General features: G+C 52.8%; 105 protein-coding genes, 3 tRNA genes, 1 riboswitch and 1 other annotated feature (1 of these 110 only partly in view). Of the genes, 25 read left to right on the plus strand and 83 right to left on the minus strand.

Annotated features, from left to right (window positions below):
- Window positions 1-187 precede the first annotated feature (187 nt).
- Window positions 188-1,363, minus strand: a complete 1,176-nt coding sequence (locus tag AC3G2T_RS10520; protein WP_474684910.1) for an MFS transporter — start codon at window positions 1,361-1,363, stop codon at window positions 188-190.
- A gap of 34 nt (window positions 1,364-1,397) precedes the next feature.
- On the minus strand, window positions 1,398-2,672 hold the full coding sequence (locus tag AC3G2T_RS10525) for an MFS transporter (RefSeq protein WP_488435410.1): 1,275 nt from the start codon (window positions 2,670-2,672) through the stop codon (window positions 1,398-1,400).
- Window positions 2,673-2,845: 173 nt separating this feature from the next.
- Here AC3G2T_RS10525 and AC3G2T_RS10530 point away from each other — a divergent pair, with 173 nt between their 5' ends.
- Both AC3G2T_RS10530 and AC3G2T_RS10535 read left to right on the plus strand, forming a co-directional pair.
- The gene (locus AC3G2T_RS10530) at window positions 2,846-4,315 is read left to right on the plus strand and encodes an aminotransferase class I/II-fold pyridoxal phosphate-dependent enzyme (protein ID WP_488435411.1); all 1,470 of its coding nucleotides are present in this window, start codon (window positions 2,846-2,848) and stop codon (window positions 4,313-4,315) included.
- A gap of 124 nt (window positions 4,316-4,439) precedes the next feature.
- On the plus strand, window positions 4,440-4,859 hold the full coding sequence (locus AC3G2T_RS10535) for a DUF1885 family protein (RefSeq protein ID WP_474684907.1): 420 nt from the start codon (window positions 4,440-4,442) through the stop codon (window positions 4,857-4,859).
- A 92-nt stretch (window positions 4,860-4,951) separates the two neighbouring features.
- On the opposite strand, the gene AC3G2T_RS10540 is transcribed toward AC3G2T_RS10535, so the two are convergent.
- The 3 genes from AC3G2T_RS10540 to AC3G2T_RS10550 form a co-directional block, all read right to left on the minus strand.
- The gene (locus AC3G2T_RS10540; protein ID WP_474684906.1) at window positions 4,952-5,263 is read right to left on the minus strand and encodes a DUF1292 domain-containing protein; all 312 of its coding nucleotides are present in this window, start codon (window positions 5,261-5,263) and stop codon (window positions 4,952-4,954) included.
- 91 nt (window positions 5,264-5,354) lie between these two features.
- Window positions 5,355-5,975, minus strand: coding sequence for a stalk domain-containing protein (locus AC3G2T_RS10545; protein WP_488435412.1), 621 nt, complete (start codon window positions 5,973-5,975; stop codon window positions 5,355-5,357).
- A gap of 93 nt (window positions 5,976-6,068) precedes the next feature.
- Window positions 6,069-6,953 (minus strand): alpha/beta hydrolase, encoded by an 885-nt coding sequence (locus AC3G2T_RS10550; protein WP_488435413.1) that lies wholly within the window; start codon window positions 6,951-6,953, stop codon window positions 6,069-6,071.
- A 108-nt stretch (window positions 6,954-7,061) separates the two neighbouring features.
- Between AC3G2T_RS10550 and AC3G2T_RS10555 the strand changes: the two genes are divergently transcribed.
- Window positions 7,062-7,229, plus strand: coding sequence for an aspartyl-phosphate phosphatase Spo0E family protein (locus AC3G2T_RS10555; protein ID WP_474684903.1), 168 nt, complete (start codon window positions 7,062-7,064; stop codon window positions 7,227-7,229).
- Here AC3G2T_RS10555 and AC3G2T_RS10560 read toward each other — a convergent pair.
- Complete coding sequence (locus AC3G2T_RS10560) at window positions 7,224-7,718, minus strand: CcdC family protein (RefSeq protein ID WP_488435414.1); 495 nt, start codon at window positions 7,716-7,718, stop codon at window positions 7,224-7,226. The genes AC3G2T_RS10555 and AC3G2T_RS10560 overlap by 6 nt on opposite strands.
- Window positions 7,719-7,863: 145 nt before the next feature.
- On the opposite strand from AC3G2T_RS10560, the gene AC3G2T_RS10565 reads away from it, so the two are divergent.
- From AC3G2T_RS10565 to AC3G2T_RS10575, 3 genes are all read left to right on the plus strand, one after another.
- Window positions 7,864-8,616 carry an MBL fold metallo-hydrolase gene (locus tag AC3G2T_RS10565; RefSeq protein WP_488435415.1) on the plus strand — a complete coding sequence of 251 codons (753 nt, stop codon included), beginning with the start codon at window positions 7,864-7,866 and terminating at the stop codon, window positions 8,614-8,616.
- Between the two features lie 43 nt (window positions 8,617-8,659).
- On the plus strand, window positions 8,660-8,935 hold the full coding sequence (locus AC3G2T_RS10570; RefSeq protein WP_474684900.1) for a DUF3892 domain-containing protein: 276 nt from the start codon (window positions 8,660-8,662) through the stop codon (window positions 8,933-8,935).
- A gap of 192 nt (window positions 8,936-9,127) precedes the next feature.
- Complete coding sequence (locus AC3G2T_RS10575; RefSeq protein ID WP_488435416.1) at window positions 9,128-10,753, plus strand: ATP-binding protein; 1,626 nt, start codon at window positions 9,128-9,130, stop codon at window positions 10,751-10,753.
- On the opposite strand, the gene AC3G2T_RS10580 is transcribed toward AC3G2T_RS10575, so the two are convergent.
- The gene (locus AC3G2T_RS10580) at window positions 10,750-11,190 is read right to left on the minus strand and encodes a GNAT family N-acetyltransferase (RefSeq protein ID WP_488435417.1); all 441 of its coding nucleotides are present in this window, start codon (window positions 11,188-11,190) and stop codon (window positions 10,750-10,752) included. The two genes, AC3G2T_RS10575 and AC3G2T_RS10580, sit on opposite strands and share 4 nt — an antisense overlap.
- A 138-nt stretch (window positions 11,191-11,328) precedes the next feature.
- On the opposite strand from AC3G2T_RS10580, the gene AC3G2T_RS10585 reads away from it, so the two are divergent.
- Window positions 11,329-11,757 (plus strand): CBS domain-containing protein, encoded by a 429-nt coding sequence (locus AC3G2T_RS10585; protein ID WP_474684897.1) that lies wholly within the window; start codon window positions 11,329-11,331, stop codon window positions 11,755-11,757.
- A 246-nt stretch (window positions 11,758-12,003) separates the two neighbouring features.
- Here AC3G2T_RS10585 and AC3G2T_RS10590 read toward each other — a convergent pair whose 3' ends face one another.
- The 4 genes from AC3G2T_RS10590 to AC3G2T_RS10605 all read right to left on the minus strand — a co-directional run bounded on the left by AC3G2T_RS10590 (window position 12,004) and on the right by AC3G2T_RS10605 (window position 13,912).
- Entirely contained in the window at window positions 12,004-12,174 is a 171-nt protein-coding gene (locus AC3G2T_RS10590) for a hypothetical protein (RefSeq protein ID WP_488435418.1), read from the minus strand.
- Between the two features lie 187 nt (window positions 12,175-12,361).
- Complete coding sequence (locus AC3G2T_RS10595) at window positions 12,362-12,871, minus strand: hypothetical protein (protein WP_488435419.1); 510 nt, start codon at window positions 12,869-12,871, stop codon at window positions 12,362-12,364.
- A gap of 20 nt (window positions 12,872-12,891) precedes the next feature.
- On the minus strand, window positions 12,892-13,440 hold the full coding sequence (locus tag AC3G2T_RS10600) for a superoxide dismutase family protein (protein ID WP_488435420.1): 549 nt from the start codon (window positions 13,438-13,440) through the stop codon (window positions 12,892-12,894).
- 145 nt (window positions 13,441-13,585) lie between these two features.
- The gene (locus AC3G2T_RS10605; RefSeq protein ID WP_474684893.1) at window positions 13,586-13,912 is read right to left on the minus strand and encodes a hypothetical protein; all 327 of its coding nucleotides are present in this window, start codon (window positions 13,910-13,912) and stop codon (window positions 13,586-13,588) included.
- A 436-nt stretch (window positions 13,913-14,348) separates the two neighbouring features.
- Here AC3G2T_RS10605 and AC3G2T_RS10610 point away from each other — a divergent pair, with 436 nt between their 5' ends.
- Window positions 14,349-14,558: an alpha/beta-type small acid-soluble spore protein gene (locus AC3G2T_RS10610; RefSeq protein ID WP_474684891.1), complete on the plus strand. Its 210-nt coding sequence runs from the start codon at window positions 14,349-14,351 to the stop codon at window positions 14,556-14,558.
- Between the two features lie 85 nt (window positions 14,559-14,643).
- On the opposite strand, the gene AC3G2T_RS10615 is transcribed toward AC3G2T_RS10610, so the two are convergent.
- From AC3G2T_RS10615 to AC3G2T_RS10625, 3 genes are read right to left on the minus strand one after another with little or no spacing between them, the layout of a single operon-like run.
- The gene (locus AC3G2T_RS10615; protein WP_488435421.1) at window positions 14,644-15,111 is read right to left on the minus strand and encodes an SRPBCC family protein; all 468 of its coding nucleotides are present in this window, start codon (window positions 15,109-15,111) and stop codon (window positions 14,644-14,646) included.
- Window positions 15,112-15,171: 60 nt separating this feature from the next.
- On the minus strand, window positions 15,172-15,390 hold the full coding sequence (locus tag AC3G2T_RS10620) for a hypothetical protein (protein WP_474684889.1): 219 nt from the start codon (window positions 15,388-15,390) through the stop codon (window positions 15,172-15,174).
- A gap of 39 nt (window positions 15,391-15,429) precedes the next feature.
- Window positions 15,430-16,782, minus strand: a complete 1,353-nt coding sequence (locus tag AC3G2T_RS10625) for a right-handed parallel beta-helix repeat-containing protein (protein WP_488435422.1) — start codon at window positions 16,780-16,782, stop codon at window positions 15,430-15,432.
- A gap of 307 nt (window positions 16,783-17,089) precedes the next feature.
- Here AC3G2T_RS10625 and AC3G2T_RS10630 point away from each other — a divergent pair, with 307 nt between their 5' ends.
- From AC3G2T_RS10630 to AC3G2T_RS10640, 3 genes are all read left to right on the plus strand, one after another.
- Window positions 17,090-17,563: a hypothetical protein gene (locus tag AC3G2T_RS10630; RefSeq protein WP_488435423.1), complete on the plus strand. Its 474-nt coding sequence runs from the start codon at window positions 17,090-17,092 to the stop codon at window positions 17,561-17,563.
- Window positions 17,564-18,069: 506 nt separating this feature from the next.
- Window positions 18,070-18,498 (plus strand): hypothetical protein, encoded by a 429-nt coding sequence (locus AC3G2T_RS10635; protein WP_474684886.1) that lies wholly within the window; start codon window positions 18,070-18,072, stop codon window positions 18,496-18,498.
- Between the two features lie 160 nt (window positions 18,499-18,658).
- Entirely contained in the window at window positions 18,659-18,931 is a 273-nt protein-coding gene (locus AC3G2T_RS10640; RefSeq protein ID WP_474684885.1) for a hypothetical protein, read from the plus strand.
- Window positions 18,932-19,088: 157 nt separating this feature from the next.
- Here AC3G2T_RS10640 and AC3G2T_RS10645 read toward each other — a convergent pair.
- The 3 genes from AC3G2T_RS10645 to AC3G2T_RS10655 form a co-directional block, all read right to left on the minus strand.
- Window positions 19,089-19,161 (minus strand) — tRNA-Val (locus AC3G2T_RS10645).
- A gap of 90 nt (window positions 19,162-19,251) precedes the next feature.
- Entirely contained in the window at window positions 19,252-20,601 is a 1,350-nt protein-coding gene (locus AC3G2T_RS10650; protein ID WP_488435424.1) for a Na+/H+ antiporter NhaC family protein, read from the minus strand.
- 20 nt (window positions 20,602-20,621) lie between these two features.
- Complete coding sequence (locus AC3G2T_RS10655) at window positions 20,622-21,530, minus strand: alpha/beta hydrolase family protein (RefSeq protein ID WP_488435425.1); 909 nt, start codon at window positions 21,528-21,530, stop codon at window positions 20,622-20,624.
- Window positions 21,531-21,730: 200 nt separating this feature from the next.
- On the opposite strand from AC3G2T_RS10655, the gene AC3G2T_RS10660 reads away from it, so the two are divergent.
- Complete coding sequence (locus AC3G2T_RS10660; RefSeq protein ID WP_474684882.1) at window positions 21,731-22,870, plus strand: hypothetical protein; 1,140 nt, start codon at window positions 21,731-21,733, stop codon at window positions 22,868-22,870.
- A 114-nt stretch (window positions 22,871-22,984) separates the two neighbouring features.
- Here AC3G2T_RS10660 and AC3G2T_RS10665 read toward each other — a convergent pair.
- The 3 genes from AC3G2T_RS10665 to AC3G2T_RS10675 all read right to left on the minus strand — a co-directional run bounded on the left by AC3G2T_RS10665 (window position 22,985) and on the right by AC3G2T_RS10675 (window position 23,401).
- Window positions 22,985-23,058, minus strand: a tRNA-Ile gene (locus tag AC3G2T_RS10665).
- Between the two features lie 12 nt (window positions 23,059-23,070).
- A tRNA-Met gene (locus AC3G2T_RS10670) sits at window positions 23,071-23,147 on the minus strand.
- Window positions 23,148-23,233: 86 nt separating this feature from the next.
- Window positions 23,234-23,401, minus strand: a complete 168-nt coding sequence (locus AC3G2T_RS10675; protein ID WP_474684881.1) for a hypothetical protein — start codon at window positions 23,399-23,401, stop codon at window positions 23,234-23,236.
- 151 nt (window positions 23,402-23,552) lie between these two features.
- Here AC3G2T_RS10675 and AC3G2T_RS10680 point away from each other — a divergent pair, with 151 nt between their 5' ends.
- Entirely contained in the window at window positions 23,553-24,065 is a 513-nt protein-coding gene (locus AC3G2T_RS10680; protein ID WP_474684880.1) for a 2'-5' RNA ligase family protein, read from the plus strand.
- 323 nt (window positions 24,066-24,388) lie between these two features.
- On the opposite strand, the gene AC3G2T_RS10685 is transcribed toward AC3G2T_RS10680, so the two are convergent.
- The 13 genes from AC3G2T_RS10685 to AC3G2T_RS10745 all read right to left on the minus strand — a co-directional run bounded on the left by AC3G2T_RS10685 (window position 24,389) and on the right by AC3G2T_RS10745 (window position 44,168).
- On the minus strand, window positions 24,389-24,634 hold the full coding sequence (locus tag AC3G2T_RS10685; protein ID WP_488435426.1) for a hypothetical protein: 246 nt from the start codon (window positions 24,632-24,634) through the stop codon (window positions 24,389-24,391).
- A 111-nt stretch (window positions 24,635-24,745) separates the two neighbouring features.
- Window positions 24,746-26,479: a hypothetical protein gene (locus tag AC3G2T_RS10690; RefSeq protein WP_488435427.1), complete on the minus strand. Its 1,734-nt coding sequence runs from the start codon at window positions 26,477-26,479 to the stop codon at window positions 24,746-24,748.
- A gap of 21 nt (window positions 26,480-26,500) precedes the next feature.
- Complete coding sequence (locus tag AC3G2T_RS10695; protein WP_488435428.1) at window positions 26,501-27,754, minus strand: efflux RND transporter periplasmic adaptor subunit; 1,254 nt, start codon at window positions 27,752-27,754, stop codon at window positions 26,501-26,503.
- Window positions 27,755-27,781: 27 nt separating this feature from the next.
- Complete coding sequence (locus tag AC3G2T_RS10700) at window positions 27,782-30,898, minus strand: efflux RND transporter permease subunit (protein WP_488435429.1); 3,117 nt, start codon at window positions 30,896-30,898, stop codon at window positions 27,782-27,784.
- 382 nt (window positions 30,899-31,280) lie between these two features.
- On the minus strand, window positions 31,281-33,449 hold the full coding sequence (locus tag AC3G2T_RS10705; protein ID WP_488435430.1) for a hypothetical protein: 2,169 nt from the start codon (window positions 33,447-33,449) through the stop codon (window positions 31,281-31,283).
- Window positions 33,450-33,532: 83 nt separating this feature from the next.
- Window positions 33,533-35,008 (minus strand): ABC transporter substrate-binding protein, encoded by a 1,476-nt coding sequence (locus tag AC3G2T_RS10710; RefSeq protein ID WP_474684874.1) that lies wholly within the window; start codon window positions 35,006-35,008, stop codon window positions 33,533-33,535.
- The gene (locus AC3G2T_RS10715) at window positions 34,995-35,981 is read right to left on the minus strand and encodes an ABC transporter ATP-binding protein (RefSeq protein ID WP_488435431.1); all 987 of its coding nucleotides are present in this window, start codon (window positions 35,979-35,981) and stop codon (window positions 34,995-34,997) included. The genes AC3G2T_RS10710 and AC3G2T_RS10715 overlap by 14 nt, the downstream gene beginning before the upstream one ends.
- A 3-nt stretch (window positions 35,982-35,984) precedes the next feature.
- Window positions 35,985-38,909, minus strand: coding sequence for an ABC transporter permease (locus tag AC3G2T_RS10720; RefSeq protein ID WP_488435557.1), 2,925 nt, complete (start codon window positions 38,907-38,909; stop codon window positions 35,985-35,987).
- A gap of 4 nt (window positions 38,910-38,913) precedes the next feature.
- Window positions 38,914-40,014, minus strand: coding sequence for an efflux RND transporter periplasmic adaptor subunit (locus tag AC3G2T_RS10725; RefSeq protein ID WP_488435432.1), 1,101 nt, complete (start codon window positions 40,012-40,014; stop codon window positions 38,914-38,916).
- Window positions 39,977-40,642 (minus strand): ABC transporter ATP-binding protein, encoded by a 666-nt coding sequence (locus tag AC3G2T_RS10730; RefSeq protein WP_474684981.1) that lies wholly within the window; start codon window positions 40,640-40,642, stop codon window positions 39,977-39,979. The genes AC3G2T_RS10725 and AC3G2T_RS10730 overlap by 38 nt, the downstream gene beginning before the upstream one ends.
- A gap of 233 nt (window positions 40,643-40,875) precedes the next feature.
- Window positions 40,876-41,178 carry a hypothetical protein gene (locus tag AC3G2T_RS10735; protein WP_474684870.1) on the minus strand — a complete coding sequence of 101 codons (303 nt, stop codon included), beginning with the start codon at window positions 41,176-41,178 and terminating at the stop codon, window positions 40,876-40,878.
- 613 nt (window positions 41,179-41,791) lie between these two features.
- Window positions 41,792-43,483 (minus strand): dihydroxy-acid dehydratase, encoded by a 1,692-nt coding sequence (ilvD, locus tag AC3G2T_RS10740; protein ID WP_474684391.1) that lies wholly within the window; start codon window positions 43,481-43,483, stop codon window positions 41,792-41,794.
- A gap of 19 nt (window positions 43,484-43,502) precedes the next feature.
- Complete coding sequence (locus AC3G2T_RS10745; RefSeq protein ID WP_488435433.1) at window positions 43,503-44,168, minus strand: GntR family transcriptional regulator; 666 nt, start codon at window positions 44,166-44,168, stop codon at window positions 43,503-43,505.
- A gap of 294 nt (window positions 44,169-44,462) precedes the next feature.
- Here AC3G2T_RS10745 and AC3G2T_RS10750 point away from each other — a divergent pair, with 294 nt between their 5' ends.
- Together AC3G2T_RS10750 and AC3G2T_RS10755 are read left to right on the plus strand one after the other, a co-directional pair.
- Window positions 44,463-45,848 (plus strand): dipeptidase, encoded by a 1,386-nt coding sequence (locus AC3G2T_RS10750; RefSeq protein ID WP_488435434.1) that lies wholly within the window; start codon window positions 44,463-44,465, stop codon window positions 45,846-45,848.
- Between the two features lie 27 nt (window positions 45,849-45,875).
- Window positions 45,876-46,382, plus strand: coding sequence for a GNAT family N-acetyltransferase (locus tag AC3G2T_RS10755; protein WP_488435435.1), 507 nt, complete (start codon window positions 45,876-45,878; stop codon window positions 46,380-46,382).
- 68 nt (window positions 46,383-46,450) lie between these two features.
- Here AC3G2T_RS10755 and AC3G2T_RS10760 read toward each other — a convergent pair whose 3' ends face one another.
- Both AC3G2T_RS10760 and dapA read right to left on the minus strand, forming a co-directional pair.
- Window positions 46,451-46,837 (minus strand): RidA family protein, encoded by a 387-nt coding sequence (locus AC3G2T_RS10760; RefSeq protein WP_474684395.1) that lies wholly within the window; start codon window positions 46,835-46,837, stop codon window positions 46,451-46,453.
- A gap of 23 nt (window positions 46,838-46,860) precedes the next feature.
- A complete protein-coding gene (dapA, locus tag AC3G2T_RS10765) occupies window positions 46,861-47,736 on the minus strand; it encodes a 4-hydroxy-tetrahydrodipicolinate synthase (RefSeq protein ID WP_488435436.1) in 876 nt (291 codons plus the stop codon).
- A gap of 123 nt (window positions 47,737-47,859) precedes the next feature.
- Between dapA and AC3G2T_RS10770 the strand changes: the two genes are divergently transcribed.
- Both AC3G2T_RS10770 and AC3G2T_RS10775 read left to right on the plus strand, forming a co-directional pair.
- A complete protein-coding gene (locus AC3G2T_RS10770; RefSeq protein WP_488435437.1) occupies window positions 47,860-48,741 on the plus strand; it encodes a LysR family transcriptional regulator in 882 nt (293 codons plus the stop codon).
- Between the two features lie 492 nt (window positions 48,742-49,233).
- Window positions 49,234-49,530 (plus strand): hypothetical protein, encoded by a 297-nt coding sequence (locus tag AC3G2T_RS10775; RefSeq protein ID WP_474684398.1) that lies wholly within the window; start codon window positions 49,234-49,236, stop codon window positions 49,528-49,530.
- Window positions 49,531-49,875: 345 nt separating this feature from the next.
- Here the strand turns inward: AC3G2T_RS10775 and AC3G2T_RS10780 are convergent, their stop codons facing one another.
- The 9 genes from AC3G2T_RS10780 to AC3G2T_RS10820 form a co-directional block, all read right to left on the minus strand.
- Window positions 49,876-50,085, minus strand: a complete 210-nt coding sequence (locus AC3G2T_RS10780; RefSeq protein ID WP_488435438.1) for a putative motility protein — start codon at window positions 50,083-50,085, stop codon at window positions 49,876-49,878.
- Between the two features lie 19 nt (window positions 50,086-50,104).
- Window positions 50,105-50,192: riboswitch (cyclic di-GMP riboswitch) on the minus strand.
- A 68-nt stretch (window positions 50,193-50,260) separates the two neighbouring features.
- Complete coding sequence (gene pyrE, locus AC3G2T_RS10785; RefSeq protein ID WP_474684400.1) at window positions 50,261-50,902, minus strand: orotate phosphoribosyltransferase; 642 nt, start codon at window positions 50,900-50,902, stop codon at window positions 50,261-50,263.
- Window positions 50,903-50,943: 41 nt separating this feature from the next.
- Window positions 50,944-51,675 (minus strand): orotidine-5'-phosphate decarboxylase, encoded by a 732-nt coding sequence (gene pyrF, locus AC3G2T_RS10790; protein ID WP_488435439.1) that lies wholly within the window; start codon window positions 51,673-51,675, stop codon window positions 50,944-50,946.
- Between the two features lie 16 nt (window positions 51,676-51,691).
- Complete coding sequence (gene carB, locus AC3G2T_RS10795) at window positions 51,692-54,901, minus strand: carbamoyl-phosphate synthase large subunit (protein WP_488435440.1); 3,210 nt, start codon at window positions 54,899-54,901, stop codon at window positions 51,692-51,694.
- Window positions 54,888-56,060 carry a carbamoyl phosphate synthase small subunit gene (locus AC3G2T_RS10800; protein ID WP_488435441.1) on the minus strand — a complete coding sequence of 391 codons (1,173 nt, stop codon included), beginning with the start codon at window positions 56,058-56,060 and terminating at the stop codon, window positions 54,888-54,890. The genes carB and AC3G2T_RS10800 overlap by 14 nt, the downstream gene beginning before the upstream one ends.
- A 113-nt stretch (window positions 56,061-56,173) precedes the next feature.
- Complete coding sequence (gene pyrC, locus AC3G2T_RS10805) at window positions 56,174-57,457, minus strand: dihydroorotase (RefSeq protein ID WP_474684404.1); 1,284 nt, start codon at window positions 57,455-57,457, stop codon at window positions 56,174-56,176.
- A 20-nt stretch (window positions 57,458-57,477) separates the two neighbouring features.
- Window positions 57,478-58,386 (minus strand): aspartate carbamoyltransferase catalytic subunit, encoded by a 909-nt coding sequence (locus tag AC3G2T_RS10810; protein WP_474684405.1) that lies wholly within the window; start codon window positions 58,384-58,386, stop codon window positions 57,478-57,480.
- On the minus strand, window positions 58,383-58,937 hold the full coding sequence (gene pyrR / locus AC3G2T_RS10815; protein ID WP_474684406.1) for a bifunctional pyr operon transcriptional regulator/uracil phosphoribosyltransferase PyrR: 555 nt from the start codon (window positions 58,935-58,937) through the stop codon (window positions 58,383-58,385). The genes AC3G2T_RS10810 and pyrR overlap by 4 nt, the downstream gene beginning before the upstream one ends.
- Window positions 58,938-59,283: 346 nt before the next feature.
- On the minus strand, window positions 59,284-59,745 hold the full coding sequence (locus tag AC3G2T_RS10820) for a MarR family winged helix-turn-helix transcriptional regulator (RefSeq protein ID WP_474684407.1): 462 nt from the start codon (window positions 59,743-59,745) through the stop codon (window positions 59,284-59,286).
- A 148-nt stretch (window positions 59,746-59,893) separates the two neighbouring features.
- Between AC3G2T_RS10820 and AC3G2T_RS10825 the strand changes: the two genes are divergently transcribed.
- The 6 genes from AC3G2T_RS10825 to AC3G2T_RS10850 all read left to right on the plus strand — a co-directional run bounded on the left by AC3G2T_RS10825 (window position 59,894) and on the right by AC3G2T_RS10850 (window position 68,409).
- Window positions 59,894-61,624 carry an ABC transporter ATP-binding protein gene (locus AC3G2T_RS10825; RefSeq protein ID WP_488435442.1) on the plus strand — a complete coding sequence of 577 codons (1,731 nt, stop codon included), beginning with the start codon at window positions 59,894-59,896 and terminating at the stop codon, window positions 61,622-61,624.
- On the plus strand, window positions 61,621-63,513 hold the full coding sequence (locus AC3G2T_RS10830; RefSeq protein WP_488435443.1) for an ABC transporter ATP-binding protein: 1,893 nt from the start codon (window positions 61,621-61,623) through the stop codon (window positions 63,511-63,513). Before AC3G2T_RS10825 ends, AC3G2T_RS10830 begins: the two co-directional genes overlap by 4 nt.
- 737 nt (window positions 63,514-64,250) lie before the next feature.
- Complete coding sequence (locus tag AC3G2T_RS10835; RefSeq protein WP_488435444.1) at window positions 64,251-64,547, plus strand: hypothetical protein; 297 nt, start codon at window positions 64,251-64,253, stop codon at window positions 64,545-64,547.
- A 353-nt stretch (window positions 64,548-64,900) separates the two neighbouring features.
- Window positions 64,901-66,421 (plus strand): MDR family MFS transporter, encoded by a 1,521-nt coding sequence (locus AC3G2T_RS10840; protein WP_488435445.1) that lies wholly within the window; start codon window positions 64,901-64,903, stop codon window positions 66,419-66,421.
- Between the two features lie 128 nt (window positions 66,422-66,549).
- Window positions 66,550-67,260, plus strand: a complete 711-nt coding sequence (gene dapD, locus AC3G2T_RS10845) for a 2,3,4,5-tetrahydropyridine-2,6-dicarboxylate N-acetyltransferase (protein WP_474684413.1) — start codon at window positions 66,550-66,552, stop codon at window positions 67,258-67,260.
- Window positions 67,261-67,281: 21 nt separating this feature from the next.
- On the plus strand, window positions 67,282-68,409 hold the full coding sequence (locus tag AC3G2T_RS10850) for an N-acetyldiaminopimelate deacetylase (RefSeq protein ID WP_488435446.1): 1,128 nt from the start codon (window positions 67,282-67,284) through the stop codon (window positions 68,407-68,409).
- A 184-nt stretch (window positions 68,410-68,593) separates the two neighbouring features.
- On the opposite strand, the gene AC3G2T_RS10855 is transcribed toward AC3G2T_RS10850, so the two are convergent.
- The 3 genes from AC3G2T_RS10855 to lspA are packed head-to-tail and all read right to left on the minus strand — an operon-like array spanning window position 68,594 to window position 71,213.
- Complete coding sequence (locus AC3G2T_RS10855; protein WP_488435447.1) at window positions 68,594-69,751, minus strand: aminotransferase A; 1,158 nt, start codon at window positions 69,749-69,751, stop codon at window positions 68,594-68,596.
- Window positions 69,752-69,790: 39 nt separating this feature from the next.
- A complete protein-coding gene (locus AC3G2T_RS10860) occupies window positions 69,791-70,720 on the minus strand; it encodes an RluA family pseudouridine synthase (RefSeq protein WP_474684416.1) in 930 nt (309 codons plus the stop codon).
- On the minus strand, window positions 70,695-71,213 hold the full coding sequence (gene lspA / locus AC3G2T_RS10865) for a signal peptidase II (RefSeq protein WP_474684417.1): 519 nt from the start codon (window positions 71,211-71,213) through the stop codon (window positions 70,695-70,697). Before lspA ends, AC3G2T_RS10860 begins: the two co-directional genes overlap by 26 nt.
- 106 nt (window positions 71,214-71,319) lie before the next feature.
- On the opposite strand from lspA, the gene AC3G2T_RS10870 reads away from it, so the two are divergent.
- Complete coding sequence (locus AC3G2T_RS10870; RefSeq protein WP_488435448.1) at window positions 71,320-72,063, plus strand: TraR/DksA C4-type zinc finger protein; 744 nt, start codon at window positions 71,320-71,322, stop codon at window positions 72,061-72,063.
- Window positions 72,064-72,116: 53 nt separating this feature from the next.
- On the opposite strand, the gene ileS is transcribed toward AC3G2T_RS10870, so the two are convergent.
- The 30 genes from ileS to bshC all read right to left on the minus strand — a co-directional run bounded on the left by ileS (window position 72,117) and on the right by bshC (window position 107,853).
- Window positions 72,117-74,885, minus strand: coding sequence for an isoleucine--tRNA ligase (gene ileS, locus AC3G2T_RS10875; RefSeq protein WP_488435449.1), 2,769 nt, complete (start codon window positions 74,883-74,885; stop codon window positions 72,117-72,119).
- A 57-nt stretch (window positions 74,886-74,942) separates the two neighbouring features.
- Window positions 74,943-75,191 (minus strand) — a binding site (T-box leader).
- Window positions 75,192-75,249: 58 nt separating this feature from the next.
- Window positions 75,250-75,726, minus strand: a complete 477-nt coding sequence (locus AC3G2T_RS10880; protein ID WP_474684420.1) for a DivIVA domain-containing protein — start codon at window positions 75,724-75,726, stop codon at window positions 75,250-75,252.
- 156 nt (window positions 75,727-75,882) lie between these two features.
- Window positions 75,883-76,665, minus strand: a complete 783-nt coding sequence (locus AC3G2T_RS10885) for a YlmH family RNA-binding protein (RefSeq protein WP_488435450.1) — start codon at window positions 76,663-76,665, stop codon at window positions 75,883-75,885.
- 2 nt (window positions 76,666-76,667) lie between these two features.
- Window positions 76,668-76,943, minus strand: coding sequence for a YggT family protein (locus AC3G2T_RS10890; RefSeq protein WP_488435451.1), 276 nt, complete (start codon window positions 76,941-76,943; stop codon window positions 76,668-76,670).
- A gap of 32 nt (window positions 76,944-76,975) precedes the next feature.
- Window positions 76,976-77,398, minus strand: coding sequence for a cell division protein SepF (locus tag AC3G2T_RS10895; RefSeq protein ID WP_474684423.1), 423 nt, complete (start codon window positions 77,396-77,398; stop codon window positions 76,976-76,978).
- A gap of 17 nt (window positions 77,399-77,415) precedes the next feature.
- Window positions 77,416-78,120, minus strand: coding sequence for a YggS family pyridoxal phosphate-dependent enzyme (locus AC3G2T_RS10900; RefSeq protein WP_474684424.1), 705 nt, complete (start codon window positions 78,118-78,120; stop codon window positions 77,416-77,418).
- Window positions 78,121-78,146: 26 nt separating this feature from the next.
- Window positions 78,147-79,016, minus strand: coding sequence for a peptidoglycan editing factor PgeF (gene pgeF / locus AC3G2T_RS10905; RefSeq protein WP_488435452.1), 870 nt, complete (start codon window positions 79,014-79,016; stop codon window positions 78,147-78,149).
- 113 nt (window positions 79,017-79,129) lie between these two features.
- Window positions 79,130-79,429 carry a YlmC/YmxH family sporulation protein gene (locus AC3G2T_RS10910; RefSeq protein ID WP_488435453.1) on the minus strand — a complete coding sequence of 100 codons (300 nt, stop codon included), beginning with the start codon at window positions 79,427-79,429 and terminating at the stop codon, window positions 79,130-79,132.
- A 132-nt stretch (window positions 79,430-79,561) separates the two neighbouring features.
- The gene (sigG, locus tag AC3G2T_RS10915) at window positions 79,562-80,344 is read right to left on the minus strand and encodes an RNA polymerase sporulation sigma factor SigG (RefSeq protein ID WP_488435454.1); all 783 of its coding nucleotides are present in this window, start codon (window positions 80,342-80,344) and stop codon (window positions 79,562-79,564) included.
- Window positions 80,345-80,539: 195 nt separating this feature from the next.
- Window positions 80,540-81,262: an RNA polymerase sporulation sigma factor SigE gene (gene sigE, locus AC3G2T_RS10920; RefSeq protein ID WP_474684428.1), complete on the minus strand. Its 723-nt coding sequence runs from the start codon at window positions 81,260-81,262 to the stop codon at window positions 80,540-80,542.
- Window positions 81,263-81,434: 172 nt separating this feature from the next.
- Window positions 81,435-82,355, minus strand: a complete 921-nt coding sequence (gene spoIIGA / locus AC3G2T_RS10925; RefSeq protein WP_488435455.1) for a sigma-E processing peptidase SpoIIGA — start codon at window positions 82,353-82,355, stop codon at window positions 81,435-81,437.
- 241 nt (window positions 82,356-82,596) lie between these two features.
- Window positions 82,597-83,715 carry a cell division protein FtsZ gene (gene ftsZ / locus AC3G2T_RS10930; protein WP_474684430.1) on the minus strand — a complete coding sequence of 373 codons (1,119 nt, stop codon included), beginning with the start codon at window positions 83,713-83,715 and terminating at the stop codon, window positions 82,597-82,599.
- 39 nt (window positions 83,716-83,754) lie between these two features.
- Window positions 83,755-85,017 carry a cell division protein FtsA gene (ftsA, locus tag AC3G2T_RS10935; RefSeq protein ID WP_474684431.1) on the minus strand — a complete coding sequence of 421 codons (1,263 nt, stop codon included), beginning with the start codon at window positions 85,015-85,017 and terminating at the stop codon, window positions 83,755-83,757.
- A gap of 261 nt (window positions 85,018-85,278) precedes the next feature.
- Complete coding sequence (locus tag AC3G2T_RS10940) at window positions 85,279-86,217, minus strand: cell division protein FtsQ/DivIB (RefSeq protein WP_474684513.1); 939 nt, start codon at window positions 86,215-86,217, stop codon at window positions 85,279-85,281.
- Between the two features lie 239 nt (window positions 86,218-86,456).
- Window positions 86,457-87,725 carry a UDP-N-acetylglucosamine 1-carboxyvinyltransferase gene (gene murA, locus AC3G2T_RS10945; RefSeq protein WP_474684432.1) on the minus strand — a complete coding sequence of 423 codons (1,269 nt, stop codon included), beginning with the start codon at window positions 87,723-87,725 and terminating at the stop codon, window positions 86,457-86,459.
- Window positions 87,726-87,740: 15 nt separating this feature from the next.
- Window positions 87,741-88,646 carry a UDP-N-acetylmuramate dehydrogenase gene (gene murB / locus AC3G2T_RS10950; protein WP_488435456.1) on the minus strand — a complete coding sequence of 302 codons (906 nt, stop codon included), beginning with the start codon at window positions 88,644-88,646 and terminating at the stop codon, window positions 87,741-87,743.
- 184 nt (window positions 88,647-88,830) lie between these two features.
- Window positions 88,831-89,901, minus strand: coding sequence for an undecaprenyldiphospho-muramoylpentapeptide beta-N-acetylglucosaminyltransferase (gene murG, locus AC3G2T_RS10955; RefSeq protein ID WP_474684434.1), 1,071 nt, complete (start codon window positions 89,899-89,901; stop codon window positions 88,831-88,833).
- Window positions 89,902-89,907: 6 nt separating this feature from the next.
- The gene (gene spoVE / locus AC3G2T_RS10960) at window positions 89,908-91,005 is read right to left on the minus strand and encodes a stage V sporulation protein E (protein ID WP_488435457.1); all 1,098 of its coding nucleotides are present in this window, start codon (window positions 91,003-91,005) and stop codon (window positions 89,908-89,910) included.
- 59 nt (window positions 91,006-91,064) lie between these two features.
- Complete coding sequence (gene murD / locus AC3G2T_RS10965) at window positions 91,065-92,459, minus strand: UDP-N-acetylmuramoyl-L-alanine--D-glutamate ligase (protein WP_488435458.1); 1,395 nt, start codon at window positions 92,457-92,459, stop codon at window positions 91,065-91,067.
- 3 nt (window positions 92,460-92,462) lie between these two features.
- Window positions 92,463-93,398 (minus strand): phospho-N-acetylmuramoyl-pentapeptide-transferase, encoded by a 936-nt coding sequence (gene mraY, locus AC3G2T_RS10970; protein WP_474684514.1) that lies wholly within the window; start codon window positions 93,396-93,398, stop codon window positions 92,463-92,465.
- Between the two features lie 88 nt (window positions 93,399-93,486).
- Window positions 93,487-94,878 (minus strand): UDP-N-acetylmuramoyl-tripeptide--D-alanyl-D-alanine ligase, encoded by a 1,392-nt coding sequence (locus AC3G2T_RS10975; protein WP_488435459.1) that lies wholly within the window; start codon window positions 94,876-94,878, stop codon window positions 93,487-93,489.
- Window positions 94,875-96,365 carry a UDP-N-acetylmuramoyl-L-alanyl-D-glutamate--2,6-diaminopimelate ligase gene (locus tag AC3G2T_RS10980; protein WP_488435460.1) on the minus strand — a complete coding sequence of 497 codons (1,491 nt, stop codon included), beginning with the start codon at window positions 96,363-96,365 and terminating at the stop codon, window positions 94,875-94,877. The genes AC3G2T_RS10975 and AC3G2T_RS10980 overlap by 4 nt, the downstream gene beginning before the upstream one ends.
- A 116-nt stretch (window positions 96,366-96,481) precedes the next feature.
- The gene (locus AC3G2T_RS10985) at window positions 96,482-98,416 is read right to left on the minus strand and encodes a stage V sporulation protein D (protein ID WP_488435461.1); all 1,935 of its coding nucleotides are present in this window, start codon (window positions 98,414-98,416) and stop codon (window positions 96,482-96,484) included.
- Between the two features lie 85 nt (window positions 98,417-98,501).
- Window positions 98,502-100,802 (minus strand): penicillin-binding transpeptidase domain-containing protein, encoded by a 2,301-nt coding sequence (locus tag AC3G2T_RS10990; protein ID WP_488435462.1) that lies wholly within the window; start codon window positions 100,800-100,802, stop codon window positions 98,502-98,504.
- A gap of 15 nt (window positions 100,803-100,817) precedes the next feature.
- Window positions 100,818-101,243, minus strand: a complete 426-nt coding sequence (gene ftsL, locus AC3G2T_RS10995; RefSeq protein WP_474684441.1) for a cell division protein FtsL — start codon at window positions 101,241-101,243, stop codon at window positions 100,818-100,820.
- A gap of 21 nt (window positions 101,244-101,264) precedes the next feature.
- Window positions 101,265-102,215, minus strand: coding sequence for a 16S rRNA (cytosine(1402)-N(4))-methyltransferase RsmH (rsmH, locus tag AC3G2T_RS11000; protein ID WP_488435463.1), 951 nt, complete (start codon window positions 102,213-102,215; stop codon window positions 101,265-101,267).
- Between the two features lie 62 nt (window positions 102,216-102,277).
- On the minus strand, window positions 102,278-102,715 hold the full coding sequence (gene mraZ, locus AC3G2T_RS11005; protein ID WP_474684443.1) for a division/cell wall cluster transcriptional repressor MraZ: 438 nt from the start codon (window positions 102,713-102,715) through the stop codon (window positions 102,278-102,280).
- A 125-nt stretch (window positions 102,716-102,840) separates the two neighbouring features.
- The gene (locus AC3G2T_RS11010; protein WP_488435464.1) at window positions 102,841-103,971 is read right to left on the minus strand and encodes a DUF4349 domain-containing protein; all 1,131 of its coding nucleotides are present in this window, start codon (window positions 103,969-103,971) and stop codon (window positions 102,841-102,843) included.
- Between the two features lie 965 nt (window positions 103,972-104,936).
- Window positions 104,937-106,199, minus strand: coding sequence for an adenosylhomocysteinase (locus AC3G2T_RS11015; protein WP_488435465.1), 1,263 nt, complete (start codon window positions 106,197-106,199; stop codon window positions 104,937-104,939).
- Between the two features lie 19 nt (window positions 106,200-106,218).
- Window positions 106,219-107,853 (minus strand): bacillithiol biosynthesis cysteine-adding enzyme BshC, encoded by a 1,635-nt coding sequence (gene bshC / locus AC3G2T_RS11020; RefSeq protein WP_488435466.1) that lies wholly within the window; start codon window positions 107,851-107,853, stop codon window positions 106,219-106,221.
- 398 nt (window positions 107,854-108,251) lie between these two features.
- Between bshC and AC3G2T_RS11025 the strand changes: the two genes are divergently transcribed.
- Window positions 108,252-108,665, plus strand: coding sequence for a hypothetical protein (locus AC3G2T_RS11025; RefSeq protein ID WP_488435467.1), 414 nt, complete (start codon window positions 108,252-108,254; stop codon window positions 108,663-108,665).
- A 661-nt stretch (window positions 108,666-109,326) separates the two neighbouring features.
- Here AC3G2T_RS11025 and AC3G2T_RS11030 read toward each other — a convergent pair.
- The 6 genes from AC3G2T_RS11030 to AC3G2T_RS11055 all read right to left on the minus strand — a co-directional run.
- Window positions 109,327-110,283 (minus strand): ABC transporter ATP-binding protein, encoded by a 957-nt coding sequence (locus tag AC3G2T_RS11030; protein WP_488435468.1) that lies wholly within the window; start codon window positions 110,281-110,283, stop codon window positions 109,327-109,329.
- Entirely contained in the window at window positions 110,276-111,310 is a 1,035-nt protein-coding gene (locus tag AC3G2T_RS11035; RefSeq protein WP_488435469.1) for an ABC transporter ATP-binding protein, read from the minus strand. Before AC3G2T_RS11035 ends, AC3G2T_RS11030 begins: the two co-directional genes overlap by 8 nt.
- A 16-nt stretch (window positions 111,311-111,326) precedes the next feature.
- Window positions 111,327-112,256 carry an ABC transporter permease gene (locus AC3G2T_RS11040; protein ID WP_474684515.1) on the minus strand — a complete coding sequence of 310 codons (930 nt, stop codon included), beginning with the start codon at window positions 112,254-112,256 and terminating at the stop codon, window positions 111,327-111,329.
- Window positions 112,257-112,259: 3 nt separating this feature from the next.
- Window positions 112,260-113,192: an ABC transporter permease gene (locus AC3G2T_RS11045; protein ID WP_474684449.1), complete on the minus strand. Its 933-nt coding sequence runs from the start codon at window positions 113,190-113,192 to the stop codon at window positions 112,260-112,262.
- 102 nt (window positions 113,193-113,294) lie between these two features.
- A complete protein-coding gene (locus tag AC3G2T_RS11050; protein WP_474684450.1) occupies window positions 113,295-114,980 on the minus strand; it encodes a peptide ABC transporter substrate-binding protein in 1,686 nt (561 codons plus the stop codon).
- Window positions 114,981-115,327: 347 nt separating this feature from the next.
- On the minus strand, window positions 115,328-115,343 hold the 3' portion of the coding sequence (locus AC3G2T_RS11055; protein ID WP_488435470.1) for a late competence development ComFB family protein. It continues 251 nt past the right edge of the window; 16 of the gene's 267 nt are visible here — the last part of the coding sequence; the start codon falls outside the window, past its right edge — the gene reads right to left on this strand; the stop codon is at window positions 115,328-115,330.

A 115,343-nucleotide genomic window follows, 5' to 3' on the forward strand; every position in this document is an offset into this window, starting at 1 on the left:
GTCTGACTTTTGTGACTTTTGCAGACTTTCCCCCGCGCCGGCAACGGGCCGAGCCCGCCGATCGCGCCATTCGGGCCGTGCAGGCCGTCACGGACCACGCCCGCCGCTCCGACCGCCCGAACGGCGGGCCGGCAGTACCGCGCGCAGCTCCCAACGCGCCGCTACAGGCACGGCTTCCCCGGCTTCGCTACGCGGTCTGCCCCGCCGCCGCACGGCGGTCCAGCAGCACGAAGCGCTGCAAAAGCAACGTCGCGGCCAAGCACAGCACGCCGCCGATCAGGAACGGCAGCGCCCGGTCAAGCGCGAACACAGCCCCGCCCAGCAGCGGCCCCGCGATGCGGCCCAGACTGTCCATCGACGAGCTTAAGCCCGTCGCTACGCCCTGCCCGACCTTCGTCCGCTGCGTGATGAGCGAAGTGACACAAGGCCGGATCAGCGCATTGCCTGCGCCGAAGACGGACAAATACACCGCGGCGCTCACCACGCTTGTCGAGAACAGCAGCAGGAAGAACCCCGCTGCGGACAAAATGAGCCCGATCGCGATTACGCGCTGTTCGGCCCCTTTTTTCACCAGCCTCCGCACGACGCCGCCTTGAATCAGCGCCCCGACAATGCCGCTCGCCAGAAACATCATGCCGATGTCAAAAGGCGTCGCGCCGATTTTTTCCATTTGAAAATACTGCAATGTCGCTTCCAACCCGGCAAGCGTAAACGTAACGAAAAACGACAGCACATACAAATATTTGAGCGATCCGGCAAACGCCGTCCATCTGGAAACTTTGCTTTCCTTGGCCGCGGCGGCGCGTTGATCCGCAGGCAGCGATTCTTTCAAAACCATGTAAGCGAATACGAGAGAAACGAACGATAAACCGGCCGATGCGAAAAAAGGCAGCTCCAGCCCCCAGCGGCTCAAAATCCCGCCCAGCGCCGGTCCGAAAATGAAGCCCAGCCCGATGGACATGCCGACCATCGCCATCCCTTTCGTCCGGTTCTCGGCTGTCGTAATGTCGGCGACATAGGCGACTGCGCAAGCGGTGGCCGCGCCGGAGAACAGTCCGCCCAAGATGCGGGATACGTACATGATCCATAGATGGCCGCCGGCAAAGCCGAATATTAAAAAGCTCACGCAAAAGCCGACCAAGCCGATCATGATGATAGGTCTGCGGCCGATGCGATCCGACATGGCTCCCCACACAGGCGACATGAGAAAAGACGCCGCCGAATAGACGGATAGCAGCAGCGCGTTGTGAAATTTGTCTCCTCCTGCCCCGACCACGACTTCCGGAAGTACGGGAATGATGATGCCGAAGCCAATGAATATCGTAATAAGCAGCAGGCTGATAATTCCGATTTGTTTATTCATGTTGCCAGTCTTCCTCCAATTGCAGCATTTTCCATTATCGTACCATACCTTTTTTTCCGATGGAAATGAACTTTTGAAGAACAAGCAAAATAATGAGAACCGAGCCGCTCAGCAAAAACGGCGCATGGTATCCGTAAATGTCCCACAGCTTGCCGGATACGATCGGTCCGATGATCATACCGAGCCCTTCGATCGTCAGGAAAAATCCCCAAACCGCCCCTCTTTTCTCGGGAGGGATCGCCGATGCGATCAACGCGTTCCAGGAAGGAATGATCAGGGCGTAGCCGATGCCCAGCACGGCGACGAGAACATACAGCAGCCCCATCCCCCGCGCGTAGGTGAACAGCAGCAGGCTGGCTGCGCTCAGGGAAAAGCCCGCGACAAGAAATGGGCGAATGCCGATGCGATCGACGAGCTTGCCCATCGGGATCAAAAAGAGCACGGTCACCGCCCCGCCGGCGATCAAAAACATGCTGTATTGAAACGAAGACAGCTTCAAAACTTCCCGCGCATACAGCGTCAAGATCGGCGTAAGGATGCCGAGCGCGAACGTCTGCGCGAACATCGCGGGAAACAACAGCGGGCTGACCGTCATCGATTGCCTGACCTCGCGCATATAGGCCGCCGCTCTTTCCGGCCGGCTACCGCGATTAGCGGGTATGTGCGCCGCTCCTTCGCCCTTCTCCGGCGCTTGCCGCCCTCTCGCCATCTTCCCTCCCGCCGCTGGTCTTCCGGGCAGCAGCAGGGCAACCAGTACGACTAGGGTCATGCAGCCGATAATTAATTGAAAGGCCGGACGGAAATTATGGTCCGCAATAAAAAAGTTGATCGCCACCGGACCGAGTCCGACGCCGGACAGCCAAGCCATATAGACGACGCTCATAATCGTTCCCTTCGCTTCGTCGCCGGCCACCTCCGTCGTACCTGTAATGACGCACGGCCACAGCGGAGCCGTGCCGAAGCCCAGCAGCGCGCAAGCCAGAATCGTCCAGATGTACGCGGACGTAGTCGCAATGAGCACGACGGAGACGAATGTCAGCAGGACTCCCGTCAGCATCACCGTCCGATAGCCGAATCGGTCGATGATCCATCCAACAGGGGTGCGCAGCACATTATCTCCAATATACTGGGCAGCGAGCGTCCAGCCGATAACGAAAGCGGAAGCGCCCAGGGCCGTTTTCATATAGACCGGCAAAATCGTCAGCAGCAGAGCGCCTTTCACAAATTCGACCACGAACATAATGATCAATAGTTCCAGTACAAACGGCGAAAACAAACGCTGTTTTTTCCATTTTTTCAAACTATTCATGGGATTGCCGCTCCTTTTCCCGACGTTTCCGATCTTTCCTGTTAGTTTTGCCGCAAGGCGTGCAAACTATTTTCAAAAATTTCACTTGCATGAAATCTCTATTTTGTTATACTCATTTTGTTTGTTGCAAAGATCGACAAGCAAATCCACTATAGAAGGGAAGCGATAATCAGGTGGACCATAACCGTACCCCCCTGTTCTCCGCACTGCTGGCGCATGCCGAGAAAAATCCGATTCAATTCCATATTCCTGGCCATAAAAAAGGAGTCGGCATGGACCCGGAATTTCGTTCCTTTATTGGGGACAATGCCCTGTCCATCGACCTCATCAATATAGCACCTCTGGATGACCTCCATCAACCGATGGGCGTGATCGAAGAAGCGCAAAAGCTTGCCGCCGACGCCTATGGGGCGGATCACACGTTCTTCTCCGTGCAAGGGACAAGCGGAGCCATTATGACGATGATTATGACCGTCTGCTCCGAAGGAGATAAAATTATTATTCCGCGCAACGTACATAAGTCCGTTCTTGCGGCTATTATTTTCGTCGGCGCGAAGCCTGTGTTCATTTCGCCTGCCCGCGACAAAAATCTCGGGATCGATCACGGCATTACGACCCGCTCCGTCCGCAGAGCGCTTGAAAAGCATCCGGACGCAAAAGCGGTACTCGTTATTAATCCTACTTACTATGGCGTCTGCACGAACTTGACCGAAATCGTAGAGCTCGTCCACAGCTACAACATGCCTGTTCTTGTGGACGAAGCGCACGGCGTGCTCATTCATTTTCACGACCAGCTTCCGGTGTCGGCCATGAAAGCGGGCGCGGATATGGCGGCGACGAGCGTGCACAAGCTCGGCGGCTCCATGACGCAAAGCTCCGTTTTGAACGTGCAGGGCAATCGCATCAATCCGAAGCGCATCCAGACGATCATCAGCATGCTGACTACAACTTCGACCTCCTATATTTTGCTCGGTTCGCTCGATACGTCGCGCAGACATTTGGCACTGAATGGCCGCTCCATGGCGCAGCATGCGCTGGATCTTGCCCATTACGCGAGAAAGCAAATCAATGAAATTCCGGGTCTCTACTGCTTCGGCGACGAAATTTTGGGCGATGAAGCTACATTTAATTTCGATCCGACAAAAATAACGGTCCACGTCCGCAAGCTGGGAGTTACCGGCTTCGAAGTCGAGAACTGGCTCCGCGACAATTACAACATTGAAGTGGAAATGAGCGATATGTACAACATTCTTTGCCTGGTCACGCCGGGGGACACCCGGGAGAACATCGATACTTTGATCGAGGCGCTGAGCAAGCTGTCCAAAGTGCATGACGGCAGCGGCCACATCCATGAAGTTGTGGTCAAAATTCCGGCCATCCCACAGCTGACCTTGACTCCAAGGGATGCGTTCTACGGGGAAACGGAAACGATTCCTTTCAAGGAAGCCGCCGACCGCATTATCGCGGAGTTCATTTACGTCTACCCGCCGGGCATCCCTATTCTTCTGCCGGGGGAAGTCATCACGCAGGAGCTGATCGATTACATCGTCGAGCACGTCGAAGTCGGTCTTCCCGTCAAGGGCCCGGAAGATCGCAGCGTGCAAAACGTCAAAGTCATCGTGGAGACGCAGGCCATTTTCTAAACGCGCGCAATCGTGCTGGATAAATATTGTAAAACCGTTTACATGGTGCTATGATGTTGTTGATGTGCTGATATGCTTACGACGCAAGTTTTCCTTCGGAAAACTCTTAGGAGGTCGCAAAACAATGGCTCAAAGCGCTTATATCAAGTTCGTGGCAGGCTCTGCCGTCTCCGCTCTTTCTTTGGACGAGGTCAAGGAGAAACTGCTTCATTACCGGGAACAGCTTGCCCTTACGGCGAAGCAGCTCGGCTGGGAATACGACGAGGCGGGATTTCCCTACACGATCGAAACGAAGCCGGAAGGCGACGGCAAATGGTTTTACCTCAAAGGAACGAATCCGCTGTACAAATATATCGTCGTCGGCGTCGGCAGCGAAGGCTCCCAGGACGAGGGGCGCCATTTTGTGCAGATCGTGTTGCCGGATAACGCGACTCATGGCGACAAGAGCAAGGGCAACGAATTCAGCAAATATTTGGGTCGTCAGTTGAAAGCCGAACTTCACTTGTTTAACGGAAGAATCATGTATTTTAACCCCCGGAAATGACGCAAACCGGCTGAATGTCAAGTGTCCAGGATATAATGAGAAACCCCCTTTCAGAACTCGCTCGCTCTGAAAGGGGGTTTTATGTATCGTTTTTACTCGTCAGCTTCTTGAGCTATAATTTCGTTGTAAATGGTAACGACACGTTCCCATTCCGCTTCGTCCTCGATATTGACGAGGTAAGCTTCATCGTCTTCTTCTTCGACACGGAAAATGACCCCGTCTGCCTCAGGATCGTTGCGATCCAACAATACGGCATAGGCCTGTTCTTGAGATTGGAAGGTGTACACCATCACCATCTCATGCTCTTTACCGTCCTCATCGGTGACGATAAAAATATCTTCCCCATGCTCATGATCGTGATCACAGTCTGGGCCGTGTACATGATCGTGTTTATGATCGCTCACAGGCAGAACCTCTCTTCATCAAATAATTGGTTTCCCAATCATGGTAACATTTTCGATAGGAGAGGTCAAACCACAGTTTGCGGACCCGCTCTTAATTGGACTGGATCTGCTTTTCCGAAACGACGTTGTAATCGGAAGAGCCTTCCTGCCGCATGGCAAACTTGACCAAATAGTTTCCGGACTCGTCAAACGAAACGTTGTACAAAGGAACTTTGAGCCAGAACGAATCCTTGACCTCCGTAATATCTTTGACCACAGGGTCTACCACGCTGTTCCCGCTCGGAGAGATGATCGATACCTGGACGGAATTGATGTTCGTTTTGAGGTTGTCAACCTGCGCGAAGACGATGATCATATCGGCTTTCTTGCCTTTCTCCACGACCCCAAAAGGCACGAACGACGAATCCTTCCGCACTTCCGTCGTAAAGAACATATGCACGTTCGGTTTGTACAAAGACACGGTCTTGTTCGTATTGTCCCACTTCACCAGCGCTTGCAGCGACTGCGTCAGCGAGCGAAGCGGCAGAACCGTTTTGCCGTTAATAATGAGCGGCGGCACATCCGAATCGGAAAACTCTTCCGTTTTGTCGTTGACGACCAACCGCGCAATGCTGAATCCCTCATAATTCCCCCATATCGATGAGGCCACCACAGTAGCCGTACTAAGAATAAAAAACACCAGCATCAACGCAAATATACGCTGAACTTTCATCCCTTTCATCCCTCTTAACCCCTCCAGCTCTCGTTAGTAGTCTTCCTGTCTGCATCTTTATACTCCGGATGATGGGAAGAGTTGCGTCCGTTTTTATAAATTTGAAAAAAAAGCGAGAACCCGGTTCGTATACTCGGAAGGATAAAGCTTGTACGAGCCGACATGTCCGGCTTTTTCCGTAAGCCACAGCTGGGACGAGTGTCTGTTCCTGCTCCACATCGCCTCGCTATGGGTATAAGGAATAGCGCCGTCATTCCGGCTGTGGATGAACAAAATCGGCCTCGGGCTGACGCGGTCCACGGCTGCAAGCGCATCCACCCGCTCCGGGGCGATGCCCGTCATCCGCGGCAAAATCGTCAGTATGAGCGGGGTGAAAGGATAATGAGGAAGCTTCGACCAGACCGGCAAATTCGCCCGAAGGTAAGGTCGCAGCTGACTGAAGGGGCTGTCGGCAACGACGCCCACAACGGAGTCCTCCTCCGCCGCTGCGAGGATAGAGGCGCTGCCTCCCATCGAGAAGCCGATCAGACCGATCGCACCCGGCACATGCCGCTTGGTCCAGTCGATGGCGCCCAGCAGGTCCTGTTTTTCCAAAAAGCCCACGGTCGTCATCGAGCCTTCCGATAGCCCCGAGTTGCGGAAATCGAACATGAGAACGTGATAGCCGGCCTGTACGAGCGACCGGGCGAGAGCCAGCGCGGGAAGACTTTTTTCCAGCCGTGTCCCCGCGTATCCGTGGGCTAAAATGATCGTCATCCGGGCATCAGTCCCGGAAGCCGGCAAAAACCATCCGCGGAGGTTCGCGTCTTTCGTTCTGCTTTCAAAGGCAATATCCTGAAACGACAGGCCGTATGCAGCCGGAGAATCGTCGACAGGCTTATGCGCGGGGTGTGTAAGACGCCACCCAACATGGGCGGAAATAGCGACGCTTCCCGCCGCAGCCAGGAGAAATAAACTTCCAATTGTCCACATCAACATGCCCGACTCTCAACACCTCATCAAAAAGCAATAAATTGTAGTACCATTTACCTAATGAATCATGTAAACTTACAATAAAAGTGGCAATTACTAGGAGGACTTACTGAAATGGCCTGTTCAACGAAACTCGACATGGAAATTGACCGTTTAAAAAAACAGCTGGTGGCAACCGCCGCCGCTTACAAATACAATCTTCACCATCCCCAAGTCATCGAAATCAGCCAAAAACTGGACAAGCTGATCGTCAAGCAGATGAAACAGATCGCCGCTTCATAAGCTTCCGCCGTTTTTAACGGTAAGCTTGCGGAATTGCATATACATGTAAATGCGCCATGGAAGCAGCATTCCGTATGCAAGCACGAAAAAAACAGCCCCCGTTTGATAAATCGTGATCCACTCTTCCACGTAACCGTGCAGCGCGAATCTGACCGCCAGCAGAACAAGCAATATCCCCACAAATGCCTTGGAGCGCTTCATATACACGTGGCCGTCCTGGACGTACATGTTCGACGTCTTGATTAACGGATAAGAGAAGAGCAGCGCGCCGACCAAAAAAGAAGCGATCCCCCATTCCACGGGAATTCTTGTGACCGGTGCAATGAACATCATAAACCCTGTGCTCATCCCGATCGGCGGCATGATGATTTTCATAGTGTTGACCGGCTTCGAAGAAGCCCGCATTCTGACCAGCATTACCATCAATGCCATGCCAAGAGACCCGAACAGGGATACAGCATGCAAATGAGAACTTAGTGCATAAGTCATCTGAAATCCCTCCAATCTGCTTTCCCTCCATTATAACATCGTCCCTTATTGTTCAAAAGTCATTTTACATAATGGTTGAAATTGTTCGAGCTCCCATGCTACATTAGAAAAAGAGGCTTTTTTGTCGAATATTGGAGGCGAATGAATGAGTTTGCAAATTCAAATGGTAGGCACCGGCAGTGCATTTGCAAAAAACTATTATAATACAAGTGCGCTGATCATTCACGATCGTCAAAAGGTGCTCATTGATTGCGGCTACTCGACTCCCCAATCGCTTTATCAGCTAGGGATTGCCCCGGACCAACTTGACGGGATTATCATTACACATATACATGCGGACCATGTTTTCGGTCTGGAAGAGATCGCTTTTCGTTTATTTTACGATTATAACAAGAAACGGATCAAGCTGTTTGTCACGCAGCCGGTCGCCGAAACGCTGTGGGAGCATACGCTCAAAGGCGGCATGTATAACCCGAGCGCGGGATGCGTCGGCCTATCGGACTATTTCGAAGTCGTGATCGTCGAAGCTTCCGTGCCAACCCTGATATTTCCCGGACTTCACATCGAAATGATACAGACACCGCACATACCGGATAAACCGAGTTATTCCATATTTATTAACCATCATGCTTTTTACAGCGCCGATATTCAATTTGACCGCAGCCTGATCGTGGACGAGGTCGTAGGCAGACGGAAGTGCACCGTTATTTTTCACGACTGCCAGCTTAGCGGGACGCCGATGATCCACGCTACGCTCGATCAATTGCTGACGCTTCCGGACGACATTCAGCAGCGCATTTATTTGATGCATTACAACGACACCATGGAGAGTTACATCGGCAAAACAGGCCGTATGACATTTGTGCGCCAGCATCAAACCGTGAACTTATCCGAATAAAAACACCGCCTTCCAGCCATCCTATACAGAGGAGGCGATTGAAATGAACCCTTTTGACCCAACTTCGGCAAAAACCGGCGCTGCCGCGCAATCCGGCAAAGAGCAAGTCGTAGCCGTACGCAAAAACGGGGACGGCGACATCGTCCAACTGCAATTGTCGTCGGGAGCCGTCGTCGATTACAAACAGGCGCAGCAGATGGCCAAAGCCGGACAGATTGAACATGTCAACGTATTCAGGGGCCGGGACGGCGATGAGCATTTGCGTTCGGACGCCGACGGCAATCCCGATAACAATTTGGACAATTTACCTACGTTCTAGTTTGGTTTTAAACAAGAATCCGCAGAGACTTCGGCTCGCGGGTTCTTTTTTTCGAGAAAATCCGCCTTTATTTACTAATATTTACTATCGTCATGCAGGTATTTACTTGTCTATAGAGAACATTACACATATTGCTCATCCGAATTCCCTGTTTTTAACATAAAGTCATACATGCACTCAGGAGATGATATCGTGATCTTGAACTGTATTCTTTACGCTTATGCCGGTGTTATGTGCGTATATGCATTTGTGACAAATAGCGCCATTTATCCCGCTCCTGTTATTTTGTACTGCGTTCTGTATATGTCGAGCCTGCATCTGAACAATCGGCATGCCGCCCTCCCCTGGGTTCGCCTGCTGTTAATAGGCGGCTTTCACTGGGCTGCACAGCAAAATATAGCGCTGGCGCTGTACCTGCTTTCCATGTCCCGGGATATTGGCATGGAAGAGCGCAGGCGTGCGGCATGGCCGTTAGCAGCCGCTTATACAGTCGTTTATATGGCAATTGCCGCCAATATGCCTGGCGCTTACGGTCCGGGCTTGCTCTGGTTGTTTGCCGTCAGCGGTTGTTTGCATTTCGCGTCCGCTTTTGCATTGACCCGCTCCAATCGATCCGCAGCGAAACAGACGGAGCTTCTGAGGAAAGAGCGGACAAGACTCTCGACGCGGGATTCCTTGACCGGGCTGTACAACTACGAGGAATGCCACCGCCGTCTGGAAGAGCTTGTTGCCGAAAAAAGCAGCCTGGCGCTCATTTTGATCGACTGCTATGACTTGAAGTCCATGAATACGGCGCGCGGTTTCCAGGCCGGCAACTTTATTTTAAAGCAAATCGCCGAGCTGCTGAAAATTTTGTTCTCTGACGCTCTGATCGTCGCCCGGTACGGAGGAGATGAGTTTGCGGTCGTCATGCCGCTGCAAGACGGCAACCACAAAAACAATGTCGCCTCCTACAAACTGCAGCTCGATTCGGAGCTTCCCAAGCTGACGGGCATCCAAATTACATACGGCATCGCTACCTATCCGTTTGAAGGACAGACGAAGGATGATCTGATACTTATGGCCGAGCACCATTTATTTTTGAAGAAACGGGAAGTGTGGCTAAAACGCGAGGAGCATATGCTGCGGTCGGAAAAGCTGCGGGTAGTGGGAGAATTGGCTTCCGGCATGGCCCACGAAATACGCAATCCGTTAACGACCATCCGCGGTTTTTTGCAAATTTCTAAAGCAAACGATTACAATATCGAAAGCTGGTACTCAATGATTATGGACGAAATCGATCGAATGAGTGAGCTTACGGCTGAATTTCTGCAGTTTTCCAAGCCGCATTCCACACAGTTCAGCATCCACTCGCTGCATGAGTGCGTAGCTAGGGTCGTTTCGCTGACGGAGTCTGAAGCCACCAGGCTGGGGCATATTTTAAGCTACAACATACCGGGCACGCCTGTATATGTCGTTATGGATCAGGATAAAATGATTCAGTTGATTCTCAATTTGGTGAAAAATGCATGCGAGGCCATCACGGAAAACGGCTTGATCCGGCTGCAGCTCACTGCCGACCAGAAGCATGCGACACTCGTCGTAGAGGACAACGGGCCTGGCATTCCGAGCGATTTGCAAGAAAAAATATTTCATCCCTTTTACACGACAAAAGAAAGCGGTACAGGGCTTGGCTTGTCCATCTGCTACAAAATTGTCCAGGATCACGAAGGGACCCTGGAAGTGGAGAGCCAGGTCGGCCAAGGCACCCGCTTTATTATTACATTCCCGCTCGCTTCGAATCAAAGCGCTCCGCTGGACCAAGCCGCTTATATTTAAAGCGGCTTTTGCATGCTGACGTGCGGGATGCCGGCATCGTCAAACGGCTCGGGCGAAACGACATGATAGCCCAGCGACGTATAAAAGCCCTCCGCCTGGCATTGGGCATCCAGCATCGCGGAGACGCACCCCAGCTCTTTCGCGTGCTCTTCCATCGCAAGGACAAGCTCCTTGCCCAGGCCTTTGCCGCGGTGTTCCGCAAGAACAGCAATCCGCTGCAATTTGGCGATTCCTTCCGCATACATATACCAACGCGCTGTCGCGGCAGCTTGTCCACCTTCGAGAAGAAGAAAATGATGGCTTGCTTCGTGAGACTCGTCCTTCTCATCCATTTCCAAATGTTTGGGAACCTGCTGTTCCTCTACAAATACTTTCATCCGGATATCGAAACAGGACTGCAGTTGTTCCTTGTTCGTTACGTGAATCGTTTCTGTCATGTGACGCACCTTCCTTTCCAAAGTCCAGCTTATCTCATTGCCGGGGCTGCCGCAAGCGGCGATTTCGCCGCCGGTTTAGATTCTGTCCCCACTTTTTGATACAATGAGAGTATGAGCTTGCAAAAAGGAGTTTTGTCAATGAATATAGCCTTCTTCCTACTACCCAAATCTGAAGTTATTACGACTACTATGCAGACAACGCTGCGTCAAATTCTGGAACGCATGGAATACCATCGGTACACGGCAGTTCCGATCCTCTCCGAGAACGGCCACTACGTCGGGACCGTTACAGAAGGCGACTTGCTCTGGTTTCTCAAAAATTCCGAAGGCATCGGCTTCGAGAACGCTCACCGGCACCTCCTGCAGGAAGTGCCGCTGCGAATGAACAACAAACCGGTTCATATCCACGCGGATATGGAAGATTTAATCGAACTGGCCAAAGTGCAAAACTTCGTTCCTGTCGTCGATGACGCGGATAAATTTATCGGCATCGTGCGCAGAAGCGATATCATCGAATATTGCGCCAAACAGATGTTCAGATCTCCTTCTGCCGCGGCAGAGCATTAAAGCTAATGAAGCCGGCCTCCCAAGTCGGCTTTGTTTTTATTTTTGCATATTGCGGTCACCAAAAAAACGTATGTAATAATGGCAATCGATATAATTGGATAAGAATGATAGGTTTTTTACTGAGTGGAAAGCAGGATGTGCGAGGAATGAAACAACGACGGACAGCGAAAGAATGGTTGCCGCTGAGGAACAATGCAGAAGAAAAGAAGCCCGATTCCGCAGCTGCAGCTTCGATATGACGGCATCTTATTGAGGAAATTTCACCGGTTCAGACGGCATCGGCTTGGCGAAGGGCTGTACAGGCGGCGTCGGAATGTCGCTGTTGTCCGATTCTTCTTCCTCACTCAGCCACCGCCCGAAATCGGCCATATGCAGCCCTAACTGGTTCATTACTTTACTGATATCCATTTCTCTCATGATCCGCACCTCGTTTAATGGTTTGTCTATTCTCTTTTTCTACCCTATACTTTAACCATCATTCCAGCTCCTGTAAATAAGTGCATATTGTCGAAACTCCTAAAAAATAAATCAATCCAATATAAAGAAATCTTGATCGAATAATTGCCATTTCGACAAAAAGAACCGCGCAGGCGGTTCCTTTGTCTTATTGCAATTGGCCGGAAGACGAATTTTTGGATGAAACAAATTCACTGGCCCAATCGACCATGCCGTTCATCAGGGTGAGCACCAAATTTACGGCGTCCTTCTCCGTCATCGCCCCGCTGGACTGGTTGCAAACGTATTGCGCCGTCTTTTGCTCCAATTTTTCCACAAGATCTTTAATTTTCAGCAGCTCGTACGCCAAATCCGACACCTGGTTTCCGCCGCCGTTCCTTTGATTCGATTGCTGATTTTGTTGATTTTGTTGATTTTGCTGATTTTGTTGGTTTGACTGAGTCTGCTGGTCCTGACAACCGGCCTGATCTTGCGGCTGGCTGTTATTACCGGACGCTTGCTGCTGCCCGCCGCTGTTTTGATCCTGATTTTGCCCGTTCTGCGAGTCCTGTCCGCTGTTTTGTAACATTTTTTTCATCTGCTCCAGTTCGATAAGCATCATATCGTTTTGCTTGGTCAGTTCGTCCATTTGCAGCTTCAAGTCTTGAGTTTTGATCATTATCATAATCGCCCCTTTGCTTATTTCACAACGCCGCAGGCGACTCGTTTGCCCGAATTGCCTGACGGGTCTGTAATGAAATCATCGACCTGCTCATGGATAATCAAGCTTGTACCGCCGGGCTTCAAGAGCGAGTTAGGCTTGTCCTGAGGAAGAACGACCAACTTTGTCGTTACGTCCATTTGGCCGTTTCCCTGCGCATCCACCGCCAAATTTGGCAGATCGCCTACGTGCGTTCCCTTGGGATTCAGGAATCCATGTTCTTTCTTATACGTATTGAAATGGGCGCCAGCGGTAGTAAATTCCGGAGCTTCGCACACGCCGTTCTCATGAATATGAAAACCGTGCATACCCGGTTTCAATCCGCTGACCTGAAGCTGAATCCGAACTCCATCCGCTACGGACTGCAGCTTCGCCGAACCGATCTTTTGCCCGGTCGTTCCGATCATGGACACCTGAATTTCAGCGGGCTGCCCCGCCTCCTTAACAGAAACACTTTTCACACTCTGGCAACCGCTTATCGTAAGCAGCATGGCACTTGCGGCCAACAATAATTTTGTCGAATTCACGGACGATTGACCTCCTGCGTCTTGGGATTTGCAAAAACTACACTTAGGATGCGCAAGTGAATCCGACAGTAAACATCAAACGGATACAATTTTTCAAAAAAAAATCCGCAATCTTTTCGATTGCAGACTACTATGGGGCTATATGTTATAAAATGGTCATCAGCTTGGCGATCGTTTGCAAATTTTCCAGCTTGCGCTTGTAAAAATGGAATTCGACCTTGGCATGCTCTACCGCGGCTTCCACGCGTAAAACCTGCTCCTGCAAATCTTTGGTATACGGCCACATCTCGGCTTGGCGCTGCTGCTCGTTCTTCCCGTTCACCAAGCCTTCGCCGATCACTTCGCACTCTTTGGCAAGCAGCCGATGCTTCGCCCAGGCCAATTCCGTTACGGCATCCGTATAGATCGCTTCCGCCTGTTTCAGCAATTCAGGCACAAGCTGCAATTCCAAAATAACATCCGACCGATTCATAAAGGTTCCTCCTTGCCGGCTGACTCACGCTTTATTAAAAGATAGGGATCCGGAATTTATCGCCCTGTGAAGAATACACAATCGCTTCCGAGCCCAGAAGGTCGATCTTCACCAGCGACTCCCGTATCCTGCCGATCGTTATTTTGTTGGACCCTAACGCCTTGATTAACCTCGGAAGGAGCTTTCGGTCGGTGCCAATCAACCTCACTGGAACTTTCCTCTGATTAAAAAAAATAATCACATTGTTCACGCACGAACCATCTCCTTATATATCTTTTGACTTTCTATGTATATGTGCACGCCTTATTTTTATGAGCGGGAGCGAAGGCAATCGGTTCCGTCAGTTCTGAGCGGAAAAATTATTGTGATTGCCCGTATAAATAGTCTGAACATTCAAAACAATAAAGGCGTACCATAAAAAAGGAGATGATGATCAATGGCAACTAACAACGCTTTAGTCGTACAACAAGCAAAGGCAGCATTGGATCAACTGAAGTACGAAGTCGCTCAGGAAATTGGTGTTCCGCTCTCTCCGACTGGCTACAACGGCAACCTGGCCACACGCGATGCCGGAGCAATCGGCGGCAACATTACCAAGCGTCTGGTGCAAATTGCCGAGCAACAGCTTTCCGGCTTCAAACGCTAATCCTTTGATGTAGGAGCAAGCAAAGCATAGAAGGACTGTCTCCCCTTGCGGGGCGGACAGTCCTTTGCAATGCAAATTCGGCGCTTTATTCCCGCCGGCCGTGGGCTTGTTCGGCCATTTGCTTTATATATGCGTTCCGCTTTTGCAAAAACCCGGCCATATACCGCTTCAAAAACATCATGTCCGCCAGCTTGCCGAGCACCCCGAGCGGCGAGGTGTAATCAAACACATCGGTCATGATCGTTCCCGCTCCGCTATCCGCAAACTCATGCGAATGCCGGAAACGCTGAAAAGCTCCGCTGACCATCTCGTCCACAAAACGGTGCGGCTTGTCGAACTCCGTAATTTTGGCCGTCAACCGCTGCCTGATGCCAAAATGAACGGCTTCCCAAGTGACCGTCTCCCCCAACTCGATAAGACCGCTCGTCACGCCGGCTACCGCCCTCTCCTTCGTCTGCGAAGCGGACTTGGCATGAATATCGATACTTCTCGCCAAATCAAAACAAATCTCTTTCGGAGCGTTAATGTATAGCTCGATTCGAATTACAGGCATGTCGGTTCCCCCAGTCAGCATCCATTATAGCATTTTCCGGGAAGCATTCATGCCCGACTCCTAATTCAAAAATTTCTTCTGTTTGGCTTTTTCTCCGGCTTTCTCGTGCTCGTAAACGGACAATCCGAACATAACCATCGAAATCGCGAACATGACACAGACCAGTACAAGGCTCATCCAAAAGTAATGATGAATTTCAAGATATACCATCGTGGGTATCGTCGCCATTAGACACGCATACAAAACGATATTTAGTTTCTTCGAACGTCCTCGTTTCATCGCAATTCAGCCTCCTTCCGTATCGCAAGACAAAGTCACCTATTCGACAATTTTTTGGATCCGCAGTTTGGCCAGAAGCAGATTGTGATCCGCTCTCAGACTGTTAATGTCCAGCGCGGAAGAATCATTGACAACCTTGCTCGGTATCGATAAGCCTTGATTTCCGATAAAAGTTCTGCGCATTACATAGATCGATGTATCGTCCGTAACAAAACCGTTCTGCACATCGGCCCCGACCTGATTGCCAATGAACGAAATTTTCGTATCCGTGTAGGCGTAATACAATTGATACCCTGCAAATACGAAAGCATTCGTGCAGTTCGATATTACATTGTCCGAATAAGTTTGATTGAATAATTTATTGCCGTAAAAAGCTGTCCCGCAATCGCTGATCGTATTGTCGGCATAAGAACATAGCAGCTGCTCATTGTTAGACACGCCCACATCGAATCCCGAAATCGTATTGCCGGAAATGCTGCATCTGGATGCGTTGGCTCCCCCGGATGCGGCTAAATGAATGGCCGTCGATCTCCTTTGGGTATTCCTGAACGTATTGCCGGTTATCGTAACGTTATAGGAACCGCTGATGCAGTTAATGACACTGTACGGCGTACCGTCGGCAAACGAGTATCCGCATTCCTCGAAGACGTTGCCGGAAACCGTGATGCCGTTGGATGAGTTCTGTATGTGGACAGCCTCTTTATGAATCCCGTAAAACACGTTGCCGGTTATCGTCATGCTTCCGCCGCCCGCTACACCGATTGCAAATCCGGCGCTCGCGCTTACGTTGGACAACAAATCAAAATAATTGCCCACGATGGAAATATTCGAGAAATCAGCCAAATTAATTTCAATATAATCGTATCCCCCGTTAAAAAACGAGCACCCTTGGACGAGCAGTCCTCTGCCCCGGGCACTATTGTTCAGTAAAATGCCGTATCCGACATTACCGAACTTGCACTGAAGAATTGAAATGCCGTTCACAAAAGTCGTCGAACCGTTATTGATGGCGACACCCTGCGTACCGTCTAAAAAGCACACATTCGAAATGGTCAGCACGGAAGTCCCCCCGGCAATATAAATGCCGATTTCTCCGGACGTATTTAACTGAAAAGTCAAATTGGAAACGGTTGACAAGCTCCCATTCGTAATCACCACCGCAGAGCCCGCAAAACTCGAAGAAGCTTTAAGAATCGAAAGCTCCCCTTCCCCTACCAGCGAAATATTGGACGGAATGGTGATCGCGCTTGCCACTAAAAATACCCCGTTCGGCACATAAACGGTTCCTCCTCCTGCCGCTGCGGCCGCGCTGATGGCATCCATGATTTTTACCGTTTGATCCGAATTTCCGTCTCCTACCGCCCCATAATTCGTAATATCGTACTTGAACATTGGCATCACCTCCCCGCCTTCTGCGGTCCTGTTATTTCGCTTCACTTCTTCATATGTTCCAAGATATGAAAATAGCACCGCCCCAAGTCGATCCGTTTGACGGAGCAACGCCCATTCGGATATGGATGGCACGGCGGCCACTATCATGACGGACACTACCATGGCGGCGGACATCACCGCGAGACTTCCAAATAAATCGCCAGCCCAAAGTGAAAATTTGGAAAATTCATCTCATTTTAAGGTAGCATTCATAATTGAATGCTACATTTCTTTTGTAGTACATATTGAGAGCCGGAGTGATCGAAAAATGAGCAGTATCAGGAAAAAATCAGCCGCTGTTTTAGCCGCGGCAGCATTGCTGTTAGGCGGCAGCTCCACCTTATTAAGCGGCAATGCGTATGCCCAAACGACGGCCAAGCATACCGTTCACACCAAAAACGTTGCGCAAAATTATGCTCGATGGTCAACCGCTCAACTGGTTGCCAACTCCGCTTCCGTTTTAAAAACAGACGAAAAAACGATCTACGCCGAATTAGCCAAACACGTTACGTTGGCCAAAATTGCTAAAGAGAAAGGCTTTCCGGAACAAGCTTTCGAACAAAAGCTCATCGACATTGCCGACAAGGAAATTGACGCGGCAGCCAAGAAGGGCACAATCAAAGCGGCTGACACGGCCAAAACCAAACAAAAAATCGGGAAATTCATCAGAAACCAAATTTTCAACAGCAAGCTGTACACCGTCAAACATACTGCCACGACCAAAAAATCCAAAACTTCCTGATACGCCCGGGGCCGCTTTCAAGCAGCCCCTTTTGTTATGTTACGGGGACGTTTTTTTCTTTCAATAGATGAAAAAAATTGCAATTTTGTTTATTTTCAAACAGAATTCATTTTGAAAATCTGCTAATATTCGAATAAAAGGGGGGACATTTATGATACAAATCATTTGTTTGCTGATAGCCGTATTATTTATAATTGGTATTTCTATTGGTGATGACAACGAGCAAAATGAACCTCCGGACCGGTTTATTTCAAATACAGCTGACTCCTAGCTACGCCTACATCGAAACTACGAATTGAGCTTACATAAGAAACAAATAAGCTGAGCTGCAAAACATGCCTTCTGACTTCCGGGTCAGGAGGTTTTATTTTGTGCTGCTGTTGTTTGGAACAGTTGAATCCACCGCTAGTAATGTTATTTTTTGGTAAACATATTGTAATATAATCCCTTATTTTATATGCTTTTATTGTATTACAAACCAAACATATATTGTGGAGGGATTATTTATGAAAAATGTAAAATCATTCGTACTATCCGTTGCTGTCGCCGCTTCGCTGTTCACAGTCGCTTCGGCCGCCTCTGCTCACCCGCTGGTTAATTTGCACAACTACAGCACATTCAACACATATAAAGCAGCATTGGAGAAGCAATATGCAATTGATGGAAACAATGCCCACGATCAATGGGAGCTTGACGAGCAATATAGACATTACAGAGCCGATATTGCGATTGCGACCCCTTATTACAACGGCTTGGGAACCGGAACCCCCCGCTTGGATCTTTTAAACTATTCCAGCTATCAAGCTTATAAAACCGAATTGGATAGAGTAGTTATCGAAGATTGGAATCATGCTTATGACCAATGGGAGCTTGACCGGATCTATTCCCAATATCAAGCCGACAGCGAATCCGCAAAAATTTATTTCGGAGTGTAATCCGGCATATCTAAAAGCAGACAAAGCCGAAAGCCCTTAGAAATCAAGGGTTTCGGCTTTTAAGGCTGTACGATAATGGATGGGATGCTGAACAATAAGTTTACAAGCAGAGTTTTGCCATGTTATGTTATATTTAAATTACTAACAGGAGGCTAAACGGATGAAGGACAACCAATTAAACCGCATGGAAGAAATGCTGGGAACACTAATCAAAATGGTTGGGGAAAATAACAACAGGCTGAAGACGCTTGAGGACAAAACTGATCGGTTCGAGAGCAAAGCCGATACGCTGGGGTCGGATATGCAAGAAGTCAAAAGCATTGTCAAAGAACTGATGCAAGGACAAGAAAGGCAAGATCGCATTCTTGAAATGCTCTCCGTAAAATCCATTGAAACGGACTCATATATTCGGGATTTTAAACGAAAAATGTAGTGAAGCTCACTCATCCAATATCGAGTGAGCTTTTATTTTTGGCCGAAAAGAGCATTCTTGACCAAATCTTGACCAGGAACCGATTTTTGCAATCATTTACAAGTAGACAAAGTCTCAGAAATGCAAAAAACCCTTGATAATCAAGGGTTTTTCTATATGACCTGTAGTGGGCTCGAACCACTGACCCCCACCCTGTCAAGATGGTGCTCTCCCAGCTGAGCTAACAAGTCGTTTCAGTGACAAGTAGTAATATATCAAGAATTTATCTAATTGTCAACAACTTTTCTAAACTTTTTTTATTCATTCATTTTAGCTGCATGTCAGGCTGAAATATCCATCCCCCTCTTCACCCTCCAATTGCTCTTTGCGAGGGACCACGTCCATGTGCACAAGGGCAGCGTCCACAAAAACGGCGCATACGGGAGATAGCTTTCCGCCGGCACGCCAAGAATCGTACCGCATACGATGGCCAGCATGTTCCAAGGGATGATGGCGGCGAAAACGAGGCTTGAATCCGCGACGACACGGGCGAGCTGGCTGCGGGGAAACCGCAGCTCCCAAATCGGCAGCAGGCTGCGTCCGGTCATCATGATCGGCAACGTTTGCGTGCAGGATATGAGGCTAAGCACTAGTCCGAAAAGAGATGCCCGCAGCGTGGCAACGAAGAGTGAGGACGTGGTGCCGAGCAGCTTTTGCATGTATGGCTGCAGAGCTTGATTCGCTTCGAGGATGCCGTTGTACGCACCGGCAAGCGCAATAAGAATCATCAGCTCGATCATGCCTGACAGCCCTTTTGTTTGCAGGGAAGTAAACGCACCGGAATGGTATCCGTCCCACAAAACGCGAATCCATTCGTTCCACTGAATATGCTGAAAAATAGTACCGGCGGCAACTGCAGCCGCGATCGAACAAATAAAGGCATTCCTCGTTCGGATACGGAACAAAATGGATCCTAAAAGAATAAGCACAGGCAGCAGCAGCCACAAGCTATAGGCAAATCCGCCGCGAAACTGCTCCTGCAAGGCGGATACGCCGCTTTTGTGCCAGCCTCCGTTCAAATCATGCGCCACGAAAAAGACGGCCGACAATCCAATCGCACCGACTGTGGTCGGGAGCAATGCTTTGAATTGCCTTTTCACAGCCACGCCTGTGGAAGCCGCCGTCAGCTGATGGGCGCTGGAAAACGGCGACATCCTGTCGCCCACGAACGCTCCGGATACGAGCGCGCCGGCGATGAGAGGAAGCGGAATTTGCAGCACGGCGCCCAACCCCATGAGCGGGATTCCGACGGAGCTTAGCGTTCCTGTAGACGTTCCCAGGAGCATAGAGATAATCAAGGAAACCACAAACGCAAATGTGACGAAAAAAGCCGGATCGATGAGCGAAATCCCCCCGTCGATCATAAACGGAATCGTACCGCTGGCAGTCCAGGCAGGGATAATCAAACCGACTAAAGCAAGAATCCATATCACTTCTCTGGTATGCTGTATCCCTTTCAACATTTGGGATGCGGTAGATCGAACGGTATTGCCTGCCCGCAGGCTATAAAAAATCAAAGTAAAAAGCCCCAACATAAATCCAAGGGCTAGAGGAATTTGAAGCGCATAGGCAGCTGCTAATCCGATGATCGTCACACTTACAGTAAATACCAGCCGGCCCGCAGTCAGCATCGCCCTGCCCCCCCTACTCCTTATTCTTTTTGGCCCAGTATGCTGCGAACTGCCTTTTTGGTCTCGGCTATAGCCAGCCGAAGCGGCGCAGTCTCACCCTGAAAAGGATGGACGGCCCCGAAGGTATGATCGCCATCCGGCACCTTTATCCATTGAACGCCGGGATTTCGCTCCACAAGCCGGGCGGAGCCGCCGATTCGTTTATCCCCGTCTTCAGTGCCCTGGATCAAAAAGATCGGAATCGCCGCGCCGCCAATTCGGCCAACCAGATCGTACCGTTCCTTTTCCCGCTCCATATCCTCCAAAATTTCCAGATCAAGCGGCATAAGCTGCTTCGTTCGGCCATTCATCGTATATGTACGGCCATTTGCCCGCATTTCCGCTATATTTTCCTCGGTCAACAAGTTGACGTCCGTAATGCCGTTCCAACTGATCACACCCGCAACAAAACTCGAATGATCCAATCCATAGATAAGACATTCCCCGCCTCCCCGGCTGTGCCCGAGCAAAATAATCGGACGCGCCGCACGCGCACCGGAGAATGTTTCGATTTCATGCCTGTCAAACAAGACGGTTTCCGCTCTGTTTTCGTTCATTGTCTGCAAAAATACGTCGGAACCGATCAAACGGACCATCGCATCAAGATCTTCAAGATTTTTTGAATACGTGGCTTTTGCGAATTTTTCAAGCTCTGTGAACTCAAGCAGATCGGCTCCGACTCCGTTATGGGAATAATTCATCGATACAACGTCCACTTGCTCCGCCAGCTCGGCTGCCGCAAACGGAAACATCCCCCAATCCTTGAAGCCTTTGTATCCGTGGCAGATCACAAGGGTCGCCTTGGCCGGCTGCACGGTTGCAGGATAAAAATCCGCGCGAATCGTCCGATTTTCTCCCATATTCAATTGAAAAGGCTGCTTTGCCGTCATTCTCATCTTCCTTTCGATAGGGTTCCAAAGAACGCCTTCAACGCTCCATGTTTTCGTATATTTTACCACAATCTGTTCAGGAGAGAATATGTCCGGGCGCAAAATGGATTTGCTTTTGAGTTCATATTTTCGGCGTATCCAGCAAAAACTTCATTGTAGAGTATGAGCAGTCACTTTTCCTCAAGAGGAGGCCCCTATCCATGCACCGAAAGGCATTATGCCGCCGGTTTTTCAGGCTAACAAGCGTTTTTGCGATGATTCAGCTGTTGTCGTGCCTGCATGTTTCGCTCCTTGCAGCCGAACCGGATGGAGCCGTCCAGGCCGCGGAACCGGCAAACGCCGGACAAATTCATCTAAGCGTTAAAGCTGCGCCGCAAGCGAGGTATGAAACAACTGCGGATTTTAAAGATAAAAAAATGATTCGTGAATTGGAAAAAGGGACAGCGGGGGCCGCCTATGAAGAAGCGCTGCCGCCCGATACCGTGCTAACTTATGTGCAAAAGGGGCAAACGAAAACGTTCGGTGTTACGCCTGAGGGAGAGGTCATTGAGCTTGCGGGTAAAATGAAGCTGGCCGTAAGCGGCCGCGTGCAAAAAGACTTGAAAAACCAGGTGCAGTCGCTAAGAGCCAAGCACTATGGCGAAATGCTCCCCTGGGAGGAGGCCAGCCGGGTGCTGCCCAAATACAGCAGCTTCACGATTACCGACGTGGAATCGGGTCTGAGCTTCCAGGGGCAGCGCCGCGCCGGAAGCAGCCATGCGGACGTGCAGCCGCTGACGAAGACCGACTCCGCGACGCTCAAACGCATCTACGGCGGCGCCTGGAGCTGGAACCGGAGGGCCGTTCTGGTGAAGCTGAACGGCCGCACGCTGGCCGCCTCCATGCACGGCATGCCGCACGGCGGCGACGGTATTCCCGGAAATGACTTCAAGGGTCATTTCTGCATCCATTTTCTCGGGAGCGTGACACACGGCTCCCGCTCCATTGATCCTGCGCACCAGGTCATGGTGCACAGAGCCGCCGGCTTGCTGACGGAGTACATCAGCAAGCTCTCGCCCTGGCAGCTGATCGACGTCTGGATCGCTGCCGCCAATCAAGGCGACCTGCAGCTGCTGCAGGCCGCCACAGGGCAAGAACAGGCGGTGCATGTGCGCAGCATGCACCGCCTGTCGAAATTCCCGGAGCTGGATACGTCCCAGCTCCTCGAACTTGAAACCGCGGTCGATGTTTCGGCTACGCCGGAACGCGCGACCGCGCCGAAAACGAGGCGAATTCTGTTCCGCCTCGAAAGAGCCTCCACCGATGCGCGATGGTACATCCGCATCGCCAAAATCACTTGACGGCCGCCACTCAGCTTGCGCGGCCGAACACGAACGCCGGAGCGCGCGGCAATAAGCGCGCTCCGGCGTTCGAAAAAAAACAAAAAACCCTTGCTCTGCAAAGGGTTTCAGCTATGGGCCCAGAGGGACTCGAACCCCCGACCAATCGGTTATGAGCCGACCGCTCTAACCAACTGAGCTATAGGCCCGTATGAAAGATTTGGTTGCGGGGGCAGGATTTGAACCTGCGGCCTTCGGGTTATGAGCCCGACGAGCTACCGGGCTGCTCCACCCCGCGTCGTTATTGCCGCTAATAGCGACAAAATTAAATATACACTAAATGCAAATGGAAAGTCAAGGATTTTTTTACCGTACAGAACTGCTTTACAAAGTGCTGTACCTGACGCCGAAACGCCCTTTTTTCGATTTGTATACCTCGACTTCCTGAGGGCATTCGTATCCGTAAATCCACCAGTCTTCTTCCATACGCTTGGCCAAACAGCCGGCCTGGAATTTGGAATCGTACAATTTTGCCCAATACACCCAACGCATGTACAATCACTCCGTCTGTTAAGTATCAATAATCCTATCATAACCAAAACGGGCCATCCTTATGAGCGTCTTGTAATTTCATGGATACAGGTGTTAGAAGCGGCAGGAAAGCGGTATAATAGGTATATGCTAGTTCTTAGGAGGGGTGTTCATGAACTGTGGAATCGCCGTTTTTCCGTCCAAAGAAGTGCAAGACGCTGCGAACAGCTACAGGAAGCGCTACGATCCTCACTATAATTTGATTCAGCCCCATCTTACCCTCCGCGACAAAGAGGTGTGGGATGAGCAAAAGCTTGCCGCCGCCGCGGCGCATCTTGAGGAGAAGACGAAAGCGGCAGCTCCCTTTGAGCTGCATTTCAACCGGTTCTCTTCTTTTTATCCCGTCAACCATGTCATTTATTTAGCGCTTGCCGATACGCAGCCGATGATCGACTTGCGGAATGCCATTTGTACGGAGCTGCTCGCCGAACCCGACAAACCTTATTTGTACAACCCTCATTTGACGATCGGGCAAATGCTTGGCGCCGACGAGCTGCACGATGTCCTGTCCAGTTTGAGACATACCCCCGTCGATTTGCGCTCCAAAGTGGATCGCATTCACCTCCTGTTTCAAACGGAGAACGAAGCCTGGACCGTTTATCAAACATTTTTGCTTCGCGGATGACTAGAAACTGTCGAGGGGCAACCCTTTCTTCAATTGTCAGATCAAAACAAGTCGGGCAGCGGGTTAAATCGATCCCTTTGCTCGACTTGTTTGCTTTAGCGCTGCCTCTTCAAGTTAAATTTGACCAAGTCAAACACTCTCTCCACTCCATCATCAACTCACACCCTTCCTCCTTTGCACACAGTCTCTCACGAGCCTGCCCGCTTAGAGATACTTAACAGCGACCAATATTTCCCAGCCCTCTATGATGGAACGGTATGGCTTAGCCCGAAAAATCTGAGAGAGTGAGAATGTTAAAAATTGCCCTCCACCAGAGCAGTACATCAACCTGAAAGCACGGGGAAAACCTGCAAAAGTGCAGTTTTTTGCTCGTTGGTGCGCTGATAGTGAAAAATTCCTGCAATTGTGCAGGAATTTCGCCGCGAACATGGGCTCGGAATCAAACTCGTCGAAAATTCCTGTACAATCGCAGGCTTTTCTCTAAAACGGGCCGGTTTCCCGGAAAAAGCCTGCACTTTTGCAGGTTTTCCAAGCGCAGCGAAGCCATTGGTGCCATTGATGTCAACCATGCGCCAGCGCCTAATTGTCGGCCCCGCTCCATCCAGCTCAAAAAAAGAAGAGACCGCCCCTCCGGCAGCCTAAAAGCCGCTTGAGGGACAGCCCCATTGTATGAGTACGTATTATTGCTTGAAAACAGTGAGCAAACGTTTGGCGGTGCGGTTCGTTTCTGTAGTGAATACTTCGTAAACTTTGACCGTCAGCGGGAAATCGAGCTGTCCGGAGTTGACGTTCAGGGCAATCGTGTTCATTCCGTTATACAATCGGCCCGAGCCTGCCAGTGGTTTTACCGCGCTTCCTACCGGATTGCCGACATTATCGTAAAGATCGAACTGAAGACTGGAGCTGCTTTCGTCTACGGTGACCTGTTTATTTTGTTCAATACCCAGATCAAGCTTTAGCTTGTAGTTGTAAATATTGGCAGAACCTTGGAAAAGAGCTGTTATCGACCAGTCTCTGATTTTCAAGTCATAAGGATACACCTTCAGCTCATTGTCTGAAGATTCTTTTTGAACAGGCACTTTAGCCGTTGCAAGCAGCGATTTGTAGACGGTATCCCCGTTCGTTTGCCCGCTGTACAGATTCATTCTAAGCCCCTCGCCTGTTTCGGAAGCCGGCAGCGCGAATGCGTAACTGACGACATAGGACGCTTTGGGAACAACAGTCTGTGCGGTATTTTTTTGTCTGCTGCCCGCATATGAGAAGCCGTCTTTGCTGACCAACTCCGCTTGAATTGCCGGAATCGGGATCGGGCGGTCGCTGTTGTTGGTCAGTTTGAATTTAGCCACAGCCGTGTTAAATCCGTCGTCTTCATTGCTTGTCACATGCAGTTCTTCCAGCGAAACATCGACATTGGAAGGAACATATTTGTTCGTAGAGTCCAGCTTCACGGGCGTTCCCAGCGTATAGTTAGGAGCCGGGATCAAGTTTTGCGCGGCAGCCCCGGTTGGAAGCAAGATGTTGATGCGGCCTACGCGGTACGATTCCTCTCCCGCAGCGGTCGTGTATTTCTCCGGCGTTACTACATTCAGGCTTGTAAATTCGGTATCCAGATCCGTCGGAATAACGACGTGGACATATTTTTTCTCTCCCGCTTCCAGAGAAACGGACGTTTCCGCTCTGTTGCCGGAATAAACGCTTTTCTCGGTTTTGCCGTCCAGCGCGAACACCGGAACGTTTTGACGCTCGGAAGTCGGGTTCGACGCTTCGATTTGAACGACGGCGGTAACCCCTTTGGCCGTTACCTCTTTATGGATATCGATCGGCCGGAAGACGACAGGAGAACGCAATGACGGCAAAGTGAACGTTTCTCCCCATTTCAGAACCGCCGTTTGATTCGTAATTTTGCTGTCGATTCCGTTCCAAACCATCGAAGTGTCGAGCGGTACGCTCAGCAGCGTCGTTTCTTTTTTCGGATACACTTCCATATCCACGTCCACCCAGCTGATATTGGTCAGTGCCGCGTCGTCGCTCCGTTCGACAACCGACATAAAACTAAGCTCCTGGTCGCTTTTGCCCGGGATCGACTTCGGGTTTTTCGCGCTCGGCTCCAGCGTATATTCCACGCCGTCAGCCATGCGGACACGCAGCTCAAAGTCCGGCACGCGGGTTACTTTGGCACCCGTATTTTTCAAGCGGATGACGGCGCCAAGCTTCGTTGTGTCGGACGTATGTTCATTCAGCAAGCTCTTGACCTCCACTTCGACGGAAGCGGCCAGCGGGTAGCTCGCGATCGCAGCCGTATAGGGCGCGCTTGCGGCACCGCCTTCTGCGGCCCATGCCGGATAAGATGCTGTCGAAAGAAGCGCAGCCGAAAGTACGAGTGTTGCCAATGTTTTTTTCATAGACTTATTCACGTTGGTTTCCTCCTGAGAGTATTAGTTAGCGACCTGCACTTTATCTTGATCCTTCAGTTGATGTTGGCCCGAGGTCACGAGAATTTCGTTTTCTTTGACACCGGACAAGATCTCCTGATTCGTTTCATTCAAGCGGCCAAGCTCCACTTTCCGCTTTTGCACGGTATCGCCGTTCAAAATATAAACGAAGTTGTCTCCGCCTTCCCGGACGATGCTCAGCGTCGGCACGACAGTCACGACTTGCTCGTCATCTTTGGTCAGCTCCACCTGGGCTTTGGCCCCGGGCTTCAACTTGCCGTCAGGGTTAGGAACTTCCAGTTCCAGATCGTAAGCTTTGGTTTGGCCGTTAATGACGTCGGACAAATACGCGATTTTGGCGCTCGCTTTCTCGGTTACGCCCGGTACATAATAGATAAGCTCCGTTTTGCCTCTTACCAGATTTGCCGAAGCTTCGGTCAGCTGGGATTTGATTTTAACCGGGTCTGTTTGCTGCACTTCTCCGCCCCGGTATCCGACCGTTACGCTCTGGCCTACGACCACGGTCAAATCCGTCAATACGCCGGATACCGGAGCCTTGACGTCCATATTTTCGATCGTTCTTTCCAAAGTTCTACTGTTGATTTCCGCTGAGTCCAGCTGCCTTTGGGCCGTTTCCAAAGCGTCCGTATCCTGCAGTGTCTTCAATTGTCTGCGCAAGCTTTCCAGGGCACGTTTAGCCTTGTCAAGCGCGCTTTCGGCAGCGTCCAACTGCGATTTGGTAGCTTGGCCCAGGTCGTATTCGTTACGTGTCTTGTTATAAGCCTTCTCGGCGTCGCTGACGCCCGTTTCGCTCGTCGCGATATTGTCTTTCATATCCGCGATGGCGTTGGAACTCGTTTTTTGTGCCGAGGAAACACCCTGCTGCGCTCCTTTGAGGGTTATGGCGTTCAAATCTTTTTGAAGCAGCGTGTCCGTCGGGTCAAGCCGGAACAGGATGTCGCCCTTTTCGACTTTGTCTCCGCGTTTCTTCAAAACTTCAATGACTTCGCCCGATCCTTTCGTCACGACATCCAACTGGACGGAGGAAACGATATCCCCGACTTGTTCGACCGGATCGCCGATTTTTTGCTTTGTAATTTTCGCTGTTTTTACCGTCTTTGTTTGCTGCTCCTGAGCGGTTTTATCGGCTGGGCCGGCAGCCGGAGCGGCTGAGCAGCCTGCGGCGATCGCCGCGCTAAGCGCGACGACCCCGAATAATTTGGTGCTTCGCTTCAAAGATAGGAACTGACGTTTCATGTTTAATTCTCCTTTTCCCCTGTTAGCTTAGTGCGCAGTCGAAGCTGCTTGCTCCGCTTTGGCGGAATCCGATTTCGCTTTTTTGCCGAACAAACGGCCCATTCTTCCTTTGAATCCGTATATGACCTCATACACGATGGGCACGATGACAAGCGTCAGCAGTGTCGAGGTTGTCAGACCGCCGATTACAACTACTGCCAAACCTTTCGAAATAATCGTTCCTTTCGATAAACCGAGTGCTAACGGCAGCAAAGCGATAATCGTCGCTCCCGCCGTCATAATAATGGGGCGCAGCCGCGTCATGCCGGCTTCAATAAGCGCATCGCGCATCGAGTAATCTTGCTCCCTGAGCTGCTGGACCCGGTCTACTAACACGATAGCGTTCGTAACAACGATACCGATCAGCATCAGGAAACCGATGAGCGAAGTAATGTTGACGGATTCTCCCGTAAGCAGCAGCCCCAGCAGTCCCCCGATTGCGGCCAAAGGCAGTGAGAACAAAATGGCGAACGGCGCGCTCGCGTTCCCGAAGGCAAGCACCATGACGAGATACACGATAAAGATCGAAGCTCCCATGGCTACAAACATTTCCATAAAGCTCTTGTTGATATCGTTCGAGACGCCTTTCACCTCACGGCTTACGCCGGATGGCAGCTCAATTTTGGCCAGTTCAGCGGACACTTTATTGCTGACTCCGCCTTTATCGGTGCTGTCAATTTTGGCGGAAACATTGAGCACTTGTTCCTGGCCTTCGCGGCTGATGCCGATAGGCGCATCGATTTGTTTGATTTTTGCCACTTCATTCAATTCAATGGTTTGGCCGGAAGCCGTCTTCAGCAGGAACTCTCCCATTTTGTCGACCGAATTTTTGTAAATCGGATTCAACATCACTTTCGTCTCGTACGTGACGTTGTTAAATTTCATATCTCCCAGTTTCTCTTCGGCAATCCAGCCGTTGACAACCTGCAAAATTTGCGCGGCGGACAGACCGTACAAGCGGGCCTTGTTTTGGTCCACTGTAATTTCCACCTCGGTTTTGGAATCGCTCAGGCTGTCTTTAACGTCGGTAAGCTCCGGAAACTCTTTCATTTTCTGTTTAATCGATTCTGCGGCTTGCTTGAGATACAGCTGATCTTCGCCTTTGAGCGAGTAGGAGAAATCGGAACTGCTCCCGCCCCCGCCCCCCATCGAGATCAGTTCCATATTGACCTCGGAGCCCGCAGGTAGAAGCTTCATTATTTCCTGCTTGTATTTTTTCACGCCTTCTTTGGCATTGATCGTAGCGTTGAACTCCGTAAACATCGTAGCGCGGTATGCGTATTTATCATTGCTCATGTTGTAGCCGACGAGCGCTTCGTTATATTTGAAAACGGGATTGCCCTTGTCATCCTTGGCCGCTTTGAGCATCGTCTCGATTTCTTTGGACTTCTCGTTCATCATATCCAGCGACGTCTCGCGCGGCAGTTTCAATTGAATGTACGCCTGCCGGTCGCTTTCGCTCTCAGGCATGAACGACATCGCCAAATGCGGAGTGATCAGGACCATGGAAAGCACGAAGATTAATCCGGCGATCAGCAGCGTTTTGATGCGGTTGTTCAGCGACCAAACCAGCGCATTTTTGTAACGCAGCGTTATGCCGCCGACCTTGCTCTCGTCGTGATGCGGAATCTTTTTGCTTTTGAGCACCATCAGCTTGGCGAGCATCGGGATCACGGTCAGCGCGACGAGCAGCGACGACATTAATGCGCAGACCAGCGTGATCGCAAACGGGCGGAACACTTCGCCCACAACACCGCTGACGAAAGCGATCGGGCCGAATACGCCGACGGTCGTGATGGTGGAGGAAGTAATCGCAGCGGACACTTGCTGGGTGGCCAGCCTGATGACCGACTCGTTGCGCTCGTGCGCCTTTTGCAGCTGGCTGTATATGTTTTCAATAACAACGATGCTGTCGTCCACGACCCGGCCAACGGCAATCGCCATGCCCCCCAGCGTCATAATGTTAAGGGAGATGCCGAGCGGGGCCATCAACAGCAAAGTGACGAGAATGGACAGCGGAATGGAGACAAGTACGATCAGCGTCATGCGAATATTACGCAAGAAGAGCAAAATCATAAGCGATGCCAGAACGGCACCCATGCCGCCTTCCTGCACCATGCCGTGAACGGATTCCTTAATGGATGTGGCGCCGTTCAAAACAACGTGGAATTTGACGCCGGGGATCGACTTCTCCCAGCCTTTCATCAGCTTATCCGCGCTGTCTGCAAACTCAACGGCATTTGCCGCTTTCGTTTTGTACAACAGAACGCCGATCGCCGGTTTATCGTCCAGGCGGGCGATAAATTTGGACTCGCTGATCGCCTCGACTTTGGCAAGCTGCTTCAGCAAAAGCGTGTCGCCCGATTTCGTCGTAATTTTCAGATTGTCCAGGTTGTAGATCGTATCCAGCTCGCCTTTGACGCGAACCATCTGCGTGTTTCCGTTAAAATCGACCGTGCCCGCAGGACTCGACACGAGCGATGCTTTCACCAAGGCGGATACATCCGACGGTGACATCCCGTAGTTGTTGATCGCCGCCGCATCCAGCTTGATCGTCAAGACGGCGTCCTGGTTGCCGACGGAATCGACGTGGTCGATGCCTTTCAGGCTGTTAAAACCGGGCAGGATCGTATCTTTGTAGGCTTTATCCAGCTCGGTTTGATTCATCCCGTTTTCGCCGTAGACGGCCATATAATAGACCGGTTCGGAAGCAAATCCGGCCGTCTGCACCTTCGGCTTTTCCGCGCTTTGCGGCAGCTTTACGTTGGAGATCAAGCTTTCGACATCCTGCTTGACTTTTTCCGGATCTTTGCTCTGTTCGAGCTCCAGCACGACTTGCGAATAATTGTCCTGGGAGCTGGAGGTCAGTGTTTTCAATCCATCGATGCCTGCGACCGCTTTTTCGATCGGTTTGGTAATTTCTTCGAGCACATCTTTAGGAGGCGCCGTGTATGTAGTACTTACAAAGACGACCGGGAATGTGATGTCCGGCATGCTTTCGACCTTGAGCGTTGTGGTAGCGTAAGTGCCTCCCACAAGCAATAGCAGCATAATAATAAATACCGCCGCTACATTTTTCATCGAAAAATCTGTTAATTTGATCATCCCTCACTACTCCTCCGTTACTTGCTTATGACGCAGCAGCTTAAATACACATGACTTCATCATAAACGGTAAATCTTAACAAAAAATAAAACAAGATTGAAATTTTTTGTGATTTTTTCGCGGCATTTGCCTCCTCTCCACCCGCATCCCTCTTTATCTACATGAAAACGCGAATATTTTCCAATTCACATGGCTTCATTATATATTCGTTTTTTGTTGAAAAAAAGGTGAATTAAGTCATATGTATGGTCATAAATTCGGTCATATGACGAACGCGGTCTCTATGACTTTATGTGACTGCTTCTTACGTCTTTCGAATCCGTTTCGGCAAAAAAGCGAAGCTCGTAAGCTTCGCTTTCATCTGTCAAACAGCATGTTTGTATTATTCCGATACGACAAACCAGTCGATATCCTGACTGCCGAGAAGCCTCCGCTGCCCGTCAATCTCGTCAAACAGACTCAGTTTGTACTTTTTCAAGAAAGTAGATTTAAAGATGAGATCCTTGTCGGTCATGCTGATTTCAAAGTTCGTGTGCTTGCCGAGCTTTAATTTCGTATTGGCCGTATCGGGCGTGTCCCCGTCAACCGGGTCGATTTCCTTCGCTTCGAACGATTTTTCAAAGCCTTTTCTGTCGCTGCCATCCTCGAATACGAGGACAAGCTTATGTCCCTCCATATTCGTCTCCATCAATAAATCCTTTGTTATTTCGTAATTGAAAGTCATTTTAAACGTGCTCTCGTTGATTTGCGTGCCGATATGGTCCAAAGTAATCGTATACGGATATAAGCTCATGCCCTTAAGCGTCGTTTTCGCATCCTTCAGCTCGTCCGGAAGCCAGAATGATACCGGATTGACGTAGGAGTCAGGCTTTTTGTCCCCTTCCGTCAATTGGCCTTCCGTGATCGAATCCCCGATGACCAGGTTCATGTTGGCGATCGGGAAGCCTTTGGGAATTTGTGCGGATACATTGATCAGCGCTTTTCCGTTCGGGCTTATTTTATTTTTGATCTCCGAAACTTTCGCCGGGAAAACGGTGCCGTCCTGCGCTTTAAAATGAGCGACAAGCTTGGAAACGTTCGTGTATCGCTTCTCGGCGTTCGAAGCCTCCAATTGAGCCGTATACAGAAAGCCCGTATTGCCGCTGTAAGTTTGAATGCTGCGGATTTTATAGTTGGTTTTGCGGCCCGCGGCGCTAACCGCATAAGATTCTCCCAAGCCAATGTGCGGAATAGCCTGAAGTTCCGCCTGCGTCGAAAATTCCAGCACATCCGTCAAATCGCCGCTGCTGCCGCTGTCCGTGTTCGTCGTAGTGGTCGATGAAGTCGTTGTCGTACCGCTGTCTTTCTCCTGCAGCACCAGCTTGATTTTCGAAAACTCGTACGTATAAGGCACTTTGCCGGCAATCTGGAGATTGACCTTCGCGCCTGCGCCGAGCCCGATTACTTTGGCTGTCTGGACAAGCTTGGCCTCTACTTTGACTGCATCGTCCAGCTTGAAGTAGCCGGATAAATTCGGGATCGGCAATGATTCGTCGCCCTTATTGCTCAGCGTCAAATCCGCCGTCAAAATATCCTGGTCTTCCCAGGGGAGCCGGTACAGTCCGTTCAATTGCGCCGCATAAACGCCGGATTTGCTCGTGAACGAATACTCTTTGCCGACCGAGCCGCCGTCCTGCTTCGACACAGCCGGAAGCTGGAATGCCGCTACGGAAACGTTCAGCTTCAAATCGGCATTCGTTTCCGCGATGGCAAGCTGCCAGCCGTCCGTGGATACGGCGATCGGGATGGACCCGGACAGCTGCACTTCTTTAATCTCCTTGGGGTTGATTTTAAGATCTTTGACGCCCTTGGCCTCAAGCGGGTAAAGAAGCCCGTCCGCGGTACGGATCGAAAATAAGTAGGCGGGAAGCGTAACCGAGTGACTCCCTACATTTTCCAAATTGAGATATACCGTCGGAACGTAATATTTCTCGTTTTTATTGCTGACGAATTTCTTGATCGAGCCCTTCACATCGTTGCCGCCCACGGAAATGACCGCAGACCCGTCGGCGGGAGTCACGTCGGTATAATGATCCGGAACGGCAACTTCGCCCAGCACTCTTTCAAAATTCGGCTGGCTGAAATCCCATTTGATGAACTGCACGATCAAATCCTGCAGCTTGGTAGTGGCGTTCACATTCGCATAAAACGTAAGGTCGACCGTAGATCCGGCAGCGACGCGGTTTTTGTCCTTGTCGGCGGGAAGCAGCCGGGCCGAGAACTGGTTGCCGGATTTGCTTTTCAAGCGTACCCAATAATCGATAAACTGCAGCTCGCTGCTGCCGTCATTATGAATCGTCACCGTAAAGGTAGCCAATTTACCGCTTTGATCCGGAAGTACATGAATTTGTTTTAATTCGAAGTAGCTGCTTCCGGTAATCGCTACCGTTCCGATCGCTGAAACGGCCGGCGCGGGCTCGCTGTCGGCCCACGCCGGATTCACCGGTCCAAGAACAAGTGTTGCGGAAAGTGCTATTGCTGCGAATCGGGTGTAGCGTAATCTGCTGCTCATCGTCCTGTTATCCTCCCTGCGTTTTGCGCCCGCAAAACATTCTTCGTTAGCTTTAGCTCAAGCATCGATTTTTTGCGCCGATGTTAACCGATAGGTACGGCTTGGGCCCCCGACGCACCCGGCGTGATTGGAGCGTTCGGGTTGTCTTTCATTTTTTGCAGCATCGCATCCCCTTGCGTCTGCCATTCTTTGAGCGCCTCGCGCGCGGTCGTCTTGCCTTGCAGCACGTTCATGAATTGCTGGCGGCCGATATCCCGCACCATGTAAATGTTCGGTTTTTCCTGGTAAATTTTCGACGTATTTTCCATAGGAGCCGGAGTCACTTTATAGAATGCTTCCATATGAAAGTCTTCTCCGTCCTTCGGTTTCAAATATTTGCTCCGGGATACAAGCTGATACGAGCTGTGCGATTTCAGCTTCGCCCAATCGTCGCCGTTAATAAACTGGATGAATTTCCAGGCATCTTCCGGATTTTGCGCTTTGGCGTTGATCCCCATAATGCCGTTCATATAGATGGAACCCCCTACGCCTTTCGCCTCAGGGTGCGAAGGAACCGTCACCACATCCCAATCGACCGGAGTGAAGTTTTTGTAACTTGCCGCATTTTTCTTCGCATTGACCAACTGCTGAACTTGACCGTAGTTAATAATGCCCATGGCAAGCCGTCCCGACATGAAGTCGTCGTAAGAGAACGGATTTTCCTGGTCGAACTGGCGGTTCATCGGTTTTTGCGGATCAAAAATTTCCGGGAATACGTTGTCCTTTTGCAGCTGCGCCATCTTCGTCCATACTTTTTCCCATTGATCCGTATCTACGGTCATTTTTTCGCCCTTGTCGTCAAACATTTTCAACTGCAGCGGAGCTGTGTAAACATCGAGGCCGTAAAACAGGTCCATCTGCGATTGGGTATAGAATGAGAAGCCATCAATCCGTTTATCTCCGTCTACTTTGTGTACCCGCTTCGCCGTATCGAACACTTCATCCCAAGTCATGTCGTCCTTCGGAAAATCGACGCCCGCGTCCCCGAAAATTTTCTTGTTATAAATGAGAGCGGAGGAGCTGAAATTCGGAGACAAGGCGTACAGCTTGCCGCCGCCCGCGCTTTTAATGCCCTCGATAACAGCGGGAACAATGCCCGTCGTATCGAATTTGTCCTTCGTGATCAGCGGATCGAGCTGCGTCAGCAGGTTGCTTTCGATCACTTCGGGAAGCTGTTCGTACCCGAGCATGACCAGATCAGGCGGATTGTCTCCCTGCATGACCTCCTTCAGCTTTTCCAGCGGGTCCGGCATTTTCTCGCCTGCCTCCGGGCCTCTCATGCGGTATTTCTCGTCCATCGTCGGGATAATTTCGATTTTGATATTCGGGTTCGCAAACTCGAAAATTTCCGTAAACTGCTGGCGGAAATATTCTTCGTCGTATCCGTAGCTGGTTGCGATTTTCAGCACCCGCTCTGTTTTCGTATCGCCTGTATTTCCTTTGCTGCACGCTACCGCGAGCGGAGCAACCATAGCAAGAGTTAACGTAAGGGACAGCATCTTGCGATTAATGCTTTTCATTTGTATTTACCTCCAACAATTGTTTGTGTTCGGCGTCGTTCCCGGCGCCTTCGGAATTGCTTTGCTTAGCAGATTGCTCTGCGCCTGCCTCTTCCGTCAAGCTTCTCGGAGCTTTGATCATAATTTTCTCACCGTCAAACTCCATAGTCGCCTTGCCGGCGATTTGCAGCGCCTCCAGGTACTGTTTGGGCACCTGCAGCCGACCGACCCGGTCGAGCACGACATACTCCTCGTGCGCTTGCCGGTTAAGCGCGGAATGGCCGGGAGCCGCACCTTCCCACGAGGCAATAAGCGGATTGCGGGCAATGAACTCCGTGCTGGTCATCCCGTCCCGGATCGCGACGACTCTTCCGACTTTGCCGGCTACGGACATGTCGTGAGTGACGATGACAATTGTAACTCCCAGCTCTTCATTCATCTTTTGAAAAATCGACAGAATCATATCCGCCGTCTTCGTATCGACCGAGCCTGTCGGTTCATCCGCAAGCAGCAGCTTCGGCTTGTTGGCCAGCGATATCGCGATCGCTACGCGCTGCTGCTCGCCGCCTGAAAGCTGCTGCAGCTTGTTGTCCATCCGGTGCCCGAGGCCGACCCATTCCAGCAGCTGCTTCGCATAAGCGCGATCGTACTTGCCGCTGAGCATCATCGGCATTTCGACATTTTCCAGCGCCGTCAGGTACGAAATCAGGTTTCGGGCATTGTTTTGCCAAATGAAGCCGACCGTGTTGCGCTTGTATTCGACGAGCTGTTTGTCGGTTATTTTCAGCAAATCCCAATCGCCGACTTTCACCTGGCCTGCGGAAGGGCGGTCCAGCCCGCCCAAGATGTTCAGCAGCGTGGATTTCCCGCTTCCGCTGTTGCCGATAATCGCCATCAACTCGCCGGTATCGATTTGGATATTAAGCCCCTGCAGAGCGACCACTTCGATATCGTCGGTTTTGTAAATTTTGACCAAGCCTTCGCATGTGATCATCTGCTATTTCTCCTCTCCGAGCTTCACGGCTTGATGGACGCGCAATCTGCGAATGTTCATGAAAAGCAGCGCTCCGCCGGTAAGCATCATAAAGGCTACGACAAAGTAAAGCTGGTAGGTGTCCTTGGAATCGAAAACGACCCGAAACGGAGGCACCTGCGTTTTGATATTTTCCGTTGTTTGCAAAAACGGCAGGAAGAAGTAGCTCGTCAGCTTGCCGATTCCGATGCCCAGGGCAATCGACAGCCCGGCCGTAAAGCCCTGCTCCAGCAGCAGCATGCCTGTCAGCTGCTTGCGCGATAGGCCCATAGCCCGCAAAACGCCGAACTGCACGACCCTGCTTGAGAGGTTGAAAAACCAGTATAAAATGTAACCGATCAGCGAAACCGTCACGGAAACGAGAAAGCCCAGACTCAGAATGCCGAACACACCGCCGCGGGCGGGATGTTTTTTTTGCGTGATCAGCTCGTTGCGGACGTCTTTGACGGAGGCGATCTCGATTTTTTTAGCCTGCAGCGCGTTCACAATCGGCGTCACTTTCGCATCCGGCTTCATCTTCAACCACACTTCATAAGGAACGATCGGCGCCTGATCATATAAATAGTCGAGATTCACAATAAAGAACGGCGTCTGATCCGGATATTGGCTCGGCCAGTAAGGCACGATGCCGACAACGACGAATTCGACCGGCTGCTGCTGAATCGAGATCGTAATCAGATCGCCTTCCTTCAGCGCGTATTTGCTCGCGTAGTTGGAAGGGATAATGACCGCTTGCTCATAGGTGCCCAGCAGGTTCAAGTATGTGTTCGGATGCGCCGGGAACAAATCGGAGCGGAACCAGGCGACCTTGGCAAAATCGGTATTGTCGATGCCCATGACCATTCCCTGCCCGGTGGATTTGCCGGATACGACGACATTTGCTTTCGTTTGCAGCACCCGTGCGGCCGACTCTACCCCTTCCAGATCGCGGAAAATTTGAAAGGGCGGTTCGACGTAGCGAATTTTGGAAGGCGTCTGCTCGCCGGGATTACCCGGCTGACCTCCGCCGGAACCGCCGCCCTGGCCTCCTTGCCCGCCCTTATTGCCTTGGCCCTGGCCTGAATCGGAACCGCCGCCCGAGCCTTTGCCGCCGTTTTTATCGGCGTTCGGGTCCTTCGGGACATCGTCGGAGAAGCCTTCCCACACGGTTTGCAGCACGACGTCCGTGCCGTATTGGTACTGCGTCCGCTCCGTCGAGTTCAGATCGATCGTTCTGGCGGCCGAGGAGTTGTAGACGCCGAGGCCGAGCGTGAGAACGAGAAGCAGCATGAGCGGATAGTAAGCTTTGGCGGATCGGGACAACTGCGCGAGCGTCAAATAAAGCGGCACGGGCAGAAACCTTCTGCCAAGCCAGCCGAACAGACGCAGCAGCCACGGGAAAATCCGCAGGAAGAACAAGCCGAGCGAAAAGATCGAGAGCGCCGGCACGAAAAACAGCAGCGGATGCACCTGCAGCTGATCCGTCGTCAGCCCCGTCTGCGCTGTAAGCAGCTGCCGCTGATCGAACAAATAAAATCCGTAGCCGACAACACCCAGAAGCACAATATCGAGGAACCACCGCTGCCATAACGGCGCCCGGTCGGACCTTGCAAGCTGCTGTTTGTAATTCACGATGGAAGCGCGGGCAAACATGATCGCCGGAATGACGCTGGCCATAATCGCGATGACGACGGCAAGGCCGCCGTACAGCATCGCTTCAGCGGTGAATCCGACCGGAATCGATTTGCGGTCGACGAACGTCAGGAAGCCGCTGGACGATCCGATGCTTTTGGCCATAAACCAGCCGATCAGCGGTCCGACGATCAGGGCGATCACACCAAGCGCCAACCCTTCCAGCAAGTAGATGCCGATAATTTGCCTTGTCGATCCTCCCCGGCTGCGAAGCACCGCAATGACGCTGCGCTGCCGGTCGAGCGATTGTCTGGCGTTCATAACGATATAATAGAAAACCATCGCGATCATCGGGGCCGCCAGCGTAAACAGTAAAATTTGCATCTGCACGCTCTGCGCTTTAAATTCGGCCAAAATCGGCTGAAAAGACACGTCCACCTTCGTATTTTTCAGCTTTTGGTACAAATTGATATCGAGCCGTTCGAGCCGGTTGCCGAGCGGGGCCAGTTGGCTCGTTTGAATGTTGCTCAAATCGAACGCATAGTACCAGTTGGCCAGCTGCAGCGGAATTTTCTTTTCCGCAAGCAGCGTTTTTGCGAAATAGTCCTCGCTGACGATTAAGGAATTGACCATCCCTTCCAGCCCTTGAAACCAGTAAGGGTCGTTCTCGTTTTTCGGCTTGAAGGAACCGACGATCTTCACCTTGAGCAGCGTGCTTCCGCCGGCCCCGGATGCGGAGTAATTGAATATATCTCCGACGTGCAGATCGTTGCGGTACATCGCTTCATCGAGCACGACGGCTTCCACAACCCCGCCTTCCGCCTTGTCCGCAGCCATCTGTCCGACCGCCCATTCGACATGGTCGTTCAGTCCGCCCAGCGTAGCGATCGACATTTGCCGGCGCTTGCTCGGGTCTACCTTCGACGGATCGGCGGGGGTCAAGGCCGAGCCTTTAATCGAATAGCTTCTTGCAAAAGCGTCGACCGGGAAGCCGATATCTTTCGGAATTTGATCCTGTATGTATGCATTGACGTCTTTCAGCTCATCGATCCCTGCACGGTCGGAGCCGACCGCCTGATAACGCATTAATAGCGAGCCTGCGGGAAGACCGCTGCTTTTCTCCTGCAGCGACTTGGCGACGACGCGTTTCAGCGAGCCGTCCGCATACATCGGAATGCTCGTCGTGAAAGCGACCGCCATCACGAGGCCGAGCCAGGTGCTGAGCGTCAGCCAGCGGGTATTCCACATTTTACGGAACAAAAATCGCAGCATCGGCATCACATCATCGACCTACTACTTTCTGTCCCGGCGTAAGGCCTTTTACAATCTCCACATCCGTCGAAGTTTGCTGGCCGATCTCTACGTCCACTTCCTTCTTGTTGCCCTGGCTGTCAACGACCTGCACATAGTTGCGTCCGGAATAGGAACGAAGCGCAGCCGGCGGAATCGTGACCACATTTTCTTTTCTTTGCGTAACAATGGTCACGCTCAGAGGCGTTCCGCGGTTCAGCCCTTGCGGAAATTCATCCAGCTCTACGACCAGATAGTTGTCGATCGTATCCTTCTGATTGCCTTCGCCGCCGGAAAAGCCGCCGCCGTTGTTATTATTGTTGTTTGCTTGCGGATTCGGAAGCTGCTTCACCTTGCCTTTGTGCTGGCCTGCGGAATTGATATCCACCAAAGCCTCCATACCGATGGCAACTTTCTTCGCGTCATCCGCGCTAATACTGGCTGCTACCGTCAATTGGCTTAAGTCGGCGATGGTCGCGACGGATTCGTCCGATTTGACCGTGTCGCCTTTCTTCGAAGTTACGCTGACGATCGTGCCGCTGAACGGAGCGAGCAGCTTCGCCTTGCTGACCTGCGTCTCCAGCTTGCTGAGATCCTCGCGTTTCAGTTCAAAATCGATCTTCGCCTGCTCGATCGCCTCCGGCGTCATTTCATCGGCCTTGCGCAGCGTTTCGATCATCGTTAGCTCATCGCGCCTCGTTTCGAGCCGTTTGCGCTTCAAGCTGCTGTCCAGCTCCGACACGTCCAGTTCGGCGATCGGCTGCCCCGCTTCAACGGTATCCCCGCTTTTCACGAGGACGGCGCTGATCCGTTTGGCGTTCATATCTTCCGAGAAAAATAATTTCTCCTCCTTCAATGCCATCATACGGCCGCTTCCCCGGACTTTCGTTTCGAGCGTAGTCGTCTTCACTTCGTACTCGGGCTTTTTGGAAAGCTTGGGAGGGTTGATCGTCGGCAGCGCCTCCTCTTCCTGCTCTTTGGGCAGGAGCGAACAGCCGGAAGTCAGAATTAATGTTGAACATAAAAGCATTGCGGCTATGGGCTTCATCTTCCGGTTACGAGACGAATTTCCCGTCAACCATTTCGTAAACATGATCGGCAACCTCCAAGATCGTAGGGTCATGAGTCGTCATACAAATCGTTACCTGCTCCGTCGCGATAATGCTGCGGAAAACGGACATGATCTGCGCGCCCATTTGGGAATCCAGTTCTGCGGTCGGCTCATCCGCCAAAATGAGCGAGGGCCGGTGCGCAATCGCTTTGGCAATAGCGACGCGCTGCTGTTCGCCGCCGGACAGCTCGAACGGGCGGTGATGCATCCGTTTGCCGAGTCCGACCAGTTCCAGACAGTGCGTCACGCGCTGCTTCCATTGTGAACGAGGCACGCCCGCCATGCGCAGCGCCAGCTCCACATTTTCCCAAGCGGACAATAATGGCATCAGGGCAAACGACTGAAAAATGAAGCCGATTTCCTTGCGGCGGATCATCGTTCGCTCATCGTCGCGCAGGCTGTGAAAAGGCTGTCCCTGAAAAAGGATTTCGCCCTCATTCGGCTGATCCAGCCCGCCGATCAAATTCAGCAGCGTCGTTTTGCCCGACCCGGACCGTCCCTTCAGCATCACCAGCTGTGTGGGCAGAAGCTGCATTTCAATGCCTTTGAGCACATGCAGCTTCTGGTTCCCGACTTGAAAAGAACGCTCCACGCGATGAACGGTAAGCAGCGGTTCCCCCGATCTTTCGGGATTGGAAGGCGATTGTTCTGGAAGCGGACTATGTGCGGATTTGCTGCGAAACCAGCTTGCCAATACTCAAACCTCCCTTTCATTTACAGACTGTATGATAAAATAGACGGCGCATCGTTTTAAAAAGTTTCACTGAAACTGAAAATTTACTGAAAGAATACAGAGTGCTTTGGAAAGGCCGTATTTTGCGGGAGCGCAGCTCTCTTAATCTGCTAATCTCGAAAAATAGTTCCCAGAAAAAAAATTAAAATAATAATAGAAATAAAAGTGAACAAAAAGGAAACGACTACTCCTTTCAAAAACGAAAGGCCGTTTGAAGCGGCGCCGCGGCTCAGCTCTTTGACCCCGACGACGATTAATGAAGCCAGCATGACTCTTGTAGCGAATCTCAACACTTTCAGCGCGTATTCGCCAAATGATAGAGTCGCTACCGTGTAGCCGCTCATGTACGTAACCGACTCCGTATTCGAAAAATAAGCGATGGCCAGCGACAAGCCCAATAAAAAGCTGTACAAAGCTGTTTTGAGCAGTTTTTTCTCTATGGTTGTTCCCCCCTTTTTGCGCGCATACGCTCAACAAACGGATTATACCATAATATGGTATCTCATGCACCTCTTTACTATTGAGAGATACGTGATAAAAAACCTCTACAATATAAAAAAACCTCCACAATATATGGCTTATATGGGATATGAGGCGGCTTGCAGCCCCAGGCTAGGGGAAAACCTGCAAAAGTGCAGGCTTTTTCCATGAAAATGGCCTTTTTGGCGAAAAACCTGCGAAAGTGCAGGAATTTTCGACGAAAATGAGCTTTGAGCCCCTACGCCGGCGAAAAGCCTGCACAATTGCAGGAATATTTCATCCCCGACTCTCGACAAGCAAAAAAACTGTATTTTTGCAGGCTTTCATCGTTCAAAACCAGTCAGTAGTGTGAGCGGTTCTGGCAGGTGGGTTTCTCGGGCAGCCTGGAGGCTGCCCCAAAAACGTTCGCAAAATATGGGAACAGCCCAAAAATCGAGCAAAAGGACCTCAAATTCCACTGCCAAGTGGAGAATGAGGTCCTTTCTTTAGGTGAAATTTCGAGGCAAAGTGGGGCAGTTTACCCCGGAGCTCTCTCTAAACTCTCATTTATTCAAAAATGTCTGTAACCGCGCCTTTGGAGGCTGATGCAACCAATCGGGCATATTTGGCGAGCACGCCCGATGATACTTTGAGTGGAGGCTGTACCCATGCTTGCGCCCGCGCAGCCAGCTCTTCCTCTGTCACCTCAAACGTAATCTGTTGCATTTCACTATCGATGGTTACGATATCCCCGTTCTTCAGCAGCGCGATGGGTCCGCCTACTTGTGCTTCAGGAGATACGTGGCCGACCACGAACCCGTGCGAGCCGCCCGAGAATCTGCCGTCCGTCATAAGCGCGACCTCTCCTCCGAGCCCTTTGCCAACAATTAGTGCCGTAACCGACAGCATCTCCGGCATACCCGGTCCACCTTTCGGACCGCAATAGCGGATGACCAACACATCCCCTTTTTGAATCTCATTTTTCAGAATGGCTTCGGTTGCGGCCTCCTCGCTGTCATATACTTTCGCCGGTCCGACAAAACGCAACTTTTTCATACCCGACATTTTGGCCACAGCTCCTTCGGGTGCGAGGTTGCCTCTGAGCACAACCAGTGGTCCGTTCGGCTTCAGCGGTTTATCCAACGGGCGAATGATCTCTTGACCTTCCCGCAAAGAATCCGCCGCCGCTAAATTCTCAGCCAATGATTTACCGGTTACCGTCAGACAGTCCCCATGAAGTAGTCCCTCTGCGAGCAGAAGCTTCATTACACCTGGAATGCCTCCGATATCGTTCAAATCCTGCATGGCATGTTTGCCGCTCGGTTTCAGGTCGGCCAGATGGGGAACACGCAGACGTATCCGCTCAAAATCATCCAATGTTAAATCCACACCAACCGAATGTGCAATCGCAAGAAGATGCAGAAACGCATTCGTTGAACCGCCCAAGGCCATGACAACCGTAATTGCATTCTCGAACGCTTTCTTCGTCATGATGTCTTTTGGATAAATATCCTGCTCAAGCAGCGATATGACCTGTCTTCCCGCCTCAGCGCATTCCGCTGCTTTGTTTGGTGAAATCGCCGGCGTCGAGGAGGATCCCGGCAGGCTCATCCCCATTGCTTCTGCAGCGGCGGCCATTGTATTAGCCGTGTACATTCCGCCGCAAGAGCCCGGACCCGGACAAGCGCTGCATTCAACCTTGTGAAGCTCTTCATCTGTCATTTTTCCATCATGATATTTGCCGACGGCCTCGAAAGCAGTGACGATATCGACTTTCTTGCCATCGAGCTCGCCTGGTTGAATCGTGCCGCCGTACACGTAGACGGAAGGAATGTTCATCCGGCCGATCGCCATGAGGCAGGCAGGGGTGTTCTTGTCGCAGCCGCCTACCGCAACCAGGCCATCGAAGCGCTCCGCCCCCGTAACGATCTCTATCGAATCCGCTATGGCTTCACGGCTTGGCAATGAGAACAGCATGCCTTCGTGACCCATTGAAATGCCGTCCGATACCGTAATCGTATTAAAAATAAGCGGTGCCCCGCCATTCTCCCGTACCCCTTGCTTGGCATGCACAGCCAACTCGTTGATGTGCATATTGCACGGGGTCACCTCACTCCACGTGCTGGCTATACCGATCATCGGCTTCTTGAAATCCTCATCGGTAAAACCGACAGCCCGCAGCATCGCCCTGTTCGGCACCCGATTGACACCCTCGCTTATAACCTTGCTGCGAATACGCAAATCTTTGCTTTCTGCCATGATCCCTTCGCCCCTCTGCTTAGAGTATTCCGTGCAGTTCCTGCATCGGACGTATAAAATTCTGCTTCATCATCGCATGCGCCCGATCACTATCCTTCTTCTCGAAAGCATCAATAATCGAATCATGCTCATCGACTGAAGCCTGTGTCGCGGTGATCGGCTGCTTTAAAAACACGTATTTGAAGCGCCGGATATGAATTTGGAGCGAGGCACTGTAAGAAGCAACATAAGGATTATCCGAAAGCTCTACGATAAGGTTATGAAACTGCTCATCTGCCTCCATCGCTTGGTAAGCCTGACCGCTTTTGATGGCGCTGGCAAAATCCAGATTAATCGCGCGCAGCTGCTCGATCTGCTCCGGTACGATAATTTTCGCGGTCACTTCCGACGCCAAAGCTTGAAGCGCGGCCATCGTCGAATACATCTTGAAAATGTCATCCTTCTCGATGACCGTCACTTTTGTTTCTTTGCCGGGATGGGTCGAGACGAGCCCCTGTACCTCCAATAATTGAAAAGCCTCCCGAATCGGTGTGCGGCTCACGCCAAGCGACTCCGCCAATTCGGCATCGAGGAGCTTTTCGCCCGGCTGCAGCGTTCCATCGATAATCCACCTTTGGATTTGGGACAAAACTCTTTCCTTCGCAGACATTCGCATCGGCGAGACAAAATTTTTAGGTATTGGCATTGTCATCCTCCTTCGTTATTTGTTTAGTTATATGCAATATATCGCATATATATATTATTGGCAAGGATTATTTCATAAGAGGTATCCCTTAGTCCAAAAATGGAAATGCTGCCGATGACAGTCTAAAGCTTCTCCAAAAACGCCCCCTCATGCCGGCAGGAAAACCGCCTTGCCGCGGGGAAGTTTAATAGCGGGAACGGAATGCTTCCGATGCCAGTTTTTCTGGCGAAAAACTTTAAGCTTATGCTTCCGATGCCAGTTTTTCTGGCGAAAAACTTTAAGGAGCGCTGCCTCATGATCGAATCTTTAATCACTTATTTTGAACAGCAGAGGGATCGGCATATAGAGGAGTTAATGCAATTCCTGCGCATTCCGAGCATTAGCGCGGTTGCGGAGCGCCAGCCCGATATGCTGCGCTGCGCCGAGTGGACTGCGGAGGCGCTGCGGCAAGCGGGCCTGGACAACGTCGAGATCATGCCGACCGGCGGCCACCCCGCCGTATATGCCGACTGGCTTCATGCGCCGGGAGCACCTACCGTGCTCATTTACGGACACTACGATGTCCAGCCTCCCGAACCGTTGGAGCTGTGGACTTCGTCCCCGTTCGAACCCGTCATCAAGGACGGCAAACTGTATGCCCGCGGCAGCACCGACGACAAAGGCCAGTTGATACTTCATGTAAAAGCCATCGAAGGCTTTTTGCGCACAGAGGGAAAGCTTCCGGTGAATGTGAAGTTTTGCATCGAGGGCGAGGAGGAAATTGCCAGCAAGCATTTGCCGGCTTTTGTCGAGAAGTACAAAGACAAGCTGTCCGCCGACGTTATCACTTTGTCGGATACGCAGATGCACGCCCCCGGCCAACCGGCGCTTATGTACGGCCTCCGCGGACTGGCCGGCGTGGAAATTACGGTGGAAGGCGCTAGCAGCGACCTACACTCCGGACTTTACGGCGGCGCCGTGCAAAATCCGATACACGCGCTCTCGAAGCTGCTCGGCTCGTTCCATGACGCCGACGGCAAAGTAGCCGTGGAAGGCTTCTACGACAAAGTCATCGAACTGTCCGAGCAGGAACGGGAGTCGTTCAAAAAAGTCGAGCCCGATGCCGGCAAAATTCGCAGTGAATTGAACGTGGACACGTTATTCGGGGAACAAGGCTACTCGTTTTACGAGCAGACCACGTCCAGACCGACCCTTGAAATCACGTCGGTGAACGGCGGTTTTCAAGGCGAGGGCATCAAGCCCATCATCCCGAACCGGGCGTCGGCCAAAATCGCCTGCCGTCTCGTCGCCGCACAGACGCCGGACGAAATTATGAATGCGATGGAAACGCACATCGCAGGGCATACGCCTCCCGGCGTCAAGGTCGTCATGAGCCGTCAATTGCGCGGCAATCCGTTTATAACGCCGATTGACCATCCGACCATGGTCGCCGCCGCCGAAGCTTACGAAGCGGCGTACGGAGCATGGCCCGTATATACGCGCAGCGGCGGGTCGATCCCGATCGTTGAAGTGTTCGGCCGGCTTTTGGATGCGCCGGTCGTCATGCTCGGCTTCGGGTTGCCTGGGGAAAATCTGCATGCCCCTGACGAGCATTTCCATCTCGCGAATTGGGATAAAGGGCTGGAAACGATTTCGCGCTTCTGGCTGAAACTTGCCGAGTCCGGCAAATCCGGCAAATAAACCGCATCCCGGCGAAAGGAGATTCCCGTGAGCATACAAGACTATACGATCCGCGATGCATCCCTGGAGGACCTTCCGGAAATCGTTCGCATTTACAATTCCACCGTAGCCGGGCGGATGGTAACCGCCGATACGTCGCCGGTGTCCGTGCAAAGCCGCGAGCCGTGGTTTCACGAGCATGCCCCCGGCTTCCGGCCGCTGTGGGTGTTGGAAAGCAGTGAGAACCTTTGCGGTTGGCTCAGCTTTCAATCCTTTTACGGCCGCCCTGCCTACAACGCTACTGCCGAAATCAGCATTTATATCGACGAAGCTTGCCGCGGCCGCGGCATCGGGCGCAGCTTGCTCCAGCGTGCGATAGACGCTTGTCCGGGACTGCAGCTCAAAACATTGCTCGGCTTCATCTTCGGACATAACGAACCGAGCCTGAAGCTGTTCCGCAGCTGCGGCTTCGAGACTTGGGCCCATTTGCCGGGCGTTGCCGAACTGGACGGCGTGGAACGGGATCTCATCATCCTCGGCAAACGAGTCGGCTGACAAAAACAAAACGCGTATGATCCGTCAACCTCTCTAAACTTTGACGATGATCATACGCGTTTTTTTAATTATTCGCTTACAACAGCCTCCGCTTCAATTTCGACCAGGAGACGAGGGTCAATGAGCGCCTTGACCTCCACCATCGTTGCCGCCGGTTGAATATCGCGGAAACTTTCGCCGTGCGCCCTGCCGATTTCCTCCCACAAAGAAATATCCGTCACAAACATTCTTGTACGTACGACATCGGACATTTGAGCGCCAAGCTCCTGAAGGGAACGCTCAATAATTTGCAAAATGCACTTCGTCTGCTCATAGGCGCTGCCGACTCCAACGACTTCGCCATCTCTCATCGCCGTCGTTCCCGCCACCTCAATCCTGCCGCCTACGCGGATTGCCCGGCAGTAGCCGACCCGCGGTTCCCAAGGCGAGCCCGAAAATACTTGCTTGCGCATCACGCCGGCTCCTCCTCCCTCCATCATTATACGTATGAGGCCAGTTTCTGCTGCAGCGCGCCGCTAATCGGCACCATAGGCAGCCGCACTGCGTCCGATGCGATAAGCTCCTTCTGGGCCAGCAGCCATTTCAGCGGCGCAGGATTCGGCTCGGCAAACAGCAGCCGGATAAGCGGAAGCAGTTCCTCAAACAGCCGTTTGCTATCGGCAAGCCGGCCTTCCCTGAAATGGTTGTACATGTCGACAAAACGGTCCGTTTCCACGTTCGCCGAAGCGCTCATAGCCCCCTTGGCCCCGCAGCACAGAGCGGCAAACAGATTCATATCGTCTCCGCACAGCACCGGTTTGGAACCAAGCCGCGAAAGCTCGGACACAAGATGAATCCCTGGAGTGCTGTCTTTCATGCCGATAACGCCATCGATCTCAAAAATGGTTCGTACCGTATCGAGCTCCAGCGCAACTCCGGTGCGATACGGAATCTCGTATACGATGACAGGCACGCCAACCTCCGCGACGCGGCGAAAATGCTCAACGATGCCCTGCTGGCTCGGCCGGTTATAATACGGAACAACGACAAGGGCCGCGTCTGCGCCCAGTTCTCCGGCTTTTTCCGTCTTTTTCACGGTCGAAGCCGTATCGTTGGTGCCTGTCCCGACGACAAGCGGCGCGTTCGTACCCGATGCTTGCCGTGCGGTTTGCGCCGCAGCAAACAGGAGTGCAAGCTCTTCCTCCGATATCCCCGGCGACTCTCCCGTCGTTCCGTTAACGATCAATCCGTCGATGTCATCCTCGAACAACTGGTATACCAAATTGTAAAAAGAAGCCACATCCACCTCCCGCTCATCGTCAAAAGGCGTAACAACAGGTACATATATGCCTTGAAGCTCTCGTTCAGTCAACATGGCGAACAACCTCCGAATAGTTAATTTTATCGTTACTTCACTTTAGCATGGAACCTTTCATCACTGTTAGCTATAATAAATGATAACGCTCATCAAAAATATTGATAATACGAGGTGGCCGGCATGGACTTAACTTATTTTCGGACCTTCCGCGAAGTGGCAAGGAAAAAAAGCTTCACCCGGGCAGCCGAAGAACTCGGCTACGCGCAATCCAGCGTGACGATGCAGATTCAAAAGCTGGAGCGGGATTACGGAGTGCCGCTTTTTGAAAGATACGGACGGCAGCTGAGGCTTACGCCTCCGGGCGAAAGCTTGCTGAAGCTCGCCGTGCAAATGCTCGATCTCTACGACCAGTCTAAGGAAATGATTGCCAGGCAAGTTAACGGCGCGCTGACGATCGGCACGATCGATTCCTTGGCCGCTTATTATTTGCCGCCTTATTTGCACAAATTCAAACAGCAATTCCCCGGTTTAAGCATCCAACTTTTGCCGGACGATGAAACGTCGCTGATTGCGAAAGTAAAAGAGGGCGATTACGATGTCGGGCTCATCCTCGACCAATATCCCGCCGACACCCAGCTTCGCTGCATCAAAGTTCGGGAAGAACCGCTCGTGCTGGTCGCCCCTCCCAGCCACCCGCTGGCGCTGGCTGAGCAGGTTGCGCTGGCCGATCTTGGGCATAACGAATTTATCGTCACGGAAGAAAGCTGCATATACCGCAACTTGTTCGAAAAGCTGCTGAAAGACCAGAGCATCCCTTTTCGCATCGGATTTGAGCTGGGCAACCTGGAAGCGATCAAGCAGTGCGCCATGAACGGGCTAGGCATCGCCCTGCTGCCCCGGATCGCCGTGGAATCCGAACTGGCACGCAAGCAGCTTGCCGTCATCCCGATCGCTCATCCGAATTTAAGCGTGGACCTGCAACTGCTCATCCACCCCAAAAAATGGATGTCCCAAGCGCTGCAAGCTTTCATCGACATGTTGTCGGCGCCTCAACCAACCTAAGCTCCGCTGCTGGCTGTAGCTGCCTCCGAAACGCTCAACGGCTGCCGGCCACCAGCAGCCTATTCCTCTGCGGGCTGTAGCTGCTGCCGAAACGCTCGACGGCTAGCGGCCACCAGCAGCCTTTTCTGCTGCGGGTTGTCGCTGGGTGGTCGTGGTCGACCGGCGTCATGCCGCGCAACACCGCACGCAGTGCGATCGATCCGCGTCATGCTCGGGCCGGCACAAACAGCCTGTAAGGACGCTTCCCGAGTTCTCCGCCCGAGTTGAGAATTGTTATCATTTCAATACTCGCATCATACCCCAAAAAAAGAAACTTATCAACAACCAGGTTGCCATAAGTTTCTTTTTTCTTTATGCTTTTTTGAGCGTCGACATGCGTCGGCGACACAACGCGCGCCTGAGATTTGCGGGCGTTGAGAAACGGCTTCGCCTGACTGGAGCCGCATCGTAATCGCATCCCCCGCCCGCCCTCGCTTGTTGGTAAGATGTACATTGTCGGCTTTAACTGCGGGAAGGCACTCTATCCCCACCCAATTAGAACGGCCCAGCCGTTTGAAAAGAGGCATAGCTCCAGCAAAACCTGCAAAAGTACAGGCTTTTTCGATGGATACGGCTCGTTTGGAGGAAAAGCCTGCGATTGTGCAGGAATTTCCGACCAAACTGGCGCTAACCCCGTATATGGGCGAAAAAAACTGTACTTTTGCAGGAATTTACCACGGCAAGCTCGTTAATACGAAAAAAACTGCACTTTTGCAGGAATTTTTCGCGGCAAGCTCGTCAAAGTGCTAAAAGCACTACTTTCTACAGGATAATACCACGACAAGATCGTCAATGCGCAAAATGCTCCGCGTTCTGCAGGAATTTACCACGGCAAGCTCGTCAAAGCGCAAAATGCTCCACTTTATACGAAAATAGACACAATAGACCTGAATTATTTTCATTCTGTGGGGTGATGTCCACGACGTCATGGGGGTTTTTGCAAGAATATTGCGCGACAAACTCGTAAATGCGAGGCTCATTCTACGTTGCCAGACCAATTAGGCCTTAACGAGCAAGTATTAATCCGGTGCGCGCCAAGCCACAAAAAAAGAAGCTCTCCTTTTCGAAAAGGTAGAGCTTCCCGGCTTTGTGCAATTATACACGAATGTCGATGCTGCTCCCCAAGTGGGGGGTGACTGAAGCGGCGGCCGCCGCAACTTGCTGCTGGGATTTCGCGAAATCTTCCAGCATCACGCTTGCTTGCGCCGTTTGCGTATTATTGATTTTTTTCAGCAGCTGCAGTCCGACTGCTTGCTGCAAAGCATTGCCGCTTCCGACCGCGGATAGCGGGGCATTTACGCTCATAATCTTCCTCCTCTCACCGTTCGGTAGCTGGCTGGCGTACGGCTGCAAGCCGATTAGCCCCTGTAGCTTTGCGTCAGACGCTTTCGCGCCGTTTGCCGTTTCGCAGATGTCAGGCAGAACTTTGCGCCCCTTCAGTATAGGCCATTTATCCTAAATCGTCAATTTCTGCGCAAGATTACAGTCCGAATTGAGCCGGATTTGCCCGCCAGGAGCGGAGGAGTTCCATGTCTTCTTCTTTGATTGCTCCTTGCTCCAAAGCTACTTCAAGCAGCTTCGTATAATTGGAAAGCGTATGAAGCGGCATTCCGGCTTCCCGGAAAGCGTCCGCCGCCTTATCCAATTGATAGGAAAAGATCGCGAGAACGCCCAATGCTTTCGCCCCCGCATCGTTAACGGCCAAAGCCGCTTTCAGCGAGCTTCCGCCGGTTGAGATCAGGTCTTCGATCACGATGACTTGCTGACCGGGCTTAACAGTCCCCTCGATCAGGTTCTCCTTGCCGTGGCCTTTGGCTTTGTCACGGACGTATATCATGGGCAGGCCCAGCTTCTGTGCGACCCATGCCGCGTGAGGAATGCCGGCAGTCGCCGTGCCGGCGACCACTTCGGCTTGCGGAAACTTTTCCTTGATCAGCAGCACAAAACTGTCTGCAATCAGCTCGCGTATAGCCGGATGAGACATGGTCAGCCGGTTATCGCAATAAATCGGCGACTTGAGGCCCGATGTCCACGTAAAAGGCTGCTGCGGGCGAAGCGTTACCGCTCCTATCTCCAATAATGAGGAAGCAACTCGCTTCGCTATCGTTTCAAGCTGACTCATGTTCTCTCACACCGTTCCTTTCGAATGTAGGGGCAGGCCCGTCAAAGCGCGACGGAGGCGATGATCGACTCCATCGCCGCTCTGGGATCGGCCGCCGCCGTAATCGGGCGGCCGATCACGACAAAATCGGTGCCCTGCGCGAACGCCTCAGCCGGCGTCATGACGCGCGTCTGGTCGCCGATATCGGCGCCCGCAGGGCGAATGCCCGGCGTTACGGTGACGAATGCGTCACCGCACGCCGCTTTGATTTGCGTCACTTCAAGCGGTGACGCAACGACGCCCTGCAGCCCAGCCGACTGCGCCAGGCGGGCATAGCGAAGCACGGCCTGCTCGACAGTGCCTGTCAGGCCGATTTCTTCGTTCAGCACCTGCTGGCCGGTGCTGGTCAGCTGGGTGACGCCGATGACAATCGGGCGTCCCGCTCCCGGAGCGAGGGCTTTGTCCACGCCCTCGAGAGCCGCTTCCATCATCCGCTTGCCGCCGGCTGCATGGACGTTGAACACATCCGCGCCGAGGCGCGTAATGCTCTCCGCCCCGCCCTTCACCGTGTTCGGGATGTCGTGCATTTTCAAATCCAGAAACACTTTATAGCCTTTATCCTTCAGACCGGCTACAAAGCCTGGGCCCGCAGCGAAAAACAGCTGCATGCCCACTTTCATATAGCAAGGGATGCCTTCGAGCTGCCGCAGCAGCTCCTTGGCCCCTTCGGCTGTCGGGTAATCAAGAGCGACCATAATCTTTCCGGCAACGTCCGTACGAGTGTAGGTACTCATTCGCACTCACCGCCCCTTAAGCATGCACAGGCATGGCACGGGAGGAGAAGTTGACCGCTTCAAGCATGTTGCAGAGCGCGCGGACCGTGTCAAGCGACGTCATGCAGACAACGCCGTTCTCCACCGCTTCGCGGCGAATGCGGAAGCCGTCACGCTCAGGCGTTTTGCCCTTCGTCAGCGTGTTCACAACGAACTGCGCCTCGCCGCCACGGATCAGGTCGAGAATGTTCGGCGAGCCTTCGCTCAGCTTGTTCACTGTCGTTACCGGGAGGCCGGCTTCTTCCAGCGCTTTGGCCGTTCCGCCTGTGGCGATAATTTTGTAGCCGAGACGGTAGAAACCTTTCATGATTTCAATCGCCTCGTCTTTATCTTTGTCCGACACCGTTACGACGACCGAACCTGCAGCAGGAATTTTCATGCCTGCGCCGATCAAGCCTTTGTACAGCGCCTTTGCAAAGTTCGTATCGCGGCCCATCACTTCGCCGGTCGATTTCATCTCCGGTCCGAGCGTCGTGTCCACGCGGCGCAGCTTCGCGAAGGAGAACACCGGCACTTTCACGGATACGTAGTGGTCTTCCGGCCATAAGCCGCTTTCGTAGCCCATATCGGCAAGCTTTTGCCCCATGATGACCCGGGTTGCCACATTCGCCATCGGAATGTTCGTCACTTTGCTCAGGAACGGAACCGTTCTGGACGAACGCGGATTCACCTCGATCACATACACTTCATCGTTGAAGATGACGAACTGGATGTTGACCAGTCCTACGACTTTCAGTTCGAGCGCAATTTTTGTCGTAATATCGATAATCTTCTGTTTAATTTCAGCGGAAACCGTCTGCGGCGGGTAGACGGCGATCGAGTCGCCGGAGTGTACCCCTGCACGTTCGATATGCTCCATAATGCCCGGGATCAGAACCGTTTCCTTGTCACAAATCGCATCGACTTCGACTTCTTTGCCGAGCATGTAACGGTCGATCAGAACCGGATGCTCCGGATTGATTTTCACCGCATACTCCATGTAGCTGAGCAATTCTTCGTCGGAATAGACGATTTCCATCGCGCGTCCGCCGAGGACGTAAGAAGGGCGAACGAGCACCGGATAGCCAAGTCCTGCGGCAACGCCTACCGCCTGATCGACGGACGTTACCGTACCGCCCTGCGGCTGCGCGATTTGCAGCTTGCTCAGCAGCGCTTCGAATTTTTTCCGGTCTTCAGCCGTATCGATGCTTTCGAGGTCGGAACCGAGAATGCGCACACCGGCTTTGTCCAGCGGGGCCGCCAGATTGATCGCGGTTTGGCCGCCGAATTGCACGATGACGCCGATCGGATTTTCGCGCTCGATCACGTTCATCACGTCTTCGAAGAACAGCGGCTCGAAGTACAAGCGGTCTGACGTATTAAAGTCCGTAGACACGGTTTCCGGGTTGTTGTTGATAATGACCGCTTCATAGCCGGCGGCTTGGATCGCCCACACCGCATGCACGGTGGAGTAGTCGAACTCGATGCCTTGGCCGATACGGATTGGACCGGAGCCGAGCACGACGACTTTCTCCTTGTTCGTTTCCGTTACTTCGTCCTCTTGCTCATAGGTCGAATAGTAGTAAGGCGTCGAAGCTTCGAACTCGGCCGCGCAAGTATCTACCATTTTGTACACAGGCTTGATGTTTTGCTGCAAGCGGTGAGCGCGCACTTCCGCTTCTTTCGTAAACGATGTGCAGCCGGCAAGCGTGCGGATTTCGGCGATAGCCCGGTCCGTAAACCCTTTGCGCTTCGCCTCCAGCAACAATGCCGCGGAAAGATCGGATTTGGCGATTTCCGCCTCATATTTGATCATGCCGGCCAGTTTGTTCAGGAACCACCAGTCGATTTTCGTCAAGTCTTGCAGCTGCTCGACCGTGTAGCCTCTGCGGTACGCCTCAGCCAGAAGGAACAGGCGCTCGTCGTCCGGCTTTTGCAGGCGAAGCTCCAGCGATTCCTTATCCAGCAAATCCGTTTCTTTCAGGAACAAACGGTGCACGCCGATTTCCAGAGAGCGGATCGCTTTATGAATCGACTCTTCGAAAGTGCGGCCGATGGCCATTACTTCCCCTGTCGCTTTCATTTGCGTGCCGAGCTTGCGGTTTGCCGCCGTAAATTTATCGAACGGCCAGCGCGGAATTTTCGATACGATGTAATCCAGCGTCGGCTCGAAGCAAGCGTATGTTTGCCCGGTTACCGGGTTGACAATTTCGTCCAGCGTGTAGCCGATGGCGATTTTAGCCGCCATTTTGGCGATCGGATAGCCCGTCGCTTTGGAAGCGAGCGCCGAGGAGCGGCTTACCCGCGGATTCACTTCGATGACATAATATTGGAAGCTGTGCGGATCGAGCGCAAACTGCACGTTGCAGCCGCCTTCGATGTTCAGCGCGCGGATGATTTTCAGCGATGCGGAACGGAGCATCTGGTATTCGCGGTCGGACAGCGTCTGGCTCGGAGCCACGACGATGCTGTCGCCCGTATGGACGCCAACCGGATCGAAGTTTTCCATGTTGCACACGACGATGCAGTTGTCGTTCGCGTCGCGCATCACTTCATACTCGACTTCTTTCATGCCGGCGATGCTTTTTTCTACGAGACATTGACCGATCGGACTGTAGCGAAGCCCGGATGCGACCGTTTCGCTCAATTCCTCAATAGAATTGCAGATACCGCCGCCTGTTCCGCCAAGTGTGTAAGCAGGACGTACGATAATCGGAAAGCCGATTTCACCGGCAAAATCAAGCGCTTGTGCTACAGTCGTCACGATGACGCTGTCAGGCACCGGCTGCTCCAGCTCTCTCATCAAATCGCGGAAAAGGTCGCGGTCTTCCGCTTTTTCAATCGCGGTCAGTTGGGTGCCGAGCAGCTTCACATTCTCGCTTTCCAGAACGCCTGCGCGAGCCAGCTCCACAGCCATGTTCAGCCCCGTCTGGCCGCCCAGCGTCGGAAGCAGCCCGTCAGGACGCTCTTGGCGAATGATTTGCGTTACGAAATCAAGCGTAATCGGCTCGATATATACTTTGTCGGCCATATTCGTGTCGGTCATGATCGTGGCCGGGTTGCTGTTGATCAAAATAACTTCCATGCCCTCTTCTTTCAAAGCCTGGCATGCCTGCGTTCCCGCATAGTCGAACTCGGCGGCTTGGCCGATAACAATCGGACCGGAGCCGATCACGAGAATTTTTTTGAGCGTATTATTTTTTGGCATACTGCAGTTCCCCCTTGTCCGCTGTCTTTGCTGCTTGCGCCTTCCATTCCGCCAACATTTGCGCCTGGCGCGGCGGCTGCGGGTTAGCCAGCTTGTGTTCCCGGATCATCGCGATAAAATCGTCGAACAAATAGCTCGAGTCAAATGGACCCGGCGCCGCTTCCGGATGATACTGAACCGAGAAAGCCGCATGCTTTTTATGTCTCAAACCTTCGATCGTGCGGTCGTTATTGTTAATGTGCGTCACGTCAAGGTCCGTTCCGGCGATGGAATCTTCCTTAACTGTGTAGCCATGGTTTTGCGATGTGATGTAGCAGCGTCCGGAAATCAGATCTTTAACCGGATGGTTGCCGCCGCGGTGGCCGAATTTCAGTTTCTCCGTATCGGCTCCGCAAGCGAGCGCGAACAGCTGGTGGCCAAGGCAAATGCCGAAGATCGGGAATTCGCCGAGCAATTCTTTAATCATTTGCACCGCGTGAGTCACATCTTTCGGGTCCCCAGGGCCGTTGGACAGCAAAATGCCGTCCGGCGCCAGCCGGCGAATTTGCTCGGCCGTAGCGTCTTGAGGCACGACGACGACGTCGCAGTCGCGTTTGCTCAAATCGCGGATAATGCCGCTTTTGGCGCCGAAATCGACGAGCACGACGCGCTCTTTGTGGCCTGGTGCTCCGTAAACGCTTTTGGTGGACACGCGGGACACCTGGTCTGTCATCAGAGGCGTCGCTTTGAGCATTTCCGACAGCTCGGCAACCGATTTATCGGATGTGGTGAGCAAAGCTTTCATAACGCCATGATGGCGGATTTTGCGGGTCAGCATGCGGGTGTCGATGCCGCTGATTCCGATGATGCCGTATTCTTTGAGCAGGCTGCCGAGCGTGTATTGCGCTCTCCAGTTGCTCGGGATTTCTTCATGCTCGCGAACCACAAACCCGTGAATGAACGGGCGCACGGACTCGAAATCGTCCCGGATTACGCCGTAGTTTCCGATAAGCGGATACGTCATCGTCACGATTTGGCCGCAGTACGACGGATCGGAAAGCACCTCCTGATAACCGGTAATCCCTGTATTGAATACAACTTCTCCGACCGAGTCACCCTCGCTGCCGAACGATTTGCCTGTAAAAAGGGTGCCGTCTTCCAGCAACAATCTTGCCTGCATGTTTCTTCAACTCCTTCGTTATGTTCGAACGATCCATGCGAACCGTCAATGATCTGCATAAATAAAGATTCTTCTGTATAAATATACACGAGTTTCCGCTCGCCGTACAGTGCTTAGGACCAAACAACTTTTCCCGCCGCAATCGTAACAACCGGCCAGCCTTGCAGCTTCCAGCCGATAAACGGCGTATTTTTGCTTTTCGATACGATCTCTTCTTTGCGTACTTCGCGCTCCTCTTCGAGATCGACGATCGTTACATCCGCCGCGGCGCCCGGTTGGAGCTTGCCGTACGGAAGGCCGAACACATCGGCAGGTCTCGCCGTCATCCGGTCGATCAGGAAGCCGAGCGTCCAGCGGCCGGTCAGGACGAACTTGGTGTACAGCAGCGGGAACGCGGTCTCGAAGCCGAGAATGCCGAACGGCGCAAGCTGCATGCCCTTCTCTTTCTCTTCCTCGCTGTGCGGCGCATGATCGGTTACGATGATGTCGATCGTGCCGTCTTCCAGCCCTTCGATCACAGCCTGTACATCGCGCGGCGTACGCAGCGGTGGGTTCATTTTCCAGTTGGCGTCAAGCCCTGGAATATCTTCATCGGAAAGCACGAGGTGATGCGGGCATACCTCGGCGGTCACTTTGATCCCGAACTGCTTCGCGTGGCGGATCAGGCGAACCGACTGCTCGGTGCTGACATGGCACACATGGTAGTGAACCCCGGTCGCTTCGGCCAGCAGCACGTCGCGCCCTACATGAATCGCCTCGGACTCGTTCGGAATCCCCTTGAGCCCGTGCTTCCGGGCGAACGCGCCTTCCGTTACCGGCGCGCCCTCGACGAGCGTGTTATCCTCGCAGTGCGCGATGATCGGCATGCCGAGCGATGCGGCCAGCGCCATCGCATCTTTCATCATCTGCGCGCTTTGCACGCCGACGCCGTCATCCGTGTAGCCGATGACGCCGGCTTCCTTCAAAGCGGCGAAGTCCGTGAGCTCGCGGCCGAGCTCGTTTTTCGTAATGCAGCCGTACGGCAGAACGCGGACGACGCCTTCGGTTTGCGCCTTGTCCAGTATGTAATTCACCGTATCCGGCGTATCGATGACCGGCCGCGTGTTCGGCATGCAGGCAATCGTCGTGAAGCCGCCTCTGGCCGCCGAGCGCGTTCCTGTCGCAATCGTTTCTTTATGCTCAAAACCCGGCTCGCGCAGATGGACGTGCATATCGATGAATCCCGGGGCGACCAGCTTGCCCGCCGCGTCGATGACCGTATGTCCTTCCGTGACCGGAGCCGCTGCGCTTTGGGCGTCCAGAACCTGGACGATCGTATCGTTCTCGATGAAAATGTGCTGCTTAACTCGCTCGTTATCGGCGTTTACCGTCCATCCGTTCAGTATCCAAATTCCCATTGGTAAGCCTTCCCCCTGTTCTATGATAAAGCCCGCTCGATGACCGCCATGCGGATCGGCACGCCGTTTGCGATTTGCGTAAAAATTTTCGATTTCTCATGTTCGACCAGTTCGTCGTCGATCTCTACGTTCCGGTTCACCGGAGCCGGATGCATAATGATCGCATGCGGCTGCATGCGGCCGGCCCGCTCCGCAGTCAATCCGTACTGCTCGCGGTACTCCTCCGCCGAGCGGATTATGCCTTTGTCGTGGCGCTCCAGCTGCACGCGGAGCATCATCACGACGTCGGCCTTAAGCGCTTCTTCGAAGGATACGTACGGCGCGTACTCGCCAAGCTCCCGCGCCTGCATATTGTCCGGCGCGCAGAACTTCACGTTCGCGCCGAGCGCCCGCAGTCCCCACAGGTTCGAACGGGCGACCCTGCTGTGCAAAATATCGCCGACGATCGCAACCGTCAGCCCCTTGATGTCGCCGAAATGTTTGCGCATCGTGTACAAATCAAGCAGCGCCTGCGTTGGATGCTCGTTATTGCCGTCCCCCGCGTTGATGAGCGGCACTTTGATTTTTTCCGCCAACTCCTGCAGAATGCCGGTCGGCTTCAGGCGGATGACTCCTGCGTCGATGCCCATCGACTCCAAAGTCCGGACGGTATCGTAAATGGACTCGCCTTTTTGCACGCTGGATTCCGCAGCCGAGAAATTCAGCACCTCCGCGCCAAGCCTTTTTTGCGCCAGTTCGAAAGAGAAACGGGTTCGCGTGCTGTTTTCAAAAAAGAGGTTCGCCACGAATCGGCCCTGCAGCTCTTTCGTCACCTTCGACGGATGCTGCTCCCAGTAGGCGGCGCGATCCAAAATGCCGGTGATCTCCTGTGCGTCAAGCCCTTTCAGACCCAAGAAATGTTTCGTCGTTTGTACGCCCGCGATGCTCATTCCTGTTTCCCCCTATGCTGTAAAATGATCACTTGATCCTTATTGTCAATTTCCGTCAACTGCACTTCAATCTTTTCGCTTTTCGAAGTGGGAACGTTTTTGCCTACATAATCGGGCCGGATCGGCAGTTCGCGGTGCCCTCTGTCGATCAGTACGGCCAGTTGTATCATCTGCGGCCGGCCGAGGTCGATCAGCGCATCCATCGCCGCCCTCACGGTGCGGCCCGTGAACAGCACGTCGTCGAACAGAATCACTCTTTTATCCTGGATGTGCAGCTTGCCGCCTTCCTGGACGTTGTCCACCGACTTCACCTTAATCCGGTCGTCGCGGTACGAAGTGATGTCGATTTCCCCGACGGGAACCGGCACGCCCTCGATGTCCAAAATCCGCTCCGCCACGCGTTTGGCCAAATAAATCCCTCTGGTCCGAATTCCGATCAGCGTGCACGTCTCTACGCCTTTATTCTTTTCCAGTATTTCGTGCGCAATCCGCGTCAACGCTCTGCGAATTCCCATTTCGTCCATAATGCTGTGTTCAGCTGTCTCGTCCATCCAATCCGCCTCCCAAAAAGTTTTGCACCGGCAAAACTCGCTTCGTAAGCTTCAGCTTGCAGAGAAACTAAAAAACTCCTCGCCATCGTTCGGCAAGGAGTTACTTGTGCGCACGCAGAGACAGACCGGGGCATGAGGGCATATGCATCCCTCAAGCTTATCACATGGACGAACCACCTGTTCGCCCGCGTGCCGTCTTCTCGTTACGATTACCTTGCCAGCCTCTCTGGACTGTTTTTAAAGGTACTTATTCATTTGATAGAATTATGCCATTTTCGACATGAGAAGTCAACCATTAAATACCTAAAGGGCCAGGCGGACTCCGTCCGGCATATCCTGTATTTGCTTAGCAGCCTTTATGATCTTGCAAAAGCAGTTTCTCCAGCGCTTTCAATCCGGCGCGGATTTGCTCGCGGTCTTCTTCGCCGACCTGTTCCATGCGTGCGGCCAAAGCGGCATCCAGCAGCATGGGGCGCTTGTGCAACAAATACGATTCGACATTTTTAGTCATATATATCCGTATAAACCGTTTGTCGTTTTCGTCCGTGCGCCTTTCGACCATGTTCTTTTTCTCCAGCCTGTCCACAATGCCCGAGATCGTGCTGTGCGCAAGCCCGAGCTTCTGGCTCAACTGCTTCAGCGACAGGCCCGGATGGTGGTTTACATGATTAAGAACGGCACCCTGCACCAGCGTTATGCTTTCCTGCTCTCCGTCCTGGTCGACGGAACGTTCCACACATTTTATATATTTGAACAGTCTGGCCACTGTCGTACGGATATATGTAGCGTCTTCTTCTATTCTATACATGCAAAATCGATCCCCTTCCGAGTAAAGAAACCTCTTATTGACAAAAATGATTATAGCACATACCATATATTTCGTATACGACATATCGCACACGTTATATTCTTTTCGAATTTTATTCATTATTTATGAAGGGAACGATGAGCACATTATGTTCCAACTGTTTCGCTATTTGAAGCCGTATAAGTTTCAAGTTGCCGGCGTCATCGCTTTCATGCTGCTTCAGTCGCTTGCCCAGCTGTATTTGCCCACCCTGCTCGCCGACATCGTCGACACCGGCGTCGTGAAGGGGGATATTCCGTTCATCCTGAAATTCGGGGCCTACATGCTGTTCGTCGCTCTGGGAGCCACGATATGCGTTTTTATCGCCAGTTACATGCTCGCCAGAACCGCGACAGGCTTCGGCCGGGATTTGCGGCGCAGCGTGTTCGCCCATGTCGAAAGCTTTTCGCTTGGCGAGTTCGACAAGCTCGGCACTTCCTCTTTGATTACTCGCACGACCAACGATATCGCGCAGGTCCAGCAGGTCATCGTGATGCTGCGCATGTTTATCGGAGCTCCTGCGATGCTCGTAGGCGGCGTGATCATGTCGATATACAAAGACGCCAAGCTCGCTCTGGTCATTATCGCCGTCATTCCGATTCTAACGTTCGCAATCATCGCCATTATGCGTAAAGGCATACCGCTTTTCAAAGCGATGCAAGTCAAAATCGACCAGATCAATCTCGTGCTCCGCGAGCATTTGACAGGCATCCGCGTCATTCGCGCGTTCAACCGGACGGACAACGAAAAAAAGAAATTTGAAAAAGCGAATCTCGATTTTACGCAAACCGCCGTCAAAGTGAACATTCTCATGTCTACGATGATGCCGCTGATGATGCTCGTATTTAATTTGGCCGTCGTCGTCATCCTCTGGTTCGGGGGCATCCGGATCGACCAGAACGACATGCAGATCGGCGATTTGATCGCGTTCATCCAATACGCCATGCAGATTATGTTCTCGATGTTTATGATGACGATGATTTTCGTCATGATTCCCCGGGCATCGGCGTCGGCCATCCGCATTAACGAAGTGCTCCGGACCGAATCGGCCATCAGCAGCGCTGCGGACGCCCTTCCGTTCGCGCAAAACCGCAATCGGGGGCTCATCGAGTTTCAGGATGTGACCTTCAGCTATCCCGGCGCCGAGCAGCCGGCTATCCGGGGTTTGAGCTTCCGCGCCGAGCCGGGGCAAGTGACCGCGATTATCGGCGGAACGGGCTCCGGCAAGTCGACCCTCCTGCATTTGCTGCTGCGGTTCTACGATGCCGAGAGCGGCCGTATTGCGATTGACGGGGTCCCTATTCAATCTTTGCAGCTCGCAAGCTTGCGCGAAAGCATCGGCTACGTGCCGCAAAAAGCCGTCCTTTTCTCCGGCACTGTTGCCGACAATATCCGTTTCGGCTGCGAGACCGCGTCGGACGAGGAAGTGAAGCAAGCCGCCCGAACCGCACAGGCCGACGAGTTTATTGAACATATGCAGGACGGCTATCAATCGCTCATTTCCCAAGGGGGAACGAACCTGTCCGGCGGTCAAAAACAGCGCCTGTCGATCGCCCGCGCGTTGGCCAGAAAGCCGGGCATCTACGTGTTCGACGACAGCTTCTCCGCGCTCGATTACAAAACCGATGCCAAACTGCGCAGGGCGCTAAAAGAAGAAATCACGCACGCCACGATGCTGATTGTCGCCCAGCGGGTAAGCACGATTATGGACGCAGACCGGATCATTGTGCTTGAGGACGGACAAATGGCGGGCATCGGAAGCCATGACGAGCTGCTGCGCACCTGTAAGGTATACCAGGAAATCGTCGCCTCTCAGCTTTCGGAGGAGGATATCGCATGAGTGAAAAACGCAAAGCAAACGAATCGTCCGCAGGAGTCGGGCCGGCGCATTTCGGGCGCGGCGGCATGGGCGGTATGGGCAGACCCGTACAAAAGGCCAAAAACTTCAAAGTTACGCTGCAGCGGCTGCTCGGCTACATGAAGCCTTACCGCCTGCAGCTGGCACTTGTGCTTCTGATGGCGGTTCTCAGCACCCTGTTCAGCATTATCAGCCCGAAGCTGATGGGCAACGCAACGACCAAGCTTTTCGAAGGTTCCATGGAAAAGCTGAAAGGCATCGCAGGCGCAGGCATCGATTTTAACGCCATCGCCCAAATCGTGATCCTGCTTGCCGTTCTGTATGTGCTTAGCGCTCTGTTCGGCTATTTTCAGCAGCGCGTTATGGTTACCGTCACGCAAAAAATCGTCTACGATTTGCGCGAACAAGTTAACGACAAGCTTGCCCGCGTGCCGCTCTCCTTTTTCGATTCGAAGAGCCACGGCGATGTGATGAGCCGCGCCACGAACGATGTCGACACGATCAGCTCCACGCTCCAGCAAAGCTTGACGCAGCTGATTACGTCGATTGTAACGCTGCTGGGCATTATCGTCATGATGCTGACGATAAGTCCGCTTCTGGCGCTCGCAACGATCGCCACGCTTCCGCTCAGCATTTATTGTACGAAGTTCATCGCCTCCAGGTCGCAAAAGCATTTTGCCGGCCAGCAAAAAAACCTTGGCGCACTGAACGGCCATGTCGAGGAAATGTTCACCGGACATACGATCGTCAAAGCTTTCGGCCACGAAAACAAATCGATCGAGCGATTCAACGAAATTAACGAAAAGCTGTATCAGTCCGGTTGGAAAGCGCAATTTATATCCGGTCTGATCTTTCCGCTGATGAGCTTTATCGGCAATATCGGCTTTGTGCTGGTCAGTGTGATCGGCGGAATTATGGTGACCCACGGTTCGATCAAAATCGGCGATATCCAGGCTTTCATCCAATATTCCGGTCAGTTCGGCATGCCCATCACCCAGGTAGCCAACATCGCCAACGTTATCCAGTCCACCATCGCGGCGGCGGAGCGCGTATTCGAACTGTTGGATGAACCTGAGGAACAGCAGGATGCCGCCGACGCCAAATCCGTTGCACATGTCTCAGGACGGGTGCAATTCGAAAACGTCAAGTTTGCCTATAAGGAAGATACGCCGCTGATTACCGACATGAACATCGACGTGCAGCCCGGGCAGACGGTTGCCATCGTCGGACCGACGGGCGCAGGCAAAACGACGATCGTCAACCTGCTCATGCGCTTTTACGAGCTGCAGAGCGGCCGCATCGCCATAGACGACGTCGACTCGCGGCAAATGACGCGCAGTCACCTGCGCGGGCTGTTCGGCATGGTGCTGCAGGACACCTGGCTGTTCAACGGGACGATCCGCGACAACATCGCCTACGGCCGCGAAGGAGCGACCGAAGAGCAGATCGTGAGCGCAGCCAGGGCGGCTTACGCCGATCACTTTATCCGCACGCTGCCGGAAGGATATGATACGGTTTTGAACGAAGAGGCTTCGAACATATCGCACGGCCAGAAGCAGTTGCTGACGATCGCGCGTGCCATACTGGCCGACCCGCCGATTCTCATTTTGGACGAAGCGACGAGCAGCGTCGATACGCGGACCGAGGTTTCGATCCAGAGGGCGATGAACAACTTGATGCAGGGCCGCACCAGCTTTGTGATCGCCCACCGCCTGTCCACGATACGCGACGCCGACCTGATACTCGTCATGAATCAGGGGGCCGTCATCGAACAGGGCACGCACGAACAGCTCCTGGCGCAAAACGGCTTCTACGCCGAACTGCACAACAGCCAATTCGTCCACGCTGCAGCCAATCCGAACGCCGGATAGTCCGGGTGGCGGATTGCGGGCTGCATGTTTACACGGCAACACGCGTGCTTCTCCCGGTGCGTTGCGCGTGCACGGGGCGGGTCGCATGTTCGCGCGGCAACATGCGTGCTTTTCTCGGCGCGTTGCGCGTGCACGGGGCGGGCTGCATGTTCGCGCGGCAACACACGTGCTTCTCTCGGCGCGTTGCACGTGCGCGGGGCGGGCTGCATGTTCGCGCGGCAACACGCGTGCTTCTCTCGGCGCGTCGCGCGTGCACGGATGGCGGGTCAGCCCTCGCCCCCACCCTACGCCTCTCCTGCACGGGCTGCGGCGATGAAGCAGAGGGCACTAGACGGCTTGGCTAGGGAAAAGCCTGCAAAAGTGCAGGTTTTTCCTTAAAAACGGTTCGTTTTGGCGAAAAGCCTGCGATTGTGCAGGAATTTTCGATGAAAACGGTCCAGAACCCCAGTTCGTGACGAAAAGCCTGCACATTTGCAGGAATTTTTCGTTGCCGGCGTATCAACTGGGCAAAAACTGTACTTTTGCAGGTTTTCTTTGCTCAACCAGGCAACAGGTTAGGTGCTGAAGCAGAGGCACTAGGCGGCTTGGCAGGGAAAAGCCTGCAAAAGTGCAGGTTTTTTCCTTAAAAACGGTTCATTTTGGCGAAAAGCCTGCGATATAGTGCAGGAATTTTCGGTGAAAACGGTCCAGAACCCCAGTTCGTGACGAAAAGCCTGTACATTTGCAGGAATTCTTCGTTGCCGGCGTATCAGCCGGGCAAAAACTGTACTTTTGCAGGTTTTCTTTGCTCAACTAGGCAGATTTGTGCGACCGGCTTTGGCGTGTGGGTTTCCGGGCAGACTGACGACTTTTCGCGGGTTTTCTGCGCATTGACAGCATTGGCGGCGTTGACAGCTCTAGCTGTACTGATCGCATTGGCTGTACAGGTTGCAATGGAAACACTTGCAGCGTTGATAGTGTTGGCAGCATTGGTAGTGTTGGCAGTATTAGCAGTATTAGCAGTATTGGCCGCAATGGCGCACTGGTGGCGTTAGCGGCATTCGCAGCATTGGCGATGTTGCCGGCACTGGCCGCATTGGCGGTACTGGCGGTATTGCCGTTTTCGGCCGCACCGCCCCGCATTAGCTGCACTTGACTGCACTGGCCGCATTGGCAACACCAGCAACATCGGCTGCGTTGGTATACGCACCGTAAGGACAATCTCAACCCTGACGCTCTGTTGTCAGGGTTGCTCTTTTATAATAGAACGTGAGCAATTCATCCGGCGGTCCTTCGCAAGTTACGTCTCGAGACCGAGGAGCCGGACTGGTCTTCGCATGTACAATGAGGGACGTGGAGAAATGAAAGTAACGCGCACGCAACGCATATCAAAGGAGTGACAAGTTCAATGACAGCAACGCAAAACAAAGTAGGTTTCATCATCGCGGGCCTGCTGCTTTCGATTCTGATGTCTTCGATGGACAATACGATCGTCGCAACGGCTATGGGAACGATCGTCGCCAAGCTCGGGGGCTTCGACAAGTTTATTTGGGTAACGTCGGCTTACATGGTAGCCGAGATGGCCGGTATGCCGATTTTCGGCAAGCTGTCCGATATGTATGGCAGGAAGCGGTTTTTCATATTCGGCATGATCGTATTTCTGCTCGGTTCCATCCTGTGCGGGACCGCTCAAAGCATCGTTCAGCTCAGCATTTACCGCGCCATTCAAGGTATTGGCGGCGGCGCGCTGATTCCGATTGCGTTCACGATTATTTTTGACGTGATTCCGCCGGAGCAGCGGGGCAAAATTACCGGTCTGTTCGGCGCAACTTTCGGGCTGTCCAGCATATTCGGGCCGCTGCTCGGCTCCTACATCACCGATTACATCGACTGGCGCTGGGTGTTCTACATCAACCTGCCGCTCGGCATACTGTCCTTCATCTTCATTGCCGTCCATTACAAAGAATCGCCGATCCACTCGAAACAGCGAATCGATTGGCTTGGCGCAGCAACACTCGTCGGGGCGGTCGTCTGCCTCATGTTCGGTCTTGAGCTAGGAGGCAACAAATACGCTTGGGACTCGCCGCCCATTCTCGGTTTATTTGCCGGCTTCGCCGTTCTGCTGGTCACATTTCTGTGGGCGGAGACGAAAGCCCAGGAGCCTATTCTCTCCTTCTCCATGTTCCGCGACCGCCTGTTCGGCGGCAGCACGCTGGTCGGGCTTTGCTACGGCATCGCTTTTATCGTATCGACGGTTTACATCCCGATCTATATACAGGGCGTAGCGGGCGGAAGCGCGACGAACTCGGGCCTGATCCTGCTGCCCATGATGCTCGGCGTCGTGGCCTCAAGCCAGATCGGCGCCGTCCTGGCCGGTAAATTCGGCTACCGCAACGTTATGCTCGTCTTCGGCGCTATTTTCCTGATCGCCATCATCTTGTTGACGACGTTGACGGCATCCACTCCGCGATGGCTCATTACCGTCTACATGGTGATCGCCGGCTTCGGCACAGGCGCCTCCTTCTCCGTGCTGGGCATGGCCGCCATCCATAACATGAGCCCGCTGCAAAGAGGCTCGGCCAACTCTACGCTCTCCTTTGTTAGGGAGCTTGGCATGGCGCTCGGCATTACCGTATACGGCATCATCCAGCGCAATAACTTCACGCACAAAATGGCCGACGCGCTGGGCGGGACCGGGCCAATGCCGGCCGGGGCCGCGAGCGATCCGCGCGCCCTGCTCGATCCGCAGACGAGAGCGCAAATCCCGACACCGGTTCTCGATAAAATTACCGGCATACTCTCTTCTTCCATTACGCACGCTTTCACCTGGGCGATCGTCCCGGCCGTATTTGTGATCGTGTTCATGTTCTTCCTTACAAACGACAAGATCGGCACTGCCGGACAAAATAAAAAACAAAGCGCAGCCTGACGGTCGCCGGCGGTTCCCGATCCCGGGAGCCGCATTTTTTTGGCTTGTCCATACAAACGCATTGGCTGAAACGCTCCCTTTCTGATAATATAGGAGAGTCAACCCAAATCAATAAGGAGATGTCAAACATGAGTGAAATGAACACCCTGGAAATTATTCAATTTATTAAAGAAAGCAAAAAAAAGACTCCTGTTAAAGTATATGTAAAAGGAAACCTGGATTCCATCGACTTCGGTGAAGGCTCCCAGTCCTTCGTATCAGGCGGAAGCGGCGTCGTTTTCGGTGAGTGGAGCGTCATTCAGCCCGTTTTGGAGCAAAACAAAGCGCTGATCGAAGATTATGTCGTTGAGGCCGACCGCCGCAACTCCGCGATTCCGATGCTTGACCTGAAACCGATCAATGCCCGCATCGAGCCAGGCGCGGTTATCCGCGACAAAGTGCACATCGGCGACAATGCGGTCATCATGATGGGCGCCCTCATTAACATCGGCGCTTCCGTTGGCGACGGCACGATGATCGACATGAACGCAGTGCTTGGCGGAAGAGCGCAGATCGGCAAAATGTGTCACATCGGCGCAGGCGCAGTCGTAGCAGGCGTAATCGAGCCGCCTTCCGCACAGCCGTGCGTCATTGAAGACGATGTGCTCGTCGGAGCCAACGCGGTCATTCTGGAAGGCGTCCGCATCGGCAAAGGCTCTGTCGTTGCCGCCGGAGCCGTCGTCACGCAGGATGTCGAGGAATATACCGTCGTAGCGGGCGCGCCAGCCAGAGTGATCAAAAAAGTGGACGACAAAACGAAGTCCAAAACGGAAATTTTGCAAGATCTTCGCACGCTGTAAAGCACTCTGGGGGGATTCGCCATGCATAGCCCATTTATCGAACTGCGCAGGCAGCTCCATCAAATTCCGGAGCCCGGCTTTCAGGAATTTGAAACGCAGCGGCTGCTTTTGGACTATTTGGCCGGCCTGCCTCAGGACAGAATGACGATCCGCACTTGGCGTACCGGCATTCTGGTTCATATCGCGGGGACTGCTCCTTCGAAGCGGTTCGGGTATCGCGCGGATATGGACGGGCTGCCTATAACGGAAGAGACTTCTCTTCCGTTCCCTTCCCGGCATCCGGGTTATATGCACGCTTGCGGCCACGACCTGCACATGTCCATCGGTATGGGCGTTGTTTCCCATTTTGCGCATCATCCGATGAAAGACGACCTTGTCGTGCTCTTCCAGCCTGCCGAAGAAGGTCCCGGAGGCGCTTTGCCGATGCTTGCCGCCGAGGAGCTGCAGGACTGGAAGCCCGATCAGATCGTAGCGCTGCATATAGCGCCGGAGTATCCCGTAGGCACGATTGCCACGAAGCCGGAAATTTTGTTCGCCAATACGTCTGAACTTTTCATCGACCTGCTCGGCAAAGGCGGTCACGCCGCTTACCCGCATCAGGCGAACGATATGATCGTAGCGGCTTCGCAAATGGTCGGCCAATTGCAAACGATCGTGTCCCGCAACGTGAATCCGCTCGATTCGGCCGTCATTACGATCGGCAAAATGGAAGCCGGCACGAAGCAAAACATCATCGCCGAGAAAGCCCGCCTGGAAGGGACGATCCGCACCCTGTCCGCCGCCTCCATGGCCAACGTCAAAAAACGGATCGAAGCCGTAGCGGCCGGGATCGAAGGCTCGTTCGACTGCCGGGTGTCCATCAACTACGGCTCCAACTACCGCCAGGTGTACAACGATCCGCCGTTGACGCTGGAATTTATGGAGTGGCTGCGCGGCAGCGGCAAAGCCAATCTCGTGGAATGCACGGAAGCGATGACCGGCGAAGATTTCGGCTACTTTTTGGAGCAAATCCCGGGCTTCATGTTCTGGCTTGGCGTCGAAACGCCGCATGGACTGCACCACGCCAAAATAGAGCCCGACGAACGTGCTATCGGCATCGCCATCGAGACGATCACTTCGTATTTGCTGTACAAATCGAGCCAGTCATAAAGCGAAAAAAGCCTCCGCAACCACCGGTGTAGAACCCGTGTCGGTGCGAAGGCTTTTTTTTTACCACATAAGAATGTTTAAGTTCTTACAGCGCTAAAGCGTGTAGAACGGCATTCTTATTGGCGAATAAACCTACCTCTAAACGCGGTCGCTCATCTTCGAACGACCTCGATAGAGGTTTATCTCATTTCAGCTTGCCGACAAAACGCTCCAGACGGTCCAGCGATTGCTCCAGCACTTCCTGCGAATACGCGTAGGAAATGCGCATGTAGCCTTCCCCGTATGAGGTGAACGCATCGCCCGGTACGACTGCGACTTTCTCTTCCTGAAGCAGCCGCAGCGCAAACTCTTCCGATTTCAGCCCGAATCTGGCGATGGAGGGGAACAGGTAAAAAGCCCCCTTCGGCTTTTCCAGCTCGAAGCCCATCGCGATCAGCCGATCGTACACATAGTCTCTGCGGGCTTCGTAAGCTTGCCGCATCGGCAGCGCGTCGTCCACACCGTTCGTCAATGCTTCGAGCGCCGCATATTGGCTTACCGAACTGGCGCATGTCACGTTATACTGATGAACCTTGACCATATGCCCGGTCAAATATGCCGGAGCAAAAACAAACCCGATCCGCCAGCCTGTCATCGCATGAGACTTGGAAAGACCGTTAATGACAATCGTCTTCTCGCGCAGCTTGCCCATCGCAGCGATGGACCGGTGGCTGTCCCCGTAAATCAGCTCGCTATAAATTTCATCAGATAAAATAAATAAGTCCTTATCTTCCAGCAAATGAGTCAGCTCCGTGAGTTCCTGTTCCGAAAGCACATGTCCCGTCGGATTGGACGGATAACAGAGGATCACGCAGCGCGTGCGCTCTGTAAGATGCGGCTCCAGCAAATCCGCTGTACATTTCAAACCGTTCGCGCGCGTATCCACATAGACCGGAACGCCCCCTGCCAGCCGGATTAACGGCTCGTAGCCCGGGTAGATCGGCGCCGGGATAATGACTTCCGCACCTGGCGTAAGAATGGTGCGCAGGGCGATATCGACGGCTTGGCTCGCCCCGACGGTCACTATAACTTCATCGGCCGCCCGGTAGTCCAGGCCGTATTTATTCCGGACGAAGCGGGACGCCGCTTCGCGCAGTTCCGGCAAGCCGGGATTGGGCGTATAGACCGTCTTGTTTTGCTCCAATGCTTGCTGTCCTGCTTCGATAATATGCCGCGGAGTCGGAAAATCCGGCTGGCCGATCGTCAGCGTCAGCGCGCCGGGAATCGTGCTTACAAGATTGGAAATTTTGCGGATGCCCGATATTTGAATTTCCTTCACTTGCGGATTGATTAAATGTTCCATCCGTTTCTCCCCTCTGCCTATGGAAACGCTGCGGCTTCCTTACTTTAAGGTATGGATCAGATGCTCCATATCCGCAGGAAGCGGCGCTTCGAACTGCATCGTTACCCCTGTTCGCGGATGCACGAAACCGAGTACCGCGGCATGCAGCGCTTGGCCTTCCATCAGCATTCCCTTGCTTTTGCCGTACATCGGATCTCCGACGAGCGGGTGGCCGATGAATTTCATATGAACGCGAATCTGGTGCGTTCTCCCTGTCTCCAGCTTCAGCTCGACGAGCGTGAAGTCCCCAAAACGCTCCAGAACGAGAAAATGCGTGACCGCGTGCTTGCTGTTTTTGTCCGTCACGGTGTACATCTTGCGGTCGTGGGAATCGCGCCCGATTGGAGCGTCGATCGTGCCGTGCTCATGCTGAATGGTGCCGTGAACCAAGGCGATATATTTGCGGTTGACGGTGTGAGCTTTCAACTGCTCGGCGAGGCTTGCATGGGCTTTGTCGTTTTTGGCGGCCATGATGAGGCCCGACGTATCTTTGTCGATGCGGTGTACGATGCCCGGGCGCAGCTCGCCGTTGATGCCCGACAAATCCTTGCAGTGATACAGCAAGGCGTTGACCAGCGTGCCGGAATAATGTCCCGGCGCAGGATGAACGACAAGGCCCCGCGGCTTGTTGATGACGATCACATCGGAATCCTCATAGACGACTTCCAGCGGGATCGGTTCGCCGGTCAATTCCGCATCCGTCGGCTCCGGAATCGTGAGCACGATATGATCGTTCTCCGACAGCTTGTAGTTCGGCTTGACCGGCCGGCCGTTGACCGCCGCGTGCCCGTCCTTCAGCCATTGCTGTACTTGCGTCCGCGAAACTTCTTCTTCCAACGATTCGGTAATGAATTTATCAATGCGTTCACCCGTGTACTCGGCCGAGACGCTCCACTCCGCCGGATCAGGTGAGGTCTGGTTTGTGCTCATGTCCGGCTCCTTTTTTCTCTCTTCTTGCCGTCAGTATGGAATCCAGGAATATCAGGATGACCCCGATCACGATGGCCGAATCCGCAAGGTTGAAGATCGGATAAATATAATAGATCGCCTTGCCGAACAACGAAAAGTCAAACGTAAATTGCAGAAAATCGACGACTTCCCCGAACAGCGCGCGGTCGAGAAAATTGCCTAACGCCCCGCCCAGCAGCAGGCTTAGCGCAAATGAAAGCAGGCCCTTGCCCTCGCGAATCGTGCGTCTGATATACCATAGAATCCCTATGACGACAACTAGTGTCACGATAATGAAAAACCATCTTTGATTTTGCAAAATGCCGAAGGCCGCTCCGCGGTTGCGATGAGAAGTGATGACGAAAAATTCTCCGATCACCGAGCGTTCTTCGCCGAGCGGAATCTTTTGTACGATAACCCATTTGGTAGCCTGATCGAGCAAAAAAACGATAAGCGCGTAAATATAATATTTCACTTTATTTCCTCCTAGGTCCCTGATATACAAGGAATTACCTCACTAAAAAAAGCTTCCGTTCGGAACTATAACGTTATGGAACACCTGTAGGAAAGGAGCTGTACTTATGAACCATTTAACCGAGCAGCAAATTCGCGAATTGCATCTGCAGCTGTTGGAGGAAAAACTTGATCTCGAACGGCATTTCGACCGGAACGGCAATTTCGGTTTGTCCAGCTCTTTTATCGAAAATACCGGCGAACTGTCCATGTACGACAACCATCCCGGCGACATCGCTTCGGAAATTTACGAGCGCGGGAAAGACATTTCACTGAACGAACATGCCGGATTTCAGCTTATGCAAGTTGACGAAGCGCTGGAGCATATGGACAAAGGCGATTACGGCCTATGCGTTTTTTGCCAAGCTCCTATTCCATTCGAACGGCTTCAAGCCATTCCGACTACCGTATACTGCATCCGGCATGTGCCGGATCCTCACGAGTCCGAACGCAGACCTGTCGAGGAAAAGCTGCTTTCCCCACCGTTCGGCAGAACGAGTCTGGACGAACTTGACGGGCAAAACCAGTTCGACGGCGAGGACGCGTGGCAAATCGTGGAAAGTTGGGGAACTTCCAACACTCCCGCTTTTGCCGAAGACCCGAATGTCGACGACTATAAGGACATGTACATCGAAGCCGACGAACACGAAGGTTTTGTCGAATCGTTTGAAAGCTTCGTAGCGACCGACTTATACGGCGAACATGTGACGATCGTCAGAAGCAAAGCGTACCGGGACTACATGAGCAGCGGCGAAGGCGGTCCTCTGCTCGAACTCGGACCTGATGCAGAGAACGTGGATGACCAAAATTGAACAGGACAAACGAGCTTCGCCGCCGGCGTCAGCTCGTTTGCTTCTTTGTCCCGCTACTCGTGATAATGAGCGGCAACAACCTCACTGCATCGGACGCAAAGAGTCGGATGCTCTTTATTTTGCCCAACTTCAGGAGTAACTATCCAGCAGCGCTCGCACTTCTCGCCTTCCGCCACAGTTACCTGAATCGTGACATCCTTCGCCGCATACCCGTCCTGCGGCTTCGGAGCCGACGGCTCGTGGACAGTCACGGCGGAAACGATAAACAATTGATCGAGCTGCTCCAGCCTGCTCAGCAGGCTGTGAACGGCCTCGTTCGGATACAGATGAACGGTCGCCCCCAATGAATTGCCGATCACTTTCTCTTTGCGCGCTTCTTCCAAAGCTTTCAGCACTTCGTCGCGCACATCGAGGAAGCTGTTCCACTTCTCTTCCAGCTCCGCATCATACAAATCCGCCTGCACTTCAGGCAGCTCGGCGATCTGCACGCTGCTCAATCCCGCTTCAGGAATGTACTTCCAGACCTCATCCGCGGTATGCGGCAAAATCGGCGAAATTAATGTTGTAATTGCCGTAAGCGCGTCATACAGCACCGTTTGGGAAGCTTTACGCGCGGCATCGTTCGGCGCGCCTGCGTACATGCGATCCTTGATGACGTCCAGATAGAACGAGCTCATCTCGACGGCGCAGAAATGATGAATCACCTGATAGACAACGTGGAATTCGTAAGCCTCATAGGCTTTTACCACTTTGTCGATCATACGGTTTAAACGAATCAGAGCAAACCAGTCCAGCTCGGACATTTGCTCCGGAGCCACACGGTCGGCAGCCGGGTTAAAATGGCTCAAGTTGCCGAGCAAGAAGCGCAGAGTGTTGCGGATTTTGCGGTATACTTCCGTCGTCTGGTTCAAAATGTTATCCGAAATCCGGTGATCGGATTGGTAATCGACGGAAGACACCCACAGCCGGAGAATATCCGCTCCGAGCTTGTTGCAAACCTGGCTCGGATCAATCGTGTTGCCGATCGATTTGGACATTTTGCGGCCTTCGCCGTCAAGCGTAAAGCCGTGGCTTAAAATGCCTTTGTACGGAGCCTGTCCGCGCACGGCAACGCCGGTGATCAGCGACGAGTTGAACCAGCCGCGGTATTGGTCGGAGCCTTCCAAATACAGGTCGGCCGGCCATTGCAGCTCCGGACGGGTCTCCAGAACGCCGGCATGGCTGGACCCGGAATCAAACCATACGTCCATAATGTCCGTTTCCTTGCGGAAGCGGTCATGGCCGCATTTGGCGCATACCGTTCCTTCCGGCAGCAGCTCATGCTCGTCCTTGATGAACCACGAATTCGAGCCTTCCTTGGCGAACAGCCCGGCCACATGCTCAATGGTCTGCTCGTTGACCAGCGGCTCGTTGCAGCTGCGGCAGTAAAAAATCGGAATCGGCACGCCCCATGTGCGCTGCCGCGAAATACACCAATCGCCGCGCTCGGCGATCATGTTGTGCAGCCTGACTTCACCCCAGTTGGGCGTCCATTTGACCTTTTTGATCTCATCCAGCATCTCCTGCCGGAATTTATCGATCGAAGCGAACCACTGCTCCGTCGCACGGTAGATGACCGGTTTCTTCGTCCGCCAGTCGTGCGCGTATTGGTGCTTGATTTCGCCCGCTTTCAGCAGCAGACCCGACTCCTGCAGCATCTCGACGATGACCTTGCTGCCTTTTTCATAAAAAAGCCCTTCAAAACCGGGTGCTTCCGCCGTAAAATGGCCCTGATCGTCCACCGGGCAAAGCACGCCGATCTGGTAGCGCTGGCCGATGACGAAGTCGTCCTCGCCATGTCCCGGAGCGGTATGCACGCAGCCGGTACCGGCTTCAAGCGTGACGTGCTCGCCGACCATGACGAGAGATTCCCTGTCATAAAAAGGATGCTTGCACGTTACATACTCCAGTTCGCTGCCCTTGACGGTAGACAGCACTTCGTAGTCCGTCCAGCCAATCTCCTTGGCGGCCGTTTCCAGCAGCCCTTGCGCCAGCACATACTTTTTGCCGGCCGCCTGCACGACCGTGTAATCAAATTCAGGGTGCAAGCTGATGCCCAGATTGGCCGGAAGCGTCCATGGCGTCGTCGTCCAGATGACGATGGAAGCGTCCTGCGGCAGTTTGCCTTTGCCGTCTTGAACCGGGAACGCGACATAAATCGAAGTCGATACTTTCTCTTTGTACTCGATCTCGGCCTCGGCGAGCGCGCTTTCCGACGACGGAGACCAATAAACAGGCTTCAGGCCTTTGTAAATGTAGCCTTTTTGCACCATTTGGCCGAATACGCGAATTTGCTGCGCTTCGTACTCCGGCTGCAGTGTAATATAAGGATTTTGCCAATCGCCCCGGATGCCCAGGCGCTGGAATTGGCTCTTTTGCTTGTCGACCCATTGCAGCGCATACTCTTTGCAGTACTCGCGGAACTCGTGTACGGACATTTTTTTGCGGTCGACTTTGCCGTTGTTGGCGATCGCCTGTTCGATCGGCAGCCCGTGCGTGTCCCAGCCCGGAACGTAAGGCGCGTCGTAGCCCTGCAGCGTTTTGAATCGTACGATAATATCTTTCAGCACCTTGTTCAGCGCATGTCCGATATGAATGTCACCGTTCGCATACGGAGGCCCGTCATGAAGCACGAATTTCGGCTTGCCTTTGCGGCTCTCCCGAACTTTCGCGTAAATGTCCTCGGCTGCCCACTGCTCTTGAATTTTCGGCTCCGCCTGAGGCAGATTGCCTCTCATCGGAAATTCGGTTTGCAATAAATTCAATGTTTTTCCGTAATCCATTCGTTCCACTTCCTTTAGAAATTTCAACTGCCCACAAACAAAAAAAGCTCCCATCCCCAAAGGGACGAGAAGCTCTGCTCGCGGTACCACCCTCGTTAAAAAGCATACGCAGCGTTCGCGATATGCCTCGCGCTTCGGCTGCTCTTTCACTCGATCATGGATAACGGCATGACCCGATTCTCTCTACTCGGCTTCGAGAGATGCTCCTGGGGGATATTCGGCACGCTGCAGAGGTTAGGCTCACACCAAATCCCTAACTCGCTGGCACTGCGGTTACGTCCTACTCGGTCCAGTCATCGCTTTGCTGCGATACATTTAACAGGAGTATAACGAATTCGCCAAGCTTAGTCAATACGACCTGCCCTTACGGTTCGCTATGATCCATCTGCATGCTGTTCCAGCCCTCGTTATTGAGAAGCTCCAGCTGCGCTTCCAGCAAAGTCCGAAAACGCGTGCGGTAAATGGAAGCCTGCTTTTTCAGCTCTTCGATTTCCAATGCAACCTTACGCGAGCGCGTCAATGCTTCGTTAATAATGCGGTCGGCGTTCTTCTCCGCCTCTTTAAGAATCAGCTGCGCTTCTTTCTTCGAATTGTTCTTCAGTTCGTCGGCTGCTTCCTGGGCTACGATAATCGTTTTGCTTAACGTTTCTTCGATATGGGCAAAATGGTCAAGACGTTCCTGCAGCGCAACCGTCTGATTGTGCAGATCTTTATTTTCACGGATAAGCGCTTCATAATCCTTGATCACCTGATCCAGGAACTCGTTGACCTGATCCTCATCATAACCGCGGAATGAACGGGAAAATTCCTTGTTATGTATGTCCAATGGCGTTAGTGGCATTGGTGCACCTCCTTTGTAAACATAGCAGAATAATAATCAACAAAAAGCTTCGTATGTATATCCCGATTCCACCCAACGGCGGATATCAGTATCCTGCATGTTCAGTTCGACATAAAATAAGAAATTCCTGCAAATCCGCATATATCGTGTCCAATTTCAGGCATACTTGCCGATCTTCACGCGCATTCTGCCTTTTTTTGTAATCCCTTCCACTTCAAGCACCTTAAACCGTCCGAAGCCTTGAAGGGACACCATATCGCCCTCCTTCAGCTGTTTGCTCGGATCTTCCTCGACCTTCCAGTTGACGCGGCAGCGGCCGGCCTGGATCGGAATCAGCACCTTGGCGCGGCTCAAGCGGAATACGTCGCTGACGATTCCATCCATGCGCATCGAAGCGACGGACAGATTCAGTTCGTCCAGCTGCACTGAGGCGATCTGCAGTTTATCCAGCGGAAGCAGCTCCGTCTGGACATGCACGCGGTGCACCTGGGATAAGTGCAGATGCAAGTAATCGGCGGCCTCCTCTGCGACCAGGCAGTGGCAGCCTCCCTCTATAACATGAATATCGCCAATCTTGTCCCGCTTCATGCCGAGTCCAAGAATGGCGCCCATGTAATCTCCATGTTCCAATGTCAAAAACTTGCCGTCGCCGGACGAAACGGCCAAAACCGCGATTCCCATATCCTCATCGTCCACGGGCCGGTAATCGGGGGCAATGATCGCCCGCTTCCGTTCGGCCCCGGTGTAACCGCCATCCAGACGGCAGTGCACATCGGGATGCCGGTTCGCCAGCGTGCTCAAAATAAAAGCCTGCCTGGGGTCCAGAAAATCCGTCCGTTTTACGGCATGCTGCTCGGCGGACCGCTGCACCCAATCCCACGCTTTGTCAACAAAGTGGTGTTCGTCCGGGTGAAAGTGCGAATAAAGTTCTTTTTGCAAGGTTAAAACGCTCCAACTATAAAAGAAATAATGGTTCGAATGCCCAGAACGACAAAGTGCAGGGCGAGCAAGGCGACGATCGGCGAAAGATCGATGAACCCGATCGAAGGAATAATTTTACGGAACGGCCGTAAATACGGCTCGACGAGCTTGCCCAGCAGCTCTCCGATAAAGCTTTCCCTTGCGTTCGGAAACCAGGAAAGAAGGATGTAGCCGATAATCATGAAGTAATAAATTTGCTCTAAGTAACCTAAAATCACATCAATTTGGTAAAGCACTTGCGCAGTCACCTCAATGTCAGGATATGCGTCTACTCCTCACTCATCATCTCGGAGATATGTCCATGAATATCGACCGAATCGGGCGTGCACAAGAAGATATTCGGCCCCAGTTTGGAAATAGACCCATTTAAAGCATATACCGTTCCGCTCAGGAAATCCACTATACGGACGGCTTGATCCGATCGAACCCGCTGCAGATTGACGATGACCGCTCTTCGGGAACGAAGATGGTCGGCGATATCCTGCGTTTCATCGTACGTGCGCGGTTCGCTGAGCACAACGCGGGCATTTTTTTGCGAATGAATGCTGACGACGTTGGCCTTATTTTTACTACGAATCTCGTATGGATTGGTTTCAGGTTCTTCCGGCTGCTCCACAATCCGTTCGCGTTCGACGACTTCTTCCTCCTCCTGCAGCCCGAGAAAATTCATAAAGCGGTTCATTACACCCATAAGGAATACCTCCTTCTCTATATTGGTTGTACGGTTTCACCCGATTCTTTGACCAAAACTGTCCCCAGGCGCACCATGGTCGCCCCTTCCTCTATCGCCACCTCGAAATCTCCGGACATCCCCATGGACAAGTGCTCGACTGCATAAGGCAGTATGCCTTGTCCGTTCAAACGATCCCGCAGCTCTCTCAATCCGCGAAAAACAGGTCTTGTCGCCTCGGCTTCCAGCTCGTAAGGCGCCATTGTCATCAGGCCTGCTATATGTATATGTTTCAGGTTGTTCACTTCGGCGGCAAAGTCGAAAAGCTCCTCAGGTCTCAAACCGTACTTGGTTTCCTCACCGGATACGTTGACCTGAATGAGGCATTGAACCTGCAACCCTGACGCCGCCGCCTGCTTGTCCAGCTCCTTGGCAAGAGAAAGGCGGTCAAGCGAATGAATGTAAGCAAACTTCCCGATGATATCTTTTACCTTGTTCGTCTGCAAATGTCCGATAAAATGCCAGGTGCCGCGATCGTGCAGCGCCTCCCACTTCGGCTTCACATCCTGCCAGCGGTTCTCCCCGATGTGCAGGACGCCTTCGTCCAGCACCGCTCTGGCCGTCTCGAGCGAGACGTATTTCGTAACAGCTATAAGCATAACCTCTTGCCGCCGGCGGCCGGAACGCTCGCAGGCAGCGGCAATTCGGGCCTCCACCGCGTCAATCTGTCCCCGTAAACTCATCTATTCTGCCACCTCGTTTCCATGCATCACGCGAAATCTTGCCGGTCCGGTTCGGTCATTCCGATCCAAGCGATCATTCTTCCCGTAGAACCGCCTTCTTTTCGATGGGAAAAGAACATATCGGTGCTGCAACTCGTACACAACTGAGTTACTTCGATATGGGACGACAAAATTCCTGCTTGAAGTATCAAAATTCGGTTCAAACCTTGCAGATCGAGCATGTATTTCCCGTTTGCCCGTTCTTGAAGAATAGGTTCGGCAGCCGCTGCGGAAGCATGTATCTCCAGCAAAACTTCCTTCACCCGGCTCGCGACGGTATCGTCCACTTCGTAGCAGCAAACGCCGATCGACGGTCCTATGGCGGCCCGGATGTGCTCCGGCTTGCTACCAAAAGTATTTGTCATTGAGGTTATCGTAGCCATGGCAATTTTTAACACGGTCCCTTTCCAGCCTGCATGCGCAAGCCCTGCCACCCGCTGAACGGGATCGTAAAAATAAAGCGGCACGCAATCGGCAAATTGGGCGCACAGGACGATGCCCGCTTCATTCGTAATGAAAGCGTCCCGCGCTTGAATCGCCGCCTCCCGGCTCAAGCGCCCTCGGCCCGCATCGGCTCTTCCAACGACCTGCACTTCGCAGCCGTGTACCTGCTCGGCGTAAGTAAAGCGGGCGAACGGCAGGCCTACCGCTTCGGCGATGAGCTCGCGGTTTTGAACGACCCGCTCTGCGGCATCATTGACATGCAGCCCGCAGTTCAGCGTTCCGTAGGGCGCTTCGCTTACGCCTCCGTGCCGCGACGTAAATCCGGCGGTCAGCTCCGGAAACTGCCGCATCCAGCTCTCCAGGGCAAAAAGCGTCGGCTTTCCTTCTATAACACGACTAACAAACGGTTCCACGCTCTGTTCCTCTCCCTTATTGCATCTTTGTCTCTACTTTAGCACAAAATGAAAAGACACACGATCTTTGCCAGGCTTGCCCTATCCGGGACTGCCTGCCCGTGTGCTTGACTTCACGCGCGAAATTGCTGATTGTACTCGTAAATCTGCTCGTTCTCGTCGCTTTGCCGGTAAGGCCGCGTATCGTCCAGCTTCACCAGCACGACGTCGGCTCCTATTTTCACGATATGTTTCCACGGGATGATGACATCGGTACCCGATCCGAACAAGCCGAAAAAACGGCTTTGGTTCGGCACGACGATCGATTCGATGCGCCCCTGCCGCAAATCCAGTTCCAAATCGCTGATTTGCCCCAGCTTTTTCCCGTCGACAATATTAATAACGTCCTTCGTTTGAAAATCGGATATTTTCATGAGGCGACACCCTCGCATTTTCTGAAGTTTTTCCGGCTTTGTACTAGTATATGTGGGGTGTGGGCAAAATGTCCTGCCAATCAAAAAAAGACCGTACCGGCCTGTCTAAGCCGATCCGGTCTTTATGAAATTTCAGGTCTTGACGTGTTTTTGCATCTGGGAAATGGCCGATTTCTCCAGCCTGGAAACTTGCGCCTGCGAAATTCCGATTTCGTCGGCCACCTCCATTTGCGTCTTCCCTTCGAAAAACCGCATGGACAAAATCATTTTTTCCCTGTCGTTCAGCTTCCGCATCGCTTCCCGCAAGGCAATGCCCTCGATCCAGGACATATCCTTGTTGCGCTCGTCGCTGATTTGGTCCATCACGTAGATTGGGTCTCCTCCGTCATGGTAAATCGGCTCGAACAGCGAGACCGGGTCCTGGATCGCGTCAAGCGCGAAGACGACATCTTCTTTCGGAACGTTCAGCGCCTCGGAAATTTCGTATATCGTCGGCTCCCGCGAGTTTTGATTCGTCAGACTGTCTCTCACCTGCAAAGCTTTATAGGCAATATCCCTCAAAGACCGCGAAACGCGGATCGGGTTATTATCGCGCAGGTAGCGGCGGATCTCGCCAATGATCATTGGCACGGCATACGTGGAAAATTTGACGTTCTGGCTCAAGTCGAAGTTATCGATAGCCTTCATCAAGCCGATGCACCCCACCTGAAAAAGGTCGTCCACAAACTCTCCCCGATTGTTAAATCGCTGAATCACGCTGAGAACCAGTCTAAGGTTCCCGTTCACTAATTTCTCTCTTGCAGTCCGCTCCTGTTTCGTTTGCAGCTCAGCGAATAGCTCCCGCATTTCCGCATTGGTCAGAACAGGCAGTTTGGCGGTATCAACACCACATATCTCGACTTTATTTCGGGTCACCGTGATTACCTCCCAAGGAGAAACATTAATGTTAATTATCCCCGCGAGCGATTGATTTATTCGCCTTAAAATCCGCCCGGACCTACTTGACAAAAGGGTTTGAACTTGCTCCCTCGCGTTAGTCCTGCATTATTTTCGATTCGGGAAGCGAAAATTTTTTTTCAAAGCAAAAAGAGAGGCGCCGGCCCCTCTTCGCTAAACCATTTTATTAAATTCTTTGCGCAGCCTTTTAATAATTCGTTTTTCCAGCCGGGAGATGTAAGATTGGGAGATGCCAAGCAGATCCGCGACATCCTTCTGTGTTTTTTCCTCGCCGTCCTGAAGGCCGAAGCGCAGCTCCATAATAATGCGCTCGCGTTCCGTCAGCTTATCCAGCGCTTTATGCAGCAGCTTGCGGTCCACCTGCTCCTCGATGTTGCGGTAAATCGTATCGTTCTCCGTCCCCAGCACATCGGATAGCAGCAGTTCATTGCCGTCCCAATCGATATTCAGCGGTTCGTCGAACGAAACTTCGGTGCGGATTTTGCTGTTCCTGCGCAAGTACATCAAAATTTCATTCTCGATGCAGCGGGAAGCATAGGTGGCCAGCTTGATCTTCTTCTCCGGATCGAACGTATTCACCGCTTTGATAAGCCCAATCGCGCCTATGGAAACCAGGTCCTCAATGTTGATGCCGGTGTTTTCAAACTTTCTTGCTATATAGACAACCAAACGCAGGTTGCGCTCGATCAGCATAGCACGTATAGCCGCATCCCCCGATGGTAACTTTTCCAATAAATATTCTTCTTCTTCTCTCGTAAGCGGCGGCGGCAGCGCCTCGCTTCCGCCTATGTAATAGATTTCCTCGCCTTTGAGCCCGAGCTTCATCAATATTTTGTAATAAAAAATTTGCAAGAGCAATTTCCACTTCAAGAGCATGTTGGTTTCCTCCTAAGAGTTTTGCGTAAGCAAAACTGACTTCGTAAGCATTCGCTGAGTTTTCCGTAGGAAAACTAACTTCGTAAGCATAGGCTGAGTTTTGCACTAGCAAAACTGACTTCGTAAGCATGTGCCGGGCTCTTTTTCCCCGGTCGAACGGCAATTGAAAGCGTTATCCCGCGGCAACCAAGGTGGGATGTATGATCGCCTGATACGATCCGTCGCTGCAAAGCTTGCCTCCATCCAAACCGATCAGCACTTTGGAGGCCTCGATTTGCTTGTCATTGTAGGTAATCACCACCTTATCGGGCTTGATGGCCAGCATAAACTGCGTATTGCGGTTAACGCCCCGGTAAGGCACAAGACGCAAACGGTCCTGCCATGCAAATTCCTCCGTCCCGAGGCCGCTGATGATTTGGTCAACGTCAGCCGAACGAATGCGCTGCAGCCATTCTTCCGGCAGCACTTCCCCCCACTCGGACACTTCCATGACCATGACAGGGGTTCGCGTCAACGGATCGTAGAGCTGGTTGCCCGTATCGATCAAACCTCTGCAGGAAGCGGTAAAATCATCCACATAAATGCTTACTTCCGCCAAAAAAGCCGTGAACTCCTCGCGCTGCTTAGTGCTCAGAAACACGGTTCTGAACCACCAGAACATAACACCGGCGGCAATCAAGATGAATACGAGGCCGATCTGCAGCTTGAACGCCATGCCCCCGGCATGGGTAAACAAAAGGCCGTCCATTACATCCGACGAGGACGATAGCACGTAATGGATGCCGAATATGCCCCCGGCGACAGAAAAGTTAACCAACAGGAACGTTCCCAGGTTTCGCAAAAAATTTTGTAGGCTGCCGAATCCAAAAGCTGTCATAATCATGCCGATACAAAATATACATTTCACAGAAAATGTAAATAGGATGGAAAGCTCCGGAACGAACATTAACACGACATACGAAGCGCCGATACTGGCCGAAAGCGCGATTCTCCACCATTTGAACTTTATTTTCCGGGTCTTCGCCGTCACTGCGAGCATAGCCGCGTCCATCAGAAAGTTCAGCAGGAATATGAGATCCGCATATACGACCACGATTTGCTCACCTCCCCAAGGAAGACGCTTGCGGAGCAAGTTTTCTGGCGAAAACTTATTATTTAGGCTCCAGACCAGTATATAGTAATCATATTTCAAAGTCTGTCTAAACTTGCCAGTCGGACGCAACTTTTTTTGTCAATTGCTGCGGCTTGCCGAAGGCTCTCAAAAGGCCCGGAAACGGCAAAAAACCGAAGCCCCAATGTGGCGGGGCTTCGGTTACTATGTGAGCAATGTGTATTTATTTGTCGGTATTCCGCCCGCGATTGCGGAGGAATGTCGGGATGTCCAACTGGTCGTTCGAAGTCTGCGTGCCGAAAGGTCTCAGATTGTTCAAACGGTTGTCGCCGGCAGGTTCGGATTGGCCTGCGGAAGGACGTTTGACCTGCGGTTGAGGCTGCACAACTTTATGATCGAAGCCTGTGGCGATAACCGTTACCAGAATTTCGTCCTTGTACCGCTCGTCAATAACCGCACCGAAAATCATGTTCACTTCGATGTCGGAAGCGGAAGCGACGATATCGGCAGCTTCGTTGACTTCATACAAGCTCAGGCTTGTGCCGCCGGTAATATTCATCAGAACGCCGCGAGCGCCTTCGATCGAAGTTTCCAGCAAGGGGCTGGAAATCGCTTTTTTGGCTGCTTCGGCAGCGCGGTTCTCGCCGGTCGCCACGCCGATGCCCATCAGGGCCGATCCGCGCTCGGTCATAATCGTCTTGACGTCTGCAAAGTCCAAGTTAATTAATCCCGGCACCGCAATCAAGTCGGAAATGCCCTGTACCCCTTGACGAAGCACGTTGTCAGCCTGACGAAACGCTTCAAGCATAGGAGTCTTCTTGTCTACGATTTCAAGCAGCCTGTCGTTAGGGATAATAATTAACGTGTCGACTTTCTCTTTCAGAGCGGCAATCCCTTGTTCGGCCTGCATAGAGCGCTTACGGCCTTCAAAAGTGAACGGGCGCGTAACGACGCCTACGGTCAAAGCACCGACTTCTTTGGCAATTTCGGCGATGACCGGAGCGGCTCCCGTTCCGGTGCCGCCGCCCATTCCCGCTGTAACGAACACCATGTCGGCGCCGCGCAGCGAGTTTAAAATCATCTCTCTCGACTCTTCAGCCGCTTTCTTGCCGACTTCCGGATTGGCGCCCGCTCCGAGACCTCTTGTAAGCTTGTCCCCGATTTGCAGTTTAATCTCCGCCTGCGCATGATGGAGCGCTTGCGCATCCGTATTTACCGTGATGAATTCGACGCCTCTTACGCCGCCCTCAATCATGCGGTTCACGGCGTTGCTGCCGCCGCCGCCTACTCCAATTACTTTTATTTGAGCCAACTGGTCCATATCCAGATCAAATTCAAACATGTGAGCCATATCCTCCTAACTATACTTTCACTGCCAAAGCTAAATGAACTCGCTGAAAAAATTTTTTACCCGTTCCATCCAACCGGGTTTTGTCGTTGTGGTGCCGGAGGATTTTTTGCTCGGAGCCTTGGCGGCAATTTTCTTGGCGAAGCCTGAGCCGCCCGTGCTGCGAGTTCTCATATATTTGGAAACGAATTGAATAATGCCAACACCGCTTGTAAAGGAAGGATCCCGCACGCCGATAAAATCGGGAACAGCAATGCGTACGGATGTTGCTAGTTCGGCTTGCGCGACGGCAAGCATGCCCGGCATACAAACGGTTCCGCCGGTCAGCACGTACCCGCCGGTCAACTCGCCGTAACCCAAACGATGCACTTCCGCGCGAATGAGATGGAAAATTTCTTGTACGCGAGGCTCAATAATATTCGCGAGATCGACCTGTGAAAATTCTTTTTCGATGTTGCTTCCGATTCTCGCAACTTTGAATAGTTGATCCGGCGCAGAATCGTCTATGGACGCGCAGCCGTATTTCAACTTGATTTTCTCGGCAATTTCCAGCTGCGTTCGAAGCCCGATGGCAATGTCGTTGCTAATGAATTCGCCGCCGATCGGAATCGTGGAAGTCGCAAGCAAATTTCCTTGTTCGAAAACGGCGATCGTCGTCGATCCCGCTCCGACGTCTACAAGCACGGTTCCGATCGCTTTCTCGTCTTTGGATAAAGCGAGCTGACCGGAAGCCAGCGACATCAAAATGAGACCGGCCACTTTTAATTCGGATTTTTCAACGACGCGAAGCAAATTATGTATCCCGGTCTTCGCTCCGGTAATGATCGTCGCTTCCACTTCCAACCGGACTCCGATCATACCGCGGGGATCATTAATTCCCTCCTGCCCATCGACTAAATACTGCTTGGGTACGACTCCAATGATTTCACGCTCGGGAGGTAGTGCGATAACTCTGGCTGCCTGAATGACCCGATCAATGTCTTCATCTCCGATCTCCCGGTCCTCATTCGAAACGGCGACGACGCCATGGCTCGATTGAAGAGCGATATGGTTGCCGGAAATTCCAACATAAACTTCGGATATTTGTACACCTACCATGCGCTCGGCATGATCTACCGCACTGCGAATCGAGTTGACGGTTTGATCGATGTCGACGATAGCGCCTTTACGAATACCTTCCGAATCGGCAGATCCCACACCTATTATATTAATGGTTCCGTTCACGACTTCCCCAATAATAGCACGAACCTTGGATGTACCGATGTCCAAACTAACAATGATGTCATTGTTGCTCAATCCCTTGGCACCTCCTGTAACTTGGGTAATAATGAGCGTTCTTCACGCGTGCATTTGTACTTATTCCACACCGTAGCCATATTCCCTCTTTTTTTTACGCTTTTTTTGCTGCAAGTTCAAGTCTCAAATTGCATTATTGCTTACGCATTGGCAATCGTTTCCACGAAAAGTTGCTAGTTTGAAAGAATATTGAAAAAAGTAACCATAAAACTAATTTTAACATTATTTCAATGGATTGAGTAGTCTATTTGCGTTTTTTTGTCACGATGGCCGGGCCGTATCTTTCGTCGTCGGTTTGGGACTCGGTTTGGGCGTATTTTTGGGAACGGATTTGGCGTCAGACTTATCCGCATCTTTTTTCACATCCTTTTTCGAATCCGCAGCGGAATCCGCATTGCTTCCCGATTTTGCCCCGTCCTGGCCGGCAGCGTCTTTTGGGGACGAGTCGGAAGGATCGAACGGAGCGTGATTGTCGACCTCGAACATTTTAATAATGCCATTCGTAATATGATCTTCTCCTAAGCTTGCTATATAAGCCGGCAGTTTGTCAATTTTCGCGGGCAAGTAGGCGATCGTCGTATACACCTCGAACTGGGACCGGGTATACAGCTTGATCTTATCCGGGTATGAATCTGAAGGGTCCGGTTTGATTTCCGAAATGTCGGACAGGGAAGCGGCGGGAATGCTGCCGAGCGCTTTGCAAAGCGCGATTTTGTTCGGATCGGAGTCCGACCATCCCGTCAGAATCGGCTTGTCCAGCGGAAAATTACCGTCGGCCAAAGCGACGACAGCACCGTCGGCGAGCACAGCCTGCTTGCGGCCGTCGGCTGCGATTTGGAACGCTACTTTGGGATGCTCCTGCACCTGAATGTGAATAACGCCGGGAAAATGTTTCGTAACCTCGACCGCCTTGACGATGGGCAGCTTCGCTACGCGGCTTTCAATCGCCCCCGAGCTGACGGCAAAAAAATGATCGCCGGCGGCAACCTGGGCGGCTTGTCCGATCGCATCGGCGGAAATCAGCTCATTGCCTTCGATTTGTATTTCGCTGATTCGGCTTAAGGAAGATTGGAAAAAGAGGATCACCAGCACGGTGATGAAAAAAAAGAACAAGAAGCCCAGCAGCTTCCGGTTCGAACGCGAGCGCGGCTTCGGATTGGGTATGGCGGGTACTTTGCGGTCTTCGGGCAAGATGGGCACCACCTATTATTAATTACCGCCCTCTCCTTCTCCTTGATAGAAAGCGCCAAAGATTTCCGCCCCCGGACAAACGCGTTAGCGGAATGGAGAGCAGTTGAATCGGCCAGTAACGCAAACTGCAGCTGGCTCGTTTTTGCAGTATGGAGATATGCGCCGCACCGGTACGCGAGCAGCCGGCCGCAGCAAACCGTCCGCCCCCTCCTGCGGGCAGGAAGGGAGCAGCCAGAGCCTGGACGTGCTTACTCGCTCGGAACCGGGGATTGGCGGTGCACGGAGGCACCCAATCTGGTCAGCATAACCTCAATTCTATCATAACCTCTATCAATATGATGAATTTGCTCAACGATCGTCGTGCCGTGCGCAGCCAGACCGGCAATGACAAGAGCGGCGCCGGCGCGCAAATCCGTGGCCTCGACCGTCGCTCCGTAAAGCCTCGGAACGCCTCGGATAAAGGCCGAGCTCAGATCGACACGTATATCCGCCCCCATGCGGGACAGTTCGTCTACGTGCTTGAATCTGCCTTCAAAAATCGTTTCTTTCATGACGCTGAGTCCGTCGCCCAAAGAGAGCAAAACCATGACCTGGGATTGCAGGTCGGTCGGAAATGCGGGATACGGCGAGGTGACGATCCGTTCTACGGCTTTCGGCCTCGCAGGACAGCTCACATGTATTATATCACCGTCAATTGCGATTTGGATACCTGCGCGCTTCAGGACGTGAATCGCGGAGGTCAGATGGGCGGGGTTCACCCTTTCCAGGGTGACGCTTCCCCTTGTAGCGGCCGCAGCGACCAGAAACGTGCCGGCCACGATGCGGTCCGGGATAATGCGGTACGTGCAGGGCTCAAGCGTCTTGACTCCGCGAATCGTAATCGTGTCGGTGCCCGCCCCGATAATATCGGCGCCCATCGTGTTCAGAAAATTTTGCAAATCCTGGATTTCCGGTTCTCTGGCCGCATTGTAAATCGTTGTAGTGCCTTCGGCCAGCACGGCAGCCATCATAATATTTTCCGTGGCGCCTACGCTCGGGAAGTCAAGAACGATCTCGCTTCCCTGCAGCGAGCCGGCGGTGCATACGATTTTGTTGGCGGACTCTTCAATTCGGGCTCCAAGCGCTTGCAGACCTTTCAGATGCAAGTCGATCTTGCGTTCGCCGATGGCGCAGCCTCCGGGCTGGTACACGGTCACGCTGCCGAATCTGGCTAGTAGCGGACCCATCAAAAAGATGGAGGAGCGCATTTGCCCCATCAATTCTTCAGGGATATGGGAGGAATGAGCTGTGGATGTAAGAACGGTTACGGTATCGTCCTGCTGCTCGGCCCGGCAACCCAGGGCGCGGAGAATCCGCAGCATCGTATCGATATCCAGCAAATTGGGAACATTCGTCAACGTATGAGTACCGCTAGCTAAGATGCAGGCTGCTAAGATAGGTAATGCGGCGTTTTTAGCGCCGTGTATCTGGATGGCTCCCGAGAGAGGTTTTCCACCTTCGATAACGAGCTTCTCCAAAGTTCCACCTCCGATTTACCTCTCGCCCACCACCAAAACTTCCGGCACAAGCGATACTCCGTACTTGTTCAGTACGTCCCGCTGCACCTCCTGTATAAGGGCGAGAACATCCTCGGCTGTTGCGTTCCCGGTATTGACAATGAAATTGGCATGCAGAGCGGACACTTCCGCTCCGCCGACCCTCTTGCCTTTCAGGCCGGCCTCTTCGATCAGTTTGGCCGCAAAGCCCACTGGCGGATTGCGGAAAACACTGCCTGCGCAAGCCAATTGAAGCGGTTGAGTGCGAAGCCGGCGATCCCGGTACGCCGCCATGGCGCCGGCAATCTCCTTGCGGTCTCCGGCCTGCAGCTCGAAGACAGCTTCCGTTACGATGCCGGGCAGCGTATGCAGAATCGAATGCCGATACGCATACTGCAAATCCTCCGCCTGCATCGTTACCAATTCCCCTGTATCCAGAATCACATCAGCCTTCTTGAGTATGCGTGACACATCAGATCCATGGGCCCCTGCATTCATATAGACGGCGCCTCCCACAGTGCCGGGAATTCCTCCCGCGAACTCAAGCCCGGTTAACCCTTCTTTGGCAGCCAGAATCGATAGCTTGATGAACGAATACGAGGCGCCGGCGTATGCGGTAACGCCCTCGAAACGGAGCGTTTCCAGCTCGCTGCCCAGCTTGATGACGACCCCTCTGATGCCTTTATCCCTCACCAGCAGATTCGAACCGCGTCCGATGACCGTCCACGGGATGCCGCTGTCGTGCAAGGTCCGTATGGCGGCGGCAATCTGATCGATACTGCGGGGAATGACCAGCACGTCGGCAGGTCCTCCTATTTTCCAAGTCGTATAGGGGGCCAAACGTTCATTCGTTCGAATGTCATGAATGCCTGCTGCTTGCAAAGCCGAAATTAACTGCTGCATGGGAAACCTCCTTCACAGAACGCAGGGCGGAATTGTAAGATTCCAAATATACAAGCGGGCCGAAAATGGCCGGTTTCCGGAGCGTCGCGCTGTATAAAGCCGTTTGGTTTCTGTCACGGTTATAGTGTAGTTTATGTAAAATCGAAAGAGAGTGTGACAATCGCCTATTCATAATCCGTCAAAGTTATGAGGGTAAACTGTAAGTTTCAATCAGCCGGACGATCGCCTGGACCGCATCGGTCTCCTGGCGGGATTTCATCGCAGCCTTGTAATCGTCGCGCTTCGCGTACAGCGATTCGACCCGCTCTGCGAGCGAGTCCGCAGAAAGCTGCTCCTCGAACAGCACGTCGGCATAGCCGGCTTTTTGGAACGATTGCGCATTGAGGAGTTGATCTCCCCGGCTTGCCTGAAGCGTCAGCGGAATGAGCAGCATCGGTTTTTCCAATATTAAAAACTCATAGATCGAAGTAGCGCCCGCGCGGGAAATGACAAGCTCCGACATCGCCATCACATCCGGCAAATCCTCCGAAATGTACTCGAACTGCTTGTAGCCTCTCCGGCCCGCGAGGTCAGGGGCTATATGGCCTTTCCCGCAAATATGCACGATTTGAAAATGTTCCAGCAGCCGGGGCAAACTCTCCCTGACCGCATGATTGATCGCTTGCGAGCCCAAGCTTCCGCCCATGACCAGCACGACAGGCTTGCCGCTGTGGAAATCGCACAGATGGTATCCCCGGGAAGCTTTGCCGCCGCTGATCTGATCGCGGATCGGCAGGCCGGTCAGCACCGCTTTGGGTTCCCGCACATGCTTCAGCGACTCGGGGAACGTTACGCAAACTTTGGTCGCAAAAGGAATCGAAAGCTTGTTCGCCAAACCCGGCGTTATGTCCGACTCATGAATAATGACAGGAATCCGGTTCATCTTGCTGCCGAAAACGACGGGGACGGAAACGAACCCGCCCTTCGAAAAGACGATGGCGGGCTTGAGGCGGCGCAGCAGTCTATAAGACTCGTATACGCCCTTCACGACTTTAAAAGGATCTTTCAAGTTTTTCAAGTCAAAATATCTGCGAAGCTTTCCGGAGGAAATCGGATAAAAAGGAATGCCTTCCTTTTCGATGATATCCTTCTCGATGCCGGTCGCCGATCCGATGTAGCGGATCTCCCAGCCTAACCGCTTGAGCTTGGTCATCAGCGCAATGTTAGGCGTGACGTGCCCGGCCGAGCCGCCTCCGGTAAAGACGATCGTTTTCATGGTCATTCACCTCGAATAGCGGGATATGTTCAGCAAAATGCCGATCGAAGTCAACATCAGCGTCAGGGAGGAGCCTCCGGCGCTGATCAGCGGCAGCGTAATGCCGGTGACCGGAAACATGCCGATGACAACTCCGATATTGATAATCACCTGCACGGCGATCATGCCGATAATGCCGACAGCGATCAGACTGGCAAAGGTGTCTGGCGCGGTTAGCGCCGTCCTCATCCCTCTCCACACCAATATCGTGAACAGCAGCAGGACGAGCGTGCCGCCGATAAAGCCCAGTTCTTCCGCAATAATCGAGAAGATGAAATCCGTTTGAGGCTCGGGCAAATAGCTGTATTTTTGCCGGCTCATGCCGAGTCCCAGTCCGACCAGGCCCCCGGGCCCGATCGCATACAGCGATTGAATCGACTGGTAGCCGGCCCCGAGCGGATCCTGCCAAGGGTCAAGGAACGCGGTAATTCGCTTCAGGCGGTACGGCGCCGCAATGACGAGCCCGACAAAGCCGGCCACTCCGACCATGCCCAGGTAGGATAAGTGCAGCAGTCTGGCTCCGGACGTGTAAATGATCAGCAGAGAAGCGCCGACGAGGACGACTCCCGTCCCCAAGTCCGGCTGGAGCATGATCAGTCCGAAAGCAAGTCCCATAATGCCGAGCGGCGGCAAAAGCCCTTTCGTAAACAGCGTGATTTTCGACTGCTGATCCGAGAGCATTTTGGACAAAAAGAGAATCATGCCGATCTTCATAAATTCGGAAGGCTGAATGCCGAATGCGCCGATGCCGAGCCAGCTTCTGGCGCCCCCCCGGACAACCCCGATTCCCGGGATCAGCACGATGAGGAGCAGGCCGAAACAGACGAGCAGCGCGATGCGGGCATAATTTTTCCAAACCAAGTAATCCACATTCATCGTAAAAAACATGGCGGCAATGCCGAGAACGGCGAACAAGAGCTGCCTTTTCAAATAATACAGCGAGTCTCCGAATTCCCGGTAAGCAAGAACCGCACTGGCACTGTACACCATAATAACGCCGATTGTCAATAACAACAAGGTAGGAATAATAATCCATATATCCGGAGCGGACCGTGCTTTGCCCATACCAAACACCTCTTACGCAAGTGTAGTGGGCTTATCCGCCGAATATGGATAGGCCCTACTTAAAGGTTATGCACGGACTCCTTAAACATGCGTCCCCTGTCCTCATAGGATGGAAACATGTCCCAGCTGGCACAAGCCGGCGAAAGCAGCACGATGTCGCCCGCTTCGCTCATTTGCGAAGCAAGCCGTACCGCCTGGGATACCGCGTCCGCTGCATCTTTAGCAGTATCGACGCTTTTGACCCGGCTAATCCCTGCCAGCTCGGCGATGCGGTTAATTTTCTCCTTCGTCTGCCCCAACGTGACGAGGCCTTTCACCCGTTCGCGGAAAACCGGCAGCAGCTCCATGTAATCCGAGCCGCGGTCCAGCCCGCCGGCGATCAGCACAACCCCCCGGTCGAACGCCTCGATCGATTTGATCGAAGCCGCCGAGTTCGTCGCTTTCGAATTGTTGTAAAAGGTGACGCCGTTCAGCTCGCGCACAAACTCAAGCCGGTGCTCGACGCCCCTGAAGCTTCTGAGCACATCCGCAATCGCTTCCGGCTTCACGCCCGCCGTAATCGCCGCAGCGGCCGCAGCCAGCGCGTTTTCCACGTTGTAGCTTCCCGGAATGCCCATTTCTTTGGCCGGCAGAATCGTATGTATGACGCCTTCCCCATCCGAATATACGATCGTATCCGTGCGTGCGTCCAAATAGACGCCGAATGCGAGCGCTTCTTTCATCGAAAAAGGCAGCAGCTTCGCCTTCAGACCCGGAACCAGCGACCGGCACACCGGATCGTCCCAGTTCACAATAGCCGTATCCTGAACCGTCTGATTGGCAAAAAGCTTCGCTTTGGACGCGATATAGTCGTCCATCGAGCCATGGTAGTCCAAATGGGTTTCATATACGTTGAGCAGAAGGGCGATTTTCGGTCTGAAATCGACGGTTCCCTTTAACTGGAAGCTGCTCAGCTCCACAACGAGCCAGTCGGACCCGGTCACTTCCGGCGCAGCCTCGGTCAAAGCGCGGCCGATATTGCCCGCCACCACCGGCGAAAGACCGCCTGCGTCCAGCATTTGGCCGATCAGGGTCGTCGTCGTCGTCTTGCCGTTCGAGCCCGTAATGCCGATGATCGGCGCTTGAGAAATATGATAGGCGACCTCGACCTCGGTCACGACCTCGATGCCCAGCTCCCCGGCTATGCGGACCGGCGCCACGGTATACGGAATGCCCGGATTTTTCACTACGAGCGCCACGCCCTTATGGACGAGCGAGTCCGGATGATGCCCGCATACAACAGAAATACCCAGAGCCTCCAATTCATCGGCTTCAGGGCATGCGCTGCGCTCCTTTTTATCGTTCACTTGGACGATGGCTCCAAAGTGATGAAAAAGCTTAGCCGCAGCGACTCCGCTGCGAGCCAAGCCCAAAATAACGACTTCAAGTCCACGATATTCCCGCGGATGCTTCATGATCTATAACACCTCATTCATATATAATCCGAGCGCGGCAAGAACTAAGCCGACCACCCAGAATGTGATGACGACGCGCCATTCGGACCAGCCGACCAATTCGAAATGATGATGGATCGGCGCCATTTTGAAAACGCGCTTGCCTCTTGTCTTAAAGGATACCACTTGAATGACGACGGACAAAATCTCGACGAGAAACACGCCGCCGATGACCGCAAGCAGCAGCTCGGCTTTCGTCAGGATCGCTACCGCTACAAGCCCTCCGCCAATGCCGAGCGAACCCGTATCGCCCATGAACACTTTGGCCGGGTGGGCGTTGAATACGAGAAATCCGAGAACGGCGCCGACCATGGCTGCGGAGAAAATCGCCGCTTCCGGCTGCGTGTTGTTCATCGCGATGACCGTGTAGGCTCCGAAAGCGATGGCACTGGTACCCGCCAGCAGGCCGTCAAGACCGTCCGTGAAATTGACCGCGTTGGACGCGCCCAGCATCAGGATCGCCATCAGCGGGAAATACAGCCAGCCCAGGTTGAGATGAAATTCGATGAAAGGAACCAACAAGTCCGTGCTGTGGCCTTCCCTGACGAGCAGGAAGCAGACAATCGCCGAAATCAGCAGCTGTCCGAACAGCTTCTGTCTGGCCGTCAGCCCGAGAGAGCGCTTGAAAATGATTTTAATATAGTCGTCAAGAAAGCCGACGAGCCCATAGCCGAGCGAAGCGATCAGCAGGATGAGCAGATCGGTCGTTTTGTCGGCAAAGCGCAGCGTTGCCAGCGCCAGCGCGAGCAAAATGATCGTGCCGCCCATGGTCGGGGTCCCTTGTTTTTTGAGATGGCCTTGCGGACCGTCGGTACGGATTTGCTGGCCGAATTTCATCCGCCGCAAAATCGGAATAAAGAGCGGTCCCATGATGAGCGCGAGCACGAAGGCCACACCCATCGTCAATAATATTGCGTTTTCCACTTTGGTTCCTCCTGCTCGCTTCCCTAAAGGCAAGGGGCGATAAGCTTGAATATTTGCAATAAGTTTAGGATAGCAGGGCGTTCACGACCTGTTCAAGCCGCATGCCGCGCGAGCCTTTGACGAGCACCAAGTCGTCCGGCTGCACAAGCTCGGCGAGCTCGGCAGCGAGCAGCCGCTTGTCGTCGTAGGAGCGCACGCGTCCCTGCGGGTACGCCTTGGCGGCTTCCTCCGCGATCAAGCCGCCAAGCCGCCCGAACGTGAAGACGCCGTCGATGCGGTCGGGCGACAGCAGCGCGCCGATGCCGCGATGGAACTGCTCTTCCTGCTCGCCGAGCTCCAGCATGTCGCCGAGCACGACGAACTTGCGGCCGAAGCCGGTGAGCTGCTCGGCCAGCGCGATCGCCGCGCGCATCGACGCCGGGCTCGCGTTGTACGCATCGTTGAGCACGGTCAGCCCCGAGGCTGCCGTCAGCTTCTCGATGCGCATGCTGGTCATTTGCAGCGAGGCGAGGCCTGCTGCAACGGCCTCAGGCGGCACGCCGAACGATTCTCCGATCGCAATGGCGGCCAGCGCATTGATCACGTTGTGCGTGCCGAGCAGCGGGATGTACAATTCCGGGTAGTCCGGCCGGTTAATGGAGAAATGAGCCCCGTCCGCATCCATGCGGATGTGCGTCGGATGCAGGCCGCTTTGCTCGCTGCTGCCGAAGCGGATCGTCCGCAACCCTTCAGGCAGCGCACGCTCGGCCAGCGCCTGCTCGATCAGCGGCTCGTCTCCGTTATAGACGAACAGCGCGCCGTCCGGCATCCCGCTCACGATCTCGGCCTTCGCGCGGGCGATCTCCTCGCGTGTGCCGAGCTGGAGCAAATGCGACTCGCCGATCATCGTAATGATCGCCGCCTCCGGCTCGGCGAGCCTGGATAACAGCTCGATCTCGCCCCTGCCGCTCATGCCCATTTCCACGACGGCGAATTCGGTCGTTTCTTCCAGCTGCAGCAAGGTCAGCGGCAATCCGATATGATTATTGAAATTTCCTTTCGTCTTATGCACCTTGTATGTGCCGCCCAGCACGGACGCGACCAAATCTTTGGTCGTCGTTTTCCCGTTGCTGCCGGTAATGCCGACGATCCGCACCGGCAGCTGCTTGCGGTAAGCTTTGGCAAGCTGCTGAAGCGCAGCGAGCGTATCCTGCACGATGACAATCGGCATGCCCTCGGGCGGGTTCGGCCGGTCCGCCTGCCATAAAGCCGCAGCAGCGCCCCTGTCATAGGCTTCCGCCGCATAGGCGTGCCCGTCGAAGTGCTCGCCGATCAGCGGCACGAAGAGCGTTCCCGGCTGAATCGTCCGGGTATCCGTCGATACGCCCTGTATGCGCAAAGCCGCATCTCCCGCTCCGCCTTCCGCGAAGGCGGCATCCAGCATTTCCCTGATTTCCCCCAATGTACGACTGATCATTGCTTTCTTCCCCTTATCGCAGCCTTAGCCACCAAACGATCATCAAAATCATGCTTGACCCCCATGATATCCTGATACGTTTCGTGGCCTTTTCCCGCTATCAATACTACATCTTTGGGGCCTGCCCCTTCAATAGCCTTTTGTATCGCTTTTCTGCGATCCGCGATGAGCTCGTATTTATCGCTCGAATATCCGGCTTCCTCAAGCCCTGGAACGATATCCCGAAGAATTTCCTCGGGATCTTCCGTCCGCGGATTATCCGAGGTCACATATAAATAATCGCTGTATTTCGCCGTTACTTTGCCCATGAGCGGCCGCTTCGTACGGTCGCGGTCGCCGCCGCAGCCAAACAACGTAATGATGCGGCCTTCGGCAAACTCCCGAATCGCCGTCAGCGCGTTCTCCAGGCCGTCCGGCGTATGGGCGTAATCAACCAGGACCAAATAGTTCTGGCCTTCGATCACAGGCTCCATTCGCCCTTCCACGACGGCCACACTTTCCAAACTATTCCGGATTTGCTCAAGCGGAACGCCTTCCGCCAAAGTTGAGGCAATTGCCCCAAGCGCATTGTAAACGTTAAATTTGCCGAACAGCTTCATGCGGAACAGGGCCTCGCCGGCAAATGAAACGAGACGGAATTCCACGCCCTCCGCGGTCATTCGAATGTCGGTCGCCCGCACATCGCTTTCGCTATCGATGCCGTAGGTGACGACCTGCGCGGACGTCTGCTTGGCGAGATAGGCCGACGCCGGATCGTCCGCATTGAGCACCGCGTACTGCCTGCCGTTCGGATCGGCGGTAAATTCGTTGCCCAGCCTGGAAAAAAGCAGCCCTTTGGCGGCTTTGTAATTGTCCATCGTTTGGTGGTAATCCAAATGATCCTGCGTCAAATTCGTAAACAGGCCCGTGCGGAAACGAACCCCTTTGACTCTTCCCATATCCAGCCCGTGCGAAGATACTTCCATAATACAGTAATCGGTATGCTGATCCGCCATTTTTCTGAGAATGCGCTGAAGCTCCAAAGCTTCCTGGGTGTTGGTCGCCTTGTTCTCCGAATATTCCGCGCCGATTTTGATGTGAATGTTCCCCATCAAGCCTGTTTTATATCCTTGATCGCTCAAAATCCGCTCGATCAAATAAGTTGAAGTTGTCTTGCCGTTCGTCCCCGTCACTCCGATGACTTTCATGGAGCTTCCGGCGTACCCGTAAAAATGGGCCGACAATGCCGCCATGGCATACCTGGCGTCTTTTACGACCAATTGAGGCACCGGCAGGTCCAACGCTCTCTCCGTAACGAGCGCCGCAGCCCCCAGCTCTACGGCTTTGGGGGCAAAATCATGGCCGTCCGCGGCCAGTCCCGGGATACAAAGAAACAAATCGCCCGCGTGCACTTTGCGCGAATCGGACTCGATGCCGGTAATCTCCGTATTGCCATCTCCGTGTATATGGGCAACGAGCAGTGCGGAAGCAAGCTCTTTCAGTCTCATCGGCAAACCCTCCCGTTTTAAACAAAATCGCAATCGTATCTATTATGGACAATTTTATGCGCCGAGAAAAGCAAAACATGTCTGCGGCCCATCTTTTTTTCGCAAGTAAAGGAAATTTATTGCTGCGGCGGTTCGCTGTTCGACAAAAAAATGCGGATCGTCGATCCTTGTTCGACCCTGGCGCCCGGTTTCGGTGCTTGGCTCATCACGTATTTGCCGTTCCCCGACTTCGCCAGCTTGAAGTTCATGTTCAAATCTTCATAAATGTCTTCGACCGTAGCGCCAATCAAATTGGGCACTTCGACGACCGGCGTTTCTCCGTAGCGATAATCGCGGTCCAATTGCTGCTTGCTGGGCTCAACTTTCATGTAGCGCAGAGCGTCCGCCATCATGTTTCTGACCAGCGGAGCGGCGATCAGACCGCCGAACTGAATGCCCTGCGGATCGTCTACGGCAGCGTACACGACGATGCGCGGATTGTCGGCCGGAGCGAAGCCGATGAACGAAACGATATGCTCATCCGGCGAATAGCGGCCGTTCACTACTTTTTGCGCCGTACCGGTTTTGCCGCCGACCCGGTATCCGTCGATGAACGCATTGCGGCCCGTTCCTTTGGCGACTACGCTTTCCAGCGCCTCGCGCACCTGCTTGGACGTATTTTCCGATATGACGTTGCGCACCAGCTCGGGTTCGATCACATCTACAACCTCTCCGGTTTCCGGGTTGGAGAACGATCTGGCGACATGGGGCTTGAACAGCTTGCCCCCGTTGATTGCCGCCGAGACGGCCGCAATTTGCTGAATCGGCGTCACCGAAACCCCTTGCCCGAATGAGGTTGTGGCCAGTTCCACCGGACCGACCTGCGAAGGCTTGAACAGGATTCCGTTCTCTTCCCCGCCCAGATCGATGCCCGTTTTTTTGCCGAAGCCGAATTTCGAAATGTAGTCGAACAGCTTCTCTTTTCCGAGGCGCTGCCCCATCACGACGAATCCCGGGTTGCAGGAATTTTCGACAACTTGCAAAAACGTCTCGCTGCCGTGCCCGCCCCGTTTCCAGCAGCGCAGCCTCGCCCCTCCCACTTCGATGAAGCCGGGGTCGTAAAAACCTTCGTTCTTTAAATCTACCTTTTTCTCCTCTAACGCAGCTGCCAGCGTAATAATTTTAAACGTGGAACCGGGCTCGTACGTTTTCCATATCGGCAGGTTCCGGTTATACGTCTCGGACGCGTATTCTTTATAATTGCCGGGCTCATAGGTCGGTCTGCTGCCCATCGCCAGTATTTCCCCATTGTTCGGGTCCATCATGATTGCCAGCACGTTTTGCGGCTGGTACTGCAGCATCGTCTGGTCAAGCTCCCGCTCCATAATGGACTGCAAGTGGCTGTCGATCGTCAGCTGCAGGTTCAGGCCGTCTTTGGGCTTCACATACTCGTCCGTCGTGCCTTCCAGCTGCCTTCCCGCCGCATCGGCCATGTAGGAAATGCTGCCGGGAATGCCGTTCAAATATTTGTTGTACTTGGCTTCTACACCGGTCAATCCTTCGTTATATGCGTTTGTAAACCCGAGTATATGGGCGGCCAGCGTGCCGAACGGATAATAACGCTTGTTATCTTCCGCGACGACGATGCCGGGCAGCTTCAAATTGCGGATTTCCTGCGCTTTTTCAACTGTAATTTTGCGGCCTGTAGGCTTAATTTCGTTAATTCTCGCCCGCTTGGTCATCTGCTTGTAGATTTCGTCCTCATTGCCCTGCAGCATTTCCGCCAGCTTCCCGGCGACAGTCCGGGCGTCCTTCAGCTGTACGGGAATCGCCATCACCGACGGCGTGCTGACATTGTAGGTGAGCGCGACGCCGTTCCGGTCGAGAATCTCGCCCCTCTTCGGTGCGAACGGAATATCCCTCCGCCAACTGTTCTCCGCCTTTTCCGCCAAATCCGGGCCCATCCATATTTGTACGTAAGCCAGACGCAGGATGAGCGCTGAGAAAATGACCGTTCCGATAATGAGCGCTGCAAACAGTCTGCGACGAACGGTAACGTTGGATACGCGCATGTGCGTTCGCTCCCCCTTCCAAACAAGTCAAGATCGTTCATATCATGACTATTCGGGACAAACTGGGGTTAGAACAAGCTATCCGTCACTGCGTTTTTTTCGCCGCACCGTTTTTCGCAGCCGTATCCGATTTTTTGCCATTGTCCTTATCTTTCGCATTCGGCCCCGGCGATGGCGACGGAGATGGTGACGGCGGTGAAGCCGTTTCGCCTAGCGGTTGGAGCTGCAAGGTTACCGTGCGCGAATCCCCTTCTCCCGCCACCGATTGATCCGTTACGTAGCCTTCTCCCGAAGTTTGGCAGTTCAGCTTGAGAAATGAGCAGGCTTCCATCGCATCGCGCAGCGACCTGCCTTTAAAGCTGGGAACAGGCAAAGAATCAAGCGGCTGCATAGCTACATAAATTCGTTGGGTCGACAAAATTTCAGTACCGGCCCGCGGAAATTGTTCGATCACCTGGCTGCCTTTGCCGAACACTTCGAGCTTCAAATTCAGCTCCTTGGCTTTGTCGGTTACGATGTCCTGCGCCGCATCCACGAGATCCGGCATCGTCATCTTGTTCGCTTCCTGCGTCACGACTTTCGTCTGCTTGGTCGAGGCAACGCCCATGTACTGCAGAGACTCGGTCGCGATTTCTTTGAACGCCGGAGCGAGCACCTGACCGCCCAAGTGGTAGTTCCCGCCAAGGTCCGGCTGGTCGGCAATCAGCGTAATCAAAATCTTCGGATTTTCAACCGGCGCATAGCCGATAAACGAAATGACCCATGTATTGGTGGAATACGTTTTGTCACCGGGCAAAACGATGTTTGCCGTTCCTGTTTTCCCGGCGACCCGATACCCCTCCATGTATGCCAGCTTGCCTGTACCGATATCCTGGTCGGAAACGACCTGCTCCAAATATCCGGTCACCTGCTTGGCGGTTTGCTCGGTTACAACCTGGCTGACTACTTTGGGGGCAAAAGACTGAATGGCATCGCCCGTCTTCGGGTCGACGATATCTTTGACGACATGCGGCCACATCAGCTTGCCGCCGTTGGCCATCGCCGCATACGCGGCAGTTTGCTGAATCGCGGTCACAACGACCTTGCCCTGCCCGTAAGTCGCCGTTGCGTACTCAGGGCCGTACTTCATGGCGATCAAGCCCGACACCTCGTTCGGCAGATCGATATTCGTCTTTTTATCGAACCCGAACCTCTTAATATAGTCATCGAGCCGTTCCCTTCCCAGCATTTCATAGCCAAGCTTAACGAATGCCACGTTACTGGAACGTTTCAAACCGTCCAGAAAAGTTATTTTCCCCCATCCTACGCGGTTATGGTCATGAAGCTCCCTGTCTTCGACACGTATGGCACCTGATTGATATGTAGCGTTCGGGTTAAACAAGCCTTCCTGCACCGTGCCGGCGAGAGTGACGATTTTGAACGTGGAACCGGGCTCGTAACGGGAAGCGATGGCGTTGTTTTTAAAATCGTTCTGGTCCTTGAACGTCCAGTACTTGTTCGGATTGAACGTCGGTAAATTAGCCATTCCAAGTATTTCCATCGTTTGTGGGTCGACCGCGATAGCCGTCAAGCTTTTAGGATGCCATTTTTCGTTCACTTTGGCAAGTGCGGTTTCCATATAGTACTGGATGTTTTTATCGATCGTCAGCCTGACGTTTTTGCCGTCCTCGGCGGGTTTAAAGTTGATTTTGGAATCGGGAAGCTCGACGCCCTTCGGATCGGTTTCGTGCTTCATCATGCCGGGAACCCCTTTGAGGATATCGTCGAGATTGGCTTCCAGCCCCATCGAAGCGGCTCCCTCTTTGTTCGTATAGCCGAGCACATGGGAAGCGAGCGTTTCTCCTGGATAATAGCGTTTCTTGTCCTCGAGGAGGTAGATGCCGACGTTATCTTTCGGTTTCTTATCCAGTTTGGTTTGCAGCGAGGCGATCAGTTTTTGCACGGCGTCCGCTTTATCTTTTTCGATTTTCCAGCCTTCGCTGCGAACCTCCACATTTTTTGCAAACGTGCCGTTATCTCTTTTTCTCGTAGCCATGTCACGGATTTTAGCAACCAAAGCTGCTTTGCCATCGTCCGACTCTTTTAAAATATCAGCCAGCCCTTGCGCGACGTCGTCCGAAATGTTATAAAGATTGATAATTTCCGGGTTCAGCGAAACGGTATATGCGGTCGCATCTACAGCCAGCACTTTATCGTTGCGGTCGAGAATTTCGCCTCTGGCCGGCGTGATCACTTTATCTTTTTCCCAAATTTTCTCCGCCTTACTTGTCAGCCACGCCGCATCTACGACTTGAATCCAATAGATTTTCGCGATGAGAACAACAAAAAAAAGGGTAAAGAACCCCCCGATCAAAAATGAGCGAATTTTAATTTTTTTCGTCATCATGTCATCCCCGCCCGTTTATGGATTGTAGGCCACTTTGTTTTTTTTGTCGGTTGAGGCGGGCGTTTTTCCTTTTTGGGCGGCCGATTGGCCTGCCGGTATATCATCTTGCGGCTTCAGCCCGAGGCGCGAAGCCTCCGTTTTCAAACGGTCGGGACTTTGCAGCATCTCCACTTCCTGCTTGAGCGCGCTGTTTTCCGCCTGAATTTGACGAATCTCGTTTTGCATTTTCAAAATGCTTGCATTCATTTGATAAATGGTTGCATACCGCCAAATGATAACTCCGGCGACGATGACACAGAGCACAACCGTAAACAAATACAGCATTTTCTCCTGAACCGGCAGCGATTTGGCGCGGTACACAACTTTCGTCGTTTCTTTGATTTTGACTTTAGGCGTCCGTTTCGGGTCTAGAGCGAGGTTCCCTTGAATGTAGGAAGGCATGTCATGTTTCCTCCTTTGGTATCATAGCTTTTCTGCAATGCGCAGTTTCGCCGATCTGGCCCGCTGGTTGGTTTCAAGTTCCTGTTCTCCCGGGATTATCGGCTTACGATTCACTAATTTGACAACTCCGACGCTTCCGCATACACATATCGGGAAATCTGACGGACATGTGCATTTTTCAACATTTTTCGCAAAAATTTGCTTGCATATTCGGTCTTCCAGCGAGTGGAACGTGATGACGGCTACTCTTCCTTGCGGCGCGAGACAGCGGATGGACTGCTCCAACGCTTCTTCAAAAGCGCCCAATTCGTCATTGACGGCGATGCGAAGCGCCTGAAAGCTCCTTTTGGCGGGATGCCCGCCGGTTCGGCGCGCCGCTGCCGGGATGCCTTCCTTGATCAGCTCCACCAATTCCCCGGTCGTTGCGATCGGCTGCTTGGCCCGCGCTTGCACGATATTGGCGGCGATGCGGCGCGAAAACTTCTCCTCGCCGTACTCATACAATATTTTCGCGATTCGATCTTCCGGCCACTCGTTGACAATCGTTTTCGCGCTCAGCTCCGTCCGCCGGTCCATCCTCATATCGAGCTCGGCATCTTGATGGTAGCTGAAGCCGCGTTCGGCGTCATCCAGCTGCGGAGAGGATACGCCCAGATCGAAAAGAATGCCGTCGACCTGCGGTTTCCCGTCGCGAACCGCCCTGGGCTCGTCCATAAGCACCCGCTCCAATTCGCGAAAATTGCTTTTTACGATTTTCACGCGGTCTCCATAAGGAGCAAGCACTGTCCGGGCGTTCGCCAGCGCCACATCGTCCTGATCCAGCGCGATCAAAAGCCCATCGGGGCCGAGTTTGGACGCAATCAGAGCACTGTGGCCGGCTCCCCCCATCGTGCAATCCACGTATACGCCGCCTGGCTTTATATGTAATCCTTCAACAGATTCTTCCTTTAATACCGTCACATGATGAAACACTTGGTGTCCTCCTAAGAGTTTTCCGAAGGAAAACTTTCTTCGTAAGCGTCTGCCCCTTCCGGCTACAGATCAAAATTAAAATCCACCAGCTTTTCGGCGATTTCATTGAATGACTGCTCGGATTCACTGGAATAGCTTTCCCAAATTTGCTTGCTCCAAATCTCAACCCGGCTGGACACGCCGATGACGACGCAATCTTTTTCCAGCTTGGCATGTTCGACCAGATTACCGGGAATATTCGCTCTTCCTTGTTTATCAAGATCGCACTCCGTCGCCCCGGAAAAAAAGAAGCGGGTGAATGCGCGCGCATCTGACTTCATTAGCGGCAGCGCCTTCAGCTTCTGCTCCAGCACAGCCCATTCCGACCTCGGATATACAAACAAACATTGGTCCAAGCCGCGGGTGATAACAAAGGATTCGCCGAGCGCTTCGCGAAATTTTGCCGGGATAATGATCCGGCCCTTTTCGTCAATGCTATGCTGGTGTTCCCCCATGAACATAGCATGGCGCCCCCTTTCCCTCCACTTTGTACCACTTTCCACCACTTTTATATGTCTATTCGCCAAAAATGCAAAAAATCCTGCTAAAGACGCAGGATTTCCGAAAATTTTATTTCTGTTTTCAACTATGGACCGTCCTTGGATTCCGTATCTTCGCTTTGGGATGTCGTAATGGCTGTGTTTTGTTCTTTAAATTGATTCCTCATCTCAAGCAGTTTCCTGTTTCTTTTGCGTCTTACCAGACATAGCGGGATCGCGACGATCGCGAGTATGACGATAATCGGCAGCGCAGCCGCCAAAAACACCAATACTCCCTGAAGCACCGCAGCCAGCACATTCAAGCTGGAATTCCACGCTTTTTGCAGACGGTCGCCCAGCGTCAGCTTGTTCGGATCGGACAGCAGCGGCTTGTTTCCGCTCTGTTGATACATGCGCAGCTCAATGGTCGAGTACGCTACATTTTGATCCAAATATCTGATGCGGCCTTTGATTCGCTCGATTTCTTCCTGCACTTTGGAAAGCTCGTTGGAAAAAGCGAGCAGCTCATCGGTTTTGGTCGCTTTTTCCATAAAGCTCAGCAGCCTCGATTCCACGACCTGCTTCGCCTTCAGGCGGGAATTCAAATCGACGTATTCCTCCGTTACATCCTGCCCCTGCACGTTGCGCTGTATCGAAGGGCTGATTTTTTCCAATCCGTCCAGCAAGGAGACGAATCCGCCGGCAGCGACCTTAATCGTAAAAGTCCCGCCGCGCTCCCCCGTACTCGCGTTTTCCGAAAACTGTAAAATGTAACCTCCGCTTAACGCGACCAAATTCCTCAGCTGCGTCTGCGCCTCGCTGTAATTCTCGACAGGCATGACCAGATTGGCGCGATAGATGAGCTTCCGGCTAAAACTATCACTCCCGTCCGCTCCATCCGACGGAGCGATCGCAATCGGCGCAGGTTTTTCTTCCGCCTGAGCTTTTGCCGGCTCTTGCGCCGTTTTGCCGCTTGGAGCGGCACCGGCTGCCGCGGAAGCAGACTCTGCGCGTTGGTCCGCCGCTTTCATCGACTTATCAGCCGTGGCACCGCTCGTCTGCACATCCATTTTAGCCTCTCCGCCGGCAGCTGACGAGTTCTTTTCGCTTGCCGCGCTGCAGCCGTTCAGCACCGCCGCCAGCAGCAAAAAGCTCAGCGCAAGCAGCGCCATGCGCCTTCCCCTACCCGCTTTTCCCCCGTGATGCGTTCTTTGTGCGGATTGCAAGTTCTGCACCATGTTCATCGCCCCTTTTCCATATATAGGTGACACACCCTATAAACGGGCACCGACCTGGAAAAGTTGCGATGGGAAGGCTGCTTTGGGTGGAAGAAGAAGCAGCTTAGAGCGGAAGGAGCGGCTGCTTTGGGCGGATGGGCGCGGCTAGAGTTGTGGTCGACCGACCGCAACACCGCGCGCTGAGAGCTGCGCGTGGTGCTGATGGGGCGCAGCTAGAACGGATGGGGTGACAGCTAGTGCTGATGGGTGCGGATGAAGCTGATGGCCCCCCCTTATTTTTACCCAAACGTTTCGTTTAGCTGACACAAGATGGCGTAGGTGGTCATGGAGCGGTTGCGCAAACGAAAAGCCTGCGAAAGTGCAGGCTTTTTCGGGTAAAATGGTTCATTTGGAGGAAAAGCCTGCAATTATGCAGGAATTTCCGGTTAAAACGCGTCTGAGCTCGTGCAGCAGCTGGAAAGCCTGCACATTTGCAGGAATTTTTCGCTGAAAGCGTAGCCGCGGACAAAAAACTGCACTTTTGCAGGCTTTTTTCGCGCTGCCAAGAAGCAGAAGCACGATATGCTGCTGTGAACGCAGCCTTGAACAACAGCGAGGCGCAGCTAGTGCGGATGGGGCGCAGATGGAGCTGATTGCGTGCAGCTAGAGTTGTAGTCGTCCAGCCGCCATCATGCAGCGCAACACCGCGCGCTGTGAACGCAGCTTGAACAAAAGCGGGCAACTCCCGCCACACGGCGCCGCATGGCCTGACGGTAACCGCCGCGCACTGACCCCTGCCCCTGCCCCTGCCCTTGCCCCTGCCACCGCCCCCGCTTCACGCAGCCTTTCCTCGCTAAAGGAAACGGCTGCGCAGCGTCAATCAGGCTTGCATCCCGTTCCAGGAGCGGCACCCGCCCCGAAAAAAATGCAAAAAAACCCGAGCAGACAACATTCGTCCCCTCGGGCCTCAGCCTTCTTACTATCGCTTAGTGCAAAGTCCAGCTGTCCAGGTAAGCTTTTTGCTCTTCGCTCAAGGAATCAATGCTCGTTCCCAGCGATTCGAGCTTGAATCTGGCAACCTGCTCGTCGAGCGCATACGGCACGTTCACGACTTTTTTGCCGATGTTTTGGTACTCATCGTTCACGTACTTCAGCGACATCGCTTGCAGCGCGAACGTCATATCCATAATTTCCGCGGGATGCCCGTCGCCTGCGGCGAGATTTACGAGACGGCCTTCGGCAAGCAGGTAAACCTTGCGTCCGTCTTTCAACTGATACTCCTCAATGTTGCGGCGTACCGTACGTATGGAAACCGACAGTGCCTCCAGCTCCGGCTTGTTCACTTCCACGTCAAAATGGCCCGCGTTGGAAAGAACGGCACCGTCTTTCATCACTTGGTAATGCTCGCCGCGGATCACATCGCGGTTGCCTGTAACCGTCACGAAGAAATCGCCCAATTTGGCCGCTTCGCTCATCGGCATTACGGCAAACCCGTCCATGTAAGCTTCCACCGCTTTAATCGCGTCAATTTCCGTCACGATAACGTTGGCACCCAAGCCTTTGGCGCGCAACGCCACTCCTTTGCCGCACCAGCCGTAACCGACGACGACAACGGTCTTGCCAGCTACAACGAGATTCGTCGTGCGGTTGATGCCGTCCCATGCGGACTGTCCCGTACCGTAACGGTTGTCGAACAAATATTTGCAAAATGCGTCATTGACCGCAACCATCGGGAAGCGCAGCTGCCCGTCCTTTTCGATCGCTTTCAGGCGTTGAATGCCTGTCGTCGTTTCTTCAGCCCCGCCTCTGACGTTTTCCAGCAAATCTTGGCGCTCGGTATGTAAAATCGTAACTAGGTCTCCGCCGTCGTCGATGATCAGATCAGGCTTCGTTTCCAAAGCTTTGATCAACAGCTCTTTGTACTCTTCCGGACTTGGATTATACTTGGCAAAAACCGTGACCCCGTCCTCGACGAGAGCCGCGCATACGTCATCCTGCGTGGACAGCGGGTTGCTGCCCGTAATCGTCACATCGGCGCCGCCGGCTTTCACGACTTTGGCCAAATAAGCGGTTTTGGCTTCAAGATGGAGCGAAATCGTAACTTTCAACCCTTTAAAAGGCTGCTCTTTTTCGAACTGCTCGCGAATCCGGTTCAAAACCGGCATGTGCGCCTGCACCCAATCGATTTTCAAATGGCCTTCCGGCGCCAGCTTCATATCCGTGACAATACTTTTGTCTACAGTGTTCATTCGAACGTCCTCCTATATCCTACAGATAATAAATGCGGTGCATACCGTCTACCGGTATCGGGGTTTCAACCAGACTTTTCAGCCAATCGCTGCCGTATCGATTCATGTAAGCACATCCATTATACACTCTTTCCTGCGGCTTTGCTAATGGCAAAATCGTCAGCCGGATCCGCTCCAACTGGCGAAGCGCCGAATCGAACTGCGACTTGTACGCATCCGCGGCTTTATTTTCCAAAAACTCGATCTGCTCCAAAATTTTGGCCAGATTCGTATCGCCCAGCTTCTTAACGCCGGGGTTGATCGCCGAAAGGGATTCCACCAACGGCTCATAGCTGGCGCGGAACTGCGCCTTCACGGCGTCAAACCGCTCCGAGAGCTTCAGCGTATCCTTCCCGTCAAGCCACTGCCGCTGCTTCTGCTCGAACCGTTCCAGCACATCCTCCACCGTCAACTCGTACTTGTTCATATGCTTCTGAACAGTTCCTTCCAACAGCGTGAACTCCAGCCGCGGCGCGGCGATCGGCATTTTCATGCCGAACAGCTCGAAGGCTTCCCCCGTCAAGCCCCAGTAAGCGATCTCGCCCGCCCCGAGAACCGTGGCAAGCACCGGAAACAAATACTCCTGCATAAGCGGCCGCGTCATCACATTGTTGCTGAGCAGCTCCGGCTGCGTAAGCGCAATATCGCGCAGTTGTTCGCGCGAATAGGCGAATTCATGCTTTTTATCCGTGAAAAGCTCGCCATCCCGCTGCAGCAGCAGCCGTCCGCTGCCCGCAAAAACAAACAAATTCGCCCCGTTATCGGCGATTTCCGCTTGCGGCTCATAGCCCGCCTCCTGAAGCTTGGACCGCGTGCGGAGCAGCGCCTGGCCGAGAGCTTCGTTGTCCGCGACAAGCCGCTCGAACATCGGCGCTTCCAGCTGGCGTAAGGAAGGATCGTCGGAATCGATCAGCACGAGTCCGTATTCGCCAAACAACGCGGCCATCCACCGCGCAAACGCGTCGGACAGCGTCGCCGAACCGCTGGAAGCGTGCTTCAGCTTGGACAGCAGCGACGACTTGAACTCGGTATCCATCAGCGTGCGGTCCAGCATGTCCAGCGCTTCCGCCCAAGCTTCATCCGGCAAAGGCAGCTTGCTAACGGAAGTTCGCAGCCCTGTAGGATGATCGACCTTGATCTTCTCAACCTGCTGGGCGCCGGTAAGCACGTGAGTATGATTGGCCTCGTCAAAATCATGATCTTCCCCGGCAATCCAAAACACCGGAACGACCGGACGATTCAGCTTTTGGCCCCATTCGCGGGCAAGCTGAATAATCGTTACCGCTTTATACAGAACGAGCAAAGCCCCGCCGAAAAGCCCCGCCTGCTGACCGCCGACAATGGCGAGCGCCCCGGGATCGGCAAGAGCGCCGATGTTATCGAACGCAAGCGGCGCATTGCCGATTCTTTCATTATAAGCGGTCAAAACGTTGACAAGCTCCCCGCGGTCGGCGCGCGGCGCACCGGACGGCTCCGTCAGCCACTGCGCCCGCTCGGCCCAGTCGTCGGCACTGCCAAAATGATACGGGAACAACTTTTTGGAACCAGTTTTGTTTTGTATGTAGTCTTCGGCAAGCGCCTGACTTCTTTTCCAGTGAAAAGCTTCCGTTTGCATTCCGTTGTCTCCTCTTTATCCCAAATAAAGATGTGTCTCTGGAGTAACTCCGTCGAACAGACTCCTATGTTTGATTGTACACTTCCGGTCCCGCTTAAGTCAAAACTGTATTTTATTCAGTTACATTTCACTCGCAAAAAAGAGCGAATGCTGCAGCTCCTCGAATGCTGCGCCTCCTTAAGATCGAGAGAAGCCGGGACTGGCTTCCTTGCAATTCGAATGGAAGTGAAATGCGGGATGGCGCCCGCCCCCGCGGCCACATGCAGTGGTGGTTGACGACCTTCATGCGACGCCACACCGCGCGCTAGGATCTGCGCGCGGTGCGAAAGCATTTGAAAGGAAAATGTGCAGCTGCATCGGCTACTTCACCCGAGGGACACTCGCAGAAGATACGTTCGTTGCGAAAAACCATCCGGAGCCAACGTCTCCCTGCCAGCGACCAGAAAGCCTGCAAAACTACAGGTCTACGCACCTTTGCACGCTTGCTTCGAAAAAATCCCTGCAAATGTGCAGGCTTTCCGGGCAAATTGGGCCTCTGGCCTATCATCGGCGCAAAATTCCTGCACAATCGCAGGCTTTTCCCCAAAACAGGCCGCTTCCAGCGAAAAAGCCTGCAAAAATACAGGCTTATGCACCTCAAAACGCATGCTTCGAAAAAATTCCTGCGAATGCGCAGGCTTTCCGGGCAAATTGGGCCTCTAGCCCATCATCCACGCAAAATTCCTGCACAATCGCAGGCTTTTCGCCAAAACAGGCCGCTTCCAGCGGAAAAGCCTGCACTTTCGCAGGCTTTCCCACGCCAAGCCGCTTAGAGCCCCCACGTCAGCTCCGCGCCCCGTGCAGGAGAGACATATGTTGGGGGAAGAGCGGTTGTCCCCCCTCTGGTTCCTCTAACCTGACGCTTTATCAACAATCTGACTATCGCAGGTTTTCTACTTGTTAAAAGAGAAGAGTCTCTTCTATGTACGTTTTATCAACTACCTGCACTTTCGCAGGCTTTAAGGCGATCAACCAGCCGCTGCCTGTACTTTTTACGAAAATAGAACGCGGCAGACGTTCTGTGGGGTGACGCCCGCGACGTCGTGGGAGTTTTAGCAAGTTTTAACACACCACCGAGCATCGAGTGCCGAGCCACCTATCAGGCGGTGATGCCGTCTCCGAGCGACAAAACTAACAAAACCGAGTCTCGCCATCCCTGCTTTTCGCCTTGGCAGACAAACCAAGGCCCTTCAATGAAAAGCAGCCGTGTTCAAAAGGCCGATGTGCATTACGGTGCCAAAGTATCCGGAACGAACGTTCCGATTGACAGGTCCGAGACCCCATTTAACCTAAATATTTACAATACAAACCACAATTTCAAAATACGCCAAACAAATCCCTTCCTCCCCCACACAAAGTATTCGCCGATTTTCAAAAAACATCGACTCAAACAAAAAAACTTAAAAAACCGCCCCCACAGGGACGGTTCCGGACTTAATACAGATGGCACGCGACAAAATGGTTAGGCTCCACCTCTTTGACCGGCGGCATCGATGCGGCGCATTCCGGCATCGCCTTCGGACAGCGGGTGCGGAACGGACATCCGCTCGGCGGGTTCAGCGGGCTCGGCACATCGCCTTGCAAAATGATGCGCTCGCGCGTGCGCTCCACTTCCGGGTCGGGAATCGGGATGGCTGAGAGCAGCGATTCCGTGTACGGATGAAGCGGATTAGCATACAAATTGGCCGACGTTGTGACTTCGACCAGGTTGCCCAAATACATAACGCCGATACGGTCGGATATGTGCTTCACCATCGCCAGATCGTGCGCGATGAACAAATAAGTGAGCCCGTGTTCTTTTTGCAGCCGTTTGAACAGGTTGACCACTTGCGCCTGGACGGATACGTCCAGAGCGGATATCGGCTCGTCCGCAATGATGAATTGCGGTTCGATCGCAAGCGCCCGGGCGATCCCGATCCTCTGGCGCTGCCCGCCGGAAAATTCATGAGGGAACCGGCTCGCATGCTCATCGTTCAAACCGACGGCGCGCAGCAGCTCCATGACGCGCTCGTTCCGTTTGGCACCCCTGTAGAGACCGTGAATATCAATGCCTTCGGCAATAATATTCCCGACCGTCATACGCGGATTCAGCGAGGCGTAAGGATCCTGGAACACCATCTGCATATTGCGGTTAAACTCTTTTATTTTTTTCCCTTTCAGCTTGTGCACGTTCTCGCCGTTGAAAATAACTTCCCCGGATGTCGCTTCGTACAGTCTGATAATCGTCCTGCCTGCGGTCGACTTCCCGCAGCCGGACTCACCTACAAGCCCGAACGTTTCTCCACGGTAAATGTCTATCGAAAAGTTGTCAACAGCTTTCAGCACTTTGCCGCTGCCAAGCTGAAAATGCTTTTTCATATTGCGGATTTGCAAAATCGGTTGATTAGCCATGATGATGACCTCCCACTCCTACAGGACGTTCAACTTGCGGCGCATCGGGATGCAGCAGCCAGCACGCTGCGGAATGCGTCTCAGACAGTCCCGCATGCTCCGGATCTTCCTCCAGGCAAGCGTTCATCGCATACGGACATCTGGCGGCGAAGGCGCAGCCTTTCGGCGGAGCGAACAAATCCGGCGGCGTTCCCGGAATCGGGATCAATTCCTCGTCGCTGTTCGTGTCCAGACGCGGTACCGAGCGCAGCAAGCCCCATGTATAAGGATGCTGCGGATCGTAAAAGATCTCATCCACCGTGCCCTGCTCGACGATTTTGCCCGCATACATGACGACGACCCGCTGCGCCATATCGGCGACAACGCCCAAATCGTGCGTAATCAAAATAATCGAAGATTCCGTTTTTTCCGAAATGGTCTTCATCAAATCGATGATTTGCGCTTGAATCGTAACGTCGAGAGCCGTCGTAGGCTCATCGGCAATCAGCAGCTTCGGCGAGCAAGCAAGCGCAATGGCGATCATGACGCGCTGACGCATACCGCCCGAAAGCTCGTGCGGATATTGATGAATGCGGCCTTCCGGCGAGTTGATGCCGACCAGCTTCAAAATTTCAATGGCACGTTTCGCAGCATCCTGTTTGCTGATGCCCTGGTGCTTGATCAAGCCTTCCGTAATTTGCTCGCCGATCTTCATAGTAGGGTTCAAGGATGTCATCGGATCCTGGAAAATCATCCCCATTTCGGAACCGCGGATTTTTTCCATCTGCCTATTGGTCAGCCGGGTAATATCCGTCTTCCCGTCGAACAAAATCGAGCCGCTTTTTATGAAACTGGGCGGAGTCGGAATTAAACGCATGAGAGTCTGGGCGGTTACCGATTTGCCGCAGCCGGATTCCCCTACGATGGCCAGCACTTCGCCTCTTTTTAAATGAAAAGTAACCCCGCGAACGGCTTGAACTTCGCCGGCATACGTGCGGAAAGAAACTCTAAGGTCTTTAACTTCAAGCAAATTGTCATTGGTGCTCATGTTCATTCACCCCTTCTTACTTGCGCATTTTTGGATCCAGCGCATCGCGAAGCCCGTCGCCCAGAAGATTGAAGCTCATCAAAATCATGCTGAATACAATCGTCGGAATAATCAGGCGGTGCGGATACAAACGAATATAGTTAGCGCCGTCCGACAGCAAGTTGCCCAGAGAGGCAAGCGGAGGCTTGACACCCAGACCGATAAAACTTAAGAACGCTTCGGTAAAAATGGCCGACGGCACGACAAATGTGATTTGTACGATAATGATCCCGAGGGCGTTGGGAATCAGGCTGCGCATAATAATTCTCATGGCGGAAGCGCCGAGCGTACGGGAAGCGAGCACGAATTCCTGCTCCTTCAAAGTCAGCATCTGCCCGCGAACCAACCTGGCCATAGGCACCCAGCCCGTAATACTGTAAGCCAAAATAATGGAAGATACCCCCGAGCCGATAACCATGATGAGCAAAATTGCAATGAGCAGAAAAGGAATCGCGTACACGATCTCGATCGTGCGCTGCATGATCTCATCGACACGGCCGCCATAGTAGGCGGAAATGCCGCCGTAAATAACGCCGACGACCAAATCGATCAGAGCCGCAGTAATCCCGATAAACAAGGAGATGCGCGTCCCCCACCAAACGCGTGTCCAGACGTCACGGCCGAAATCGTCCGTACCGAACCAATGCTCGGCATTCGGCGCCAAATTTTTTATTTTCAAATCTTGCGTCTGATAATCATAATTCGAAAAAAACGGAGCAAAAACCGAAAGCAATATCAAGGCGATCAATATAGTTAAGCCAGCCATAGCCAGTCTATTTTTCTTAAGTCGTCTCCATGCGTCCTGCCAATAATTGAGCGAAGGCCTTACAATTCTATCGCCGGTTAAAGATCCGGTAGCAACGGGAGCAAACTTATTGTTCTCAGTTGTTTGCGATGTCGTTTGCATCATTTATTTCCCGCCTTTCCCAAGTCGAATTCTAGGGTCTACGATTCCGTACAGTACGTCTGTCAGGAAAATAACCAAAATAAGAATGCTGGAATAGAAAATCGTTAATCCAGATATCATTGTATAATCGTTCGAAGATACTGCAGATACGAAATGCTTGCCCAAGCCTGGAACGGAGAAAATTTGCTCAACGACCAACGTTCCTGTGATGACGTTTACAAAAATTGGGCCAATAATAGTAATAACTGGTAAAATAGCATTGCGAATCGTATGTTTCACAACGACAGTAAAATTCGCAAGCCCTTTGGCTTTCGCCGTTTTAATATAATCCTGGTTGAGTACATCCAGCATCGACGTGCGCATCAAACGCGCCAAAATCGCAATGGTGCCGAACGACAGCGCAATTGCCGGCAAAACGCGGTAGCTGGGACCTTTCCACAATCCGGCGGGAAGAATTCCCCATTTAACACCGATGTAGTAAGAAAGCAGCGGACCGAGCACGAACGAAGGAATCGAAACACCGATAATGGCAATGAACATCGCTGTGTAATCGCCGGCTTTATTATGTTTTAGTGCTGCGATAATCCCCAAAGTAAGACCTACAACAATCGCAATGGCAATCGAAATCAAACCGAGTTCAAGAGATGAAGGGAAAGCCTGCTTAATAATGTCCGTTACTTTGTGGGCGGGGAATTGGAAGGAAGCTCCCAGATCTCCGCGAAGAATATTACCCATAAAAGTTAAATATTGTTCCCATAACGGCTTATCGAGCCCGTACTGCTTCAGCAGCATATCTCTCGTCGCTTTCGGGATCCGTTCAGCGCCTTCTCCCAGCGGATTGCCCGGCAAGTTTTTCATCAATACGAATGTGAATGTGGCAATGAGCCATAACGTTATAAGCGCGTATAAGAGACGGCGAAGAATGAACTTAACCATATTGCTCCTCCTTATTTCATATTCTAGCCGGAAATTTAGAAGAGGCCGCTCCCACGAGGTGCGAACGGCCTCTTGCCTGTAATTCGTAAACAGCTTGCGCGATTACTTAATGGAAGTCCATCTCAATTCCCATTCTTGACCGAAGGATGGCAGGATTAAACCTTGAACGCTCTCCTTTTTCAAGTAAGCGCGAGTACGGAAATAAAGTGGAGTTACGGCTTGATCATCCATCAAAATTTTCTCGGCTTCAACCAACGCTTTGGAACGTTTGGAAGGGTCGATTTCCGTCTGAGCCTGCTTGACCAATTTATCGTATTCCGGATTGCTGTAGTCGCCTTCGTCAAACTCGCCGCCGGTTACCCACATATCCATGAATGTCATCGGATCGTTGTAATCGGCACCCCACAGGGCAAGCGTAATGTCGAAGTCATGCTTGGAAGCCAGCTCAATGCGCAGCGCATGAGGAATAGGATTCGCTTCCGCATCGTAACCAAGGTTTTGCTTCCATTGCGCCAAGATGAATTCAAGCGATTTTTTCGCAGTTTCCGAGTCGTCCGCATTGATTTTCATTTTCGGCAGAGCTGTGAGTCCTGCTTCTTTCAACCCTTCGGCAAGCAGTTCTTTCGCTTTGGCCGCATCGAATTTCGGCTGGGTATCGCCGGCAACTTTACGGAAATCGCCGCCTGCGCCGTCCGAAGTGCCGACAGGAACGAGACCCGTGGAAGGAACGGAACCGTTGGCAAGAACGGTATCTACATAAGCTTGACGGTCGATCGCCATATTAAGCGCCTGGCGGATTTTTTTGTTGCCCAAAGCCGGAACTTTTTTCGTTTGATACATCAGGTAGGAGTTTGTCAGCTCCGGTTTCGGAGTGTTATCAGGCTTGCCTGCATAAAGCTTCAACTGGTCGCGGTTGATTTCAGTCAGATCCGCCGCATCCGTTTCGTACAGATTCAGTCCCGTATTCGTATCTTTTACGATGTTAACCGTCGCTTTCGTCAATTTGACGTTAGCCGCATCCCAATACTTATCGTTTTTTACGAGCTCAAGAGTTTGGCCATGATCCCACTTGGAAAGGACGAACGGTCCGGCACCGATGACTTTATCCGCTTCGGCGCCGTATTTGTCGCCTGCTTGCTTCACAAAATCTTCTCTTTGCGGGAAGAACGTCGCGAACGCGAGCAACTGTGTAAAGAAAGCTACCGGTTTTTCAAGTTTAATTTCCAGCTGCTTGTCGCTAATCGCTTTAACGCCTAGCGCGTCTTGCGCCGCTTTTACTTCTTCAGGAGTTTTAGCTTTCGTTACCGCTTCTCCGCCTTTAATCCATGCGACGATAAAGCTGTACTGCGCTTTCGTGGCAGGGTCCAAAGTACGTTTGAATGAATAGACGAAGTCTTGCGCTTTTACAGGTTGTCCATCGGACCAGTTGGCGTTGTCGCGAATGTCGATGGTATATGTTAAGCCGTCTGCCGAAACTTTAGGGAAATCTTTCGCAAGTCCCGGAGTGGCTTTGCCGTCTTTGTCAGTGCGGAAAAGGCCTTCGTTAAAGGCGCTGAGGAACGTAAATGCGGCGTTCGCCGTCGTTTTGGAGCTGTCCATTATCGGCGGTTCTGCCGAGAAATTGATTTTGATTTCTTGCGGTTTGTTCGAAGCTGCCGGAGCAGCCGATCCTTTGGCATCGCCGCTTGGGGACGCTGCCGGAGTATTTTCATTTTTTGTACACCCGATCGCCACACTGCCAACCAAACTAAGCGCTACTGCTGTTGTAACCCACTTCTTCGATTTCATAAAACTCCTCCTTTAAAAATATGTATATCTATTTATGGTCAGGTGTATGTTGTCAAATAAATTTACGTTAACCTAACACCGAAAACCCAAGATACAATGAAAATCCTTTTAAATACGTAACATAATCTAACATATATCTCTGGTAAAAAAATTTACTATATAATACGTGAGAAATTATAACATATTACGCCATAATGTCCAGCCTTAATTCACCAGTGTCAAATTAATGTCTAAAAAAAGATCTTCATGGATTTTAATTATACAACCAACGGTTAATAAAATCTACACGAAAATCATTGTTATTTTCTACAATTCTCAAATAAATATTACAAAAAGGCCCTGTACTATCAGAAATCGCTTTTT

This window comes from Paenibacillus sp. sgz302191, assembly GCF_057749925.1.

Coding starts and splice junctions, on each gene's coding strand:
- pyrC (WP_474684404.1), bottom strand. CDS start 57,457: ATGGGAATTTGGATACTGAACGGATGGACGGTAAACGCCGATAACGAG.
- AC3G2T_RS11035 (WP_488435469.1), bottom strand. CDS start 111,310: ATGAGCACCAATGACAATTTGCTTGAAGTTAAAGACCTTAGAGTTTCT.
- AC3G2T_RS10810 (WP_474684405.1), bottom strand. CDS start 58,386: ATGAGCATCGCGGGCGTACAAACGACGAAACATTTCTTGGGTCTGAAA.
- AC3G2T_RS10695 (WP_488435428.1), bottom strand. CDS start 27,754: ATGAAACGTCAGTTCCTATCTTTGAAGCGAAGCACCAAATTATTCGGG.
- AC3G2T_RS10545 (WP_488435412.1), bottom strand. CDS start 5,975: ATGAAAGTTCAGCGTATATTTGCGTTGATGCTGGTGTTTTTTATTCTT.
- AC3G2T_RS10910 (WP_488435453.1), bottom strand. CDS start 79,429: ATGAAAATATCCGATTTTCAAACGAAGGACGTTATTAATATTGTCGAC.
- AC3G2T_RS10560 (WP_488435414.1), bottom strand. CDS start 7,718: ATGACTTATGCACTAAGTTCTCATTTGCATGCTGTATCCCTGTTCGGG.
- AC3G2T_RS10800 (WP_488435441.1), bottom strand. CDS start 56,060: ATGCAGGCAAGATTGTTGCTGGAAGACGGCACCCTTTTTACAGGCAAA.
- bshC (WP_488435466.1), bottom strand. CDS start 107,853: ATGCAAACGGAAGCTTTTCACTGGAAAAGAAGTCAGGCGCTTGCCGAA.
- AC3G2T_RS10520 (WP_474684910.1), bottom strand. CDS start 1,363: ATGAATAAACAAATCGGAATTATCAGCCTGCTGCTTATTACGATATTC.
- AC3G2T_RS10770 (WP_488435437.1), top strand. CDS start 47,860: ATGGACTTAACTTATTTTCGGACCTTCCGCGAAGTGGCAAGGAAAAAA.
- murD (WP_488435458.1), bottom strand. CDS start 92,459: ATGAAGCATCCGCGGGAATATCGTGGACTTGAAGTCGTTATTTTGGGC.
- AC3G2T_RS10595 (WP_488435419.1), bottom strand. CDS start 12,871: ATGATCAAAACTCAAGACTTGAAGCTGCAAATGGACGAACTGACCAAG.
- AC3G2T_RS10715 (WP_488435431.1), bottom strand. CDS start 35,981: ATGATCACATGCGAAGGCTTGGTCAAAATTTACAAAACCGACGATATC.
- AC3G2T_RS10975 (WP_488435459.1), bottom strand. CDS start 94,878: ATGATCAGTCGTACATTGGGGGAAATCAGGGAAATGCTGGATGCCGCC.
- AC3G2T_RS11045 (WP_474684449.1), bottom strand. CDS start 113,192: ATGGTTAAGTTCATTCTTCGCCGTCTCTTATACGCGCTTATAACGTTA.
- AC3G2T_RS11040 (WP_474684515.1), bottom strand. CDS start 112,256: ATGCAAACGACATCGCAAACAACTGAGAACAATAAGTTTGCTCCCGTT.
- ilvD (WP_474684391.1), bottom strand. CDS start 43,483: ATGGCAGAAAGCAAAGATTTGCGTATTCGCAGCAAGGTTATAAGCGAG.
- AC3G2T_RS10700 (WP_488435429.1), bottom strand. CDS start 30,898: ATGATCAAATTAACAGATTTTTCGATGAAAAATGTAGCGGCGGTATTT.
- AC3G2T_RS10855 (WP_488435447.1), bottom strand. CDS start 69,751: ATGGAACATTTAATCAATCCGCAAGTGAAGGAAATTCAAATATCGGGC.
- AC3G2T_RS10825 (WP_488435442.1), top strand. CDS start 59,894: ATGTTCCAACTGTTTCGCTATTTGAAGCCGTATAAGTTTCAAGTTGCC.
- AC3G2T_RS10870 (WP_488435448.1), top strand. CDS start 71,320: ATGAACCATTTAACCGAGCAGCAAATTCGCGAATTGCATCTGCAGCTG.
- AC3G2T_RS10640 (WP_474684885.1), top strand. CDS start 18,659: ATGAAGGACAACCAATTAAACCGCATGGAAGAAATGCTGGGAACACTA.
- AC3G2T_RS10850 (WP_488435446.1), top strand. CDS start 67,282: ATGCATAGCCCATTTATCGAACTGCGCAGGCAGCTCCATCAAATTCCG.
- AC3G2T_RS10610 (WP_474684891.1), top strand. CDS start 14,349: ATGGCAACTAACAACGCTTTAGTCGTACAACAAGCAAAGGCAGCATTG.
- AC3G2T_RS10590 (WP_488435418.1), bottom strand. CDS start 12,174: ATGAGAGAAATGGATATCAGTAAAGTAATGAACCAGTTAGGGCTGCAT.
- dapD (WP_474684413.1), top strand. CDS start 66,550: ATGAGTGAAATGAACACCCTGGAAATTATTCAATTTATTAAAGAAAGC.
- ileS (WP_488435449.1), bottom strand. CDS start 74,885: ATGGATTACGGAAAAACATTGAATTTATTGCAAACCGAATTTCCGATG.
- mraZ (WP_474684443.1), bottom strand. CDS start 102,715: ATGTTCATGGGGGAACACCAGCATAGCATTGACGAAAAGGGCCGGATC.
- AC3G2T_RS10585 (WP_474684897.1), top strand. CDS start 11,329: ATGAATATAGCCTTCTTCCTACTACCCAAATCTGAAGTTATTACGACT.
- AC3G2T_RS10710 (WP_474684874.1), bottom strand. CDS start 35,008: ATGAAAAGCATTAATCGCAAGATGCTGTCCCTTACGTTAACTCTTGCT.
- AC3G2T_RS11050 (WP_474684450.1), bottom strand. CDS start 114,980: ATGAAATCGAAGAAGTGGGTTACAACAGCAGTAGCGCTTAGTTTGGTT.
- AC3G2T_RS10615 (WP_488435421.1), bottom strand. CDS start 15,111: ATGCCTGTAATTCGAATCGAGCTATACATTAACGCTCCGAAAGAGATT.
- AC3G2T_RS10830 (WP_488435443.1), top strand. CDS start 61,621: ATGAGTGAAAAACGCAAAGCAAACGAATCGTCCGCAGGAGTCGGGCCG.
- AC3G2T_RS10980 (WP_488435460.1), bottom strand. CDS start 96,365: ATGAGACTGAAAGAGCTTGCTTCCGCACTGCTCGTTGCCCATATACAC.
- ftsL (WP_474684441.1), bottom strand. CDS start 101,243: ATGCCTTCCTACATTCAAGGGAACCTCGCTCTAGACCCGAAACGGACG.
- AC3G2T_RS10655 (WP_488435425.1), bottom strand. CDS start 21,530: ATGACGGCAAAGCAGCCTTTTCAATTGAATATGGGAGAAAATCGGACG.
- AC3G2T_RS10555 (WP_474684903.1), top strand. CDS start 7,062: ATGGCCTGTTCAACGAAACTCGACATGGAAATTGACCGTTTAAAAAAA.
- AC3G2T_RS10605 (WP_474684893.1), bottom strand. CDS start 13,912: ATGAATCGGTCGGATGTTATTTTGGAATTGCAGCTTGTGCCTGAATTG.
- AC3G2T_RS10900 (WP_474684424.1), bottom strand. CDS start 78,120: ATGAGTTTACGGGGACAGATTGACGCGGTGGAGGCCCGAATTGCCGCT.
- murB (WP_488435456.1), bottom strand. CDS start 88,646: ATGCAGCAGTTAATTTCGGCTTTGCAAGCAGCAGGCATTCATGACATT.
- AC3G2T_RS10895 (WP_474684423.1), bottom strand. CDS start 77,398: ATGGGTGTAATGAACCGCTTTATGAATTTTCTCGGGCTGCAGGAGGAG.
- dapA (WP_488435436.1), bottom strand. CDS start 47,736: ATGTTGACTGAACGAGAGCTTCAAGGCATATATGTACCTGTTGTTACG.
- AC3G2T_RS11015 (WP_488435465.1), bottom strand. CDS start 106,199: ATGAACACTGTAGACAAAAGTATTGTCACGGATATGAAGCTGGCGCCG.
- carB (WP_488435440.1), bottom strand. CDS start 54,901: ATGCCAAAAAATAATACGCTCAAAAAAATTCTCGTGATCGGCTCCGGT.
- AC3G2T_RS10880 (WP_474684420.1), bottom strand. CDS start 75,726: ATGCCACTAACGCCATTGGACATACATAACAAGGAATTTTCCCGTTCA.
- mraY (WP_474684514.1), bottom strand. CDS start 93,398: ATGGGTGTGGCCTTCGTGCTCGCGCTCATCATGGGACCGCTCTTTATT.
- AC3G2T_RS10860 (WP_474684416.1), bottom strand. CDS start 70,720: ATGAGCACAAACCAGACCTCACCTGATCCGGCGGAGTGGAGCGTCTCG.
- AC3G2T_RS10625 (WP_488435422.1), bottom strand. CDS start 16,782: ATGTTCAAGTACGATATTACGAATTATGGGGCGGTAGGAGACGGAAAT.
- AC3G2T_RS10630 (WP_488435423.1), top strand. CDS start 17,090: ATGAGCAGTATCAGGAAAAAATCAGCCGCTGTTTTAGCCGCGGCAGCA.
- AC3G2T_RS10780 (WP_488435438.1), bottom strand. CDS start 50,085: ATGAGCGTAAATGCCCCGCTATCCGCGGTCGGAAGCGGCAATGCTTTG.
- AC3G2T_RS10820 (WP_474684407.1), bottom strand. CDS start 59,745: ATGTATAGAATAGAAGAAGACGCTACATATATCCGTACGACAGTGGCC.
- AC3G2T_RS10840 (WP_488435445.1), top strand. CDS start 64,901: ATGACAGCAACGCAAAACAAAGTAGGTTTCATCATCGCGGGCCTGCTG.
- AC3G2T_RS10705 (WP_488435430.1), bottom strand. CDS start 33,449: ATGAGCAGCAGATTACGCTACACCCGATTCGCAGCAATAGCACTTTCC.
- pyrE (WP_474684400.1), bottom strand. CDS start 50,902: ATGAGTCAGCTTGAAACGATAGCGAAGCGAGTTGCTTCCTCATTATTG.
- AC3G2T_RS11030 (WP_488435468.1), bottom strand. CDS start 110,283: ATGGCTAATCAACCGATTTTGCAAATCCGCAATATGAAAAAGCATTTT.
- AC3G2T_RS10550 (WP_488435413.1), bottom strand. CDS start 6,953: ATGTTGATGTGGACAATTGGAAGTTTATTTCTCCTGGCTGCGGCGGGA.
- AC3G2T_RS10720 (WP_488435557.1), bottom strand. CDS start 38,909: ATGCCGATGCTGCGATTTTTGTTCCGTAAAATGTGGAATACCCGCTGG.
- AC3G2T_RS10990 (WP_488435462.1), bottom strand. CDS start 100,802: ATGATGACGAAAAAAATTAAAATTCGCTCATTTTTGATCGGGGGGTTC.
- ftsZ (WP_474684430.1), bottom strand. CDS start 83,715: ATGTTTGAATTTGATCTGGATATGGACCAGTTGGCTCAAATAAAAGTA.
- AC3G2T_RS10565 (WP_488435415.1), top strand. CDS start 7,864: ATGAGTTTGCAAATTCAAATGGTAGGCACCGGCAGTGCATTTGCAAAA.
- murG (WP_474684434.1), bottom strand. CDS start 89,901: ATGAAAACGATCGTCTTTACCGGAGGCGGCTCGGCCGGGCACGTCACG.
- AC3G2T_RS10745 (WP_488435433.1), bottom strand. CDS start 44,168: ATGCCAATACCTAAAAATTTTGTCTCGCCGATGCGAATGTCTGCGAAG.
- spoVE (WP_488435457.1), bottom strand. CDS start 91,005: ATGGGCAAAGCACGGTCCGCTCCGGATATATGGATTATTATTCCTACC.
- AC3G2T_RS10525 (WP_488435410.1), bottom strand. CDS start 2,672: ATGAATAGTTTGAAAAAATGGAAAAAACAGCGTTTGTTTTCGCCGTTT.
- AC3G2T_RS10620 (WP_474684889.1), bottom strand. CDS start 15,390: ATGAAACGAGGACGTTCGAAGAAACTAAATATCGTTTTGTATGCGTGT.
- AC3G2T_RS10985 (WP_488435461.1), bottom strand. CDS start 98,416: ATGCGCGTATCCAACGTTACCGTTCGTCGCAGACTGTTTGCAGCGCTC.
- AC3G2T_RS11010 (WP_488435464.1), bottom strand. CDS start 103,971: ATGGTGCAGAACTTGCAATCCGCACAAAGAACGCATCACGGGGGAAAA.
- AC3G2T_RS10570 (WP_474684900.1), top strand. CDS start 8,660: ATGAACCCTTTTGACCCAACTTCGGCAAAAACCGGCGCTGCCGCGCAA.
- AC3G2T_RS10660 (WP_474684882.1), top strand. CDS start 21,731: ATGCACCGAAAGGCATTATGCCGCCGGTTTTTCAGGCTAACAAGCGTT.
- AC3G2T_RS10675 (WP_474684881.1), bottom strand. CDS start 23,401: ATGCGTTGGGTGTATTGGGCAAAATTGTACGATTCCAAATTCCAGGCC.
- AC3G2T_RS10750 (WP_488435434.1), top strand. CDS start 44,463: ATGATCGAATCTTTAATCACTTATTTTGAACAGCAGAGGGATCGGCAT.
- AC3G2T_RS10535 (WP_474684907.1), top strand. CDS start 4,440: ATGGCTCAAAGCGCTTATATCAAGTTCGTGGCAGGCTCTGCCGTCTCC.
- AC3G2T_RS10650 (WP_488435424.1), bottom strand. CDS start 20,601: ATGCTGACTGCGGGCCGGCTGGTATTTACTGTAAGTGTGACGATCATC.
- pyrF (WP_488435439.1), bottom strand. CDS start 51,675: ATGAGTACCTACACTCGTACGGACGTTGCCGGAAAGATTATGGTCGCT.
- sigE (WP_474684428.1), bottom strand. CDS start 81,262: ATGCTCTTGAAGTGGAAATTGCTCTTGCAAATTTTTTATTACAAAATA.
- AC3G2T_RS10580 (WP_488435417.1), bottom strand. CDS start 11,190: ATGACAGAAACGATTCACGTAACGAACAAGGAACAACTGCAGTCCTGT.
- AC3G2T_RS10635 (WP_474684886.1), top strand. CDS start 18,070: ATGAAAAATGTAAAATCATTCGTACTATCCGTTGCTGTCGCCGCTTCG.
- AC3G2T_RS10680 (WP_474684880.1), top strand. CDS start 23,553: ATGAACTGTGGAATCGCCGTTTTTCCGTCCAAAGAAGTGCAAGACGCT.
- pyrR (WP_474684406.1), bottom strand. CDS start 58,937: ATGGACGAGACAGCTGAACACAGCATTATGGACGAAATGGGAATTCGC.
- AC3G2T_RS10685 (WP_488435426.1), bottom strand. CDS start 24,634: ATGGTTGACATCAATGGCACCAATGGCTTCGCTGCGCTTGGAAAACCT.
- AC3G2T_RS10725 (WP_488435432.1), bottom strand. CDS start 40,014: ATGTTTACGAAATGGTTGACGGGAAATTCGTCTCGTAACCGGAAGATG.